Below are 114,967 nucleotides of genomic sequence, written 5' to 3'. Positions count from 1 at the left end.
AGGCGATGTGTTCATTGATTGCCTTCGCGATCCGGCATTGCGCGAGGTGTTCGAACCTCTCGAGTACTCGGCAGCCTATTGGCGCATCAAGGCACAGGCACAGAGTGCGCCGCAGCTGTCGGATGTGGGCCTGCTCATGGCCGAGGCCGCCAGGCTGGTGCTGGAGCACATCGTGCAACGTTATGGCGTAGAGGTCTGGTCCGGCACGCGCCTGGATGAGGTGATTTGCGAGGGCGACGAGTTCTGTCTGCACGTTGACAGCGTGTACGGCAAAAGACGCGTGCGCTGCCAGACGCTGGTACTCAATCTGGGCGGGCGCCAGGATCCACAACACCTGATCGATGATCTTGCCCGACAAGGCCTGGCGCTGCCGGATAACTGCACTGTCCAGAGCGCTGACCGCTTGTTGCGCATGAACGCGGTGCAGTTACGCGAAGTGTTTGCCCCGGCGCTGGCCGATAACGGGCGCATCACCATCGTCGGGGGATCTCACAGCGCTTTCTCGACGCTGGAGAATCTGGCGGATGCACTGGAGTTTGCCGGCTTGCAGGAGCTGTCACTCGTTCATCGAAGCAGCATCAGGCTGTTTTACGAAAGTGCTGAACTGGCGCACGCAGCCGGCTACGCATTCGACGCGCAGCTTGATGTCTGTCCGGTTTCAGGTCGGATCAACCGTTCCGGAGGTTTGCGTTACCGTGCGCTGGAGATCGGGCGCCAAGCGCTGCAAAGCGGACGCGTAGGCAAAACCGGCGTGCGCGTGCAGATGCTGCAGACACTGGGCGGACGCCCCGATGAACACGAGCAGGCCCGACTCGTTCTGGCCGACTCGGCTGTGATCGTACAGTGTTCTGGCTATCAGCCCGTGTTGCCCAGACTGAGTGATGCCGATGGCAACCTCGTCAGTTTGCGCGAGGCCAAGGGGGGGCTCGATTCGGACGCTGGCGGCTGCCCGTTCGACCAGCACGGTCGTCGAATCAAGGGCCTGCATCTTTTCGGTCTGGGCGCCGGACTGGGCGTCGATCCGCAATTGGGCAGCGAACCCGCCTTCGACGGCCGGATATACGGTGTCTGGCAGTTTCATCATGATGCCAGCCGAGTGGTGCTGGAGGCGGTCACGCGCAGACTCGCTCATCAGCCTGTAGCTACCGAGACGTTCATTTCGGAGGGGTTCATGCAGGCGGCTTTAGGCCTTCAGGCCGGTTAGGCCGGTGCAGCAGAGAAGCGCAGAATGGCGGCCATAAAAAACGGCGTCCCAGGGACGCCGTACGGCCGGTCTGCCAATAAACGGCAGGTCAGCATTGAATAAGGGGGTAGTGCGGGAATTATTGTGGGTCCTGGTTGGGAGCCAGTTCTGCCTGGATACGTTTGTAGATTTCTTCACGATGCACTGAAACATTTTTGGGTGCATTGATGCCCAGGCGGACTTGAAGCCCTTGAACGCCAAGAATCGTGACGGTGATCTCGTCACCGATGTTTATGCTTTCGCCTACTTTGCGAGTGAGTATCAACATAATCTTTTCCTTGATGGCCTCTTGAAAACGCCTCTCTCAAGAGGCTGGCGTTTGCCTTTGCGTGGTGATTGTTGCCGAGTGCATCCAAATGCATCCGTCTTATGACGTCGCACAGGTGAATTAAATTCCCTCGGTTCATTTTCTTGTCATCGAGATTTGCATCCCGGATACGACGAGTGCGCCAATTCTGCCCGTTTCGACGTGAAAATGCCCGTATTTACTGGCGTCATATAAAAAGTAACGTCAACCGCTGCACCGTTCCGGGTCATCATCGTCTCAGCCGACGGTACCGCTCAAGCCATTTCGATATGACTATAAGCGTAGGCACGACTGCACCAGATTGCCCGGGCTTTCTGAAAATTCAAATGAAAGTGGTGAACGATTGTGTAGGAAGGGGCTGCGGATCACCGTAGTGTCCACGCTGATGCGGTGTATTGCGGGGGGCTGGGAAGGGTGATGCACAGGCGTGAGGCGGGACCAGGCCTTCGCGGGCTTCAGCTCCCGCGAAGGCTCGTCCGGGGGTTACACAGCCATTGATAACAGCATGATGAAAATCAGGCCGACGACCGAGAGGATGGTTTCCATCACCGTCCAGGTCTTGAAGGTCTCGGCAACGGTCATGTTGAAGTACTGCTTCACCAGCCAGAACCCGGCGTCATTGACGTGCGAGAGGATCAACGAACCGGCGCCGGTTGCCAGCACCAGCAGCTCGCGATTGACCCCTGGAATCAGGCCGACCACCGGCGCTACGATGCCGGCACCGGTAATGGTTGCCACCGTCGCCGAACCGGTTGCGACGCGGATCACCGCCGCAACCAGCCAGGCCAGCATGATCGGGTTGATCTGCGCCTGCACGGCCATGTGCCCGATCACGTCACCGACGCCACTGGCGACCAGCATCTGCTTGAAGCCACCGCCTGCGCCCACAATCAGCACGATTGCCGCCACCGGAGCCAGACTCTGGTCCAGCAGCTTCATGATCTTGCTGCGATCAAAACCACGTGCGGCACCAAAGGTGTAGAACGCCAGCAACAGCGCGGCAAGCAGGGCGGTGATCGGGTGACCGATCAGGTCCATCCAGATGCGGAACATGTTGTTTTCCGGCAACACTACATCGGCAAGGGTCTTGAGCAGCATCAGGAAGACTGGCAGCAGGATGGTCACCAGCGTGATGCCGAAGCCTGGCAGGTTTTCAGTGCTCGACTCCTTGGCGATCTGATCCATCAGTTCCTTGGACGGCGTACCGGGGATGCTCTTGGAAATCCAGTTACCGAAGATCGGGCCAGCGATGATTGCAGTTGGCAGCGCTACGATCAGTCCGTAGAAAATGGTCTTGCCGATATCGGCGCCGAAGATACCGATGGCCAGCAGCGGGCCCGGATGCGGCGGAACCAGACCGTGGACGGCCGACAGGCCTGCCAGCAGCGGAATGCCGATCTTGACGATAGGCACGCCGGTGCGCCGCGCAACAATGAACACCAGCGGGATCAGCAGGACAAAACCGATCTCGAAGAACAGCGGGATGCCCACCAGGAAGGCAGAGAACATCATTGCCCAGTGCACTTTCTGTTTGCCGAAGGTGCGTATCAGCGTTTGCGCAATCTGGTCCGCGCCGCCCGAGTCAGCCATCAGCTTGCCGAGCATGGTGCCCAGGCCGAGGATGATGCCGACGAAGCCCAGCACGCCGCCGAAGCCGTCCTGGAAGGATTTCATGACTTTTTCGACCGGCATTCCCGAGGTCAGGCCAAGAAAGCCTGCCGCCAGGGTCAACGCGACGAAAGGGTGCACCTTGAAGGTGGTGATCAGCAGCACCAGGCCGACGATGGTCACCAACGCATCGACGAGCAGGAACGTCTCATGGGTCATACCGAACATGGGTGTCTCTCCGGTTTATTGTTTTAAGGAACTGTTAGACAGCGCCGACTTCAATCGTGTGTGCGCAAGACAGCGCTGTCTTTTGCACTCACGCCTTTATCAGGCGTGAGAGCCTTTCCACCATGCTGCGGCTTGTTTGCCGATGACATCGATAGGCTGGGACGCGTCCACGATCAATGTCAGCGGTTCGCCATAGGGCGGCTCGAGCGTCGCGAACTGGCTGTCCACCAGGCTGGCGGGCATGAAGTGCCCAGGCCGATGCGAGCAGCGTTCGCTGGCGAGTTCCTTGCTGAGTTCCAGAAAAACGAAACCCAGGCCAGGCACCGCATCACGCAGGCGCTGGCGATAGATGAGCTTGAGCGACGAGCAGGTCAGGACCGGGTGTTCACCCTTGGCGAGGGCGGCAGCCATCTCTTCGCCCAGGCGGGTCAGCCAGCCGGCACGGTCTTCATCGTTGAGGGGGGTTCCGGCGCTCATCTTTTCGATGTTGGCCGGTGGATGGAACGCGTCGCCTTCGATCAGGCGGCCGCCGCTGTTCAGGGCAATCTCGGCACCCACGGCGCTTTTGCCGCAGCCAGACACACCCATCACCACAAGGGCGGAAATAGCAGTATTCGCAGTTGTCACAGTAGGCACCTCATCTGGAGACAGCGCTGTCTTCTTTCGGCTGGACATGAGTCCCAGCCCGGGCTGTTCCAGTTATTTGTCGTTGTTTTGGGCTCATCAATAAGCATGGGAGGCTGTTCTCCGCGGGACCCGAACCGGGCAACCCCTGTGAAACCAGCGATAAAGCATTGTCACATTCCATGAGACAGCGCTACCTTATGGCGCATTCGACACATTTGGCAACCCTTATGTTAGTTGGCAACGCATGATACGCATTGGTTCCCGCTCTACCGGTCGCCCCACGCTCAATGAAGTGGCGAAGCTGGCTGGCGTCTCTCCGATCACCGCCTCGCGAGCCTTGCGCGGTATCAGCACCGTGGCGCCTGAGCTGGTCGAAAAGGTCCGTGCTGCGGCGCAGAGTCTGGGTTATGTAGCCAATCCGGCAGCCAGGGCGCTGGCCTCTTCCTGCAGTCAGACCGTTGTGGTGCTGGTGCCGTCGCTTTCCAACCAGTTATTCATCGAGACGCTGGAAGCCATTCAGGACGTATTGCGCGTGCGTGGCCTGGACGTGGTCATCGGCAACTACCATTACTCGCCTGAAGAGGAAGAGAAGCTGCTGCGCAACCATCTGGTCAATCGCCCGCGCGGTATTCTGCTGACCGGTTTCGACCACACGGCAGCGTCCCGCCAGATGCTTGAAACCAGTGGCATACCCTGTGTGCACATGATGGAGCTCGACACCCGCCTGGGCGCCTATTGCGTCGGGTTCTCGCAACAACAGGCCGGTGCCGAAGCCGCGCGTCACCTGATCGGGCGTGGCCGCCGTCGGCTGGCGTACATGGCCGCCCAACTCGACCCCCGTGTACTGCAACGTGGCGCCGGGTTCCGTCGGGTGCTGGAAGACGCCGGGCTGTTCGACCCCGCGCTGCAGGTCTCGACACGCCAGGCCTCGTCGATCGGCCTGGGCGGGGAGTTGTTTGCGCGCCTGCTTGACCAGCACCCGGATGTCGACGGGGTGTTCTTCTGTAATGACGACCTGGCGCAGGGCGCTGCGCTGGAGGCCTTGCGCCTGGGTGTCGCGATCCCCGAACGGGTCTCGCTGGTGGGCTTCAACGACCTGCCTGGGTCCGCGCACATGGTGCCGCGCCTGACCTCGATTCGCACGCCCAGAGAAGCAGTCGGGCAGCGTGCTGCTCAGGTATTGCTGGGCCTGCTGGACGGGGTCGCCCAGCACCCGCAGGTCGATCTCGGGTTTGAACTGGTGGTGCGGGAAAGCTCTTGAGTCTTTTCCCCAAGCCGACACCGACGAGCCTTCCCCGGAGCATCGCGCTGACCAATGGTAGGGGCGCTCTGCGGGCTTGATGCCTCCGGGCTGGAGTGCCCGACCGTGCTGTCCTGCACTGCCGTCGATACCCTCATTCGAACGGTTCCGGCCCATTTCGACTGTTATTTCTGACAGTACCCATCCCCCCGTGTTGAGTATTCAATGACCCTACGTTTTTGGCTCGGAGCGGCATAAGTGTCTTGGCCGCATCGTTGGATGACGGGGATATATCTTCTTATCTATTCCCCGTTCTGGCGGTCTTACAAGACCTATTGAAGGTGAGAGAAATGCAAAAAAAAGCATCTCAGAACGTTAGAGCCCTGACGCATATCGTCGACCCCGTCGGTTCAGGTGTCCCCCTGGATATCGCGTGGCTGACCGGCATTATCCCGCTGGGCTTTGTACCTGCAGAGATCGCTATCAGCCCTGATGAAACCACGTTGTATGTCGCCCATGAAAGCGGTCGCGAAGTCAGTGTGGTCGACATCGCCAGTGCCAGCGTAACGGGTGCCATCAAGCGGGCAGGGGCGGGCGCGATTACCCTGAGCCCTGATGGCAAAAGGCTTTACACCATTGGCCAGAAAAGGTGCTACGTGGTCGATACGCGCATGCGCGAAGTGATCAGGATACTGCCGGCAGCCAACGTCAACAGGATCCTGTGCAGTGCCGATGGCCGTTTTATCTGTCTTTCCTTTCAGAACGCGCTCGGCGGGTTGATTCGCCTGATCGAGACCGATAATTACACGGTCGAGAACGAGTTCGATCTGGGCGCCCTGACCAACGCATCGCTGGCCCTCGGGATCAGCCCGTTGAACGACAGGTTTTACGCGACCATGCTGGTTGACCGGACCGCGCCTACCGATGTTCTTGCGATCAGCAAGGTCGATTACCTGCAACACGACATTCCCGGATTTTCCGACCCGCGCTCGATGGTCTTCAGTTCCGATGGCGCCTGGCTGTATGTCGGTGGCATCGACGAGGTCTACATCATCGATGCCGCGACCAACAAAACCTTCTACAGGGAAAGGATCGGCACGCAGGGCTACCCGGTGAAAGTCATTGGAGTGACACCGGATGACCGCTATGTCTACGCGATCTATACCTGTAATTACGACGTTTACCGGATCGATACGGTAAAGGGCATCGCCACCTGCATTGCCTACTTTCCGTCGGTAGGCGGCGCGGTACTCAACAAGACCGGCACGTATATCTATTCCAGCCATCCGGACATGAGCTGGATTTCGATCTACCGGCTATGAAGACTCCTGCGGTGGCCTGGCTTTCGCGTTACCGGCCGGGTCGACCGTCAGTCGGCGTCAAGCGCTGCGACACCGGCCCTGGCGACTTGAGCATCCTGTTCGGCCTTCACGCCTGAAACCCCCAGCGCACCGATTACCTGGCCGTCGACGATGACCGGCACACCGCCTTCCAGGGAAGTCAGCAGCGGAGCACTCAGGAATGCAGTGCGCCCGCCATTGACCATCTCTTCGTAACCCTTGGACTCACGTTTGCCGAGTGCCGAGGTGCGGGCTTTTTCGATCGCGATGTAGCTGCTGATCGGTGCGGCGTCGTCCAGTCTTTCGAATGCCAGCAAATGGCCGCCGTCATCAACGACGGCGATGGAAACGGCCCAGCCATTGGCCTGCGCCTCTTCGCGTGCGACACCGAGCATCAGGCTGACTTCGGTCTGGGTCAGGACGGCTTTGATCTTCATGGGGTTCTCCGGAGCAGTGATTATTGAATAGGGTTCAGTGTGATTCAGGCGTGCCAAGCACTGCGTCGATCAGTTCGATCCAGTGCCGCACTGGCGTTCGCCCGGCACTGGCCAGATGGGTCTGACAGCCGATATTGGCGGTGGCAATCACCTGCGGTTTGCCGCTCTCCAGCGCGTTCATGCGGTTGTCGCGCAGCTGCCGGGCGATGGCTGGCTGGGTGATGGAGTAGGTGCCTGCAGAGCCGCAGCATAGATGACCGTCCGGCACTGTGGTCAGATTGAAGCCTAGACGAGTCAGGACGCGCTCCACTTCGCCGCCGAGTTTTTGCGCGTGTTGCAGCGTACACGGGCAGTGAAACGCCAGGCGCTGATCGGTCTTGATTCCGAGGGTTTCCAGCGGTTCGTCGCGCAGCAGTTCGACCAGATCCTTGGTTCGCGCGCTGATCTGCCCGGCCTTGTCGGCATAGGCTGGATCATGGCGCAGCAGGTGGCCGTAGTCCTTGACGAAGGCTCCGCAACCACTGGCCGTCTGGATCAGGCTTTCAGCACCGCCCTGCAGCGCAGGCCACCATGCATCGATGTTGCGCCGCGCCCGGTCCAGCCCGGTCTCCTGTGCATTGAGGTGGTAATCCACGGCGCCGCAGCAGCCCGCCTGGCTGACTGGAGTGATGCCGATGCCCAGACGATCCAGCACCCGCGCCGTGGCGCTATTGGTGTTGGGCGACAGGCCCGGCTGAACGCAACCTTCCAGCAGCAGCACCTGGCGCGCATGACCGGCGTGCGGGCGAAGCCCGGCAGGATGGATCGCCGCAGGCAGCTTGGTGGCCAGGGCCTGTGGCAGCAACGGCCTGAACTTCAGGCCCATGCCGGTCAGGGATTTGAACAGTCCGGGGTGGGGGATGACCCGACGCAAGCCTTCACGCAGCATGCGTTCCGCGAGTGGCCGTGGCACCAGCGCCTCAACCGCCGCGCGGCCGATGTCCAGCAGGTTGTGGTAATCCACGCCGGACGGGCAAGTGGTCTCGCAATTGCGACAGCTCAGGCAGCGGTCCAGATGCAGACGGGTTTTCTCGGTGACCGGCTGACCTTCGAGGACCTGCTTGATCAGGTAGATCCTGCCACGTGGCCCGTCCAGCTCATCACCCAGCAATTGATAGGTCGGACACGTGGCGTTACAGAAACCGCAATGCACACAACTGCGCAGGATACGTTCGGCTTCTTCGGCGCGCGGCAGGGTTCTGGCGTGTTCACTCAACGTGGTCTGCATATGTCAAAGCTCCGCGTACAGTCGACCGGGGTTGAAAATCCCCTGCGGGTCGAGTCGGGTCTTGAGTGCCTGATGGTAGCGCAGCACAGGTGCGGCCAACGGTTCAAACGGGCTGTCGACGACGCCTTGGCTGTAGCAGGTCGCATGGCCGCCAACCGCCATGGTGATGGCTCGAATGGTCTGTCCGTCAGCGTCCGACTTGAGCCAGCGTTGCGCGCCACCCCAGTCGATCAACTGCTCGCCCGGCAGATCCGGCAGGTGGCTGTCGGCAGGTACACAGAGCCGCCACAGGGGCCGCGGGTCATCGAAGAAGGGCAGGCGGTGCGCATTCAACTGTTGCCAGTACGCGGCATCAAGCAGCTCGCCGCCAAGCCGGTCCCTGGCCGCTGCCACAGAACCTTCACCGCCCTCCAGGCGCAGGCGCAATACGTGGCCATCATGGCTGGCCGCGCTGATCGGTATCGGTTGCTGACCCCACTCGGCGAGGCGCGCCAAGGCCAGCGCGCTGTCCATTTCCAGCGCGATACTGCTGCACAGACGTGGTTTGGGCAGCACCTTGAGCGACACCTCGGTCAGCAGCCCCAGGCAGCCGAAACTGCCTGCCATCAGGCGCGAGACGTCATAGCCTGCAACGTTCTTCATGACTTCCCCGCCGAAACGCAGGTGCTTGCCAAGACCGGTGATGACCCGCGTACCCAGCACGAAATCACGCACCGATCCGCTCCACGGGCGGCGCGGTCCCGAGAGCCCCGCAGCGACCATGCCGCCGAGCGTTGCCGCGCCGAAGTCGGGCGGTTCGCAAGGCAGCATCTGGCCTGCGGCGTCCAGCGTCTGCATCAGCTCGCTCAATGGCGTGCCGGCGCGTGCGGTGATCACCAGTTCTGTCGGGTCATAACTGACGATGCCACGGTGCTCGCGGGTATCGAGCAGTTCGCCAGCGGTTTCACGACCGAGAGAAGCCTTGCTGTTGCCGCCCTGAATGCGTAACGGCGTGTTGTCGCGCAGCGCCTGATTGACCCGCTCGAGCAGTGCCTGGCTGACGTCGTTGTCCATCGTGCTCATCAGAAGCGCTCCAGGTCGGGGAACGGCAACTGCCCGGCGTGGATGTGCATGGCGCCAAATTCCGCGCAACGATGCAGGGTCGGGATGTTCTTGCCGGGGTTGAGCAGGCCACTGGCGTCGAATGCCGCCTTGATGGCATGGAAGAAGGTCAGCTCGTCGCTATTGAACTGGGCGCACATCTGATTGATCTTCTCGCGACCGACACCGTGCTCGCCGGTGATACTGCCGCCGACCTTGACGCATAGCTCGAGGATTTTGCCGCCCAGTGCCTCGGCGCGCTCCAGCTCACCCGGTTGATTGGCATCGAACAGGATCAGCGGATGCATGTTGCCATCGCCCGCATGAAACACGTTGGCGACGCGCAAGCCGTATTGCTCAGATAGCTCCCTGATGCTGCGCAAGACGCCCGGCAACTCACGGCGCGGGATGGTCCCGTCCATGCAGTAGTAATCCGGCGACAGGCGACCCACGGCCGGGAAAGCGTTCTTGCGCCCGGCCCAGAAGCGGACCCGTTCGGCCTCGTCTTTGGCCTGGCGCACTTCGGTCGCGCCTGCCAGTGTCAACACCTCGCTGACCCGTTCGCAGTCGGCATGTACATCGGCTTCGACGCCGTCCAGTTCGCAGAGCAGGATGGCTTCGGCATCGACCGGGTAGCCTGCGTGAATGAAATCCTCGGCGGCACGAATCGCCAGATTGTCCATCATCTCCAGCCCGCCGGGGATGATGCCCGCGGCGATGATATCGGCAACCGCGCGTCCGGCCTTTTCCACGGAATCGAACGCCGCCAGCAGCACCTTGGCCACCTGCGGTCTGGGCAACAGCTTGACCGTGACTTCGGTAATGACGCCGAGCATGCCTTCGGAGCCGGTGAACAGTGCCAGCAGGTCGAAGCCCGGTGAATCAAGCGTGTTGCTGCCCAGTGTCATCGGCTCGCCTTCCACCGTCAGGATCTTGACCTTGAGCAGGTTGTGCACGGTCAGCCCGTATTTGAGGCAATGCACGCCGCCGGCATTTTCCGCCACATTGCCGCCGATGGAGCAGGCGATTTGCGAGGACGGGTCGGGCGCGTAATACAGGCCGTGGGGCGCTGCCGCCTGGGAAATGGCCAGGTTGCGCACGCCGGGCTGAACCCGCGCAAGGCGCGCGGAAGGGTCGATATCGAGGATCTGGTTGAAACGCGCCATGACCAGCAGCACGCCTTTTTCCAGTGGCAACGCGCCCCCCGACAGCCCGGTGCCGGCCCCGCGAGCGACCACCGGTACGCGACGTGCGTGGCACAGCCTGAGCAGCGTCTGTACTTCTTCCACATGTCGCGGCAGTGCCACCAGCATCGGTGTGGTGCGATAGGCCGACAACCCGTCGCACTCGTAAGGCCGCAGCTCTTCGGGGCGATGCAGGATGTCCAGGTCGGGCAACTGCTGTTGCAGCGCCTGCAACAGCTGCTGCTTGTCGACGGCGGGCAGCACGCCGTCGATGCGTTCGTCGTACAGAATGTTCATCAAGCCACCCTGGGTTGTTTTTGTCGGGTTAATGCATCCTAGCTCATTCGCTGCGAGGCTTGAGTTGACAGCGTAGTGCGGATCACGCAATTTACGCATTACGTAATAGGTTTACGAAAATAAAAAACACCGCATCCATGCGAATATTTACCTGCTATCCCGGTTGTACGCAGCGCATCGTTACCACGTCGACCTGACTGCGTGTGCGCGTATCAGCGGGTCGAGCACCTGGCCCTGCAGCCCCCGGCCTTTTACCAGGCACACCCTGATGCACAATCGGACAAGCCGGAGTAGGCTGCCCTCATGAAGATTCTTGGTCTGCAACTGATATTCGGTGATTTTCTCGCACGCAGCGTGCGAGGGATTCCGTGTGCGCCGCCCGCAGGACAGTGATTGCCAGGGTACCCACTCTCACTTTCCTGCAAGGAGCCAGTCATGGCTGATCTTTACGAAAATCCAATGGGCCTGATGGGCTTTGAATTCATCGAGTTCGCCTCACCGACGCCCAACAGCCTTGAGCCTGTGTTTCAGATGATGGGCTTCACCAAAGTCGCAACGCACCGCTCCAAGGACGTGTCCCTGTTTCGTCAGGGCGCGATCAACCTGATCCTCAACAACGAGCCGCACAGCCTGGCATCGTACTTTGCCGCCGAGCATGGTCCTTCGGTATGCGGTATGGCGTTCCGCGTGAAGGATGCGCAGAAGGCCTATAACCGGGCACTGGAACTGGGTGCACAACCGCTGGAAATCGCGACAGGACCCATGGAGTTGCGCCTGCCCGCGATCAAGGGCATCGGTGGCGCGCCGTTGTACCTGATCGATCGCTTCGGCGAGGGCACGTCGATCTACGACATCGATTTCAACTTCATCGAAGGCGTTGACCGCCATCCGGTCGGTGCCGGTCTGAAATTCATCGATCACCTGACCCACAACGTGTACCGCGGACGCATGGCGTATTGGGCCGGTTTCTATGAAAAGCTGTTCAATTTCCGCGAGCTGCGTTACTTCGACATCAAGGGCGAATACACCGGCCTGACCTCCAAAGCCATGACCGCCCCGGACGGCATGATCCGCATTCCGCTGAACGAAGAGTCGTCCAAGGGCGCGGGGCAGATTGAAGAGTTCCTGATGCAGTTCAATGGCGAAGGCATTCAGCACGTGGCGTTCTTTACCGATGACCTGATCAAGACCTGGGACGCGCTGAAAGCAACCGGCATGCGCTTCATGACCGCGCCGCCGGATACCTACTACGAGATGCTGCAAGGCCGCCTGCCTGATCACGGTGAGCCGGAAGCCGAGCTCAAGTCACGCGGTATTCTGCTCGATGGTTCTTCCGAAGGCGGCGAGCGTCGTTTGCTGTTGCAGATATTCTCCGCAACGCTGATGGGCCCGGTGTTTTTCGAATTCATTCAGCGCAAGGGCGATGACGGGTTTGGCGAAGGCAACTTCAAGGCGTTGTTCGAATCCATCGAACGCGACCAGATCCAGCGCGGTGTACTGACGCCGGACTGAGCGATCACCAGAAGCATCCGCCTTGCGCGATCAGACGAGCCTGCCCAGGCTCGTTCTGAGTCATTTGTGCTTGAGCACTTCAGCTTGCCGGTTGTAACGCGAGATATAGCGCTCGGTGAATTCATGCGCCGGCATGGGGCGACCGTACAGATAGCCTTGGCCTTCGTCGCACACATAATGGCGCATCAGACTTTCCTGCTCACGGGTTTCTATGCCTTCTGCCGTGACTTGAAGATTGAAGCCGTTCGCCAGCCTGATAACGGCCTCGATGATGACTTCGTCTTTTTTGCTGCGATCCACGCCACTCACGAATGAGCGGTCAATCTTCAGCCGTGTCACCGGATAGTCTTTCAGCAGGCTCAGAGACGCATAGCCGGTACCGAAATCATCGAATGCAATGCCCACTCCCAATGAGCGAAGGTGGCGCAGCGGTTCCATAATGCGCTGTTCGTTTCGCAGGATGATGTTTTCCGTGATCTCCAGTTCGAGCGAGTGTGCCGGCAAAGAAAAGTCTTCAAGCGCACTTTCAACCATTTCGGCAAAGTCACGCATGCGAAACTGCGCGGCGAACAGGTTGACGCCGATGCGGAATTCTTCACAGCCGGTATTTCGCCATTGCGCTGCCTGCTCACAGGCTGAACGCAGGATCCATTCGCCCACCGGCACCGCAAGCAGACCCGCTTCCAGTGCAGGTAGAAAAACCGCCGGGGACACCACACCCAGTGTCGGATGGTTCCAGCGTATAAGGGCCTCGGCTCCGGTGATACGACCATCCGCAAGTCGTACCTGGGGTTGGTAATAAAGCTCAAACTCTTTGTTGGCCCATGCCTGACGCATCGATGAGCTGAGCGCGCCTCGTCGTGAAGCGGTCTGTCGATGCTCGGAGGTGAAGGTGCGAACAAGGGAGCGTCCGTCAGACTTGGCCTGGTAGAGCGCCAGGTCCGCATTACCGAGCATTTGCTCCTCGTCGTAGTCGGAGCCACACCTTACGGAGACGCCAATGCTGGCGCCGATGTAGACCGAATTGTCTTCAAACTCTATCGGTTCCTCGATGACCGCGATAAGCGCCAGGCCCAGCTTGATCGCCTTGTCAGGGTCTGCCGTGTCGGACAGGAACACGACAAACTCATCGCCGCCCAGACGCGAGACCATATGGCAGGCCGGTACGTGTTCGCGAAGACGGTGAGAGGTCACCTTGAGCACAAAATCACCTGCAGCGTGGCCCAACGTGTCATTGACGTCCTTGAAGCCGTCCAGATCGATCAACAGGATGGCTGCTGACAGCTGCGCATCGCACGCCTCCTTGATCCGCCTCTTGAGTGTCGATCGATTGGCAAGCCCGGTCAGGTGATCGTATTCGGCCGCATGCTTGAGTAATTTGTCCGCCTCGACACGCTGGGTGATGTCCCGAATGATCGCTCCGAATTGTGGCTCGCCGGCATATGTCCATTGTGAGAGCGAGAGCTCTATGGGGAGGGTATGACCGTCGCGATGGATGGCCGTCAGGTTGATGGATTTTCCGATAATGGAGGCCGGGCCGCCTGCAGCCACCCTCGATAAACCTGCATGATGCCTGGAGCGCATTTCGGGCGGAATAATGATGTCGAGAGGCTTTCCCATGGCGTCCTCGGATCGATGCCCGAAAATGAGTTCGGCCGAGTTGTTCCATGAGATGATCCGGTTTTTGCTGTCCGAGCAGATGATCGCGTCGGGTGAAGTCGAGGTGATATTCATGAAGCGGGCGTGGCTGTCTTCATTCTCGAGCTCGAGTCGACGCAACTCCATTCTCTCGATGACCATGACCGCCAGGTCCTGAAGAACCCGCTGATCTCGCTCCGAGAAGGTTTCTCGAGGTTTATTGTCGATCAGGCACAGGCTGCCCAGCACATGACCGCTGGCGGTTATCAGCGGCGCCCCGGCATAAAAGCGAATATAGGGAGCGCCAATCACCAGCGCGTTTGAGCTGAACCTCTCATCCTGCAATGCATCAGGCACCAGAAAAACGTTACGGCCCATGAGCGCAAAATTGCAGAATGAGACGTCGCGGCCCGTTTCGCAGACATCGAGGCCAACACGCGCCTTGAAGAATTGCCGGTCGCGATGAACCAGAGAAATCAAAACAATGGGCACGTCGAAAATCCGCGATGCCATTTGCACGATCTGATCGTATTCGTGCTCAGATGGGGTATCCATCAACGAAAAGGCATTCAGGATTCGAATACGTTCTTCGTCATCATCGCCGACTGGGTAACTATTCATTTGAGGCCATCGCTATAAGCTGATCGCACCTGAAACACGAAGCGATCGATAAGCAACGCCGCTATGTCGGCACCGGTGAAGGCACTCTGACAGCATGCGCTTGCGCCACGCCGGAAAAGCAACGTTCGATACATTGGCATTGGAGCACCTCTCACAGTAGCGTATCGGCAGCTGTTTTCGGACAGCTCAGAAGCTGTATCGTCAAAAAACCGGATACCTGTAACAACTTCTTGAGCAACTAGCGTGGCGGGCATCGATACAACTAAGGCCAGTATTACCCTGGCGCAACAAGATGCTCAGGTTCAGTGTCGCAAAGGTACGAAAACTGCATAGAGGGTTTCACTGCCAATTTGATGACAATCCTATGAAGCCGCTTTCCTTTATTCCGACGAGGCTTACCCCCTCGGCGCTCAGCAAAGCTTTGATCGGCTTCATTGCCCTGGTTTGTCTATCGTTGATCCTGGCCACCGCCTGGCAGATGAACCAATCCAAGCTCGAGCGCGTCGCCACGGCGAGGATTGCGGTGTCCAATATCGTGCTTGCTGCCGAACAGCAGGCTCAGGACACCCTGCAGCAGGCTGACAATACGCTGCGTGACCTTGCCGAGCGTGTTGAGCAGGATGGCGCCGCAGGCGAGCAGCAAAGCCGCTTGACCAGACTGATGGCTCAAGACCTGGTGAACGTCAAAGGGCTACAAGGGCTGTTCATCTACGATGCTCAAGGCAACTGGGTCGCCAATTCCTTTGCCAAGGGCGTGCAGACCCGCAACAACGAAGACCGTGCTTACTTCATCTACCACCGCGACAACCCTGACCCGTCCATTCATGTAGGGTCCATTGTAGAGAGCCGCAATACGGGGGACATGGTCATCCCGGTCAGTCGACGTATCAATGCGGCGGATGGCAGTTTTGCAGGCGTTGCCCTGGCCACCGTGCCGGTGGCTTATTTCCAGGCGTTTTTCCAGCGTATGGATGTAGACGACAAGGGCGTGATCTTTCTCGCTCTGAACAATGGCGACCTGCTCGCACGGCGGCCCACCTTAACCGCACTGATGACCACCAATGTGGCCAAGGGCGATATCTTCACTCGCTATCTGCCGTACAGCGACAGCGGCACCGCGGTGATCAACTCCGTGGTGGATGGGGTGGAAAGGATCTACGCCTATCGGCGCGTGTCCGGGTTGCCCATCGTCGCCGCTGCCGGCATCTCCTGCCAGCATGTGCTCGCGCCCTGGTGGGCCTATGCACAGCGGTCCATGACCATCACCGGCATCATTATCCTGGCGCTGGTTTTTCTGGGCGTCCTGCTGTACCGGCAAATCCAGCAGTTGATCACGGCGGAGGGTGAACTGAACATCGCCAGGAACGACCTGGAGATCATCGCTCACACGGACAGCCTGACGCACCTGGCCAATCGACGCTGCTTCGATGCGGCCTTGCAGCAGGAGTGGGGGCGGGCAAGCCGGAGTCATGCAACCATCGCGATCATTTTGCTGGATATCGACTGGTTCAAACAATACAACGACACCTACGGTCATCTGCAGGGTGACGACTGCCTGAGGCAAGTGGCGGGGCTGATTGGCGACAGTCTTGACCGGTCCGGGGATATGGCAGCACGTTATGGCGGTGAAGAGTTTGTCATTTTGTTGCCTGAAACCGACCTGGCAGGCGCGCTGAGGCTCGCGGAAAAAATCAGATCATCCATTGAAGCCAGTTGTATAGAGCACTCGTCCAGCCCGCTGGGCAGGCTGAGCATCAGCTCGGGCGTGGTGGCGGTCAACGCGGCAGAGAAGAATCGGCATACCGCTGCGCTGGAGGAAGCGGATCGACTCCTTTACCTGGCCAAGACCAAAGGGCGTGACCGCGTCGAAGGTCGCTTGATTCAAGGGTGGCAAGCAGACAGCCATTTTGCCAGGGTATCCACCGCTTCCACTCGATAGTCGAGCGTCATGGATAGGTAACTGCGCAGGGTTGCTGTCAACATGTTCGGCATACCAACGTACGTCGCGGCGGGCGCAACGTCAGTCTGACGGACGGCTACCGCCCATGCGCTCGCTGATGGCCTGCGCCGTTTGCAAAAGCCGTCTGGCCGCCAGACTCTGGGTCTCGTCGTTCAACACCGATCCCGGCCCGACCACGGTGATCACGCCCACCAGCTTGTCACCCATGGCGAACAGCGGTGACGAGGCGGCGTTGATACCCGGCATCAGCAAGCCCTGAATCTGGTGCACGCCGGTGGTACGAATCTGCTCGACATGCTGCTCGGCCTCACGCAGCTGGATGGCGCTCAGCAACGGCACTTCCTGCTCGCGAAGCGCAGCGGTTTCGCGCCCGTTCAGAAAGCTGTCGAACACCAAACCGGTGGACGAGCCAAGCAGCGGCAGCACCGAGCCGATCTGCGTGACCAGCGTCACCGCACCCATCGAGGGCTCGACGTACACCACGGTCGGCCCCTTGTTGCCCCATACCGCCAGAAAGCAGGTCTGATTCAACTCGTCGCGCAAGCTGGCCAGCCAGGGTGCCGAGACCTTGAGGACATCCAGCTTGCCGAGCGAGGCCAGCCCGACCTGCAACGCCTCGCGCCCCAGCCCGTAGTGATTGTTGACGGCATCCTGTTCGGCAAAGCCACTGGCAATCAGCGCCTGCAGATAACGATGGACCTTGCTGGCGGGCATGCCCAGGTGTTCGGCCAGTCTCGACAGGGACGTGGCAGGGGAGAGTTCAGCGAGCGCCTTGAGCACGCCCAGCCCGACTTCGGCGGCCTGGACCTTCTGCTGGCGTCCGCCTGCGGGGCTTTCGGTTTGCTGGGTCATGGGGTGCTGTGCGCCGATCGGGAAAGGCAGCTTTATAGCTTGACCGGCTGGCAAACTCAAATTACGTTATGCGTAATCGCTTTACGTAGAATAATGTTTCGTCCTGTCTCTGCCCGACCCTATGACAACAAGAGGTCCAGATGGCTATCCACTCCAGTTCCGACGCATCGGTTTATCAGTCGGGCTTTGGCAACCAGTTCAGCAGCGAGGCGCTGCCCGGCGCGCTGCCCGTTGGCCAGAATTCGCCGCAGAAGCATCCACTGCGTCTGTATGCCGAGCAGTTCTCGGGCACCGCTTTTACGGTCGCGCGCAGCGAAGCCCGACGTACCTGGCTGTATCGGATCAAGCCATCGGCAGCCCATCCGCGTTATCAGCGCATGGATCGGCAGATCGCCGGTCAGGAGCAGGGGCCGATCAACCCCAATCGGTTGCGTTGGAATGCCTTCGACATCCCGGCGGCACCGACCGATTTCATCGACGGTCTCATCCCCCTCGCCAGCACCTCGGCGGCGGAGCAGGGCGAGGGTGTCAGCGTTTACCTGTACACCGCCAACACCTCTATGCAGCGAGCGTTCTTTAGTGCGGATGGCGAATGGCTGGTGGTGCCCCAGCAGGGCCGACTCAGAATCGTCACCGAACTGGGCCTGCTGGATATCGAACCTCTGGAAATCGCTGTCTTGCCGCGAGGTTTGAAGTTCAGCGTGCACCTGCTCGACAGCAGCGCCCGCGGTTATCTCTGCGAGAATCACGGTTGCGCCTTGCGCCTCCCGGAACTGGGCCCGATCGGCAGCAACGGGCTGGCCAACTCACGTGATTTTCTGACCCCGGTCGCCTGCTTTGAAGACAGTAGCCAGCCGATGCAACTGGTGCAGAAGTTCCTCGGTGAACTGTGGTCGACGCAACTGGAGCACTCACCCTTTGACGTGGTGGGCTGGCACGGCAACAACGTTCCGTACAAGTACGACCTGCGGCGTTTCAACACCCTCGGTACGGTCAGCTACGATCACCCGGACCCGTCGATTTTCACCGTGCTGACCTCTCCGGGGGCTATTCACGGCCAAGCCAACATCGATTTCGTGATCTTTCCGCCGCGCTGGATGGTGGCTGAAAACACCTTCCGCCCGCCGTGGTTCCACCGCAACCTGATGAACGAATTCATGGGCCTGATCGACGGCGCGTACGATGCCAAGGCCGAAGGCTTCATGCCCGGAGGCGCTTCGCTGCACAACTGCATGAGTGCGCACGGCCCTGATAATGTCACCGCCGAAAAGGCCATTGTCGCCGAACTGAAACCGCACAGGATCGACAACACCATGGCCTTCATGTTCGAGACCGGCAAGGTCTTGCGCCCCAGTCGTCATGCGCTCGACTGCCCGCAACTGCAAGCCGATTACGATGCCTGCTGGAAGGACATGGCCAGAACGTTCACCAGGGAGCCACGCTGATGAATACCGCGCTCAATCGTCGCAGCTGGGTCGAATCTGCCAACGGGCATGCCGATTTCCCCCTGCAGAACCTGCCGTTGGGCGTGTTCAGCCATGGCCAGGCCGCTCCGCGTGGTGGGGTGGCCATCGGCGACAGGATTTTCGATCTGCGCGTGGCAACAGAGTCCGGGGTGTTTCAGGGGCAGGCCGCCGACGTGGCCGAGGTTGCCAGCCGCGACCAGCTCAATGATTTCCTTGCGCTGGGTGCCGCTGCCCGACGGGTGTTGCGCGCCGCCTTGTTGCAGTTGCTCGATGAAGACAGTCCACAGCGCGACAGGCTGCAGGGCATTGCCGGTTTGTTGCTGCCGATGAGTGAGTGCACGTTGCACATGCCGGCTCGGGTGGGTGATTACTCGGACTTTTACGTCGGTATTCATCATGCACTGAATGTCGGCAAGCTGTTCCGCCCGGACAACCCGCTGCTGCCCAACTACAAATACGTGCCGATCGGCTATCACGGCAGAGCGTCGACCTTGTGCCCCTCCGGTACGACGGTGCGCCGGCCCAGCGGGCAAACCCTGGTGCCAGGCCAGGAGGTTCCCGCTTTCGGTCCCTGCCAGCGCCTCGATTACGAACTGGAACTGGGGGTCTGGATCGGGCCGGGGAATGCCCAGGGCGAGGCCATCGGGATCGATCGGGCCGCCGAGCACATCGCCGGGTTATGCCTGCTCAACGACTGGTCGGCGCGTGACATACAGGCGTGGGAATACCAGCCGTTAGGGCCGTTTCTGTCCAAGAGCTTTGCCACGACGATCTCGCCCTGGGTGGTAACCGCCGAAGCCCTTGAGCCGTTTCGTCGTGCCCAACCGCCGCGTCCGGAAGGCGATCCGCAACCGTTGGCGTATCTGCTGGATGACCACGATCAGCAGGGCGGGGCGCTGGATATCGAGCTGGAAGTGTTGCTGCTGACGGCACAGATGAAAGCCGACGGGCTGGCGCCTCACCGACTGGGTCTGAGCAACTCGCTGAACATGTACTGGACAGTGGCGCAGATGGTTGCGCATCACAGCGTCAACGGCTGCAAGTTGCAGCCGGGCGACCTGCTTGGCACCGGTACGTTGTCCGGCCCCGAGGAAGGTCAGTACGGCAGCCTGCTGGAGATGACCGCAGGCGGCAAACAATCGGTGAGCTTGCCCAATGGTGAAGAGCGAATGTTCCTGCAGCGGGGCGACGAGGTGATTCTGCGTGCCCGCTGTCATCGCCAAGGGCACGTCTCGATTGGCTTTGGCGAATGCCGGGGCGTTGTGCTCGACTGAAAATACCGTGGCCGATTGCTTAAGCGTCAGCGGGTTATTTCGTACCAGCCGAGAAACATGTCCAGCGTCGACTCGACCACCGTGTGCTGCTCCTCGGGGGTAAGCAATGCCGCACTGAACGTTACCTGCGGCCAGAACGCGAACGACTTGAGCAGCGCATGCATTTGCGTCGCGGCAAAGGCCGGGTCGACCGGTTTCAGACGGCCGTCCTTCTGCGCGGCGCGAATCCAGGCGCTGAAGGTTTCTTCTCGTTCATTGATCCGCGCCATCCACACCTGCGCCCGCTCGGGCGAGTGAATGGTCGCGCCAACCACCACGCGGGCCAGGTCGAGGAAGTGGCTGTTGGTCAGGTTGCGCATCTTGCCCCACAGCAATTCCCGCAACTGCTCGCGCAAGCCGATCTGCGGATGAAAAACTACTTCGGCCTGCGGCGGCGCGCAGCTCCAGAGGCGCTGCAGCATCTCGGCGAACAGTTCTTCCTTGCTGGGGAAGTGGTTATAGACCGTACGTTTGGAAACCTCGGCCCGCGCGGCGATCCGGTCCATGCTGGTGATCTCGAAGCCACGATCGCCGAATTCGGCAATAGCCGCCTGGACGATGGATTCGCGTTTCTGATCGGTGAGGCGCATGGGTTCGGTCATAGGTTCGCTTCAAACGTGCGTTTAGAGAAAATTACACTCAGCAGTTTACTTGTCGCCAAGGATCATGCAAGCTTAAAACTACACCGTGTAGTGTAAAACACTGTTACATATTTTCCCTCGGACATCCTGCGACAGGATCACGTACGAAGTATGCACGGCTGGAGCCTCAACCTGCCCCCAGGAGTCAGCGAACCATGGCCTCGACGCATCAGAAAAAGGACTCTTCTTCACTGCCTGTCTTGTCCCGTCACGAAGGGCGATACCGCAATCACGCCACCATGAAGCCATCGAGCCTGCTGCGCACGCTCGGTATTTTCTGGGATCAGGTGTTCAACAAGCCCAAGGACACACGCCCGGCAGGCGACATCCCTGTGCAGCCGCTGTCGCGTCAGCAATTGCTGGCTGCACCGAACAACACGGTGTACCGCCTGGGGCATTCGACCGTTCTGCTCAAACTGCGCGACCAGTTCTGGCTGACCGACCCCGTGTTTGCCGAGCGTGCCTCACCCGTGCAGTGGGCGGGCCCGCAGCGCTTTCATCAGCCGCCAATCAGCCTCGAAGAGTTGCCGCCGATCAAGGCGGTGATCCTTTCGCACAACCATTACGACCACCTCGATCGCATGGCCATCAAGGCGCTGACCGAAAAGACCGAGCACTTTCTGGCGCCGCTTGGCGTGGGCGATACGTTGATCGAGTGGGGCGTGCCTGCGCACAAGGTGCGTCAGCTGGACTGGTGGCAGTCCACCGAAGTGGCGGGCATCGAGTTCGTCGCCACACCTTCACAGCATTTCTCCGGGCGTACGCTGCTCGACAGCAACCGCACCTTGTGGGCGTCCTGGGTGATGATCGATGGCGATCAGCGGATCTTCTTCAGTGGCGACAGCGGTTACTTCGATGGCTTCAAAACCATCGGCGAGCAATACGGACCCTTTGACCTGACCTTGATGGAAACCGGCGCCTACAACGTCGAGTGGCCCGATGTGCACATGCAGCCCGAGCAGACGCTGCAGGCGCACCTGGACTTGCGCGGTCGCTGGTTGCTGCCGATCCACAACGGCACCTTCGACCTGTCGATGCATGCCTGGCACGAGCCGTTCGATCGCATTCTGGCCCTGGCGTGGGAGCAGAATGTCTCGATCACTACGCCGATGATGGGCCAGCCGTTCTATGTGCAATACCCGTGTCGCGGTCTGACCTGGTGGTTGGGCGTGGATGAGGTGGTCGAGTCCGAAACCGAACAGGCAGACGGCGCAGAATCCCACAGCTGCCGTCGGCAGAATGCCTGATGATTGCCTGAGCGTGGAAGGCAGACACTCCGCTAGCTGCAGACGATCTCCAGAACGCCCTCAAGGGTAGTCAGACCAGACAAGCGGCATGATGGATGGCAACTGTATTCTCTCCGATGCAGGCATGATGGTAGCGAGCGGAGGGGCGTAGTGATTGCATTTTGATGCTATCTTGTGCGCGTTGACCTGACCGCCCGGTCACAGCGCCAGCGAGATACCTTGATGCTTAACAGTAATGCCCTGAGAAAGCTGGACATGCAGGACCTGATGGTCTTTGTCTCGGTGTATGAGCAGCGCAACCTGACCCTGGTCGCAGAAGCGTTGCATGTCAGCCAGTCGACGGTCAGTTACTGCCTGAAAAAGCTGCGTGCGAACTTTGAGGACGATCTGTTCATCTGCACCCGCAACGGTATGCGTCCGACCCGCAAGGCGTTGGCCATGCACGATCATGTGCAGCAGATTCTTCGCTCGGTCAATCTGTGTCATGACGGTCTCGATCTGTTCGACCCGACTCGCACACAAACGACCTTCACGGTCTGCGCGCCGGAGTATTTCGAGCTGCTGGTATTGCCGCATTTGATGCGTGACTTCGCTGCCGCCGGTTTCTCGGTGACGGTCAATGTGCAAAAACTTGAGCAGCAGTTGCCTGCGGAGCAATTGAACGATGGCCTGTTTGACCTCGCCCTTTGCTTCGGGCCTGGCTTTCACCGAGTCCCGCACAGTCTGATTTCGCAGGTGCTGATGGAGGATGATCTGGTTTGCGTCATGGACTCCAGGTTCGCGCCGCTCAGCGCCCTGATCGACCTGCAAACTTTTATCCAGCACCGTCATGTCTACCCGACGCCGTGGACGTCCGACACCAACATGGTGGATGGCTGGCTGCAGCGCCAGGGGCTGGAGCGCAACATCGTCGCGCGGGCCAACAGCTACCGGGCGGCCTTGCAATTGCTGGAAGGCACCGATTTCATGCTGGTGCTGCCACGCCGTATTCAGACGCTGCTGGGTAATGAAGTGTGGATTTCCGTACTCGAATTGCCGCCTGACCTGCCTGGCTTCAGCCTGGACATGCTGTGGAGTGCCCAGGCGGATCGGGACGAAGCCAGTGGCTGGCTGCGTGAACAAGTCGTTAAGGTGTGTGCCGAACGCGGCTTGCTCTGACGCAGTGTCAGTTGCCTGACTTGTCTTTCTGCGGGTCGGGGGAGGTGGCAGGTCGGGCCTGTTCACCCTGCTGATTGAGCTGTTTGTTCTTCTCGCCCACTTTGCCTGCGTTTTCCGGCTTGTGATCGAGGTCTTCGCGTTTGGATTCATCAGCCATGACCGTATTCCTTATTGTCGGGGGTGTGGTTATTGGTCAATGTGGCGGGTGCAAGATTCGATTTAAATGACGCGCGGTCCGTTGCCCGATACTGACAGCGTCGGACGCCGAACCGCGCAGATCGATCAGCTCAGCAGAGTGATCAGGTCTTTGGCTGCCTGCGCAGAGCTGGCCGGGTTCTGGCCAGTCACCAGCTTGCCGTCGGTCAGCACGTACACGCCCCAGTCCTCGCCCTTGGAATAGTCGCCGCCCAGTTGCTTGAGCGTCTCTTCGACCAGAAAAGGTACGACCTTGGTCAGGCCGACCGCTTCTTCTTCACTGTTGGTGAAGCCTGTGACGCGACGACCTTTGACCAGTGGCTGGCCGTCCGGCGCTTTTACGTCACGCAATACGCCAGGTGCGTGGCAGACCATCCCGTGTGGCTTGTCTGCCTTGGCAAAGGCCTCGATCAGCGCGATGGAGTCCTTGTCTTCAGCCAGGTCCCACAGCGGGCCGTGACCGCCCGGGTAGAACACGGCGTCGAAATCGGCAGCATTGACGTCAGCCAGGCGGCCTGTGCTGGCGAGCGCTTTCTGCGCATCAGCATCGTTGGAGAAGCGCTTGGTGTCTTCGGTCTGAGCGTCTGGCTCATCGCTTTTCGGATCCAGCGGTGGTTGACCGCCTTTCGGAGAAACCAGGGTAACGTCGGCACCGGCCTCTTTGAACGCGTAATACGGCGCGACGAACTCTTCGAGCCAGAAACCGGTTTTCTTGCCGGTGTCGCCCAGTTGGTCATGGGATGTCAAAACCATCAGGATTTTCATGTGCGTGCTCGTCTTCGAGGGGTTGAGAGGGTGTAGACAGGCGAAAACCTCAAGTGTTGTGAGAATTTTTTACCTCCGGAACGAGCAGGGCCGGATGTCGACACAATAGCTTGCGTCGACATCCGGCCCTGTTTCACCGCTGCGTTGGAGAAACGTCAGATGAGGATCATTGCTCTTTGGTCAGATCCACCAGCGGCTCTTTGCGCACTTCGGTCTCGCGACCGTCCTGAATGTGCTTGACCTGCCCAAGGGCTTTGTCGACCGCGCCTTTGTCAGCCAGCAGGCTGTAGCTGATCTGGAACTGACGTTGCTCTTTCGGGGCAATGGTTGGCACCAGATTCAGCGGGCGCTGGAAGCGGCGGTTGTAGGAGAAGCTGGTCCCCGGTTCCAGTCCGGTGACGTAGCCCTGGCCTTTGGTGTCGGTGTTTTTCCACAGCGAGAACACCGGCAACTGCTTGGTATTGAAACCGACCGACACGCCCAGGCTGCCAGCCTTGTTGTGCAGCACGGTCAGCGTGTCACCCTTGGCATCGCCGTAAGGCACGATGTTGTAGACCGTCTCGTCGTAATCCGGCGTCGGCGCGCGGTAGGTCTGCCAGTCGCCGAGATCACCCTTGGCTTTGTCGTTGAACGGCGAGACCTGCTTGACCGGCGCTTCGAAACGCGCCCCTTGCTCAAGGAACGGCGTGCTGAAGTTGCTGTGGTACAGCGCCTGGTATTCTTTCGGGTAGTCGCCATTGTTGGTCAGCGTATCGTTGAGCGAAAAGCTCGTGCTGCCTGGCTCGGTGACCAGTTCGGTCTGCACCGAGAAGTCGACCTTCTTGAATGCCTGCTCCTTCAATTCGCCCTTGAGGCGGATCGCGTACGGCGGTTTTTCGTCGATCTGCAGTGTCACCTTGCTCGCCGGAATGTTGGCGGCACGGCCGTGCAGGGTCAGCAGCTCGCCGTTGTCCATCCCCGGATGGCCGACCCACTCATAGCCGCAGCGAGCTACCAACTCGTTGAAACCTTCCAGCCAGCCCAGACCGCCGCGGCCATTGAGCTCGATGAAGGCCGGATTGACCACGTCCTTGACCGGCGAATCCCAGCCCATGCGCACATCGCCGACTGACGCTTGCAGCACATTCATGCCACGGGTCGGGACGACTGACAGCTTCATCGTGCCATTGTCGATATCGATGATGCTCACGCCCTCCTGACGACCGCCATGCAGGGTACGCATCGTGACAGTGAACGGCTTGTCGGTCTTGACGCCCAGTTGCTGACTGGTGATCTGCTGATTCTGCGCAGCCTTGTCGGTGTCGAGCAGCACGTAATCCCAGGCAAACACACTGGAAGCGGCTGTAAGAGCGCCGAGGCCTACGAGCAGAGGAAGGGATTTCATGATGGTGGTCCTTCTGTAATTATTGGAATTATGGTGTTGCCTATCGTCTGAGTAGCCATTTAACGCCGAGTTAAACGATTCAGCAATGGGCTGAGTCCAGGCAGGGCGCTTTTCAGTCTCAATGGCACTGACTATGCGGAGTGCGACATTACTTTGGCCCCATCAAAGTGCCTCGCCGAGGGGCGAAAAGGTGACTTGAGTCGAACGCCAATCCACCTGATGTCGCAGAACCGCTGTGTGACGCGGAGCGTCACGAACTGCATTCCCAAGCGGAGCGCTCAGCGTTATACACAAGTTCTAGAATGCCCGGAATAAAGGACTTACAGGCTTCTGCCCGAAGGGCGTGGAAGTGAGCCGGGTGACGCTTCGCTTGTTCGCGAAGACGGTGTTTCAGTCGATGTATTCTCGGCGATTATGCAGCTCCCTTCGCGAACAAGTTCGCTCCCACGGCCTTCGGCCAGAATCAAAAGCAGACTTGTGTATAACGATGAGTACGGACGATGAGGAACGAGAGGTGCCTCGGTCAAACATAACCAGGCAGTTAAAGCACCGCTCATTGAGAGTCAGGTGACTGCCCCCGAACCTGATCGAGCCCAGGCCGCTCGGCTGCCGCCTCACCCAGCAACCGCTCGATCTGCGCATGCTCCCAGCCACTGAGCAAACTCACCGGATCAGTGCGCAGCCAGCTTTCGAACGAGCCTTCCCGACCCAGCGGACAGCGACATGCCCGACAGCGAGTCGGGCTGCCCTCAGTGACTTCCAGCGTCAGCAGCCAGCCGTCAATCTCGACCTGCTGCAGCCCGGAACCGGAGGGTGTGCCAAGAAGCATCAGCGACCGTGTACCCATCGCAGCATCCCGCAGTTGCTGATAAACCTCACGAGTCGTCAAAGCTTTCACAGGCATCACCCAATTCCATTTTGCTGAGTAAAGCACGATTCCGAATCGTGCCGGTTAAAGCAGACATGCGGAGCAGATACATCAAAAAGTCGACGGCGCACCAAACAGGCTTTCGATCTCGGGCCGGGTCTGGTTGATCGCGCCCAACTGCCGGATCAGCTCGGCCTGCCTGCTGCCGCGTACGCCAGCAGTGGTCATCAGCGCATCGCGCACATAGGTGTAGACACCGCTGACACCGAACGGGGTGATGTAACGAACATGCTCGCTGATGCCTTGGGTGATCGTCTTGAACTGCTCGCTGGCGTAATAGGTCCGGCGCGTCCAGGCCGATTCGAACACCAACTCCATCATGACGATATTCAGGCGCGACGCTTCGACCTCATGATTAACATCCGGCGCAGGCGGTGCAGGCTTGGCGTTGTCGTAAGGTTGTGCGAGGTGCAGGCGCAGTTTCAGCACAGCATCGGAACCCGCCATGTCGCGAGCGAGCTGCTCAATGGCTTTTCGGGCTGCAGGCAGGTCAGCGCTGGCGAGATGAAAGTGCAGATGCATCTTGTCCAGTGTGGCGGTTTCGTTGGGGATCGGGTCAGGCAGGCGATCCACCAGCGTGCTGGAGCCATCCGGTACGTCGTAGGCGATGGTTTCCTCGAACATGTTCTGCTCGTCTGAGAACAGCAGGGCGCTGGCATCCTTGAATTGTTTCTGCGCTTCGGCGGACAGAAAGCCGATCTCTACGCCACCATCCAGCAAGTAGCCCGGCAAGGCCTTAACGCCTTCGATGACCGGCCACAGGTGGCCGTCCTTTTCCCGAGTCAGGTGATGCTGGACATACCAGCCCAGGCCTTCAAGCCTGGCGCACAGCGGGCCATGAACGTCGCGCCAGTAGGTCGCGAACAGCTCATGGGGAACGCCCGTCTTGCGCAGCACGGTGGTGTAGGAGTTGATGACGATGTTTTCATCGCGAGCGGCATGGTTGCCCGAAAAGTGGCTGGCGGAAAATGCTGAGTTGGGCATGGAGGCTCTCTGTCATGAAGATATTCCTCTCAGGCGCCTCGCCGCCGAGGTAAGTTCAAGGAAACTTACCGGCGGACACCTCCTTGTGCTGCGATGCAGGGCGAGACGAACAGGTAACCCCGGTAGGCGCCGGCCAGAGTCCGTACCGACACGACCGACCACATCAGCGCCAGCAGCGCAACGAGCCACGTGCCAAAGACATCGAAGAAGCCCAGATGCAGGGTAGCGCCGAGTTTGAGCGTCGCCACTGCATACACGCCGAGTGGAAAGGTGAACGCCCACCAGCCCAGGTTGAAGCCGATGCCCTGTTTCATGTAGCGCGCCGTAATCAGCACGGCCAGCGCCATCCACCACAGACCCAGCCCCCAGAACAGCATACCGACCACCACACCGATGCCTGCTGCCACTGTGCCGATGGATGCGAGGCCGTGGGCGGCGAAGATGGCCGGGGCGTCGCTGCCCATCACCAGCATGCCCAGGGCGCCCGTACCGATGGGGCCGAGTGCCAGCCAGCTGGACGCGGCCATGCTTTCGTGGGGCAGTTTGTGCAACGCCAGGCGCAACAGCAGAATCACCAGAATGCTCAACGCCACGGGCACCGAGTAGGCCCAGAGTACGTAGCTGGTGATCAGCACGGTGAACTGCGAGTCAGCGGCCGCAAGATGCGTCGTCAGCGATCCCCCGCAGGCCGCTGCAACTTCGGCCGCCACCACCGGTAACAGCCAGACAGCGGTCATCTTCTCGATGCTGTGCTCCTGACGGGTGAACATCATGAAAGGGATCAGCACCCCACACGCCAGGGCCATCGCCACGTCCAGCCACCACAAGGCTTCGGCAACCGGGACAATGGCACTGCCCCAGCGCGCCGGCCCGAACACCAGCAGGCCGTTGATGAGGGTGGCCAGGCCCATGGGAATGGTGCCGAAGAACATCGACACGGTGGAGTGCCCGAAGACCTGACGCGCCTCATCGAAAAACAGCAACCAGCGGCTGGCGTACATCACGCTGAACAGTGTGAACAGGACGATGTTCAGGAACCACAACGCTTCGCCCAGCGCGCGCAGCGGGGCAGGGCTACCCGGCAGTTGAGCCAGCGCCAGCGACAGAATGCCGGTGCCCATGGTCACGGCGAACCAGTTGGGGGTGAATTGACGGATCGCCTCCAGTGGGCTGGTCAGCGCTGCGAAGGGGGCGTTGCCCTTGATGAGGATTGCGAGCCTGCTCATGACAGTCTCCTGCGGGTGATTTCGGGACGTGCCATCAGTCTACGGATCGACAGTCAATCTTCTAAACGGGTAATCTCTCTCATCGTTACCTGTTTTTCAGGTAGGTGCCCGGCGAGAGAACACGGCCTTGAGAATCAACCTGCGGCAATTACAGATTTTTTGCGCGATCACCCGCTGTGGCAGCACCACCAGCGCAGGCAGCGCTCTGGCGCTGTCCCAGTCAGCCACCAGCGCGGCATTGAACGAGCTGGAAAGCGCGTTGGGTACGCGTTTGTTCGACCGGGTGGGCAAGCGTCTGCTGCTCAATGACAGCGGGCAGGCACTACTGCCGCGTGCCATGAAAATGCTGGAAAATGCCCAGCAGATCGAGGACAGCTTTCTGTTGCCCGACGCGGCGTTGAATGCTCGCCTGCGCATCGGCAGTAGCAGCACCATCGGCAATTACGTTGTGCCACAGATCGTCGGGGCATTGCGCGGCTCGACGCCTCAGCTGCGAATCGATGTGGACATCGGCAACAGTGCACTGATCGCGCGCAAGGTCGCGCAGTTTGAAATCGACATGGGTCTGATCGAGGCACCCTGTCATCTGCCTGAGCTGATCGCCGAGCCATGGCTGGTCGATGAAATGCTCATCGTCGCCGGCAGCGCTCATCCGCTGGCCGGGCAGGAACACGTGTCGCTGGGCGAACTGCAGAGCGCCGAGTGGCTGCTGCGTGAGCAGGGTTCGGGGACGCGCGAAGAGGTCGAACACTTGCTGCTCAGGCATTTGCATGACCTGCAGGACATGCGTCAGGTAGGCAGCTCGGAAGCGATCATGCGCACCCTCGCGCAAGGCATTGGCATCAGCTGCCTGTCCCGTCGTGTGGTCGCCGACCTGCTGGCCAGCGGGCAGTTGCGCACGCTCGCCAGCCCGCTGCCGCCGCTCAATCGCCGGTTCTTCATGATCAGGCACCGCGACAAGTTCATCTCGCCGAGCCTGGAGCGCTTCAGGGAAGCCTGCCGTCAGGCCGCCGATCAGGCTGACACGTTGCGCCACGGCTTGAGCCACAGCGCCAGCCCGACCAGCAGTAGCGCGCCATAAACACAGCTCAGGCCCAGTTGCAGCCAGGTGTCGTGCAGCGGATGCAGCAACAGGGCGGCGATAGCCATCAGCAGGCTGGCCAGCAACCAGTGGCTGCGCCACGGCAAGACATGCAGCAAAGACTGGCGGCGCATCAGCAGCACGCCGGTGACCAGCGCGCCGCCCAGCGCGGCAAGGGCAATGCCTGTCAAGCCGAAGGCGAAGGGCAGTGCGCCGAGCAGCAGCGCATTGCACAGACTGCCGACTAGCTCGCAATTAAGTGGCAGGCGCGTGTCGCCGGCCGCGTAGGCATAGCGCGCCAGCAAGGCATTCCAGGCGCCGAAAATCAGCGGCACGGCAAACCAGGCCAGCAGTTCCGGCAGCGGCCCGCCCTGGGTCTGATTGGGCAGCAACAGTGTTACCAGCGCCCCGGCCGCGCCGATCAGCCCGGCCACCGCCGGCAGGGTCAGCAAGGTCGCGCTGCCCAGCCCGCGCTTGAGCAGCGACAGGCGCTGATCGCCGGCACTGCCGCTCATCAGGCCGAGCAGTACCTGATTCAGGCTCATCAAGGCAATCAGCGGCAGGTTGATCAGTTTGCGCGCCAGGTTGACCCAGGTCACCGCGCCTTCGCCGAGCAGCGAAGCCACCATACGCTCCAGCAGGGCAAGCCCCTGGCTGGCCAGGTTGCTGCTCAGCAGCGGGCCGATACGCTGCAACAGCTCGCGCATTGCGCCAGCTTCCGATTGCCACTGCCAGGGCCGCCAGCCCGAGCGATACAGGGCTGGCAACAACACACCCGGCATCAGCACGCTACCCAGCACGCACGCGCTGGCCAGCCCGGTCGACGTCGAGGCATGGCTGAACGTGGCGAGGTAGATGACTGGCGGCAGGTTGAACAGCAGCGAGCCGAGCCCGGCCAGCACGAAGCGCGAGCGAGCCTGTAGCGGTACGCAAAACAGCGCATGCAGCATGAACCCCGGCGCGCACCAGGCCAGCCAGCGCAGGCCGCTGGCAGCCTGCGCGTAGCCGTCGGCGTCCAGCCCCGGGCCGATCAAGCGCACCAGCCCCCCGGCGCTCAACAGCAGAATGACACTCACGGCCAGCCCGGTCAGCAACAGACGCGGTGCCATGCCTCCCAGCCAGCGCTGTTGCCGTTCAGCGGTACGCTGCTGATAAAGGGGCAGGGCAGCAGCGCTGAGCAAGCCCGCGGCCAGTGACATGCGCAGCGCCTCGGGGAGGAACATCGAAACCAGAAACGCATCGCTCTGGCTTCCGGCACCCCAGGCCGCCACCAATAGCCATTCGCGGGCAAATCCGGCAGCCAGACCGGTGAGGGTGGCCAGTGTCAGCCAAAGTGTCGATCCCAGCATCGCTTGCGCTTCTGATCAGTGAAACAAGGTGAACAGGCCTTTGCCGCCCACCTTGTACTTGAGGCCGCGAGCGCGCTCGCCCTTGATCTCCGCGTTCGGGCCACTGACGATGGCGTAGGGCGGAACCGGTTTGGAGACCACGCTGTTACCGCCCACCACGGCACCTTCGCCGATGTCGGCGCCGAACGAGAGCAGCGCGCGGCTGCAGATCCAGGCGTAATCGCCGATGAACACCGGCCCGCCTACCGCCCAGAATTCAGGCTCGTTGAGATCGTGTCCGCCGGCGATGATCAGCACATGTGAAGCGATGGTGACGTGATCGCCGATCACCAGGCCGCCGCGTGCGTCCAGCTGGCAGTGCCAGCCCACCGTACTGTCATCGCCGATGCGCAGGCTGTCGACGCCGAGCACTTCGGTATTGCGCCAGACCGTCGAGCCCTTGCCGATCTTCGCGCCGCCGATGCGCAACCACAGCAGGCGCAGGGTGTGGCTGGGGATCTTGCAGATGAGGATGTTGTAGGCCTGCTCCCAGGTCCGCAACATGCGGTCGCGCAGGGTCGGCCAGTTGATCCCGTACAGCGGAATAAGTGCGCCCTTGGTTTCGCTGGCCAGCAGCTTGTAGAAGCGTCGCGCCAGCGGGTGTTCGATTCTTGGCTCGATATTCAGGTAGCAGATGAACGACAGGGTGCGTTCCTTGATCCGCGTTTCAAAGCACACTTCGTTGTCCAGCATCCACTGGTAGGCGGCTTCCAGCTCGTCGAGCGGCACCGCCATCTTGCGCGCGTAATCGGGCAGCGCCTCTCTGAGATTATGAGAATGCAGCATGCGGTGTTTCATGAGGAGGCTCCCGGCTCGGGTGAGGCGTCAAGGTGTCTGGATGTGGTGTCGGGCATGGCGCGCAGGCGGCGGGTTTCGTGCAGGCTGATGCCGAGCAAGAGCCAGAACACTGCAACCAGCACACTGGTGAAGCTGAAGTAATGGTCGAACAGACCGCTGAACAACGCAGCCAGCACACCGGTGGTGCAGCCCAGCGCAATGCCGTTGTCGCGAGTCAGCACGACTCGGCCGCTTCCGGGGCGCACTTCCTTCCACCAACTGAGGGTGATGGCGATGAACAGCAGCATGCCGGGTATGCCGATCTTGTAGATGAAGTTCAGCCACAGGTTGGAAATGCCGAACTCTGTGTAGCCCAAGACCGGCGGGTCGGTCTTGAAACCGATGCCGAACGGGAAGGTGGCCACTGCGTCGGGGAAATGGCTGTATTCCAGAAAGCGAATCGCGGTACTGGCATCGTCGTCGCTGAACAGCCCCATCAGTCGGTCTTGCAGAGGCGGGTAGAACATCAGCAGAAGAATGCCGGCCACCATGCCACCCATCAGCAGCCGTCCCAAGTGCGGAATGCGTCGCCGGGCCATCAGCAGCATTACTGCGATCAGGCTCAACAGCGCGCCGCGTGAGCCGGTCAGCAACAGGCCGACCGTACCCAGTGCCGCCACCGCCAGGCCCAGCTTGCGGGCCGTGCCGCTGCGCGTCATGCCGAAGCAGAAGGCCAGCGGCAGTAGCATCGCCAGCGCACCCCCGGCCACGTTGGGGTGCATCCACGGCGAACCCATGCGGCTGGCGAACGAAAGCAGGCTCTCGCTCAACACGTCGGCACCGCTGTAGCCCAGGCTGCCGAGAATCGGAATGATTGCAGTGGCCGAGCCTTTGGTGACGTAGACCCCGATCGACAGCACCAGCAATAACAGCGTCCCGCCGAGCAGCGCGATGACTGCATTTTCCAACGTCTTGAGGTCGGTCAGCAGGCGTGGCACCAGAAACAGGATCGACAGGTTGAATAACCAGCGGACCCAGTTGATCGGGCCGTTACCCTCGGCGACGACGGTCAACTGGCCGACCAGAAACGGAAACGCACTGAACAGCATCAACGCCACCAGTAACCGTTCGGGGCGCAGCATGTGGGGCACACGGTGACGCTCCTGAAAGACTGCATGCAGCAGATAGCTGGCCCAGGTCAGCATGATCAGCGCTTCGGACACCGTGGTGCGAATGCCGATCTGAACCGTCGAGTAGGGCAGGAAGGTTCCGATCAGGCAGAACAGCAGCAGCCCGCGTACCGGCCGGCGGATGATCGTGGCAACCGCCACGATACCGATCGCTGCCGCCACCACGAAGGGCGCCGGCAGCATCCAGATCATCACGCCGAACAGCAGGCTGAACAGCAGCCCCAGGGGCAAGGCCAGTGGCATCAGCGCAATTCCTCCAGCGCCGCGTGCACGCGTTCGCAAAAGGCTTTCAACTGGTAGCGCTGCGTCCATTCTGTGGCAATCGCCGGATCCTCTTCGGCGGCCTGCGACAGGGTGCCCATCAACCTGATCAGATTACCGCTGTCGACCGGCGAAAAGCGCGGGCTGTGGGGCGGGGCGACTTCGTCCAGCGAGGAGCCCGAGGCCACTGCAACCGGTGTGCCGCTGTTCAGTGCTTCAATCACCGGCAGCCCGAAACCTTCACTTTTGGAGGGTTGCCAGAGCCGCTCGGCATGTTTGTAGACGGCGTGCAGTTCGGCGTCGCTCAGGCCGCTGAGCACATGCAGACCCGGTAACTGGCGCTGGGCCTCGGTCAGCGGATCATCGCCACCGACCAGTACCAGCTCCGGGGTATCGACGAATTGCATGCGCGCGGTCTGCCAGGCGTCCACAAACCATTTGATGTTCTTGCGCGGTTCGCGCGTGCCCACGCACAGCCAGTAACGCAGCGGCAGGCGCAGTTGCGCGATGTCGGCCGGCTCACCCTTGAAGGCTTCCACCAGCAACGGTATGACGCGCAGCTTGGCCTTGATCCTGGGGAACAGGCGCGCCGCTTCGTTTGCAGTGAATTGCGAAGGCACCCAGATCTGGTCGGCAACCTTCAGCGACCAGGCAATCGACAGGTAGTCGGTCATCCGGTAGAGCCTGGCTTTCAGTTGCGAACCGTGACTGTTGTGCTGCGTGAGCTGAAACAGATCGTGCAGTTGCAGTACGTAGCGCATACCGGCCGGTTTGCGCCCCAGCGGCAGGCCCATGTTGATATTGGCCACGTAGATCTGAATGCCGGCATCGCGCAGGGCTGCAGGCAGATACTGGCCTTCGAAGCGCAGGCGATCCGGCAGCCGATGCACTGAATTCAATGGGGCGGCCCAGCGCGGGGTATGCATCAGGCGGCGTACCGGATGATCGTAGGGGGCCACGCCGAACAGCTGCAATTGCACGTCCGGGTGTTCACGAAACGCCTGTTCCAGTGCCAGGTTCTGGCGTCCGATGCCGCTGGTGGGGTAACCGGCTGCGGCGCGGTAATCGAGTCCTATACGCATGAGCGCAATCCTTGCTTGGAGAACGAAAAGCGGGTGTAAATCACTTCCAGCTGAGCGGCGGAAACGGACCAGTCATGCCGGGCGCGAACATAGACGCGGCCGGCTTCGCCAATCTGCTCGAGCTGCAGTGGTTGGTCGGTGTATTCAGCGATCAGTGTCGCCAGCCCGGAGGTATCCTCGCTGCCCAGGTAATGTTCGCCATTGCGCACCGCCAGCCCGGAAACGCCCTGTGCGGTGGTCACCACCGGCAGGCCGGCGGCCATGGCTTCCAGGGTCTTGAGCTTGGAGCCGCCACCCTGGCGCAGGGGCGCGAAGAACATCGAGGCAGTGGTCTGCAAGGCACGCAGGTCAGGCACAAAACCCAGCCATTCAATGCGCGGGTCAGGCCAACGCTCGCGCCAGGCCGAAGGCATACCGAAGCCACCGATGGCAAAACGCACATGCGGTGCCAGGGCCCAGACCTTTGGCATGATCTCGTCCAGCGCCCATTCGATGGCGTCGACATTGGGGCCGTATTCATAGTTGCCGATGAACAGCAGGCGATGGCTGTGACGGTCCGCATGGACGCTGGCGTAATAATCGCAGTCGACACTGTTGACCACATAGGACGTAGCCCTGCCGCTCAGGCGCGAAAGTGCCTTGGCATCGTCTTCGGTGACCGCGATCAGCTCGCCGGTCTGGCGAAACACGCGGGTTTCCCAGCGCCGGTAGCGCCAGCGGTCATAGACCGCAAAGGCATTGGCCCAGCGTGGCAGACGGTCGTAGCTGGCGGCACCCAGGTCCGATTCGACATTGTGCTCGGTCAGCACAAAGGGTTTGCCGGAGCGCTTGAGCGCACGTTCGAAGGGCTGAAAGGCATAAGTGTGCTGCAACTGAATAATGTCCCAGTCCTCCTCCAGCAACTGTTCGAAGGCCTTTTCCAGTTGCGGCGCGTAGCCGTTCACGCTGGCCAGCATCGGTGGCGGTGCAAAAGCCACGGCCAGCACGGTACGCAGGCTGAGCAGCGGGCGGCGATCGATCACGATCAGGCGTTCCAGCCACGGCTCCAGTGCTGCGCGCGCGTCGTCGTCCAGCGGGTTCTTGGACTGCACCAGCAGCGTGATGCGATGACCGCGCGCTGCCAGGTTGCGCAGCAAATGGTATTCCCGGGTCTTGCCGCCACTGGTGGTGGGCCAGGGCAGGTAGGGGAGCGTCCACAGGATTCGCATGGCTCAGGGCTTCCATTCCAGAATTTGCAGAGTCGGCTTCAGCAGCAGGGTGACGCCCTGGCTGCCGGACAGCGGGGTGCGGCTACCGGTCAATGGGTCGTGAACCACCGCATCGGTGATAGCCGGAAAAGTCAGCGACGTGCCCGCCGCACTCCAGAACATAAGCAGATGCGTGCCATCTGCACGCGTCCACGGAACGGCATACAGGTCGTCCGGTACGCTGCTCACGGCTGGCGGCTCGGCGGGTAGCAGGCGCGGGCCGGTGATTTTCAAGAAGTTCTGCAGCGCGGTGTAGGCCGGTTTGGGACTGGCTTGCAGGTCAAGCAGCCCGTAACCCTGATCGCGGGCCGAGGCGCGCTCGTCCAGATCGCTGAGGTTGAACAGGAAGATGCGCTGGAAATCCATGGCGCTCATCAGCGCCAGACGTCGCAGCGTGTAGTCAGCCTGGCCGGAGGTGCCAATCAGGTGCTGCATTTCCACCGGGCCTGCATAGCTCGACCAGCCCCATTCTGTGGCCCACACCTGCTTGACGCCATTGCTGTGCAACAACTGGTTCATGGCATTGGCGCGCACCAGAAAATCGCGATCCGGTGTGGAATCGCCTTCCGGGTACTCGGAGTAGGGGTGATAAGCCGCGACGATATTCTGCTGGCCCAGGCCGTTATCGAGCAGGGTCTGCAGCATGTAGCCTGAGGTGCTGTGCATCTGGCTGTAGTAAGCCATGCCCGCAGTGACGATCGTCTTGTCCGGCAGGGCGGCGCGTATTGCGTTGGCAGTGGTGGTCAGCAAACGGCCATAGCCAGCCGGATCTTCTTTGGGCAGCCAGACGATGTTCGGCTCGTTCCAGACCTGCCAGTTATTGACCTGCGGATAGCGCTGGGCCAGGGCGGTCATGCGTGCGGCGAACACGTTGAAATCCGTCGGGGGATATTGATCGCGGCTCTTTGCATCGGCCGGCGCGCTGCTGGCGAAAGGCGCTGACCCGACCAGGTACGCCAGGGTGTTGTAATTATGCGCCTTGATCGCGGCCATGGCGGCGTCCAGCTCGGTCAGGGCGTAACGATCCTTTTGCGGCTCGATCACTGGCCAGTGAATGGTCAGTCGCACCCAGTTCAGGCCCAGTTCGTCCAGACGGCTCATCTGCTGTTGATAGATGTCCGGGGCAAAATACTGAAACTGTACGTTGACGCCCAGAAAGTCCGCCCAGACCACTTCGCGGGGAGCCTTGAGGATCGTTGACGCCTGCGCGGCACAGCTCAGCGCTGCGCCGAGCAGTACGCCGGTGACAAGTTGCCCGAATCTGGGTGGACGCTGCATGTCACTTCTCCTGGCAAGCCTGACGAAATACATCGTGAAAATGTTCTGCGGTATGGCTCCAGACCCGGGCCTTGCCCATCTGCGCAGCGTTATCGGCCCATTGCCTGACCAGTTCCGGTGTTGCGCAGGCGCGGGCCAGTGCTTGCGCCAGCCCGTCGACGTCGCCTTGCGGGTAGATCATGCCGTTGCCGTGCGAGACTTCTTCAGCAAACGAGCGTGCATCCGAGGTGATCACGCCTCGGCCACAGGCCACCGCCCACGACAGCGCGCCGCTGGTGCCGCGCAGCTTGCCGAGAATCTTCAGTTTGCTCGATTCGCGATAGGGCAGAACCATGACGTGGTGGGCCTGGATAACCTGCGAAATCTGTTCGGCAGGCAGGTCCAGCTGCCAGTCGATCAGGTCGACAAGGCCCAGTTGGCGGATGCGCAGCCGCAGTTGTTCCAGATAACTGCCGGACGGGCCAAAGGCCATTTCCGGCTCGCTGCCACCGGCCAGGGTCAGGCGCACGGTCGAGCGCAGCGCAGGCTGGGCAGTGAATACGCTGGACAGCGCATCGAGCAGGTCCTCGATACCCTTGCCGCGATAAATGAAACCGAAATACAGCAGGCGCAGCGGATTCAATGGCGGCAACGGCGCGGGGGCGATGTCGAGGTTGCCGTGATTGATGACCGCCATCTGCGCGGCTGTCAGACCCATGCGCTGGCGCAGGCTCTGACTGCCCGCCTGGGTCAGGGTCACCAGGCGGGTCATGTGTCGCGCCAGTTGCCGTTCTTCGCGCAGGCACAGCGGATCGGCCAGTACCGTGGCGATTTCCGGCAGCGGCGAGCGCATGCCGCTGACCATCGACAACGGCCAGGGCAGTTTTTCGCGCCGCCAGACCAGCCGCTCGGGATCGTGCACGGTCGCGGTCAACGGCAGCGTGGGGAAACGCCGACGCAGTGCGCGCAGGGCTTGAAACTCCGCCAGTCGCCCGCCGCCCAGTTCGGCGTGGACCAGATCAATGCCGCTCCAGTCGGTTTCGGCCACTCGCTGCTCTGCAGCTCGCGGATCGTTGCCGACGCTCTGCAGCGGTGTACTGACCTGCAGACCCAGGCCTTCAAGCGCATGCCGCAGATGTCCTGCGTAATCGGCGATGCCGTTCTGCTCGGGTGGCAGCGGCGCAAGCAGAGCTATCCGCATCAGCCTCGGCTCCCGATCCGCTTGAGGAAATTCAGGACCTTTTCAGGCACTTCGAAACGCCGACGATTGATGATGATGCCGTCGACTTTCTTGAACGCGGTGTTGAGGTTGTTCAGCGTGTCTTCCAGCATCGGCACGGTGGTGTCCTGGGCGCGAACCACCAGTACGATCAGGTCAGCCTTGCGCAGCAGCACGAAGGCGTCCTGATTCGCTGAAAGCGCCGAGGCATTGATCAGCACAATTTCGCCCGGAATCGCCGGACCGCGGCCCTCGGTGCGTACCCGATGGCCCTGTTCGGCCAGCAATGCGCTCAGCCGCGCGATCACGAACGACACGCCGGCGCCGTATTTGACCGAGGTGAAACCGATGGTCAAGCCGCGCTCGTCTACCTGGTCCAGCGGCAGAATGCCGTAGACCCGATGCAGATTGGAGGTGAAGGCCGCACTGCGTTCCTGAGCACGTTCCAGATCGGGGAGACTGGTCCAGACCGGAACACCAAAACTGCTCTCGATCTTGTCGCCGTCATGAATGCGCTGGTCCAGCAGGTAGAAGAAGTACAGCGCCACGGCACCGACCACAATACTCAGCGGGAATGCCAGAAACAGCATCAGCAGGCTTTTCGGGAATACCCGGCTGGGGTTGAAGGTCGCGTCCTCGACGGTCGCGATATTGCTGATCTGGCTGTTGTCGAGCTCACGGTCGATACGCGATTTTTCCAGGCTGTCCTTGTACAGCGCGTAGCTTTTCTCTGCCGCATCGAGCTCGTTTTGCAGGCGCGACAGTTCCGGTTCCAGATTCAATGCCTGTTGGCGGTCGCTTTCCAGCTGCGCGATCTGCGCGTTCTGCTGAAGAAGCTGGGTTTGCAGGCGTGCGTAGCTGGTCTGCTGATCGGCGTAGACGTTCTGCATGCGGTTGTAGATAGGGTTGGGCGTGATGCTTTCGGAACGCTGTACGGTGGCGTCCTGTTCCTTGAGCAGCTTTTTGAGGTTATTGATTTCTTCGTTGATGGCCCGAATCGGCGGCGCCTCTTCCTTGAACGAGCGAAGCATTTCCTGGCGTTCCACTTCCTTGCCGTTGATGCGGTTCTGCAAGTCCTGGCGATTGGGGTTGAGGGCCAGTTCGCGGCCTGCCGAGACGGTTTTGGGCTGCGCTGCCAGTTGTTTTTTCAGCAGGTCCAGACCTGCCTTGGTCGAGGCAATCGAGCGGGTGGTGTTGTTGCGCTCGGTGCGCAGATCGTTTAGCCCCTGCGAGGTGTCGGCCAGACGCTGGGAAATACTGACCGCGCTCAACTGGTTCAGGTAGTTCTGGATCTGCTTCTTGTACTCGATGATGTTCGCGCCAGTGGCCTTCACTTCCCCTTCGTAGAACGCATACAAGCTGACCCGGCCCAGCGTTTTGGTGCGCTGCGTCTGATACTCGGTGATCCAGGTCTTGAGCACGGTCTGCGCGATTTCCGGGTCGTTCCAGGTAAACCTCAGTTCCATCACCGACGAGCCGGGCTCATGGCTGACCTTGAAGTTTTTCTCCAGATCCTCGGCCAGACGTTCGGCCTGGGAGCGATGTTCTACCAGCCCGATGAATTGCAGAACGCTGCGCACGCCGTTGACCAGCGCTCCGACGACAGTCTTGATGCCGTTCTTCACCGAGGCCAGAACGCCGGTTTCAGGCGGCACCATGGACAACTCGGCGAGGTATTTCTCGGACACAGCACGCATGATCGGCCGCCCACTCAGCATGCGCTCCTCGTCAAGCAGCGGATCGCGCAGGCCGCTCGGTATCACGATGGCCTGACGATCCGACAACTCGATCGGCACCGTGCTGCTGTCGCGCCCCGGCTTGACCAGCAGCAGGGCGGTGGACTCATAGCGGTTGGGGAGCAGAAACGCGCCCAGAAGAATGATGACGAACGTCGCCAGCACGGTAATCCTGACTTCGCGCTGGAAGATGAACAGCAGGCGCAGCAAGTCGCGGAATGAGCGGATGTTGATCATGTCTGTTTCCCTGACAATTAATTGTTGTTGCGCAGCTCGTAATTCATGCCCAGGCCGATCGACTTCGCGAAGGGGATCAACTGGTTGAAATACAGGGACACGCCGTCAACCTTGTTGCCGACCGATGATTTGGGAACGAACACGATATCGCCGCGTTTCAACAGGACCGGTGCGCTAGGGCCACCGGCGCCGCCGGCCCAGAGAAACTTGCTGTAATCGAAGAAGTAAGTCTTGTAGAGGCCGTTTTCTTCCTGACGCAGCAGCGCGACCTGACCGGCATCGGCGTCGAGCGCCACGCCGCCCGCGCCGACAATCGCCTGTTCAAGGTTGGTGGCGACGTTGACCGGCAAAGTGACCGAGTTGCGCACCGCGCCGCCGACAAACACCGTGTTGCCCGGCGACTGGGAAATGTTGATCGTCAGCGCGGTCTCGCGGTAGACGTTCTGCAGCTTGCTTTCCAGCAGGTCGTTCAGTTGCTGGAGGGTCAGGCCCGCGGCCTTGACGGTGCCGATATAAGGATAGGAAAAGGTGCCGTCGTTGAGCACCTGAAACAGGGTCAGTTCATAGATGGAGTTGGCGGTAAACGCCGAAATCGACGGCGCCTCTCCGCTGTTGCGCACGATGCGCAGCGTATCGCCTGGGCGGATTCGCTCCGGCGGCAGTGGCTTGCCTGCCAGCGCGCGGCCCGCAGCCTGGCCGGCCTCTATTTGCGCACGGTCATCGGGCAGGCCCACCCTGGAAGGGGTATTGCACGCACTCAACAGCAATAAGCTGGCAATCAGCATCATGCTTTTCATTGGTCCTGAACTCCTGTCATGCACAAATACGGCTCCCTTGCGGGTAATAAATTCATGTTGGCGGGTCATGCCTGTTCCGGGTGCTGTCAATTGCGTGCCGTGTGGATCAAGCGGCGCGTGTTGCTGCGCCGATCAGCTCTTCACGGCCTTGTCGGGTACACGTCCATAAATGTCGGTAAAACGCACAATGTCGTCTTCGCCCAGGTACTCGCCGCTCTGCACTTCGATCATCACCAGATCGATGACGCCAGGGTTGACCAGACGATGCGTGTGGCCCGGCTTGATGAAGGTCGACTCGTTGGTATCGAGCATGAACTCACGCTCGCCGTTGGTGACACGGGCCATGCCGCTGACCACGATCCAGTGTTCGCTGCGGTGATGGTGCATCTGCAGCGACAGGGACGCCTGCGGACGAACCACGATGCGCTTGATCTTGAAACGCTTGCCCTCTTCGAGAACGGTGTAGGTGCCCCATGGGCGTGTGACTGTGCGATGCAGGCGGTAGGCATCATGGCCCTGGCGCTTGAGCTCCTGAGCGATGATCTTGACGTCCTGACTGCGGCGACCGTCAGCGATCAGCAAGGCGTCGGGGGTGTCGATGATGATCAGATTGTCCAGGCCGATAGCGCCCACCAGACGTTTGGGAGAGTCGATGTAGCAGTTGCTAACGTCGTGCAGCACGGTTTCGCCATTGCAGTAGTTGCCTTGAGCATCGCCGGGAGACAATTCACGCACCGCCTGCCACGAGCCGATATCACTCCAGCCAAGCTGGCAGGGCACGACGGCGACTTTTTCGGAGCGTTCCATCAGCGCATAGTCGATGGAAATGTCCGGTGTCAGGGCAAACGACTCACTGTCCAGCTCGACTTGCAGCTCACGGTTGCCTTCCTTGCGCGGGCTCGATTCCAGGCAGGCGCTGACCGCGCTCAGGACGTCCGGCGCATGCGTGCGCAGCTCGCGCAGCACGGCATCGGCGCGCATGCAGAACATGCCGGCATTCCAGAAATGCTCACCGCTGTCCAGATAGCCCTGTGCAGTGATCGCGTCGGGTTTTTCGACAAAACGGGCGACCTGACAGGCGTCGGCATTGAGTGCCGGGCCTTTCTCGATGTAGCCGAAACCGGTTTCCGGTGCGGTCGGCAGAATGCCGAACGTCACCAGCCAGCCCTCTGCAGCCAGCTTCTGTGCGGCGCTTACCGCTCTGGAGAATTCCGCCACGTCGGTGATCAGGTGATCGGCAGGCAACACCAGCAGTTGCGCCTCGTCGCCATACAGCTGGCTGACATGCAGGGCTGCAGCGGCGACGGCAGCTGCTGTATTGCGGCCGAAGGGTTCGAGGATGAAATCCAGGCGTGCATTGCCTTTGTTCAACTGGCGGTAGTCGTCCACTGTGCGGAAGTAAACTTCCCGGTTGGTCACCGTCAGCAGACGCTCGACGCCGGGCAGACCGACCGCACGCAGAAAGGTCTTCTGCAGCAGGCTCTGGCCATCGGGCAGGCGCATGAACGGCTTGGGCATGGCTTCACGCGAAACCGGCCACAGGCGAGTGCCGGAGCCGCCGGCAATAATGCAGGGAATGAGAGTGCTCATCAGTAAGCCTCACGGGTGAATAGCACTGCAGGCACAGTGCGCATAAGGATGTAGAGGTCGAACCAGACGGACCAGTTTTCTATGTACTCAAGGTCGAACTCGACGCGTTTTTCGATTTTTTCAACAGTGTCGGTTTCGCCCCGATAGCCGTTGATCTGCGCCAGTCCGGTAATGCCTGGTTTGACGCGATGCCGCGAGGTGTATTCCTTCACCGCCTGCTCGAACAGAATCCCGGCAGCCTTGGTCGCCGTGGCATGCGGGCGCGGCCCGACCATCGACATGCTGCCCGCCACCACGTTGAACAGCTGGGGCAGTTCATCCAGGCTGGTCTTGCGAATGAAGCGTCCGACCCGGGTGATTCTGGCGTCGCCGCGGGTGGTTTGCCGCTCGGCGGTTGCATCGGCCTGGTGCTGATGCATGGAGCGGAACTTGAACACTTCGATCAGGCGATTGTTGTAGCCGTAACGCTTCTGACGGAAAAACACCGGGCCTGGGGAGTCGAGCTTGATCGCCAGCGCGACCAGCAGCATCAAGGGTGACAGCGCCAGCAGTGCCAGCGATGACAGCACGATGTCTTCAGCACGTTTGATGAACGGCGACCAGCCACTGAGCGGCAGGTCAGAGGCATTGAACATCGGCAGTCGGGCGACTTCGGTGATGCGGTTGTGGGTGTGCCGGAAGGCAATCATGTCCGGCACCAGCAGCACGTTGACCGGTAGCCTGCGCAGTTCGCGGATGATGTAGTCCATGCGGTTTTCTGCCGTCCACGGCAGGGCGACCAGCACTTGAGTGACTTTCTCTTCGCGGATCAGTCGCTCCAGATCGTTGGTGTTGCCCAGCAGCGGCAGGTTGGCTACGGTCTTGGGCATGCGGCCGATACGGTCGTCGATAAAACCGGTCACGCCCGAACGAATGTCCTGATGTTCAAGCAGGTATTCGGCCAGGCGCTGGCCATTCTCCGTCGCGCCCAGAATCACCGCGTGCTGCAGGAAGACACCCTTGCGCATCTGATGCTTGAACAGCGTCAGCAGCAGCAGGCGAATGATGCCGAACAGCGCAAGGCTGGTCAGGTACCAGATCAGCAGTTCTTCGGGTGGCAGGTAGCCGAACAGGCCCATTGCCTGCTGCATGAACAGCAGCAGTCCGAACGCGGCGGTCCAGGCCAGCGCCATCGCGCCCATGCGCAGATCGTTGCTGAACAGCGCTTCGGAATAGACGCCCATGGCCTGAAATACCAGCACCCCGACAAAACCGAAAAACAGCAGCATGGTCAGGTAACTCTGCTGTGTTTCCGCGCCGCCATCCTTGATCAACAGCATGATCACCAGGCCCGGCAGTATGCAGGCGATGCCGTGAGCCAGGCGGATGCCGAAAAGAAAATATTCGACCAGGCTGGTGCGGGTCAGCGAAAGACTGTCGACGGGCTGCAACCTCATAGAAATCCCTTACTCCCTGTATGCGCCTGAATTCTGCTGATTCAGGACGTCTTTCTATTGTCTGCCTGCAACACCCGAAAGGTGTTTCTACGTGGACTGAGTCCAAGCGTAGCCAGTTACGCATCGTGCTGATGAGGAATCCAGATCGTCTTTTGTGAATAGCACTTTATGTATGTCGTCCCTGACCGGATTTTATTTAAGCCTTTTCAATCATTTGTGAAGGAAATTTCCCTCAGTTGAGGGTAATGCTGTCAGTAAAGCTCATGAAACGAATAGCGACAGTACAAAAGTGCTTCATTCATGACGCAGGCGTTGATCCGGACCGCCCGTTAAGTGGCTCTCGCCAGTGCCTGCGGGGCAAAACGAGCGGTTGCCAGGGTGAAAAAAATTTCCGCATCGGATGGGCTTTTTCCGACCGTCCGGGGTCACAGTCATGCGTCGTGCGAAATGTAAGCGGGCGCCGATAACAGAAAAGAGCGTCGCTCGCAGGTTTCAATTCGTAGGGTTCGGCAGAGGAGGTGTCATGACACAACGCAGGGCAATGCTCATTCTTCACGGTAAACAGGCGCTCAATGAAGACGTGCGTGACGCAGTGGCAGACAAGCGCAAGCAGGGCTGGGAACTGGACGTGCGACTCACCTGGGAGGCGGGCGATGCCCAGCGCCTGGTCAGCGAAGCCCTGGCGGCCGGGCATCGGCACATTGTCGCAGGTGGTGGCGACGGCACCTTGCGCGATATCGCCGAAGCCCTGGCATTGGCCGAAACCAAGGCCAGCCTGACTATTCTGCCGTTGGGGACTGCGAACGATTTTGCCCGTGCGGCCGGCGTGCCTCTGGAGGTCTCCAAAGCCCTGCAACTCATGGACGTGGCTCCGCGTGCGGTCGATCTGGGTGAGGTGGGCGGCAAGCTGTTCCTCAATATGGCGACCGGCGGGTTTGGCAGCCAGGTCACGGCCAACACGTCCGAGGACCTGAAGAAGGTACTTGGGGGCGCTGCCTATCTGTTTACCGGCCTGACCCGGTTCAGCGAGCTGCATGCGGCGCATGGTGAGCTCACCGGGCCGGATTTTCATTGGCGCGGTGACTTGCTTGCACTGGGTATCGGCAATGGTCGGCAGGCGGGCGGTGGACACGAGCTGTGCCCGACCGCGATGGCCGATGATGGTCTTCTCGACATCAGCATCCTGCCAGCGCCTCAGGAAGTGGTCGGCACGCTGAGGAGTCTTCTGGAAGGCGGGCTGGGTATCGACAATATGTTCATTCGCGCGCGTTTGCCGTGGGTAGAGCTCAAGTCCGCCCAAGGCCTGGATATCAATCTGGACGGTGAGCCGCTGTCGGGCGAGGACCTGCGTTTCGAGGCCCGGCCGGGCGCGCTTCAGGTGCACCTGCCAGCGGACTCGCCGTTACTGGGCGGTGCACCGAAGCTCAGTCGTCCAGACTGATAATCCGTTCGCGAACGCAAAACAGCACCAACCCGGCCACGTCGAATATCTGCAGGCGTTTCATGACCTGGGCGCGGTGAGTCTCGATGGTCTTGACACTCAGCCCCAGGCCATCGGCGATCTCGCGTGTGGACTTGCCGCGCACGATCAGGCGCAGGATTTCAAGTTGCCGAGCGGTCAGTCGAAAGCGCTCTTTCGCCGCCTGGGCCCGGTCCGAGGGTGTACCGCGCAGTGCGCACTCGATAACCATCTGAGCAATGGCCGGGCTCAGATAGCGCTCGTTGCCACGTAGCGCCTCCAATGCCTGTTCGAGTTCCGCAGCCGTCGTGTCCTTGAGCAGATAACCCTGCGCGCCGATGTCGAGCGCACGCATGATCATGTCCGGATCATTCTGCGCCGACAGGATCAACACCTTGCAGTGCGGTTGCACCTTCAGCAGGTGCTCAAGTGCAACCAGGCCGTCGATGCTTTTCATACAGATGTCGAGCAGGATGATGTCGGGCTTGAGGCGCTGCGCGAGACTCGCCAGTTGCGAGCCGTCAGCCGTTTCGCCCAGGATGGTGTATCCAGGCATGTCTGCAACCAGCGCTCGCACGCCGGCTCTGATAAGGGAGTGGTCGTCGACCAATAACAGATTGCAGGTCATTGTGATTTCTTGTGCAAATGAGACCGCTCAAACGTGTGTGCAGCCTCGGGTCATACTTGAATAGGATGTTAGCTGCAATAAAGACAATGAACGGAAAATGCTGACGTGACAACGCTGCCTCAATGACATCGCGATGTGACTCTCAACGGCCGGATGTGATCGAGTGTTATTGGCGGGTTGCATCTTTCGGCGAAGCCGATTGCGCGGAGACGCTGGCCAGTTTTTCCAGCAGTTCAAGCTGTTCGTGGTCGTCCATCGTCAGCTCGCCGGTATGCGGATCGAGAAGCTCGACTTGCCAGTACATCAGTGTCAGGCAGTTCTTGACGGCGAGCAGGGCTTCCTGAGAAAGCTCGTTGGCCTGGCCGCCGGTTTTCAACAGCTGGCACAGCTGACGGGAAAAATCGGCAATGCACGGCACTGGAACGGCTTCTGCCTCCTGCGCGAGCTTGCGCAGGGTGGTCAACAGGCAGCCGGTAGCGTCCTCATCGTTGGGGATCAGCTCCAGATGCGAAAGACATTCTTCCGACTTGTGCAGAAGTGCCTGAGACAGGCTCAGGAACTGGTCGTGCTTGTGCTGCCAATCGTTGTGGCTCAGCATCCTTTGTCTCCACTGATCATGGATAGCGAACTTCCGCCCGCGGCGAATGGCTGACAGTTAATGTCGATTTCAAACAAAAGTATGTAGGGCGTTTCTGAATGTTGCCAGCGCCACTCGATTGCAAGGATTGGGACGCGGACACAAATCAAACGCCATTCATGTAGTGAGAATGCCGTCACAATAGTGGCAATTAGATGTCGATCATATCAGGTTATCCCTGATTGACTTTTTGCGGATATTGGATCTGGTTTTGGTCGCAGAGAGGCACCGAGGCATTTTCGGTGCTGGTTTGGAGCTGCATTTGCGTGTCTTGAAAGCGACATCAGTAAAGCATGATGGTAAAATGACATCAATGCTTGAGAGTGGCCGTTCATCGCCATTAAGGTCCGGCTGATTTCAGCCGATACAGGCTCAACAGAATCAATGTGACCATCGCTTCAGGAGCTAATAATGGCAGGCATTCTCGACACAGTAGATCAGCGCACACAACTGGTGGGCGAGAATCGCCTGGAAATCCTCATGTTTCGCCTTGCCGGTCGGCAGTTGTTTGCGATCAACGTGTTCAAGGTCCAGGAAGTATTGCAGCTACCCAAGCTGACCCTCATGCCGCAACGCCACTCGTTTGTGTGCGGCGTGGTCAACCTGCGCGGCCAGACCCTTCCGGTGATCGACCTCTCCCAGGCCATCGGCATGCGTCCGCTGGTCCCGGGCCCAGGCAGCACGATCATCGTCACCGAATACAACCGATCGGTTCAGGCCTTTCTGGTTGGCGGTGTCGACCGCATCGTCAACATGAACTGGGACGCCATCATGCCGCCGCCCGTCAGCGCCGGTCGTCAGCATTACCTGACCGCGATCAGCAAGGTCGATGATCAGCTCGTAGAGATCATCGACGTTGAAAAAGTACTCGCCGAGATCGTGCCTTACAACGCCAAGGTGTCCCGCGAAAAGCTCGAAGACCCGGTGCTGGAAAACGCCCGTGGCCGCGAAGTGTTGCTGGTCGACGACTCCAAGGTTGCGCTGGCGCAGTTGCGCGACACGCTGTCTCAGTTGGGTCTCAAGCTGCACGTCGCCAGCGATGGTCTCAAGGCGCTGAACATGCTCAAGGCCTGGGCGGATGCAGGCGAGAACGTGCATGAGAAGCTGCTGATGGTGTTCACCGATGCGGAAATGCCGGAAATGGACGGCTACCGCCTGACCACCGAGATTCGTAACGATGCACGCCTGCGCGGTCTGTACATCGTCCTGCATACCTCGTTGTCCGGCAGCTTCAACGAATCGATGGTCAAGAAGGTCGGCTGTGACAACTTCCTTTCCAAGTTCCAGCCCGACAAGCTGGTCGAGGTCGTGCGCGAACGTCTTTTGATGATTGTCTGACGCCGCGCGCGATTCTTCATCGCGAGTGCCGCCGGCTCCGGTATCGGATAAGCTTTGCTGTCTGCAGCAAAGCTTATCCAGCCCTCAAAGGAATCGGCGCCCATGTTACGTCTCAGCTCGCTCTATCGTTTCCCGCTCAAATCCTGCAAGGCCGAGTCGATGCAGCGCGCATCGTTCGATGCGTTGGGGTTGGCGGGTGATCGACGCTGGATGCTGGTCGACGCCAGCAATGGCCGGTTCTTCACTCAGCGTGTGCTGCCGCACATGTCCCAACTGTCGGTATTGTGGAACGCCAGTGGCGGCGTGACGCTTTCGGCACCTGGCTTCGAACCCCTTGACGTAGCGGTTCCACTGAATATCGACCCGAATCTGCGTGGCGTCACCGTCTGGCGTGACTCGCTGCAGGTGCCGGATGCGGGCGATGAGGCGGCCGAATGGGTCAGCCGTTTTATCGGCAAGCCCACGCGTATGGTCTATCTGCCGGCGGAGCGTGCACGCTGGATCCCTGGCGGCTATCAGACGGTCAACGACCGGGTGAGCTTTGCCGATGGTTTTCCACTGTTGCTGATCGGTCAGGGATCGCTCGATGACCTGTCAGCGCGCATGGGCAGGCCGATGGAAATGCTGCGCTTCAGGCCCAATCTGGTGATCGAAGGGGCCGAGGCCTTTGCCGAGGATGGCTGGAAACGCATCCGCATCGGCGACATCGAGTTCCAGCTGCTCACGCCTTGCGCACGCTGCATCCTGACCACTGTCGACCCGGCAACCGGTGAGCGCAGTGCAGATCGGGAACCGTTCGCCACGCTCAAGACTTATCGGGAAGTGGAAGGCAACGTGCTGTTCGGTCAGAACGTGGCCAACGAGGGGGTGGGCGAGCTTGAAGTGGGCATGTCCGTCGAAGTGCTGGAGTAGGGGCGGGGACTGCCGTTGTCCGGCAGGAGTGCTGAGCGCAGCACTCCTGCCGACCGGTCACTGGTCGTCGAAGAACCGCTCGTGCCAGTCCACCAGAGGCTGGGGCGAGTTGAGCTTCTGGCCGTAGATCACCGAGTACGACAATACGTTTTGCACGTACTGACGGGTTTCATCGAACGGAATGCTCTCTACCCAGACATCGAAGGCCAGATGGTTGGCACCTTTAAGCCATTGGCGCACACGGCCCGGGCCGGCGTTGTAGGCCGCTGAGGCGAGCACCCGATTACCGTTGAACTGCGCATGCACCGAGCTCAGGTAGGCGGCGCCCAGCTGGATGTTGGTGTCCGGGTCCAGCACCTGCTGAGGCGAGGCCAGCGGGATGCTGTACTTGCGCGCGGTCTCCTTGGCAGTGGCAGGCATCAGTTGCATCAGCCCGCTGGCACCGACGCCCGAGCGAGCATCGTCCATGAAGGCGCTTTCCTGGCGCGTGATGGCGAACACCCAGCTCGAATGCAGGCCACGCACCTTGGCTTCGCGTACCAGCGTGTCGCGGTGTGCCATCGGGAAGCGAATATCCAGATCATCCCAGTATTGCGCCTGGCTGATGGTGCGGATTGCCGGGAAATACCATTGCATGTCGTAGGCCAGCTTGGCCTGGGCAACCATCTCGTCACGATTGAACAGGCGGCTCACGTGATACCACTCGCGCCGACCGTTGACGATCTCGCCGCGATCGTGAAACTCCAGCGCGCGACGCACGCCCGGCGTGTTGCGTACCTTGTTGATCAGCGCCTGGCTCAGCACCAGCGGCTTGTTGTTGAGCTGGTACGGGCTCTGGGTGCGGTCGGCAGCCAGAAAGCCGTAAAAGTCACGCTCTTTGGCGACATCCTTGTACAGCGCGGCAATCAGCGGGCTGTTGGGTTGTGCCAGTTCCAGAGAGCGGGCTTCCCAGTAACGCCAGCGATTGGTCGCTGCCAGATCCTTGGGCAGTCGGCGCGCGAGCTCATAGGCATCTTCCCAGCGACCCAGACGCAGCAGCAGGCGCAGGCGCCATTCGGTCACGGTGTCGTCACGCAATTCAGGGTCGTATTTGGTCATGACCTCCAGCGCGCGGTCGTCATAACGACGTGCCAGGGTCAGGCCGATTTCCTTGGCAATCTCGACCTGCTCTTCGCGGGAGAAATGCATGGTCGCGGCATAGCCATCGAGCATCGACAGGGCTTTCTGCGGGTCCTGCTTGGCGAGCCGGCGCAGGCCGAGACCGACCACGTCGGACATCGCTTCGTCTACCGGGGCAAATTGCGCCGGGTTGTTGACCATCTCGGGTTTCTGCGCGACAGCCAGCAGCAGGCGTCCTTGCGGTGCCAGCGAGTTGAGGCTGTCCACCAGCGTGCTGGCCAGACTGTAATTGCGCGTCTGCGCCGCCAGCTTGGCGCGCTGCCAGCGCTTCTGTTCGGTCAGCTGGCCGGCGGCCGCCCACTGGGCAAAGAAACCGTCACAGGCAGCGGGTAATGTCTTGCCGGTCATCCAGAGCTTTTCGGCACTGGCGAAACCTTCGGCGCGCTTGTTGCTGTTCAACTGGTACTGACCGTACAGGCAGTCCAGTTCGACGAACTTCATCTTCGGGTCGTAATACTTGACGAAGGTTTGCCAGTCGCCACGCTCGGCCAGCCAGCGCAACCAGCGCAGCTTCATCCAGTTGGCTTGCGGCAGGTCGCCGTGCTCGGCAAGAAACTTCTCGATTTCGGGATTGCTTGCCGTTTTCAGGCGCGCCGTCAGTTCGTCGTATTCGAGGTAAGGCTCCAGCGGATAGTCGGCCAGGGCCGTGGCGTACATCTGGTAGGGGCCGGAATCGCCCTTGGCCAGTGCGCGCTTGGCTTCGTCGTAATACTTGCGTTGTTGGTTGAGGTCTACCGCATGAGCAGTCTGGACGGCGGTGGCGGAGAGGAGCAGGCACGATAAAAAGCTGAACAAACGACTGCGCATGAGACTTCCGAGCAGATGAGTCGGTGAAAAGTATTGCTAGCTTAGCCTTTTGCCAGCTCTTGGTGAAAGCATTGCCGACGAGCTTGTCTCATATGGAAATAATTGGCGGTCATAAAGTCTTGTCGAGGCGCGCGGCGGTGCCATGAATGCCGACATCTGCCTGCTATCTCAGGTAGAATGCGCGCCCGGTTTTTGGAGAAGCTCATGACCCTGCTCAAATTCAGCGATGTGTCCCTTGCTTTCGGCGCCATGCCGTTATTGGACAAGGTGTCCTGGCAGATCGCCCGTGGCGAGCGGGTGTGCATCATCGGCCGTAACGGCACAGGCAAATCCAGCATGTTGAAGCTGGTAAAAGGCGTTCAGAAGCCTGATGACGGGGCTGTCTGGCGCGCGCCCGGCCTCAAGATCGGCGAATTGCCCCAGGAATTGCCGGTAGCCGACGGACGGACGGTGTTCGACGTGGTTGCCGAAGGTCTGGATGGCGTCGGTGCCTTGCTGGCCGAGTACCACCACCTGGCGCAGAATTGCGTCACCGAGGAAGACCTGAACAAGCTGATGCATGTTCAGCAGGACCTCGAAGCCCGTGATGGCTGGCGCTTGCAGCAGCTGGTCGACAGCACGCTCAGCCGCTTGCAGCTGCCTGCCGACAAGACCCTCGCCGAATTGTCCGGTGGCTGGCGTCGCCGTGTTCTGCTGGCCCAGGCGCTGGTGTCCGAGCCGGACCTGCTGTTGCTCGACGAGCCTACCAACCACCTGGATATCGGCGCCATCGCCTGGCTGGAAGAAGCCCTCAAGGATTTCCAGGGTGCAGTGCTGTTCATCACGCACGACCGGGCATTCCTGCAAAACCTTGCCACCCGCATCCTTGAACTGGACCGTGGCGGCCTGATCGACTGGGACGGCGACTACGCTAGCTTTCTGGTCCACAAGGAAGCCGCGCTGGCCGCCGAAGAGACCGCCAACGCACTGTTCGACAAGCGTCTGGCTCAGGAAGAAGTCTGGATACGCCAGGGCATCAAGGCGCGTCGTACCCGTAACGAAGGTCGCGTGCGTGCGCTCAAGGAGCTGCGTGTAGAGCGCAGCGAGCGCCGTGAGCGTACCGGCAAGGCCAACATTCAGCTCGACACTGCCGAGAAATCCGGCAAGCAGGTCATGGTGCTCGATAACGTCAGCTTCGCCCACCCGGGCGGGCCGACCCTGATCAAGGATTTCTCCATGGTCCTGCAGCGCGAGGACCGTATCGGTCTGCTCGGCGCCAACGGTACCGGCAAGACCACGCTGCTCAAGCTGATGCTCGACAACCTGCAGCCGACCGGCGGCAAGGTTGAAGTCGGCACGCGTCTGGATGTGGCCTATTTCGATCAGTTGCGTCACCAGCTCGATCTGGAAAAGACCGTAATCGACAACGTTGCCGAGGGACGTGATTTCATCGACATCGACGGCCAGAGCCGTCATGTGTTGAGCTATCTCGGCGACTTCCTGTTCAGCCCGCAGCGTGCCCGCACGCCGGTCAAGGCGCTGTCCGGTGGCGAGCGTGCCCGTCTGTTGCTGGCCAAGCTGTTCAGCAAGCCAGCCAACCTGCTGGTGCTCGACGAACCCACCAACGACCTGGACGTCGAAACTCTGGAGCTGCTCGAAGAGGTTCTGCTGACCTTCAAGGGCACCGTGCTGATGGTCAGTCACGACCGGGCATTCCTCGACAACGTCGTCACCAGCACCCTGGTGTTCGAAGGCGAGGGCAAGGTTCGCGAGTACGTGGGTGGTTATCAGGACTGGCTGCGTCAGGGCGGTTCGCCGCGTCTGCTGGGCGTCGCCGACACCAAGTCGGGCAAGGCCGAGCTGGCCAGCGCTGTGGTGCAGGCCGCACCGGTCGCCGCTCAGGACATGCCGGTGGCGAAGAAGAAGCTCAGCTATAAGCTTCAGCGCGAACTGGAGGCGTTGCCTGCGCAGATCGATGAAGTCGAAGGCAAGATGGCCGCGCTGAACGCGGAAATGGCCGAGCCGGGCTTCTACCAGCGCTCGGCGGAGCAGACTGCAGCCGTGCTGGCGCAGCTGGAAAACCTGCAGGCCGAGCTGGACAAGCTGCTGGAGCGTTGGGCCGAACTGGACGAGTGATCGTCCGGCGCGTTCCTGACATGCAGAAAAGCCCGGGTTGACCGGGCTTTTCGCTGTAGCAGGTCAGCTTACTCGGGTTTCTTGAGGCTCACCGCCAGCACATCGCACGGTGCGCCGTGCAGAACGTCGTTGGCTGTCGAGCCGAGCAGCAGGGCCAGGCCGTGACGGCCATGGCTGCCGACAACGATCAGATCGCACGCTTCGCTCTTGGCCAGCTTGTGGATTTCCTGGCGTGGCTGGCCGAACACCATGTGGCTTTTGCTGTTCTCCAGCTCCGTATGCTTGACCTCCAGCTTTGCAAGCTTCTCCCTGGCCTGGTCGATCTGTTGCTGTTGCAACTGTGAAAGGTCCATCGGCACGTCGCCGCCGAACGCCATGGCGATCGGTTCGACGATGTGCACGACCGACAGTTTTGCCCCGCTGGCCTTGGCCAGCCCGCTGGCGCGACGGATAACCGGGTCACACTCATCGGTGAGGTCGATGGCAACCAGAATGTGTTTGTATGGCATGAGGGTGTCCTCCGGGAGAATTGCAATGATGAGAGTATGGCTCTTTCGTTGGCATCTGGGCAGGCCCATGTGCAAGTCATTGTTTTCAAGAGTGTTGTAAAGAGCCTGAAATCGGCTGGGGGCAAGAAATATGACGGTCTGGATAGTCCTGTCAATCATTGGTGTGATGCTGAGCCCGCTGGTGTGGTTACGTCCCTCGCGCCAGCAGAGCGGCAGGATGGCGTTGCGCATGCAGGCACGACGTCTTGGCATGGGCATGCAATTGACCCCGCAGGAGTGGCCGCACTGGCTGAGCAAGGAGCCGCCCAGCCCTTGCGCGCAGTACCATCGTCCGCGTCTGGGCTCGCATGCAGATGCCTGGGTGTACTGGCAAAGCGAGCCGGGCGTGTGGTGCAACCGCTGGCGCGAGCCTTGCGAAGACGCGAAGCTGCTTCCTTACCTGCAAACATTGCCCGTGGATGCCTACAAGGTCGAGGCTGACGGGCAGCTGGTTGCGGTGTACTGGGCGGAGCGGGGCGAGGCAGAAGTGTTACAGCGTATTGATGCGCTGCTCAAGGCGCTGGCCTGACCCTGAATCGCAGGCATTAAAAAGCCCGATAACAACATCGGGCCGGGGTTGGCCAGGCAGGCCGATAATTCGTCGCGTGCCGACAGGCTTTCGCCGCCATGTCGGCTTTCGCTGTTGCGCACCCGCAAATCAGCTGCATTGCGAGCCTCTTGTGGCGCAGTGCTGCGACTCTAGACCTTTTGCTCCTTTTTGTCGCGATTCCTGCAAATATTTTTTGCGCGTGCCCTCGTGCGGTGCGTTCCTGGCTGATTGTTCGCGGCGCCTATCGAATGTCACGCGTCGCGGCTATCGTCATGCAGAAGCCCGCCAGGCCTTGCGTGGCGGCGTATTACGGCGTGCCCCATGCTGCAGCTGCAGGGTATTCGAATGGCCACTATCATTACTGCGAATGATGGAGGATCGCAGGTCTTCGTGGGCATTATGGGCCTTGCGCATGCTCCTGTTAAAACGTGGATTTTCAGGCGTTTTGTCGAATTGACAATCGTGTGGTTATGCCTGATGGTGTGCGTACCCAAATCAAACGGGCGTATGAAATGAGCGTTTGGTCGTCAGAGGGCTCTGACAGAATCCCGACTACCACGTCGCGGCGGTAAGCGTGTGATTTGGCGTGTTCATCGACGGCGACGTCGTAGCCCCGTCGGACATTGAGGTCCGGCGGGTATTGTTCAGCTTCCATATTGTGGAGATCAGTTGATGATTTACGAAGGTAAAGCCATCACGGTTAAGGCTCTTGAAAGTGGCATCGTCGAATTGAATTTCGACCTCAAGGGTGAGTCCGTCAACAAGTTCAACCGTCTCACCCTCAATGAGTTCCGCCAGGCAGTCGATGCGGTCAAGGCCGACGCATCGGTCAAGGGCGTGATTGTCACCAGTGGCAAAGATTCATTCATTGTCGGCGCCGATATCACCGAATTCGTCGACAACTTCAAGTTGCCGGAAGCTGAGCTGGTCGCCGGCAATCTGGAAGCGAACAGAATTTTCAGTGATTTCGAAGACCTGAACGTGCCGACTGTCGTGGCAATCAACGGTATCGCGTTGGGCGGCGGTCTGGAAATGTGCCTGGCCGCAGACTATCGAGTCATCGCCAGCAGCGCTCGCGTCGGTCTGCCCGAGGTCAAGCTGGGCCTGTACCCGGGTTTCGGCGGCACCGTGCGTCTGCCACGCATCATTGGTGCCGACAACGCGATCGAGTGGATTGCCTCGGGTAAGGAAAATGCTGCGGAAGACGCTCTCAAGGTCGGTGCCGTGGACGCAGTGGTAGCGCCCGACAAGCTGCAGGCCGCCGCCCTTGATTTGATCCAGCGCGCCATTTCCGGCGAGTTCGATTACAAGGCCAAGCGTCAGCCGAAGCTGGACAAGCTCAAGCTCAATGCCATCGAACAGATGATGGCATTCGAAACCGCCAAGGGCTTCGTCGCAGGTCAGGCCGGCCCGAACTATCCGGCCCCGGTCGAAGCCATCAAGACCATCCAGAAAGCCGCCAACTTCGGTCGTGACAAGGCGCTGGAGATCGAAGCCGCCGGTTTCGTGAAAATGGCCAAGACTGCTGCCGCGCAGAGTCTGATCGGCCTGTTCCTGAACGATCAGGAACTGAAAAAGAAAGCCAAGGGCTACGACAAGATTGCCAAGGACGTGAAGCAGGCGGCCGTGCTGGGCGCCGGGATAATGGGCGGCGGCATCGCCTATCAGTCGGCAGTCAAAGGCACGCCGATCCTGATGAAGGATATCCGCGAGGAAGCCATTCAACTGGGTCTGAACGAAGCGTCCAAACTGCTTGGCGGTCGCCTGGAGAAAGGTCGTCTGACCGCAGCGAAGATGGCCGAAGCGCTTAACGCCATTCGTCCTACGCTGTCCTACGGCGATTTCGGCAATGTCGATCTGGTCGTCGAAGCAGTCGTCGAGAACCCCAAGGTCAAGCAGGCGGTACTGGCCGAAGTCGAAGCCAACGTGGGTGAAAACACCATTCTGGCGTCCAACACCTCGACCATCTCGATCAGCCTGCTGGCCCAGGCCCTCAAGCGCCCGGAAAATTTCGTCGGCATGCACTTCTTCAACCCGGTGCACATGATGCCGCTGGTGGAAGTGATCCGTGGCGAGAAATCCAGTGAAGAAGCGGTCGCCACGACCGTTGCCTACGCCAAGAAAATGGGCAAAAACCCGATCGTGGTCAACGACTGCCCGGGCTTTCTGGTCAACCGTGTGCTGTTCCCGTATTTCGGTGGTTTCGCCAGACTGGTCAGTGCGGGCGTGGATTTTGTGCGCATCGACAAGGTCATGGAGAAATTCGGCTGGCCGATGGGCCCTGCCTACCTGATGGACGTGGTCGGTATCGACACCGGCCACCACGGTCGTGACGTCATGGCCGAAGGTTTCCCTGATCGTATGAAAGATGATCGTCGCTCTGCGATCGATGCTCTGTACGACGCCAAGCGCCTCGGGCAGAAGAACGGCAAGGGTTTCTACGCGTACGAGACCGACAAGAAGGGCAAGCCCAAGAAGGTCAATGACCCGGCAGTGCTGGACGTGCTCAAGCCGATTGTCTACGAGCAGCGCGAAGTCAGCGATGAAGACATCGTTAACTGGATGATGATCCCGCTGTGCCTGGAAACGGTCCGCTGCCTGGAAGACGGCATTGTCGAAACCGCTGCCGAGGCTGACATGGGCCTGATCTACGGTATCGGTTTCCCTCCGTTCCGTGGCGGCGCGCTGCGCTACATCGATTCCATCGGTGTTGCCGAATTCGTTGCCCTGGCTGACCAATACGCCGAGCTGGGTGCCCTGTATCAACCGACCGCGAAGCTGCGTGAAATGGCCGCCAATGGCCAGAGCTTCTTCGGTCAAGCGTCTTCCGAGGAATGAACCAATGAGCCTTAATCCAAGAGACGTCGTGATTGTCGACTTCGGTCGCACCCCGATGGGCCGCTCCAAGGGCGGCATGCACCGAAACACCCGCGCCGAAGATATGTCCGCGCACCTGATCAGCAAATTGCTCGAGCGCAACAACAAGGTCGACCCGGCTGAAGTCGAGGACGTGATCTGGGGCTGCGTCAACCAGACCCTGGAGCAGGGCTGGAACATCGCGCGCATGGCGTCATTGCTGACCCAGATCCCGCATACCTCGGCCGCCCAGACGGTAAGCCGTCTTTGTGGTTCGTCCATGAGCGCGCTGCACACGGCTGCTCAGGCAATCATGACCAACAACGGTGATGTGTTCGTCATCGGCGGTGTTGAGCACATGGGTCATGTCAGCATGATGCATGGCGTTGACCCCAACCCGCACATGTCCCTGCACGCTGCCAAGGCCTCCGGCATGATGGGCCTGACCGCCGAAATGCTCGGAAAAATGCACGGCATCACCCGCGAGCAGCAGGACGCGTTCGGTCTGCGTTCCCACCAGCTGGCGCACAAGGCGACGCTGGAAGGCAAGTTCAAGGACGAAATCATCCCGATGCAGGGCTATGACGAGAACGGTTTCCTCAAGGTCTTCGACTACGATGAAACCATCCGTCCGGACACCACCCTGGAAAGTCTTGCGGCACTCAAGCCTGCCTTCAATCCAAAAGGTGGCACCGTGACTGCCGGTACGTCCTCGCAGATCACTGACGGTGCGTCGTGCATGATCGTCATGTCGGCCCAGCGTGCCCAGGACCTCGGTATCCAGCCGCTGGCGGTGATCCGTTCGATGGCAGTGGCCGGTGTCGACCCCGCAATCATGGGCTATGGTCCGGTTCCGGCCACCCAGAAAGCGCTCAAGCGCGCCGGCCTGAGTATTGCCGATATCGACTTCTTCGAGCTCAACGAAGCCTTCGCTGCACAGGCCTTGCCGGTGTTGAAAGATTTGAAAGTGCTCGACAAGATGAACGAGAAGGTTAACCTGCACGGCGGCGCCATCGCTCTGGGGCATCCTTTCGGGTGTTCCGGTGCACGCATCTCCGGCACTTTGCTCAATGTCATGAAGCAAAATGGCGGCACCTTCGGTGTGTCGACCATGTGTATTGGTCTGGGTCAGGGCATCGCGACCGTTTTCGAACGCGTCTGATTCCCGAGTGTGATGCGAGCCGGGGCTTGGTGCCCCGGCTTTTGTTTTTTGAAAAAATGGTTTCAGGCAAATTTTTTGGACGTGTTACAAGGGGACCGCAACATGCAACTGCAACCAGGGCTCTATCGCCATTACAAGGGCCCGCACTACCGGGTTTTCAGCGTTGCAAAACATTCCGAAACCGAAGAGGAAGTCGTGTTTTATCAGGCTTTGTACGGCGATTTCGGCATGTGGGTACGTCCCTTGAGCATGTTTCTGGAGTCGGTCGAGGTTGACGGCGAGCACGTCCCGCGCTTTGCTCTGGTTGAGGCTGAACCCAGCCTGTTTTCCCGAACGTGAGAGGCGATTGCACAACAGGCTGTGCTTGACCTCACCTTGTAGCCACTATATATAGCGTGGCCTTTACAAGCTCCTCACTGTCTTTCATCTAGTATTCAGGAATTTTCTGATCCATGGGCAAATCGCTGGTCATCGTGGAATCCCCGGCTAAGGCCAAGACCATCAACAAGTATTTGGGCAACCAGTACGTGGTGAAGTCGAGTATCGGCCATATCCGAGACCTGCCCACCAGCGGTTCGGCGAGTGCCGCCAAAGATCCTGCCGCCAAGCGTGGCAAGGCCGCTGCGGGCGAAGGCCCGGTACTGACGCCGAAAGAAAAGGCGCAACGCCAGCTGGTCTCGCGCATGGGAGTCGACCCGGAACACGGCTGGAAAGCCAAGTACGAGATCCTCCCCGGCAAGGAAAAGGTCATTGAAGAGCTGCGCAAGCTCGCCAAGGATGCCGACATCATCTATCTCGCGACGGACTTGGACCGCGAAGGGGAAGCCATTGCCTGGCACCTGCGCGAAGCCATCGGTGGGGATGACAGCCGTTACAAGCGCGTGGTGTTCAACGAAATCACCAAGAAAGCCATTCAGGAAGCGTTTTCCAAGCCAGGCGAACTGGATATTGCCCGGGTCAACGCCCAGCAGGCGCGTCGCTTCCTCGACCGCGTCGTTGGCTACATGGTATCGCCACTGCTCTGGCAGAAGGTCGCCCGCGGCTTGTCCGCCGGACGTGTGCAGTCGGTCGCAGTAAAACTGGTGGTCGAACGCGAACGTGAAATCCGTGCGTTCAACCCTGAGGAATACTGGGAGATCCACGCCGATCTGGGCACCGCCAAGGGCGCCAATGTGCGTTTCGAAGTGGCGCGTGAAAACGGCGAAGCGTTCAAGCCGCTGAATGAAACCCAGGCCATGGCTGCCCTTGAAAAGCTCAAGGCGTCCAGCTACAGCATCGTCAAGCGTGAAGACAAGCCGACCAGCAGCAAGCCATCGGCGCCGTTCATCACCTCGACCCTGCAGCAGGCGGCGAGCAATCGTCTGGGCTTCGGCGTGAAGAAGACCATGATGATGGCTCAGCGCTTGTACGAAGCGGGCTACATCACTTACATGCGTACCGACTCGACCAACCTGTCGGCTGATGCCGTCAGCATGGCGCGTGACTACATCGAAACCGAATTCGGCAAGAAGTACCTGCCGGAGTCGCCTAACGTCTACAGCAGCAAGGAAGGCGCGCAAGAAGCGCACGAAGCGATTCGTCCTTCCGACGTCAACACTCACCCGAGCAAACTGACCGGGATGGAGCGTGACGCCGAGCGTCTTTACGAGTTGATCTGGCGTCAGTTCGTGGCCTGCCAGATGCTGCCTGCGCAATACCTGTCGACCACCGTCACGGTCGCCGCTAGCGATTTCGAGCTGCGTGCCAAGGGCCGCATCCTCAAGTTCGACGGTTATACCCGTGCGCTGCCGCAGATGGCCAAGCCTGGCGATGACGATGTTCTGCCGGACATGGCGCAGGGCGAGACCCTGAAACTGAACAAGATCGACCCGAGCCAGCACTTCACCAAGCCGCCTGCGCGTTACTCGGAAGCGAGTCTGGTGAAGGAGATGGAAAAACGTGGCATCGGCCGTCCGTCGACCTATGCAGCGATCATTTCGACCATCCAGGACCGTGGCTACGTGGCGTTGCATAACCGCCGCTTCTACTCGGAAAAGATGGGCGACATCGTCACCGGACGTCTGTCCGAAAGCTTTTCCAATCTGATGGACTATGGCTTTACTGCGGGGATGGAAGAGAACCTCGACGACGTGGCCCAGGGTGAGCGCGACTGGAAAAACGTGCTGGACGAGTTCTACGGCGATTTCCGCAAAAAGCTCGACGTGGCCGAGGCTGCCGATGGCGGCATGCGCGCCAACCAGCCGGTGATGACCGATATCCCGTGCAAGGTGTGCGGTCGTCCAATGCAGATCCGTACCGCCTCGACGGGCGTTTTCCTGGGTTGCTCCGGCTACAGCCTGCCACCCAAGGAACGCTGCAAGGCGACTGTCAATCTGACTCCTGGCGACGAAATTGCCGACGATGATGAGGGTGAGTCCGAGTCGCGGGTTCTGCGCGGCAAGCATCGTTGCCCGATCTGCAGCACGGCGATGGACGCCTACCTGCTGGACGAGAAGCACAAGCTGCATATCTGCGGCAACAACCCTGATTGCACAGGTTACGAGATCGAGGAAGGCACTTATCGCATCAAAGGCTATGAGGGTCCGAGCCTGGAATGTGACAAGTGTGGCAGCGAGATGCAGCTCAAGACCGGCCGTTTCGGCAAGTTCTTCGGCTGTACCAACCCGGATTGCAAGAACACCCGCAAACTGCTGAAAAGCGGTGACGCGGCGCCGCCGAAGATGGACCCGGTGAAAATGCCGGAGCTCAAGTGCGACAAGGTTGACGATACCTACATCCTGCGTGATGGTGCTTCGGGTCTGTTCCTGGCTGCCAGCCAGTTCCCGAAGAATCGCGAAACCCGCGCACCGCTGGTCATCGAAATCGCTCCGCACAAGGACGAAATCGATCCCAAGTATCACTTCCTTTGCGAAGCGCCGAAGAAGGATCCGGACGGTCGTCCAGCAGTGATCCGCTACAGCCGCAAGACCAAAGAGCAATACGTCCAGACCGAAGTAGAAGGCAAGCCTACCGGCTGGCGTGCGTTCTATGACGGCAGCGCCTGGAAGGTTGAAGACAAGCGTTGATCGCAAGCGCCCGGCTCAAGTGAGCCGGGCGCTGTTTTCGATAGGCATCCGCCTGTTTTGCCGGACGGCCCAAGTGCCGCAGGCTATGCTGTTCTCTATCCTATCGTTATGGAGAGTGTCGCCATGGCTCATGAGCTCTATACCCGTACCAACCAGAAAATCTATTTCGCAGGGCTCTCGCTCGAAGCGTTGGGGAGGGCGGAGAAGGGGCAGGCGGTGAACTCTCCTGCGTTGCTGCAGGCAGAACGCGAGTCCGCGCTGTTTCATCTGTATGGTGCGCTACTGGGCCTGTGTCATGAGATCGCAGGCTACTACCGTCTGCCGCAGGCCGGTGCGCGCCGTGCGGAAGAATTGTTGACGCAGGAAGTGCTGAACGCCATCGCCATTCCCGAAATGGCCGAGCTGGTAGAACTCGCCCAGAATCGCCAGACATGGCTTGCGCAATTGCTGGCGGCCTATAACGCCTTGTATGAACCACCGCGTGCGCCGAAAAAGCTCAAGGGTGATGTCACGCAGCCGATGATACAGGCAGTGAACCTGGACGCCGAGCCGGAGTCTGAACTCTCACGTGCAGAGCTTGAAAATTGGCGTCAACAACTCAAAGGGTTGGCCATCCGTTTTCGTGAAGGCCTGAGCGAGTGCTGAAAACCAATGAAGTAAGGGCTGGCAGGCTGTTACAATGCCGGCTTATCGCGGAGTAACTGTACCAATGCCTACCTCTTTCCTGGAAATTGTCGAACTACCTGACGGACGTATCGAGCTGCGTCGTGCCGATGACGAGGGCTCTCTGGTAACGCTTGATTTCTCTGCGGATGCCAAAGCGTTCATGCAAGGTCAGCATGTCGAAGTCGCCAAAGCCATGTTGAGTGTGGGTGTGCAGATGGCTGGCCGCCTGGCTGAAGGCGAAGTCGAAAAGGATGATGTGCCTCACGTTCTGCACTGATCGAGGGCTGGGTCTCATCCCAGCCGGATGTTCAGGCTTTGCGCTTCCCCGATTTTTGCTGCACTGATCAATTGCTGACGCGCTATGGCGCCCAGCGGGTTGATCCAGCTCACCACCGTATGGCTACGGCCCAGTCGAAGTGCTTCGCGAGTCAGCTCCAGTACGCTTTGCGTGCCGCGTGGCTGCAGAAGAAGAATCCGCTCCCTGTTCAGCCCGGCATCGCGCAGCCATGTCTGCGTCAGGCTGGATGGCGGTGCGATCAGTGTCAGCCAGCGCGCATCCAGTTCCTCGCTCAGTTCCCGAAGGATGGGCGCCAGAAGGTTGAGGCAGTTCCCGGCGGCACCGCGCAATGACAGTTCACTGAAGGGCTCTGGTTCACCGCCCCATGGCGTTTCGACTGCATCTGTGAGCAGCGGGGCGATGGGCTGAGCCAGAAACGCCTCGAACAGCGGCAATTGCGATTGCGGTGCTTGATGGAACTGCATAACGTCTCCTTAACGGCGAATGACGCCGACGCTCAAACCTTCGATCACCAGTTCCTGATCCTTGAGATCGACCTCGATGGGTGCGAAATCAGGGTTTTCCGCCAGCAGCCAGACCTTGCTGCCTTCACGCTTGAAACGCTTGACGGTCACTTCATCGCCTATCCGGGCAACCACGATCTGGCCGTTGCGGGCCTCGCGCGTGGTGTGCACGGCGAGCAGATCGCCATCCAGAATGCCGACGTCCTTCATACTCATGCCGTGAACGCGCAACAGGTAGTTGGCGCTCGGGTGGAAGAAGGAAGGATTGATGTTGCAGGACTCTTCAATGTGTTGCTGAGCCAGGATCGGTGCACCTGCTGCAACGCGGCCAATGACCGGCAGGCTGCTGTCATCCGGCCGCGCTTCGAAGCCGGGGATACGAATGCCGCGTGAAGCACCTGGAGTCATTTCGATGGCGCCTTTACGCGCCAGGGCTTTCAAGTGCTCTTCCGCCGCGTTGGGCGATTTGAAGCCCAGCTCCTGAGCGATTTCCGCACGTGTCGGCGGGAACCCGTTGTCTTCCAGGCAGCGTTTGATGAAACCCAGGATTTCAGCCTGGCGTGGCGTCAGTTTGATCATGAGGGGCGCTCTGGCTTTTTATACAGTGACTGGGATTATATACAGTGAAGGCGCGTTGGCAATCATCCATTTCATTTCCGCTGCCGAGCGGTGGCCAACCCACGCAGCACCTCCCGTCAAAAACCTCGGCAATACCTGAGGTTTGTCATTTAACATCCACTATCGTGACTGTTCGGCCACAAAATGAACGGGCCGACTTGACAACCGAGGCGTTTGATACGTATGTTTCAAACGTTCGTTTGTTAGGCAGAGAGCCATGGCCCAGTCGGAAACCGTTGAACGCATTCTTGATGCTGCAGAGCAATTATTTGCAGAGAAAGGCTTTGCCGAAACGTCCTTGCGTCTTATCACCAGCAAGGCGTCGGTCAATCTGGCTGCAGTGAATTATCACTTCGGCTCGAAGAAGGCGTTGATTCAGGCCGTGTTCTCGCGTTTTCTGGGACCGTTCTGCATCAGTCTCGATCGCGAGCTGGAACGTCGCCAGGCAAAACCCGAACACAAGCCAAGCCTTGAGGAACTGCTGGAGATTCTCGTCGAGCAGGCGCTTGTGGTGCAGCCGCGCAGCGGTAACGACCTGTCGATCTTCATGCGCCTGCTGGGGCTTGCCTTCAGTCAGAGCCAGGGCCACCTGCGCCGCTACCTCGAAGACATGTACGGCAAGGTGTTCCGTCGCTACATGACGCTGGTCAACGAAGCCGCGCCGCGCATTCCGCCCATCGAGCTGTTCTGGCGCGTGCACTTCATGCTCGGCGCTGCGGCGTTCAGCATGTCCGGCATCAAGGCGTTGCGCGCCATTGCCGAGACCGATTTCGGCGTCAATACTTCCATCGAGCAGGTCATGCGCCTGATGGTGCCGTTTCTGGCCGCCGGCATGCGCGCCGACACCGGGGTCAGCGACCCTGCGATGATCGCCGCCCAGCTCAGGCCGCGGACCAAGAGCAGCGTCAGCACACCTGCGGTCGCCAAGGCCTGAAGCCTCTGTATTGAGTCAGCCTCTGCCCTGAATCAAGCTGTACCGGCGTGTCGGATTGCGTCGGGCTTCAGGATCAAGCACCATGCCCGGATTGTGAACGAGCACTGGTGTGTAAGGGTTTTTCTATGAGTTCTGGCCTGCAAGGCTCCTTGATGGTCGATGTCGCCGGCACCTGGCTGACCAGCGAAGACCGTCAGTTTTTGCGTCAGCCCGAAGTGGGCGGTTTGATCATCTTTGCCCGAAACATCGAGCATCCCCGTCAGGTTCGTGAGTTGAGCGCCGCGATTCGTGCCGTGCGCCCGGACCTGCTGCTGGCCGTCGATCAGGAGGGCGGCAGGGTGCAGCGCCTGCGTGAGGGCTTCGTGCGCCTGCCGCCGATGCGCGCCATCGCTGACAAGCCTGACGCCGAGCATCTGGCTGAGCAGTGTGGCTGGCTGATGGCGACCGAAGTGCTGGCAGTCGGACTGGACCTGAGCTTCGCTCCGGTACTGGACCTCGACTATCAGCGCAGCGCTGTGGTCGGCACGCGTTCGTTCGAAGGCGATCCGCAGCGTGCGGCGTTGCTGGCGGGGGCGTTCATTCGTGGGATGAACGCTGCGGGCATGGCTGCCACCGGCAAGCATTTCCCCGGCCACGGCTGGGCTGAAGCCGATTCTCATGTGGCTATCCCGAATGACGAGCGTAGCCTGGAAGAGATTCGCGCCAGTGATCTGGTGCCGTTTGCTCGTCTGAGTCAGCAGCTGGCTGCAGTGATGCCGGCGCATGTCATCTACCCGAAGGTCGATTCGCAGCCTGCCGGTTTTTCAAAGCGCTGGTTGCAGGACATTCTGCGCGACGAACTGCAATTTGACGGTGTTATTTTCAGCGACGACCTGTCGATGGCCGGCGCTCATGTCGTCGGTGATGCGGCCAGCCGTATCGAGGCAGCGCTGACAGCCGGATGCGACATGGGCCTGGTGTGTAACGACCGCGCGGCCGCAGAGCTTGCGCTGGGCGCTGCGCAGCGTCTGAAGGTCAAGCCTTCGCCACGTATCGCGCGTATGCGCGGTCAGGCGTCGGCCAGCACCGACTACCGGCAACACCCACGCTGGCAGGCCGCGCTCCAGGCTTTGCGCGCTGCTCAACTGATCGATTAAGGATTTGCGATGACTGTTTACGCGATTATTGGCGGTACTGGCCTGACCCAGCTCGAGGGCCTGAACATTCGGCAATCCCTGCCAATGAACACCCCTTATGGTGCACCGTCCGGCGAAATCCAGATCGGCGACTATGCCGGTCGCGAAGTGATGTTTCTGGCGCGCCATGGCCACCCGCACCGCTTGCCGCCGCATCAGGTCAACTACCGGGCCAATATCTGGGCGCTCAAGCAGGCGGGTGCCGAAGCGATTCTTGCGGTCAACGCAGTCGGTGGCATTCATCCGGCCATGGGCACCGGGCATTTCTGTGTGCCGCATGATCTGGTCGACTACACCAGCGGTCGCCAGCACACGTTTTTTGCCGATGACCTGGAAGAGGTCACCCACATCGACTTCAGCTATCCGTACAGCGAAGCGCTGCGTGCCCGGCTGATTGCGGCGTTGGCGGCCGAGGGATGCGCGTTCTCCGACCGGGGCGTCTATGCCTGCACCCAGGGACCGCGTCTGGAGACTGTTGCCGAAATCATTCGCCTGGAACGTGATGGTTGCGACATCGTCGGCATGACCGGCATGCCCGAAGCCGCGCTGGCGCGTGAACTGGAGCTTGAATACGCCTGCCTTGCGCTGGTGGTCAATCCGGCAGCGGGCAAATCGACGACCGTCATTACCATGGCGGAAATCGAACAGGCCCTGCGCGACGGGATGGGCAAGGTGAAAGCCACGCTTGCCCGGGTCCTGTCGGCGTCCTGAGTTACAGCATGCGCTTGAGGGTATTGTCCTTGCGCACCAAGTGATGCCAGAGCGCAGCGATCACATGCAGACCGATGACATAGTAGAAGATCGAGCCCAGCAACTTGTGCACGTCTTCGAACGTTTCGGCCAGGTGGTCCGAGGTAGCCAGCGGCCAGGGAATCTGCAGGTCGGTGAGGGGGATGGGCAGTGCGCCTTTTTCCACCATCACCGTCAGCAGGCCCAGTAACGGCTGGGCAAACAGGAATGCATACAGCGCGTAATGGGTCAGGGTTGCGACGATGCGCAACGCCCCTTCAAGCGGCGGTGTAATGCCGGGCGGACGATGACGTCGACGCTCGGCGGCACGGAAAAACGCCATGATCAGAATCACAATGCCGACCCAGTAGTGGCTCTGCACGACCAGCAAGCGGTATTCCGAGCCCTTGCTGAACTGAGTGCGGCTCAGAATCAGGGTATAGGCCAGCACGATCAGAATGGCCATGACCCAGTGCAGCCATCTGGCCCGGGCGGTGTAGCGTTGAGAAGTCGATGCATCCACGGTTGGATTCCTTGTCTCTTTTTTTGCAGGGCTGGTAGACAGCTTAGGCTGTCGATCGGGCGCCTGCGTTTCATGTCGGCCTGATTTTTTTCACGTGCCTCTCCGGCCACTAAATATGGCAAATACACAGCACGTGAAATACGCGACGGAACCTGTGCCCACGGGTGGCTTCATATGCCGTGAATATTCACCCGGGAGCAAGTCTTGACCAGTGCCAATCCGCCTGTCGGCCCAGCGACACCAGTGTCCGCCAGTGTTTCATTGAATGTACTGACCATGAACATGCACATGGGCTTTGGCATTTTCAATCGCCGCTTCATTCTGCCGGAGTTGCGTGAAGCTGTGCGCACGGTATCGGCTGATATCGTGTTTCTTCAGGAAGTGCACGGCGAACACCAGAGCCACGCGCGCAGGGTCAAGGACTGGCCGACGATTTCGCAGTACGAGTTTCTGGCCGACAGCATGTGGAGTGATTTTGCCTACGGCCGCAACGCGGTGTACCCGGATGGCGATCATGGCAACGCGTTGCTGTCCAAATACCCGATCATCCAGCATGAAAACCTCGATATTTCCATTCATGGCACCGAGCAGCGCGGCTTGTTGCACTGCATCCTCGAGGTGCCACACGCGGGCCGGGTGCATGCGGTCTGTGTGCATCTGGGGCTGCGTGAAAGCCATCGGCGTCAGCAGCTCAAACTGCTTAACGAGCTGATGGCACGTATCCCCGAGGGCGAGCCGGTGATCGTTGCCGGTGACTTCAATGACTGGCGCCAGCGCGCCGATGCATCGCTGCAGGGCAGTGGGCTGCACGAGGTTTTTGTCGAGCGCTTCGGCGCACCGGCCAAAAGCTTTCCGGCCCGTTGGCCCTTGCTCTGCCTGGACCGGATCTATGTCCGCAATGCAACGTCGCACCGGCCGAAAGTGCTGTCCAGCCGACCGTGGTCCCACCTTTCCGATCATGCACCGCTCGCGGTGGAGTTGACCTTATGAGCAATACGACAGGGCAGTGGCGCGACGGCAACTCGGTAGAGTTGCTGATCAATGGCGAGGATTTCTACGCCCGGGTATTCGAGTGCATACGTGCTGCGCGCAAAGAAGTGCTGATCGAAACCTTCATCATTTTTGAAGACCGGATCGGCGAGAGTCTGCAACAGGCGTTGCTCGAAGCCGCCGCGAACGGCGCGAAGGTGGTCGTCACGGTGGATGACTATGGCACTTCGGACCTGAGTTCGACGTTTGTCAAAACCATGATCGACGCCGGTATCCAGATCCAGTTGTTCGATCCGCGCCCGCGGTTCATGGGCATGCGCACCAACCTGTTTCGCCGCCTGCACCGCAAGGTGGTGGTGATCGACGGCAAACTGGGTTTCATCGGCGGCATCAACTACAGCGTCGATCATATGACCGACACCGGGGTGACGGCCAAGCAGGACTATGCCGTTCTGGTGCGCGGACCGATTGTTGGCGATATTCACCACAGCGCGTTGAATATGCTCAGCAAGGTCGTTCGTGACAAGTTGCCGCCCGTTGCACTCAAGCTGGACCGCGCCGGTGATGCCAGCATGCTGCTCGCCGAGCGTGACAATGACGAGCACAGCACCGATATCGAAGAGCAGTACCTGGAGGCGATTCGTGCTGCGAAGCAACGCATCACTCTGGCCAATGCGTATTTTTACCCCAGCTACCGCTTTCTGCGTGAACTGCGCAATGCCTCACGGCGGGGCGTCAAGGTCACCCTGATTCTGCAAGGTCAGCCTGACATGCCGTTCGTGCGGGTCTGCTCGCGACTGACCTACACCTACCTGCTGCGCGATGGCGTGGCGATTCACGAATACAAGCAACGTGCATTGCACGGCAAGGTCGCGCTGATCGACCAGGACTGGTCCACCGTGGGCTCCAGCAATCTCGACCCGCTGAGCCTCGCGCTGAACCTGGAAGCCAACCTGTTCATTCGTGATCGCGCGCTCAATGAGCATCTGCAGAACCATCTGATGGAGCTTGCCGCTGCGCACAGCAAGCAGATGAGCCTCAAGGGGGCGGCGCGTGGCCAGTGGTGGCGTGCGCCGATGATTGTATTGAGTTTCTTTTTCCTGCGCCGTTTCCCGGCCATTGCCGGTTTGTTCCCGGTTCACGGAGTGCGCCTCAAGCCCCTGCGTGCGGGTGATGTAGTGCCCGAAGCGAAAGTGATCGAACAGCAGCAGAACAACCATCCGATGGACCAGGAGAAAACCCTATGACCCAAGCCACGCAGGCAGCGCCGCACAGTGCGCAGGGAACCAAGTGGAAGTGGGCAAAGCGGGCGTTCAATCTGTTTTTCTTCATCGCCGTCCCGGTTCTGCTGTTTATGCTGGTCAAGAAGCTTGACTGGCAAGAGGTGAAACAGGCGTTGGCGTCCTACAAGGCCAGCACCTTGGCCATCGCGGCGGCGGTGGCTTTTGCCAGCTACGCGACCTACTGTGGCTTTGACGTGTTGGCGCGTTATTACACCCGGCACACGTTGTCGATCAAGCAGATCGTGCCGGTGACGTTTGTCTGCTATGCGTTCAACCTCAACCTCAGTTCCTGGGTCGGCGGCATCGCCTTGCGTTACCGCCTGTATTCGCGACTCGGGCTGGACGTTTCGACCATCACGCGGATTCTCAGCCTGAGCCTGATTACCAACTGGCTGGGCTACATGCTGCTGGCCGGTTTTGTATTTTCGATGCGTTTTCTGGAGTTGCCCAAAGAGTGGTCGATTGGCACCACAACCCTGCAACTGATCGGCTTCGGACTGTTGGCGGTCTGTTTCGCCTATCTGTTGGCCTGCCGGTTTTCGAAGAAACGCTCATGGACCATCCGTGATCAGGAATTCAATCTGCCGTCGATGAAGCAGGCCTTGATGCAGGCCAGTCTGGGCGCACTGAACTGGTCGTTGATGGCCGCGGTGATTTACACCCTGCTGCCGGACAAGGCGTTTTATCCGGCGATTCTCGGTGTGTTGCTGATCAGCAGCATCGCCGGGGTGATCACTCACATTCCAGCAGGCCTCGGCGTGCTCGAGACCGTGTTCATCACCTTGCTGGCGCACCAGTTTTCCAAGGGCAGCCTGCTCGCAGCGTTGATCGGTTACCGCGCGATCTACTTCCTGCTGCCGCTGCTGCTGGCACTGGTGGTGTATCTGGTGCTGGAAAAACGCGCGAAGAAAATGGGCGAGAAGAACCAGCAGCGCATGGGCGAGGAAGCCAAATCCTGAGGGCTCAGCCCTCAGTCATCAAAGCCGACCTGCTCGTGTATTTCATCGACTTTGAGTTCCAGGCGATAGGCCACGGCAATGAACAGCGCCTGGCACAGGCATAGCGTGGCGCTCAGCGAGCGGAAGGCGAACGAGCTACCCTCGTTGACCAGCAACACAGAGTTGGCGCGCTTGGCCAGCGGCGACAGGTTGCTGTCGGTGATGATCAGCGTCTTGGCCTGATGGTGCTGGGCGATGCGCAGGCAGTGCTGGGTCTCCTTGCCATAGGGCGTGAAGCTGATGGCAATCACCAGGTCATTGGCGCGCACACTGCGCATTTGCTCGCGATAGCTGCCGCCCAGGCCGGAGATCAGGTGAATGCGCTTGTTGGTGTGTTGCAGGTTGTAGACCAGATAATCAGCCACCGCGAACGAGCGGCGCACGCCCACCACATAGATATTGTCGGCGTTGACCACCAGGTCCACGGCTTTTTCGAATTCATCGTCATCCAGCTCGACACTCAGGCGTTCCAGGCCGGAGAGGGTGGCGCTGACGCATTCTCGTGCCAGATCGCCTGCATTGGCCTTCTGTGACTTGTTGGCGATCAGGCTGCGGATACGCTGCTGGTAATTCTGCACCGGCGTGGTCTTGTGCGTATAAGCCTCGCGAAACAACGCCTGCATCTCGCTGAAACCGCTGAAGCCGAAGCGCTGGGAAAATCGCACGATGGCCGAAGGGTGGACTTCGCACTCGCGGGCGATGTCACTGATCCGGTCAACCATGATCCGGTCGCTCTGCTGGCTCATATAGCTGGCAATCCGTTTGAGCTGGCGCGGCAGTCCCTCGTATTCATCAGTGATCAGCCGCAACAAGCCTTCGGCACTGTTCGGCGGCATGTCGACGCTCGTCCCGGGCAGAGTGGGCTGATCGGCGCTGGTCATATTCAAATCCTTTCTGCTTGTTCTTTTTCAGGGCAACGGCGTGCACAGCACGATCGTTGTGGGCCTGACGGTGGAGGCTGCCTTGGGGCAGGAACGACGACTATATCCTACCCGCCTGCGCAGTGTGCCAGCACTTGAGTGGTGGTATGGAAAAAATATTCCACTAAAAATAATTATAGAAAAAATATTGATTGATGTGTCTTGACGTTTTACGCTGCATTCACAAAGCAGCGTGTACACATGATGCAAGCGCTGCAGGCTGATAAAAATAACAGGAGCCACCATGGGCCAGACACGCTTTGCCACTGGGCGTCAGTTGGATCTGATTTGCCTCGGACGCCTGGGCGTCGACCTTTATGCGCAACAAGTGGGGGCGCGACTCGAAGACGTTTCCAGTTTCGCCAAGTACCTGGGCGGCTCGTCGGCCAATATCGCCTTCGGCACGGCCAGGCTCGGGCTCAGGTCAGCCATGCTCAGCAGGGTCGGCGATGATCACATGGGTCGCTTTCTGGTCGAGTCCCTGGCCCGCGAAGGCTGTGATGTCAGTGCGATCAAGCGCGACCCCGAGCGCCTGACGGCGATGGTGCTGCTGGGGCTGAAGGATCGTGAAACCTTTCCTCTGGTGTTCTACCGTGAAAACTGCGCTGACATGGCGCTGCGTGCCGAGGACATCGACGAGCAGCAGATTGCCTCGAGCAAGGCGCTGCTGATCACCGGCACGCATTTCTCTACTGATCAAGTGTTCAAGGCCAGCAGCCAGGCGCTCGACTATGCCGAGAAGCATGACGTCAAACGCGTGCTGGATATCGACTACCGTCCGGTGCTCTGGGGGCTGGCAGGCAAGGCCGATGGCGAGACCCGGTTCGTTGCCGATCAGAAGGTCAGCCAGCATGTGCAGCGCATCCTGCCGCGTTTCGACCTGATCGTCGGCACTGAAGAAGAATTTCAGATTGCCGGCGGTTCGACCGATTTGCTCGCTGCCCTGCGCAAGGTGCGTGAACTGACGGCCGCAACGCTGGTGGTCAAGCTCGGCCCGCAAGGCTGCACGGTGATTCACGGGGCCATTCCTGCGCGGCTGGAAGAGGGCGCCATCTACCCCGGCGTGCAGGTCGAAGTGCTCAACGTGCTCGGTGCGGGCGATGCGTTCATGTCCGGTTTTCTCAGCGGCTGGCTCAAGGAGGCCAGCGACGAACGCTGTTGCCAGCTGGCCAATGCCTGTGGCGGGCTGGTGGTGTCGCGGCACGCCTGTGCGCCCGCCATGCCGACCCCGGCCGAACTCGATTACCTGTTCAACAGCCCTGAACCCATTACTCGCCCTGATCAGGATGTCGCCCTGCAACGGCTGCATCAGGTCAGCGTGCCGCGCAAGCAGTGGCGGCAGTTGTTCATCTTTGCCTTCGATCATCGCGGCCAGTTGGTCGAACTGGCGCAACAGGCCGGGCGTGATCTTCGCAGCATCAGCCAGCTCAAGCAGCTGTTCGTGCAGGCGGTCGAGCGGGTCGAAGCCGACCTGCGCAAGCGCGGCATCGAAGCCGATGTCGGTCTGCTTGCCGACCAGCGCTTCGGTCAGGATTCACTCAACGCGGCGACCGGTCGCGGCTGGTGGGTAGCGCGTCCGGTGGAAGTGCAGGGCTCAAGGCCGCTGGCCTTCGAGCACGGTCGCTCCATCGGCAGCAATCTGCTCGCCTGGCCGCAAGAGCAGATCATCAAGTGCCTGGTGCAATATCACCCCGATGACGAGCCGATGTTGCGCCTGGAGCAGGAAGCGCAGATCAAGGCGCTCTACGACGCTTCGAAAGTCAGCGGCCATGAGTTGCTGCTGGAAATCATTCCGCCCAAGGATCATCCGTCGCCTTATCCTGACGTGATGCTTCGCTCGCTGAAGCGCTTGTACAACCTGGGCATCTACCCGGCGTGGTGGAAGATCGAGGCCCAGAGCGCGCAGGTCTGGCAGCAACTGGATGAACTGATCCAGCAACGCGATCCGTATTGCCGCGGCGTGGTGCTGCTCGGGCTCAATGCGCCGGTCGAGGACCTCGCCGCCGGCTTTGCCGAAGCACGCCACAGTCGGGTCTGCCAGGGCTTTGCCGTCGGCCGGACAATATTCCGTGAGCCAAGCCGGGCATGGATGGCCGGCGAAATAGACGATGCGACACTGATCAGTCGGGTGCAGAGCACCTTCAACTGGTTGATCGAGTCCTGGCGTGAAAGCCGCGCCTGATCGGTTTCGGGTTTCGACGTCACGACAACAACGTCGCGATAACAACAAAAAAGGTGCAGCCATGCCCGTTTCGACTTCCACACCCAGGATCCGCATCGGCATCAATCCGATCTCCTGGAGCAACGATGATTTGCCGGCCCTCGGCGGAGAAACCTCGCTGAGCACGGCGCTGAGCGAAGGCAAAGCCATTGGCTATGAAGGCTTCGAGCTCAACGGCAAGTTTCCGAAAGATGCCAAGGGCGTCGGTGATGTGTTGCGGCCCCATGATCTGGCGCTGGTGTCCGGCTGGTACTCCAGCCGCCTGTCGCGGCGTTCGGTGGCCGAGGAGATCGAAGCCATCACTGGTCATGTGCAACTGCTCGCCGAAAATGGCGCTTCGGTGCTGGTGTATGGCGAAGTGGCCGACTCGATTCAGGGGCAGCGTATCCCGCTGGTCGAACGACCGCGTTTTCACACCGATGCCGCCTGGCATGAATACGCCGAAAAATTGACCGAGCTGGCGCGTTTTACCCTGTCTCGAGGCGTGCGCCTGGCGTATCACCACCACATGGGCGCCTACGTCGAGTCGCCGCAGGATATCGACCGGCTGATGGCGCTGACCGGCGAGGAAGTCGGACTGCTGTTCGATTCCGGGCATTGCTACATGGGCGGTGGCGAACCTCTTCAGGTGTTGAGCAAGCACATCCAGCGTATCTGTCATGTGCATTTCAAGGACGTGCGCAAACCGGTGGTGCAACTGGCACGCAACAATCTGTGGAGCTTTCCGGACTGCATCATCAACGGCACTTTCACGGTGCCGGGCGACGGCGACATCGACTTCTCGGCGCTGCTCAAGGTCTTGTTGCAGGCCGATTACAGCGGCTGGCTGGTGGTCGAGGCCGAACAGGACCCCGCCGTAGCGCCGAGCTATGTGTACGCCAAAAAGGGCTATGACATGTTGCGCCAGCTGCTGGCCGATGCACGATAAGGAGGAATGAATCATGAACCTGCTGACCAAGAGCAAATCCACTGGCCGCGACGTCGTAGCGCTGGCACCCGGTTCACTGGAATACGTGAACTTCGCCGCCTACCGCCTGGAGTCCGGAGAAACCCTGCCACTGAGCGCAGGAGAAAACGAGCTGTGCGTGGTCCTGCTGACCGGGCACGCCAGCGTCAGTGGCGAAGCGCCGGGGCAGGGCGCTTTCAACTGGGAAAACATCGGCGACCGGCAATCGGTGTTCGAAGAGAAATCGCCATTCGCGGTCTACCTGCCGCCGCATAGCCAGGCACAGTTTGTCGCGCGCGGCGCGGTGCAGCTTGCCGTATGCACGGCGCCGGGCGATGCCGGCAAACATTTTCCGGCACGCCTGATCATGCCGGGCAGCATGAAGCGCAGCGTACGCGGCAAGGGCGCCAATACCCGCTATGTGTGCGACATATTGCCGGACAGTGAAGCGGCGCATTCGCTGCTGGTGGTCGAGGTGCGTACACCTTCCGGGCATTCCTCCAGTTACCCGCCGCACAAGCATGACCGGGACAACCTGCCGCACGAGAGCTTCCTCGAAGAAACCTACTACCACCAGGTCAACCCGCCGCAGGGCTTCGTTTTTCAGCGGGTCTACACCGACGACCGCAGCATCGATCAGGCCATGGCCGTGGAAAACAACGATCTGGTGACCGTGCCCAAGGGCTACCACCCGGTCTCCGTCCCTTATGGCTATGAATCCTGGTACCTGAACGTAATGGCCGGTCCGACGCGCGCCTGGCAGTTCCACAACGATCCGCAGCACAGCTGGCTGCTGGATCTCTGATTTCCCATTTTTGTTCTGGAGGCATGAGATGAACGAGTCACCGGTGATCGGCCACTACATCAACGGACACCTGAGCAATGGCGAAGGTGAGCGTTACAGCGAGGTCTTCAACCCGGCAATCGGCACGGTTCAGGCGCGTGTTGCGCTGGCCAGCGTCAAGACCGTGGATGAAGCGGTTGCGGCGGCCAAAGCTGCGTTTCCGGCCTGGGCCGAGCAGTCCTCGTTGCGCCGGGCGCGGGTGATGTTCAAGTTCAAGGAGCTGCTGGACCAGCACCACGATGAACTGGCGCAGATCATTTGCCGCGAGCACGGCAAGGTGTTGTCCGACGCACGCGGCGAGGTGGTGCGCGGTATCGAGATCGTCGAATTTGCCTGCGGTGCGCCCAGCCTGTTGAAGAGCGATTTCAGCGACAACATCGGCGGCGGTATCGATAACTGGAACCTGCGTCAGCCACTGGGCGTCTGCGCCGGGGTCACGCCCTTCAACTTTCCGGTCATGGTGCCCTTGTGGATGATTCCCATGGCGCTGGTGACGGGCAACTGCTTCATCCTCAAACCTTCCGAACGCGATCCGTCGGCCAGCCTGCTGATGGCGCGCCTGCTCAAGGAAGCCGGTCTGCCCGATGGCGTCTTCAATGTGGTGCAGGGTGACAAGGTAGCGGTCGATGCGTTGCTGCAGCACCCTGACATCGAGGCTATTTCCTTCGTCGGCTCGACCCCGATCGCTGAATACATCCATCAGCAAGGCACTGCCCACGGCAAGCGCGTGCAGGCGCTGGGCGGGGCCAAGAACCATATGATCGTGATGCCCGACGCTGATCTGGATCAGGCCGCCGACGCCTTGATCGGGGCGGCTTATGGCTCGGCAGGGGAGCGCTGCATGGCGATCTCGATTGCCGTGGTGGTTGGCGATGTCGGCCAGCGCCTCATCGACAAGCTGCTGCCGCGCATCGACCAGCTCAAGGTCGGCAACGGCATGCAGGCCGATTCGGACATGGGGCCGCTGGTCACCGCTGTGCACAAGGCCAAGGTCGAGGGCTTCATCGATCAGGGCGTCAAAGAGGGCGCGAGGCTGCTCGTCGATGGGCGCAACTTCAAGGTGCCGGGTGCCGAGCAGGGCTTTTTCGTCGGCGCGACGCTGTTCGACCACGTCACGCCGCAGATGCAGATCTACAAGGAAGAAATCTTCGGCCCGGTGCTGGGCATCGTCCACGTCACGGATTTTGCCAGTGCCGTGGCGCTGATCAATGCCCACGAGTTCGGCAATGGCGTGTCGTGCTTCACCAGCGATGGCGGCGTGGCGCGTGCATTCGCTCGCAACATCAAGGTCGGCATGGTCGGCATCAACGTGCCGATCCCGGTGCCCATGGCCTGGCATTCGTTTGGTGGCTGGAAGCGTTCGCTGTTTGGCGATCACCATGCCTATGGCGAAGAAGGCCTGCGTTTTTACAGCCGCTACAAAAGCGTCATGCAGCGCTGGCCGGACAGCATCGCCAAAGGCCCCGAGTTCAGTATGCCGACTGCCAAATAATTCGCGGCAACGCATCGCAACGCTTTCCACCTCAAACAACAACAAGGTGTGAACATGAGTACAACCCGACTGACCATGGCCCAGGCCCTGGTGAAGTTTCTCGATAACCAGTACGTCGAAGTCGACGGCGTACAAAGCAAATTCGTCGCGGGTGTCTTCACCATTTTCGGGCATGGCAACGTATTGGGCCTTGGTCAGGCGCTGGAGCAGGACAGCGGCGACCTGGTGGTCCATCAGGGCCGCAACGAGCAGGGCATGTGCCACGCCGCCATCGGTTTTGCCAAGCAGCACCTGCGGCGCAAAATCTACGCGTGCAGTTCATCGGTCGGCCCTGGCGCGGCGAACATGGTCACCGCTGCCGCAACGGCCACGGCCAACCGCATCCCGCTGCTGTTGTTGCCGGGTGATGTCTACGCCAGCCGCCAGCCCGATCCGGTGCTGCAGCAGATCGAGCAGTTCCACGACCTGAGCATCAGCACCAACGATGCGTTCAAGGCGGTGAGCAAATACTGGGACCGCATCAACCGGCCCGAGCAGTTGATGAGCGCAGCGCTCAATGCCATGCGCGTATTGACCGATCCGGCCGATACGGGCGCCGTCACCCTGGCGCTGCCTCAGGATGTGCAGGCCGAAGCCTACGACTACCCGGACAGCTTCCTGCAAAAGCGCGTGCACCGCATCGACCGTCGCCCGCCGAGCCAGGCCATGCTCGACGACGCGTTGCAGCTGCTGGCCGGCAAGCGCAAGCCGCTACTGATCTGTGGCGGCGGGGTGCGTTACTCAGGTGCAGCCGATGCCTTGCAAGCCTTTGCCGAGCGCTTCGATATCCCGTTCGCCGAAACCCAGGCCGGCAAGAGCGCCATCGTTTCGGCGCACCCGTTGAACATGGGCGGCATTGGCGAAACCGGCACGCTGGCGGCCAATCGGCTGGCAAAAGAAGCGGACCTGATCATCGGCGTAGGCACCCGCTACAGCGATTTCACCACTGCGTCGAAATGGTTGTTCCAGAACCCGGATGTGCAGTTTCTCAACCTCAATGTCGGCGCTTTCGATGTGCAGAAGCTGGACGGCGTGCAGTTGCTGGCCGATGCACAGGTAGCATTGCAGGCATTGAGCGAAAGCCTGCAAGCCAGCGGCTATCGTGCGGCCTGGGGCGATGCGCCAAAGACCGCGCGTGCCGAGCTGGAGGCCGAGGTCGATCGCCTGTATGCGGTCGAGTACCAAGGCGAGGATTTTGCTCCGGAAATCAACGATCACCTGGACCCGGCCGTATTGCGCGAGTTCATCGAGCTGACCGGTTCGTGCCTGACCCAGAGCGGCGTGCTGGGCATCCTCAATCAGAGCGTGCCTGAAGACGCGGTGATCGTCGCGGCGGCAGGCAGCCTGCCGGGTGACCTGCAGCGCGCCTGGCGCAGCACCGGGGTCGACACCTATCACGTCGAATACGGCTATTCATGCATGGGCTATGAGGTCAACGCCGCACTGGGCGTGAAACTCGCAGCGCCGCACCGCGAAGTCTTTGCGCTGGTCGGCGATGGCTCTTACATGATGCTCCATTCGGAGCTGGCCACCTCGATCCAGGAACGGCGCAAGATCAACGTGGTGTTGCTCGACAACATGACCTTTGGCTGCATCAACAACCTGCAAATGGGCAACGGCATGAACAGCTTCGGTACCGAGTTCCGTTTCCGTAACCCGCAAACCGGCAAGCTCGATGGCGACTTTGTGCCGGTGGATTTCGCCATGAGCGCTGCCGCCTACGGCTGCAAGACCTACAAGGTCAGCACCGCCGAGCAGTTGCGCGACGCACTGGCCGATGCGCAGCAGCAGACAGTCTCGACCCTGATCGACATCAAGGTCCTGCCCAAGACCATGATCCACAACTACCTGTCCTGGTGGCGTGTCGGGGTTGCCGAAGTGTCGACCACCGGCACCACGGCGCAGGTGTACGACAGGCTCAGTCGCGAGCTGACCAAGGCGCGTCAGTACTGATCGTTTTCTCGTTCGGACTCCATGACTCCCTTCCCGGGAATACCTAATAAAAAAAGGAACATGAACATGGCATTGAAACTCGGCGTGATCGGCACAGGCGCAATCGGTCAGGATCATATCCGGCGGTGCAGCAAGACGCTGGTTGGCAGTCAGGTGGTGGCTGTCACCGACATCAATCTCGAACAAGCAGCGAAGGTCGTGCGCGAGCTGGACATCAGCGCCGAAGTGTATGCCGACGGGCACGCACTGATCGCCGCGCCGGACGTCGAGGCGGTTCTGGTCTGTTCCTGGGGGCCCAGTCACGAAGAGTACGTGCTGGCGGCCATCGCTGCGGGCAAGCCGGTGTTCTGCGAGAAGCCGCTGGCAGTGACTGCCGAAGGCTGCCGGCACATTGTCGAAGCCGAGATTGCCAGTGGCAGGCGTCTGGTGCAGGTGGGGTTCATGCGCCCTTATGATCAAGGCTATCGCGCGCTCAAGGCAGTGATCGACAGCGGCCGGATAGGTGAGCCGCTGATGCTGCATTGCGCGCACCGCAACCCGCGTGTGGGCGAGAACTACAAGACCGACATGGCCATCACCGACACGCTGATTCACGAACTCAATGTGCTGCGCTGGTTGCTCAACGACGACTACGTGTCGGTGCAGGTAGTCTTCCCGCGCAAGACCAGCAAGGCCCTGGCACACATGAAAGACCCGCAGATCGTGATGCTGGAAACGGCGCGCGGTACACGCATCGACGTTGAGGTCTTCGTCAACTGTCAGTACGGTTACGACATCCAGTGTGAAGTGGTGGGCGAGAGCGGCATCGCCAGATTACCCGAGCCGTCACAGGTACAGCTGCGCAGCGAAGCCAAGCTGTCGAACGAAATCCTGATGGACTGGAAGGACCGTTTCATCGCCGCCTATGACGTTGAACTGCAGGATTTCATCGACGGAGTGAAGGCCGGGACGATCTTCGGGCCTTCCGCGTGGGATGGCTATGCCGCCGCCGTGGCCGCCGATGCCTGTATTCTGGCGCAGAACAGCGGGGCAATCGTCCCTGTCACACTGGCGATGCGTCCGGCTTTCTACGGCTGACGCCTGACACATAAAGGAGGGATGCATGCGAGCAGGATTGGTAGGCTACGGAAAGGGCGGGCGTTACTTTCATGCGACGCTGATTTCAAGTTTGCCGGGTGCCACGTTTGTGGGGGTGGTGACCCGTTCACCCGAGCGCAAGCAGGAAGTGGCCATAGACCATCCCGGTGTGGCGACCTTCGACACACTGGCCGAGCTGGTCGCTGCCGGGGTTGATGTGGTGGTGATTTCCACGCCGCTGGCCTCGCGCCGAGCGTTGATCCTCGAAGCGATAGAACTGGGTGTCGGGGTGGTCAGCGACAAGCCTTTCGCCAGTGATGCCGCGCAGGCGCGCGAGCTGGTGGACGCGGCCGAGCGCCGTGGCGTACTGCTCAGCGTTTATCAGAACCGCCGCTGGGATTCGGACTTCCTCACCGTACGCAAATTGCTCGACAGTGAGGCGCTGGGCGCGGTCAGCCGGTTCGAGTCCAGCATCGAGCGTTATTCGCCACGGTCTGTCGGCAAGGCCAGCGGCGGAGGTGTGCTGCGTGACCTGGGCAGTCATCTGGTGGATCAGGCGCTGGTGCTGTTCGGCCCGGTCGAACGGGTGTATGCGGAACTGCAATTCGCTGCGCCGCACGACGAACTGGATCACACGTTCTTCGTTTCCCTGCGCCATGCCTGCGGCGTGACTTCACACTTGTCCGGCAGCTGCCTGCAAAACAGTGCCAAGCCGCGTTTCAGGGTCAGTGGGGCGAAGGGTTGTTACAGCGTCGACGGGCTGGACGGCCAGGAAGAGGCCGCCTTTGCCGGGCTCACGCCAAAGTCCGAGGGCGAGCGCTGGGGTGTCGAGGAGCATCGGCGCTGGGGCTGGTTCGAGCAGGGCGAGCATCGTGAGCGCGTGCCGTCGGAGCGCGGTTGCTGGCTGGAGTTCTACCGCCAGCTGCAAAGCGCCGTCGACGAGCAGGGCAGTAATCCGGTCAATCCACACGATGCGATAGCCTCTGCGCAGGTCATGGATGCCGCGCGCCTGAGCGCTAGAGAAGGGCGCGTTTTGGTGCTGTAGCCATTGCGCGCTGCAGCGCATCCAGCCGCCCGTTATCGAAGAGAGCCTGACGCTTGCCATGCGTCGGGCTTTGTCGTCTCTGTAAGCGAATAAAATGAAATGGAATAAAATTCTAAAATCAGTTGAATTGGAAAATATTTTCCAATAGAGTCGTTTTCAGGTTACCGACTATCGAATCACTCGCGTTTTGAAGGTTTTTCAGATCACGAGAAGCAAGCCCTACAAAAACAAAACAAAAGATAGGTACTGTCGATGAAAACCCCTACCTCTGGCCTCACCGCCAAGCGTTCTGCCACCTCGTCATTCTGGATCCGGACCCTGGAGCGATTTCTCACCGTCGTCGCCCAAGGCCTGCGCGTGCGCCACAAGGATGCGCAATTGTTCTGCATTCCCGGTGCTACCGGGATCCGCCTGTCACGCTGATTCGCTGCATCCACACAACAACAAGAATTTGGAGACAGATCCTCATGAAGACCAAGATTGCTTTGACCTCGTTGGCGATGGCGCTGATGTTGGGCAGCGGTGCAGCTTTGGCCGATATCAAGATCGGTGTGGCCATGTCGCAGTTCGATGACACCTGGCTGACCTACCTGCGTGACGACATGAATGCCAAGGCCAAAATCATGTCCACGAGCGAGAAAGTGGACCTGCAATTCGTCGATGCCCGCGCGGACGTCAACAAGCAGCTTGATCAGGTCAAGGACCTGATCAACAAGAAAGTCGACGCGCTGATCGTCAATCCGGTCGACACCGCTGCTACCGCGCGTATCACCAAGGAAGCGGTCGCCGCAGGTATCCCGCTGGTCTACGTCAACCGCCGTCCGGACGATCCGAAGCTGCCAGCAGGCGTCGCCACCGTGACGTCGGATGACATGGAGGCCGGTCGACTTCAGGCGCAATACATCGCCGACAAAATGAAAGACAAGGGCAATGTCATGATTCTCCTGGGTGACCTGGCCAACAACTCCACGCTAAACCGCACCAAGGGCATCAAGGAAGTCTTGGCCAAGTACCCGGACATCAAGATAGAAGAGGAACAGACCGGTACCTGGCTGCGCCAGAAGGGCATGGACCTGACCAACGACTGGCTCACGCAAGGGCGCAAATTCAACGCGGTGCTGGCCAACAACGATGAAATGGCCATTGGTGCAGCGATGGCGCTGAAGCAGGCAGGCGTCGGCAAGGGCAGCGTTTTCGTCGCCGGTGTCGACGGTACGCCGGACGGGCTCAACGCCGTGACCAAGGGCGATCTGGCCGTATCGGTCTATCAGGACGCGAAAGGGCAGGCCGACGGGGCGATCGATGCCGCGGTGAAACTGGCCAGGAAGGAAAAGGTCGAGCCCCAGGCGATCATCATTCCTTATCGCCTGATCACCCCTGAAAACGTCGCCACCTTCAAATAACAACGATCGCCAGGCCCGGGAGGGCCCGCAAATGCTCTCCCGCAGCCTGCCGCTTGAGGAGTTGTGATCATGTTCGGTTCTGCTACTGCCAATCCGCCCGCGCAACGCGATCTGCCGTCCGGCGACGGGGGTGGTGAGGCGCCTGATGTCCAGGCCCCGTATCTGCTGGAAATCAGCCATGTCAGCAAGGGCTTCCCTGGCGTCATTGCGCTCAACGATGTGCAGCTGCGCGTTCGCCCTGGCAGCGTGCTGGCGCTGATGGGCGAGAACGGAGCCGGAAAATCGACCCTGATGAAAATCATTGCGGGCATCTATCAGCCGGATTTGGGCGAAATCCGCCTGCGTGGCAAGCCGGTCCGCTTCGATACGCCTCTTTCAGCGTTGCAGGCGGGTATCGCCATGATCCATCAGGAACTGAACCTGATGCCGTTCATGAGCATTGCCGAGAACATCTGGATCGGTCGCGAGCAGCTCAACGGCCTGCACATGGTCGATCACCGCGAGATGCACCGCTGCACTGCCGAGCTGCTGGAGCGCCTGCGCATCAAGCTCGACCCCGAGGAACTGGTCGGCACGCTGAGCATTGCCGAGCGGCAGATGGTGGAAATCGCCAAGGCCGTGTCATACGACTCGGACGTGCTGATCATGGACGAACCGACCTCGGCGATCACCGAAACCGAAGTCGCTCACCTGTTCTCGATCATCAGCGACCTGCGTGCCCAGGGCAAAGGCATCATTTACATCACCCACAAGATGAACGAAGTCTTCGAAATCGCCGACGAAGTGGCGGTGTTTCGCGACGGCGCCTACATCGGCCTGCAGCGCGCCGACAGCATGGACGGCGACAGCCTGATCACCATGATGGTGGGCCGTGAACTGACCCAACTGTTCCCCGAGCGGGAGAAACCGGCAGGCGACGTGCTGCTGTCCGTCAACCGGCTGAGCCTGAACGGCATTTTCAAGGATGTGAGCTTCGACCTGCGTGCCGGGGAGGTGCTTGGCATTGCCGGGCTGATGGGTTCCGGGCGCACCAATGTGGCCGAGACCCTGTTCGGCATAACCCCCAGCGACAGCGGCGAGGTGCGCTTCGATGGCAAGACGGTGCACATCGGCGATCCACATCAGGCCATCGAACTGGGTTTTGCGCTGCTTACGGAGGACCGCAAATTGACCGGCCTGTTTCCATGCCTGTCGGTGATGGAAAACATGGAGATGGCCGTGCTGGCCAACTATGCCGGTAGCGGTTTCGTGCAACAGAAGGCCTTGCGCGCATTGTGCGAAGACATGTGTAAAAAGCTTCGGGTCAAGACGCCGTCGCTGGAACAGTGCATCGACACATTATCCGGCGGTAACCAGCAGAAGGCACTGCTCGCGCGCTGGCTGATGACCAACCCCAGGGTGCTGATTCTGGATGAACCCACACGCGGTATCGACGTGGGGGCCAAGGTGGAAATCTACCGCCTGATCTCCCTGCTGGCCAGTGAAGGCATGGCGGTCATCATGATTTCCTCGGAGCTGCCGGAAGTGCTTGGCATGAGTGACCGGGTCATGGTCATGCACGAAGGCGAAATGATGGGCATCCTCGATCGTGGCGAAGCGACCCAGGAAAAAGTCATGCATCTGGCCTCCGGCCACAAGGTTCATTGAGTTCGCACTACAGGGCTCGGTAGAAGAAGAACAAGAGGAAAACGAACATGAGCGACGCGATTCTGCAAAATAAACCGGCCATGACGCCGACCAGAAGCAAACGGCGGCTGCCCACCGAACTGAGCATCTTTCTGGTGCTGATCGGCATCGGCCTGATCTTTGAACTGTTCGGCTGGATCGTCCGTGATCAGAGCTTCCTGCTCAATTCCCAGCGTCTGGTATTGATGATCCTGCAAGTGTCGATCATCGGCTTGCTGGCCATCGGCGTGACTCAGGTGATCATTACTACAGGCATCGATCTCTCGTCCGGCTCGGTACTTGCGCTTTCAGCGATGATTGCCGCGAGCCTGGCACAGACCTCCGACTTCTCCCGGGCGGTGTTCCCGTCGCTGACCGACCTGCCGGTGTGGATTCCGGTCGTCGTCGGGCTCGGGGTCGGGCTGCTGGCAGGCGCCATTAACGGCAGCATCATTGCCATAACCGGCATTCCACCGTTCATTGCCACGCTGGGCATGATGGTCTCTGCGCGCGGTCTGGCACGCTTCTATACCGAAGGTCAGCCGGTGAGCATGCTCTCCGACTCGTACACGGCCATCGGCCAGGGCGCGATGCCGGTGATCATCTTTCTGGTGGTGGCGGTCATCTTTCACATAGCCCTGCGTTACACCAAGTACGGTAAATACACCTACGCCATTGGCGGCAACATGCAGGCGGCACGTACTTCAGGCATCAACGTCAAGCGTCATCTGGTGATTGTCTACAGCATCGCAGGGCTGCTGGCCGGGCTGGCAGGGGTGGTTGCCTCGGCGCGCGCGGCAACCGGGCAGGCCGGGATGGGCATGTCCTACGAGCTGGACGCCATCGCCGCTGCGGTCATCGGTGGCACCAGCCTTTCCGGAGGGGTTGGGCGGATCACCGGGACGGTGATCGGTGCGCTGATCCTCGGCGTGATGGCCAGCGGCTTCACCTTTGTCGGGGTGGACGCCTATGTTCAGGACATTATCAAAGGCTTGATCATTGTCGTGGCCGTGGTAATCGATCAATATCGCAACAAGCGCAAGACCAAGCGCTGATTCAATCACCTGCAGCAAAGGGCCTTTCAAGGCCCTTTTGTGCGTTGGAGTTTGCAGGAACCGATTGGTTGTCAGTGGGTCAGAGCCTCATCAAGCAACCTGCTGGCCAGGTCTTTCGCCCGCATTTCAAGGGTTTTACGGTAATTGCTGTACAAAAATCCTTCAATTGTGTTGCCGAGCCCGCTAGCCGGCCTTAGACTGCCGCCCCTCGTAAATTGAGTGCCAGGTGGCGCTTGGAGATTATTGGTTTGAACGGCAACGTCAGGCCGCTCCTCAATGCACGTTTTTTTATAGAGAAATAAATGACAAAGGAAAAGTTGCTGGCCATGCCGGCCGATGACTACATGAACGCCGAGCAGCACGCTTTCTTCGTCGAGCTGTTGCAGGGCATGAAGGTCGAGATCCATGAGCGTATCGAGCAGAGCCGCATTGCGATCGAGAGCCTGGACACGCCTGCCGACCCGGCTGACGCCGCTTCGGTCGAAGAAGAGCGTCACTGGCTGGTCAACGTGATCGATCGCGACCAGCGCATGCTGCCACAGTTGGAAATGGCCCTTTCGCGTATTGCCGACGACACCTTCGGCTGGTGCGACGACAGCGGCGAGCCAATCGGCCTCAAGCGCTTGCTGATCAGCCCGACCACCAAGTATTGCATCGAAGCGCAAGAGCGCCACGAGCAGATCGACAAGCACCAGCGCCAGGCCTGATACGCAGGTAACCGCGACTGAGTGACCAGACCGGGAGGCAAGCAATTGCCTCCCGGTTTTGTTGTGCCCGGAATTTGTCGAAAACGCGTTGATCGCCATCGCTCGGGCGCTACGACCAACAGCGCATGGCACAAGGCCGTTATCTGGCGTTTAATAGCGCCATAACGACAATGACAGACGGGGTGACGCAACATGGCCGAGAACCTATCCATGGCAGCCGGATTAACGCTGGCCGATACGCCCGACGCTGCATCGAGGTGGTGGGTGCCGGCGGTGCAAAGCGTTGGTCTGTGCTTGCTGTTCGCCGCCATGAGTGTTGCGGGCCTGTCGCTATATGTCGTCATTCCTCTGGCGTTGCTGGTGGTCTGGTTGCCGCGCCTGGTGCGCAGCAGGCAAGCGCTGCCAGGCGGCGCGGTGGGCGACAGCGATATCGCCTTGCTGACTCGCGACCTGTCGCGCACCACCAGTCATAACGCGCTGTCCGCGGCCCAGGTGGCCTTTTCCGTTGGTCAACTGGCTGGCAAGGTGCAGTCGCAACTGGGGGCTGCCGAACAGATCGTCAGCAGTGCCGAGCAGATGATCGCCACCGAGCAACAGACGGCCCAGTTGAGCCAGCAGGCATTGGTTGCTGCCAGCGAGGCGCGGCAGCGCAGCGAATCGGGCAGTGGCGTGCTGAATGAGTCCATCGAACGCATGCACCGCCTGAGCAAGCGTGCCGTCGGCAGCCGTGAGCTGATCGAGGCACTCAGCCAGCGCAGCGAAGAGATCCAGCGTGTGACGCTGGTCATTCAGTCGATTGCCAGCCAGACCAACCTGTTGGCGCTCAACGCCGCCATCGAAGCGGCGCGGGCTGGCGAGCACGGACGCGGTTTTGCGGTGGTTGCCGACGAAGTCCGTGGTCTCGCCGGCCGCACTGCCAGTGCCACGGGCGAGGTCGGGCAGATGGTGGCGGATATCCAGCAGCGCACCGCTCAGGTCGTGGAGCAGATTCGCGAGCTGTCGTCCGATCTGGATGTGGGGGTCGAGCAGGTCGAGCTGACCGGCGAGCACTTGGGCAATATCGCCCGGCTTGCGGTTGAGCTGGAAAGCCAGGTCGGCGAAATCGCGCAGGGCGCGAGGAGCAATCAGGATCAGTTGGCAAGCCTGTTCGACGCTGTCGAGCACATGCGCAGTGATCTTGCCGTCAGCGATGAGCAGACCCGGCAACTGGCCAAGTCCGCAGTGCAGATGGAGGGGCAGGCCGAGACTATCAGCCAGCGCCTGGCGCAGGTCGGTCTGGATGAATACCACCAGCGCATTTACGACCTGGCTCGTGAAGGCGCGCGAATGATCAGCGAAAAGTTCGAGGCCGATATCGAACAGGGCCGGGTCAGCCTTGATGACCTGTTCGACCGCAATTACAAATCCGTCGCCAATACGTCGCCCACCCGCTTTACGACGCGTTTCGACCGTTACACCGATCAGGTACTGCCAGCACTGCAGGAACCGCTGCTGTCGCGTCATGAAGGTCTGGTATTTGCCATCGCCTGTACGCAACAGGGCTATGTGCCGACGCACAACAATGCCTTCAGCCAGCCCTTGACCGGCGATGCCACGCTGGATAACGCGCGCAATCGAAGCAAGCGCAAGTTCGATGACCGTACCGGCATTCGCTGTGGCAGCCACCAACAGCCGGTCCTGCTGCAAACCTACACGCGAGACACCGGCGAACTGATGCACGACCTGTCCGTGCCGATCATGATCAACGGCCGACACTGGGGTGGTCTGCGCCTGGGGTACAGGCCGCAAGGCCGTTGATACGGGTAAACGCTCATTCAGGTCGGCAAGAGGGCTGGCCTGTTAGTTGGTTTTTCAATGAAAGAGTGCATCAGAAAAGTTATCGGTGCGTGTGTGTAGGGTTTTATTTATAAGTAATAAAGTCATGACTATAGAAGTCGTAGGAACGGTCTGAAAAGGCGCAACATGGCTTGACTGCTCACTGTCTTTAAGCAAGCTGTTTAAATCAACGTTATTTACGTTTTGATTTAAGTGCGGCCTTTTCTTGGCTTGCCTCTAGGGACGGAAAAGTTATGAGCGATAAATGGAGTTTCCAACAGTCAGCAGTCCTTTCAGATGTGGTGACCCGCCGCGTCACGGCGCGGGTAGGCATTTTCTTCGATGGGACGGGAAATAACCGCGTCAACAGTCAGATCGGTGCCGACTGCCAGGCATTGATCGATATCAATGCGGGGCAGCACATTAAAGCGTGTGCGGGTCGTCATGTTCAGCCTGGCAGTAGTTACAGTAATGATCCGAGCAATATAGCCAGACTGGTCGATATCTACCGCCTGCAACCTGTTGCCGAAAATGACGGTGAAGGCCTGAAGGTGTATTACCCGATCTATGTAAGCGGTGCCGGCACTACTTCCGGTGGCCGTGATTCGGTATGGCCGGGGCAGAGTTTTGGCCGCGGGGCCACCGGCGTGATATCCAAGGTGGAAAACGCATTCAAAAAGCTGAAGTCGGTATTGAAGGCGTTCCCCCGCGACAACCCCGATTGTGTGCTGGATGCGCTGGAACTGGACGTGTTCGGCTTCAGCCGAGGTGCAGCGTCGGCCAGGCATCTGGTCAATGAAATCCTAAAGCAGCGTTCGGGCATGCTCGAGCCGATACTCGAAAGCCGCAAGGTCAGGTTGAGCGACAGTTTCAGCTGGAGCAACGGCAGCGTACGGCTCAAGGTTATCGGTCTGTTCGACACCGTGGCGGCCATAGGCAGCTTCAAGGACATGGGCAATACCCGCGATGCGAGCAACAGGAGGGTCAATCTGTACCTGCCTCCGGGGTGCGCGCAGCAGGTGCTGCATCTGGTGGCTCGCGATGAATCACGGCGCAACTTTGCGTTGAATAGCGTCCTGCCCGTGTGGCCCAGGGAAATCGTTCTGCCTGGTGCCCATTCCGATATCGGCGGGGGATATCCTCCGCAAATGGAAGAAAGCGTACTGCTCACGCGCCCCCGCGGCAGTGTGGTCAGCCGTGGCAGCCCGTACGAGGCGGCATCGAGCTGGAAGGAGGCACAGGCTGAGTTAAACCGGATGAACCGCGATTACTGGATCGACCCGCTCGATAGCCAGGCCTGGCTTCGGGTTCAGGCATGCGAGAGCAAATGTTATCGGTGCAGGAAAAGCTTGAATGGCATGAGTACGGTCGTTGCCGCGGTGGGCATGAGCCGCCAGGTATTTGGCCACTTGTCGAGGGTATCGTTGCTGGTCATGCACACACTGGCGTGTGATGAGGGCGTGCCTTTCAATCCGGTGCCACTGACACCTGAATTCCAGCTGCCTCCCGAACTCGAGAATATCTCTACCCGGTTGATCGACTATGCGCGAGGCGGGCCTTACCTGCTTGACAGTCATGAAGAGGCCTTACTGCGCTGGCGCTACATTCATCAGTCCGCGCACTGGAATGCAGTGGTCGGCAGAGTAGGTACATTAGGCGACGCTGTTTTCGTCCACGCACCCCAGCCAGGCGGCCGGATATTGCATCCCAATATCGGCCAGCCCGGTTATCCGCAATAGGCCTCAACGCCCGAGTGGCTCACTCGGGCTTTTTGTGAAGACGCACGTTCAGTTCGTCGACCACCATCGCCCATTCGGCATCACCGCGCAGCTGTTCCTTGAGAAAGTCAGACTGACGCGGCGTCCAGAACTCTGCGTCGATCAGTTTGACGTCGTCGGGCAGAGGATGGCTGGCGATAAACTTTTCGATGCTCTCATCATCGGAGTCCAGCCCCAATTGATCGAACAAGTCTCCAATGGCGTATGTAGTCTGTTCCATGTCATCTCCTCGCCGGGGGTTATCCCCGTATTCATCAGTTCTTATGGGAGTGGTGGGCACAGGCAAGAGTTCGATGCATTTGGCTGTGCAGGAAAAGATGGCTTTTTCTACAGCGGCTATAAATGATATGTTTCTGCTATCGCAGGATGCACACCATGCAGGCTGGAACCCGTCCAGCCTTTGCGCCGTGCCTGGGGCTGACCGCTATTTTCGGGGCGCCAGCGCTTGCGCGACACTGCTGTGTACAAAAGGTATATATCCCGTAGCGGCCATGAGCCGGTAGAATCCGCCACCCGCCTGCACAAGGTTTGCGGCGGCGCTGTCTGCGCTTCTGCGTGCAGCATGCCGGACAATCTCCGGCCACATGAAGCGGTCTATGGATGAATCACTTTCTCGACTGCCCTGACATCAGGCAGCCTCATTTCATGTTTGAGGGTTTGTACTTTGGCTGTAAGTAATCTGGATACCCATGCCTTGTTCGTGCTCGGCGATCTCCGCGCACAATTGGTCAAGCAGTTCCAATCCCGTTTTGTCTACATCACCGAGCAATCAGCCGAAGGCATTTATATCGCCGAAATCGACACCGAAAGCGCATTGGTCGTCGACGACAAACCTCGCCTTGAACTCAAGGTGGGCGATCATTTCCGTGCTTCTGTTCTGCCCAGTCGCGAGGGCGGCAAGCTCGAATTGAAATTCCGCGAAATCAAGACCACCGTGTACGGGCTGGGCGAATATGCCTTCGTCCACGTCCCCGAAGGTAACGGTATCGTGTTCAAGGAAGGTCAGACCGTGTTCATGGTTTTCGCTGCGAAAGAGCAATTGCAGATCGGCATGAGCAAGCTTCTCAAAGGCGCCGTCGGCAAGGCTGCCAAATGGCGCAAGGGCGAGTTGACGTTCAAGGCCAGCGAGTAACACTGGCCAGACGTTGATTCAGCCGCCTGCCGATTCTCCGTTGCCGGTACCGCTGCTGACCTCCGCGGGCACGTCGTCACCGGCCATGCGCTTGCGGAACAGCGCCGTTCGCGCCAGCAACAGCGTAGTCACCGGAACCGTGATCGCCAGCAATACCGGGATCAGCCAGGCGTGAATCACCGGCTCCGCCTTCAGCGCCGAAAAGTAGATGATCGACGCCAGCGCAACGCACCAGGCGCCCAGCGTCGACGCGAGGGCGGGCGGGTGCATGCGCTGGAAAAAGTCCTTGAGGCGCAGCAGCCCCAGAGCGCCGGTCAAGGCGAACAGGCTGCTGGCGATCAGCAGCCCGGCGGTCAGTATTTCTACCCAGAAAGGCACTGTATTCGGCAGTCCGCTCATTCGATCACTTCTCCGCGCAGCAGGAACTTGGCCAGAGCGAACGAGCCGACGAAGCCGAACAGGGCAATCAGCATGGCCGCTTCGAAATACGTGTCACTGGCGTAGCGAATGCCAAGCACCAGCATCATCAGCATGGCAATGATGTACAGATAATCCAGCGCCAGTACCCGGTCCTGGGCCGAAGGCCCCTTGAGCAGGCGCAGCAGGGTGATCACCATCGCCAGGGCGAAGATCAGCAGGCTGATCAGGATGGCGTTGTCGAGCAGTGCACTCATTGAAAGATCTCCATCAACGGTCGCTCATAGGTGGTTTTGAAGTGCTCGATGAATTGCGCTTCGTCCTCCAGATCGAAGACATGCATCAGCAGCACGCTGCGATCCAGTGCCAGCTCCGACCACACCGTTCCGGGCACTACTGTGGTGACCATCGCCAGCGCGGCGAGGCCGTGGGCGTTGTGCAGGTCCAGTGGAATGCGCACGAAGGCCGAGCGTGGCGGACGGCTTTCGAGCCGCCAGACGCTCAGGCCGACCTGCACGTTGGAGACCACCACGTCGCGTCCCACCTGCCATAGGAACTTCAGGATCGTGCCGGGTTTGCGAATACGTACCGGCAGCGGGCGCAACGGAGCCATCAACACGGGTGCGAGAAAACCCAGCACCGCGCCCAGCAGCAGGTGACCGGGGCTGATCGACAGGTTCAATACCAGCCACAGCAGCCAGAGTGCCAACGAGAGAAGAGGGGCGGGAAACAGGCGTTTCATGGCTGTCCCTCCGCATCGACTTCCCGACTGGTGGGGCCCGGTATCGGGCGTGTGGCGAGCACTGACTGCACATACTGTTTGGGCTCATGCAGCGCTGCAGCGGTGTCCTGGGTGTAGCGCAACAAGGGTTCGGCCTTGAAGGTCAGCGCGATACACAGACTCAGAAGAATGATGATCGGCAGGCATTCGTTGCGGCGCAGCATCGGCGAAGGACGCTCGTGTGGCGTCCAGAAACGTTGCGTGCCGAGCCTTGAAAAAGCGATCAGCGACGCCAGCCCGGAAAAGATCAGCAGGCCGATCAGCATCCACGCCTGAGTGGAAAGCGCCTCATCCTTCGCGACGTCCAGGCCCAGCGGGTTCATCAAGGCACTGATCAAGGTGAGCTTGCCGATGAACCCCGAGAGCGGCGGCATGCCGATGATCAGCAAGGCGCAGGCAATGAAACTCAGACCCAGAAAAGCCATGGTTATGGGAATGACCTGACCCACCACGACCTTCTGTTCGTCGTCCAGGTTGGCACCGGGCGGCGGATGCAGAGATTCCAGGGTACGAGGCAATTGATCCACGTCGTATTCCAGAGGGATCTCGTTGGCCGAGCGGGAGCGTTCGATCAGTTCGCCCAGCAGGAACATGGCGCTCAATGCCAGCGTCGAGCTGACCATATAGAACAGCGCGCCCGAGGTCAGGCTCGGCTGGGCGAAGCCAACGGCGGACAGCAGAATGCCCGCTGACACCAATATGCTAAGGCTGGCGAGGCGTTCCAGGCGCTGGGCGGCGATGATGGCGATGGCCGCGGTGAAAATCGTCGCCATGCCGCCGTAGATCAGCCAGTCGCCGCCGAAGAAGGCCGAGGCACCGGCCTGGCCGGAAAACAGCAGGGTCCACAGGCGCAGCAGGGTGTAGACCCCCACTTTGGTCATGATCGCAAACATCGCCGCCACCGGCGCGCTGGCTGCCGAGTAGGCGGGGACCAGCCAGAAGTTCAGCGGCCACATGCCAGCCTTGGCCAGGAACGCCGTGGCCAGAATTGCAGCCCCCGCATGCAGCAGGCCCAGATCGGACTCCGCCACTTGCGGGATCTTGATGGCCAGGTCGGCGAAGTTCAGCGTGCCGGTCACCCCGTAAATCAACGCAGCGCCGATCAGAAACAGCGACGACGCCAGCAGGTTGATCGAGATGTAATGCAGGCCCGTCGACACCCGTGCCCGGCCAGAGCCGTGCAACATCAAGCCGTAGGACGCTGCGAGCAGTACTTCGAAGAACACGAACAGGTTGAACAGATCCGCAGTCAGGAACGCGCCGTACAGCCCCATGAGCTGGATCTGGAACAGCGCGTGGAAGCTGGCACCGGCCCTGTCCCAGCGAGCCAGCGCGAACAGCAGAGCGCAGACCCCGACAATCCCGGTCAGCACCAGCATCATCGCTGACAGGTGATCCACCACCAGCACGATGCCGAACGGCACACCCCAGTTGCCCGGCAGATAGACACCGATCGAGCCGCTGCTGCCACTGTGCTGCACCCAGAGAAACAGCACCACGGAAATGCCCAGCCCGAGGATGCTGGAAAACAGATTGATACGGCCCTTGAGCGGCCGGTGCTTTTCGCCCAGCCAGAGCATCAGCCCGGCGGTCAGCAGCGGCAGCAGGATGGGCGCGATGATCAGTTGGTTCATCCAGCTCATGCCTTGGGCTCCCGGCCATCTACGTGGTCGGTACCGGTCAGGCCTCTGGAGGCGAGCAAGACCACCAGAAACAGCGCGGTCATGGCGAAGCTGATGACAATCGCGGTCAGCACCAGCGCCTGTGGCAACGGGTCAGTGTAATTGAGCAGGTCCTGAGGAATGCCGTCCTTGATGATCGGTTCTCTGCCGATGAACAGGCTGCCCATGCTGAAAATGAACAGGTTGACCCCGTACGACAACAGGCACAGCCCCATCACTACCTGGAAGGTACGTGGCCGCAGGATCAGCCAGACGCCCGAGGCGGCCAGTACACCGATGGCGATTGCAATGACTTCTTCCATCAGAGGATTCCTTGCGGGTTGGCGACAGGCTTGGGCAACTGCGTCGGCCGATGACTGCGCACCGATTGGTGAGCCAGTGCGGTGAGAATCAACAGCGTCGAGCCGACCACCACGGCGTACACGCCGACATCGAAGAACAGCGCGCTGGCAATGTGAATATCACCCAGGATCGGCAAATCGACATGGGCGGTGTGGGTGGTCATGAACGGATAACCCAGCGCCATCGAGCCCGCGCCGGTCAGCACTGCGCATAGCAGGCCTGTGCCCATCCAGCGTAGCGGGCGCAGGCTCATTTGCGCCTCGACCCATTGGGTGCCCGCCACCATGTATTGCAGGATGAACGCCACCGACATCACCAGCCCGGCAACAAACCCGCCGCCAGGCTGGTTGTGGCCGCGAACGAACAGGTACATCGAGATGATGAAGGCAATCGGCAGCAGCAATCGAACCAGCGCTGCCGGCACCATCATGAAGCCGAGCGCGGTATCGCTGGCGCTGCGCGGGTTGACCAAGTCCGTTACCACGTCACGCGCCAGCAGGCGCTGCTGGGCGGGCAGCAGAATGCTTTCCTTCGGTGGGCGGAAGCGTCGCAACAGGGCGAACACTGTCATGGCGACGGCCGCCAGCACAGTGATCTCGCCAAACGTATCGAAGCCGCGGAAATCCACCAGCATCACGTTGACCACGTTGGTGCCGCCGCCCTGGGGCAGCGCGCGACTCAGGTAGAAGGACGAGATGGCGTTGGGCGTCTGGCGGGTCAGCATGGCGTAGGAGAGTATCGCCATGCCCAGCCCTACGAGCACCGCCAGGCCGAAGTCGCGTATGCGTCGGGTGCGGGCACGCAGGCGTGCGCTGAGCGGGGCGACGTCTTCATTGCGTCGCGGCAGCCAGCGCAAACCGAGCAGGATCAGCACGGTGGTCACCACCTCCACGACCAGTTGCGTCAGTGCCAGATCAGGGGCCGAGAACCAGACGAAGGTAATGCAGGTCATCAGCCCGCAGACGCTGACCATGACCAGTGCCGCCAGCCGGTGATATTTACCCTGCCAGGCCGCGCCTATGGCGCAGGCAATCGCGATGAGCCACAGCGTGACAAACACCCCGGAACCCGGAATCTTCGGTCTGTCGCCCCAGGTCAGGCCGCTGAAATACATCGGAATGAAACCGCCCAGTACCGCCGCGAGCACCAGCAGAAACAGTTGTGGCTGCAGGCGGCGAGTGCTGACCTTGCGTTCGAAACGACGCGCCCAGTGCATCATCACCACCTGACTGCGCTCGAAAAAGCGCTTGCCATTGAGGCGTCCCACCAGTGGCGGGGCGGTGATGCGCTCGTGCTTGAGCGGCTTGCGCAGCAACAGATACAGAATGATACCGCCGGCCATTGCCACCAGACTCATGACCATTGGCAGGTTCCAGCCGTGCCAGATCGCCAGGCTGTATTCGGGCAGTGTTCCGCCGACCACCGGACGCGCAGCGGCGGCGAGCAGGGGCGCGACCGATTGCGCCGGGAAAATCCCCACCACCAGACACGTCAGCACCAGCAGTTCGACCGGTGCACGCATCCAGCGTGGTGGCTCATGGGGCAAGTGCGGCAGGTCCTTGGCCGCCGGACCGAAAAACACATCGACGGTGAAGCGCAGCGAATAGGCAACGCTGAAGATCCCGGCGATGGTCGCGATCACCGGTAAGGCAATCTCGACCCAGGCAGTGGCGGAAATAAACACGGTTTCGGCAAAGAACATTTCCTTGGACAGAAAACCGTTGAGCAGCGGCACGCCGGCCATCGACGCGCTGGCGACCATCGCCAGTGTCGCGGTGTAGGGCAGCAGCCTTACCAGACCACTGAGACGCCGGATATCGCGGGTTCCGCTCTCGTGGTCGATGATACCGGCGGCCATGAACAGCGACGCCTTGAAGGTCGCGTGGTTGAGAATATGGAACACCGCAGCCACCGCAGCCAGCGGGCTGTTGAGGCCGAGCAGCAGGGTGATCAGGCCCAGATGGCTGATGGTCGAATAGGCCAGCAGGCCCTTGAGATCATTCTGGAAGATGGCGGCGTAGGCGCCGAGAATCAGTGTGCAAGCCCCCGCGCCACTGACGATCCAGAACCATTGCTCGGTGCCGGACAGCGCCGGCCACATGCGCGCCATGAGAAACACCCCGGCCTTGACCATGGTCGCCGAGTGCAGATACGCCGACACCGGCGTGGGCGCGGCCATCGCGTGCGGCAGCCAGAAATGGAACGGGAACTGGGCGCTTTTGGTCAGTGCGCCGATCAGAATCAGGGTCAGTAACACCGGGTACAGGGCGTGCGCACGAATCGCGTCACCGGCGGCCAGAACACGGTCCAGGTCGTAACTGCCGGCCACATGGCCGAGGATCATCATGCCGGCCAGCAGCGCCAGACCGCCCGCACCGGTGACCATCAGCGCCATGTAAGCGCCGCGTCGGGCATCGGCCCGATGGTGCCAGTAGCCGATCAGCAGGAACGAGAACAGGCTGGTCAGCTCCCAGAAAAACACGATCTGAATCAGATTGCCTGACATCACCAGTCCGAGCATGGCGCCCATGAAGGCCAGGAAAAACGCAAAGAAGCGCGGCACCGGATCGTCCGGCGACATGTAATAACGCGCGTACAGCGAGACCAGCGCACCGATGCCCAGCACCAGCATCGAGAACAGCCAGGCGAAGCCGTCGATGCGCAGAACGAAGTTCATGCCCAGGCTTGGCAGCCAGAAATACTCTTCACGAATCACGCCGCCGTCGGCGATCTGCGGGAACCACAAGGCCATCTGCACTGCGCCGATGAGGGCGATCAGACCGGCCAGAAACGATTCCGCGTTACGCGCGTTGTGCGGCAAAAAGGCCGCCAGACAGCTGCCGATGAAAGGCAGAAGCAGTAGAACTATCAGGGACATAGGCTTCTAATCTGCAGGGGAATGTCAAGCATCATACGTGCCAGACACTCCGATATCAAAGGGACGGTTTCCGAAATTTCCTACAAAAAGTGTCTGCTTTTTTAATTCGGTAAATAATTGCTTCTGATGCAGCGATATGTATTTGAAATAGCTTTGAAGAAGCAAGGTGTTTCATGGCCGGCAACGCCCGCTGTTCACTCAGCTTTGCGCACGCCCTGTTCATTTTCCTCTTCGTCTACAATGGTCTGCTCATCAGGCGCAGAACGCCGCTTCATTTCGCTGACGATCACCCCGGCCACAATCAGTGCCGCGCCCAGCAGGGCGATGCCCGGCAAACGCTCGCCGGCGAGTCTTCCGACAATGCCGGCCCAGACCGGTTCACCGGCATAAATCACCGTGGCGCGGGTCGGCGAAACACTTTTCTGTGCCCAGTTCATGGCAATCTGGATCGCCGCACTCATGGTCCCAAGGCCCACAGCACTGAACACCAGCAACCAGGAAAAATCCGGCAGGTGTTCCTGGGTCGGGACGATCATCAGAAATGCCAGCGCCGATGCGGTCGCCAGTTGCACCACGGTGACTCGACGCACATCGACCTCACCGGCATAGGCACTGATCATGATGATCTCGGCGGCAATGGCCACTGTGCTGATCAGCGTCACGATCTCGCCGGAACTGAGTTGCAGGGAAGCGCCCTGCGGACCGGCTACCAGCATCAGCCCGGTGAAGGCGAGGATGATGCCCAGTGTCGGCATCAACCCTGGTCGCCGGCCCAGTACCAGCCATTGCAACAAAGGTACGCAGGGTACGTAGAGCGCCGTGATGAACGCGGACTGACTGCTGGGGATGGTCTGCAGTCCGATCGTCTGCAGGCCGTAGCCGAGCATGATCGCGATGCCGATGAAGACGCCGGCCTTGAGTTCAAGAAAGGTAAGACCGCGCAGCACCTTCATTGAAAACAGCGCTACGATAAGCGCTGCGGCGGCAAAGCGCAGGCCGACGAAGAACATCGGCCCGCTGACGGTCATCGCATGCTGGACCAGCAGAAAGGTGCCTCCCCAGAGCATGGTGATCAGAATCAGTACGGCTTCTGCCTTGTTGATGCGGGGTATGCGGCTGATAGACTTCATGTCAGCTCCGGAATCCTGTTAATTGCCATGCGCGTTGTGTGAGGCTGAACACCCTGACAGTGTCCTTGGGCTGGGCAGTATAATGCGCAACGGTTTGATGTGAGCACCTGCATGCACAAAGAAAATTCCCAGCGCCCTCCGGTGCTGCAGCACGTCAGCCAGAACGTACGGCGTCTGCGCAACAGTGCGGACCTCAGCCAGACGGCGCTGGCGGAAAAGTCCGGGGTCAGCCGACGCATGCTGGTCGCTATCGAGGCCGGCGAGAAAAACGTCAGCCTTGCGACTCTGGACCGCGTGGCCGAAGCCCTGGAAGTGGCGTTCAGCGATCTGATCCAGGCACCCGAAAATCGCGATTACAGCCGCATCAACGAGCTGGCTTGGGCCGGTACGATCGCGGGCAGCAAGGCGGTGCTGCTGGCCAGGGCCGTTGCCCGGCGCGAGGTGGAATTGTGGGAGTTCTGTCTGCAACCCGGGGACGCCTATGTCTCGGAGGCCGATCCTGATGGCTGGAGTGAACAGGTCTACGTCGTCGAAGGGCATCTGACGCTGCGCTTTGCCGACCCTGCGGCCATCCAGCAGATAGGGGCGGGCGAGTTCTTCATGTTCCCCAGCAATCAGCCGCACCGCTATTGCAACGATGCCGATGTGCCCCTGCGCTTCGTGCGTAACGTTGTGCTCTGACCTTCCGATTCTTTATCGCAACCCGACCGAGGCACTGTTCGATGACCGAAGATTCCCACCAGACGGCTGACATTCTGATCATCGGCGGCGGTCTGAGCGGGACCATGCTGGCGGCGCAACTGCTGAGCAGACCAGGCCGGCGCCGAATCCTGATCATCGAAACCCGCAGCGAACTCGGCAGGGGCGAGGCCTACAGTGCGACGGAGCCGGGCCATACGCTCAATGGCAACGCTGCGCGGATGAGCGTCGATCCGGATAACCCGGATGACCTTACCCAATGGCTGACTGATTATCTGGCCGCTGGTGGCTGGCCTGAAGCCGCTGAGCAGAGGGTCCCGGTCGCCGAACTGTTTCCGCCGCGCGGGGTGTTCGGGCTTTACGTCCAGCAGCGGCTGCGTGAAGCCCGAAGCGCTGGCGAAGCCTTTGGCTCGACCGCCGTGCATGTGCCCGGCGAGGCAGTGGACCTGCAGGTCCATGACGGTGGCGTCAGTGTCTCGCTGGCTGACGGTCGTATGCTGCGCGGCAGCCGCGCCGTGCTGGCGACCGGTATGTACGCGGCGTCACGCACCCCGCGACGTGATTCGAACGAGCTGAACACGGCAGCCCTGGACCCGTGGGATGTGGCGGTGATGAGAAAGCTCGATCCGCAGTCGAGGGTGCTGATCATCGGCTCGGGGCTGACCATGGTCGATGCGCTGGTCTCGCTGGAAACGGCCGGGCATCGTGGGCCCATCCAGATCTTTTCCCGGCACGGTCTGCTGCCGCATGTTCGGCGTCAGCCGCCGGAATGGTCTGATTTTCTCGCTCAGGACCCGAGTATCCGCAGCACTCGGCAACTGCTGCGCAAAGTACGTGAACAGTGCGAGCTGGCCATCGAGAGCGGTATTGACTGGCAGGCACCGCTGGACACCGTGCGCGCCAATGTGGGCAGGCTGTGGAATCAGGCCAGCGATCAGCAGCGCCGCCAGTTCGTCCGTCATGTACGGCCTTGGTGGGAAAGTCACCACCATCGCTCCCCGCCACCGAGCGCTGCGCTGCTGGCGCGGCTGATCAGGCAAGGGCGGTTGAGTATTGACGCGGCCTCGTTGCAGGGCGTGGCCAGTCTGCCGTCAGGTCAGGTACAGATCAGTGTGCGCCGGCGCGGCGAGAGTCAGCCGACGCAGATCACGGGTGATGCGTTGATCAACTCCACCGGCATTGAATACGACTGGCGACGCGTGGATCGCCCGTTGCCCCGGCAGTTGCTGGCTCGCGGTCTGATACAGCCCGGCCCGCTGGCACTCGGCATCGCCGCCGACGCCGCTGGCGCAGTGCTCGACGCAAACGGTCAATGCTCGGCACGCCTGTTCGCCATGGGCCCGCCACTGCGCGGCATGTGGTGGGAAAGCACTGCAGTGACCGACGTGGCGATCCAGGCCAAGGCGTTGGCGATGCGTTTGTCGTAAAGCGCCGCGTGCTCAGAAGAGGACGCAGAGCGTCCGGAAACGCATACCCACGCGGAGCATGGGCACGATAGTGTTCTTCCGGACAGCGATCGTTCCTCACGCTCCAGCGTGGGAATGCCGTTCGTGACGCTCTGCGTCAGCTCTTGGCGCAGCGCAGCGCCGCGGAGCATGGGCACTATGGTGTTCTTCCGGACAGCGATCGTTCCTCACGCTCCAGCGTGGGAATGCCGTTCATGACGCTCTGCGTCATCGGTCTTGACCTTCACACCGACAGATGCAGCATGCGGTCGCCCTGGACGTTTTCACCCGGTCTGCGCTTGTTGACCGCCAGTTCGCCAATCTTGATCAGGCGTGTGCGCGTGACGTTGCGGGTCAGGCCCAGCAGGCTGGCTGTGTGCACCTGGTTGTGGTGGCAGAAGCGATAGGCGGTTCTGAGCAAAGTATCCTCGACCTTCTCGTGCAAGGCACCGGCCTGTTCTTCAAAGAGCTTTTGAAACGCCCGGTTGAGCAGTTGCTCGGCTGATTCGTCAGGCGGGTTCTGTTCATCCTGGCGCTCGATTCTAAGGTTCGACATGCGCAGGTCATCACGCTGAATGACGCCTTCACGGCACACCAGCAGGGTGTGATGGATGACGTTTTCCAGCTCGCGAATATTCCCCGGCCAGCTGTAGGTCTTGAGCTTGTGCTCGGCTTCTGGGCTGATCCGTACCGGACCATGCCGCAGCCGCTGGCTGTAGACCTCTATGAAATGCCGGGCCAGGGGCAGGATGTCGCCCGGCCGGTCGCGCAGCGGGCTCAATTCCAGATTGACCACGTCGAGCCGGTAGTAAAGGTCCTCGCGGAAATGCCCGGCGTTGATGGCCTTTTCCAGCTGCACGTTGGTGGCTGCGAGGACCCTCACATCAATGGGCACGCTCTTGCGCGAGCCCAGACGCACCACTTCACGCTCCTGAAGCACGCGCAGCAATTTGACCTGCAGCGACATGGGCAGGTCGCCGATCTCATCGAGAAACAGCGTGCCGCCGTTGGCCTCTTCGAACCAGCCCGCCTTGGCGCTGATCGCTCCGGTAAACGCGCCTTTTTCGTGGCCGAACAATTCAGCCTCGATCAGGTTCTCGGAGAACGCGCCGCAGTTGACCGCCACGAACGGTTTGTCGCGGCGGGCGCTCAGTTCGTGGACGTGGCGAGCAACCAGTTCCTTGCCGGTGCCGGTCTCGCCAATAATCAGCACGCTGGCATCGCTGGGCGCAACCTGGCGCACGTGAGCGAGCAGGGCTCGGGACTTGGGGTCTTCGAACACCTGCGCAGTGGCCCTGATCGAGGTGGCCAGCGCAGGCGAGTGCGGTAAGGTCAGCAGTTGTCCGGACATCACTTGGCCTGCGGGGGCAGATCGTTGGCGATCATTTCGCCGAACGGGCCCGTCAGGTTGGTGATGCCGCGCCCGGCGAGGCTGGCGTAAGGCTCAGGCAGCAGCGGGAAGACCAGTTCGGCAAAGCGGTAAGCTTCTTCAAGATGCGGGTAACCCGAGAAAATGAAGCTCTCGATGCCCAGGTCAGCGTATTCCTTGATGCGTGCTGCGACTTCTTCGGGATTGCCGACCAGCGCCGTGCCTGCACCGCCGCGTACCAGGCCGACACCGGCCCACAGGTTGGGCGCGATCTCCAGGTTGTCGCGGCGCCCGTCATGCAGTGCCGCCATGCGCCGCTGGCCTTCGGAATCAAAGCGCGAAAAAGACTTCTGTGCCGCAGCAATGGTGTCATCACTGATGTGTTCGATCAGCGTGCTGGCGGCTTTCCAGGCTTCTTCGCTGGTTTCGCGCACGATCACGTGCAGGCGAATGCCGAACTTCACGGTACGTCCCTTGCGCGCGGCGCGTTCACGCACATCGGCGAGCTTTTGCGCCACGGCTGCCGGAGGCTCGCCCCAGGTCAGGTACACGTCCACCTGATCGGCCGCAAGGTCATGCGCCGCGTCGGAGGAACCACCGAAATACAGCGGCGGGTAGGGTTTTTGAATCGGCGGGTAAAGCGCTTTGGCATTCTGCACGCGCAAGTGCTTGCCTTCGAAGTCGACCGCTTCGCCCTGCAGGACGCGACGCCAGATTTTCAGAAATTCGTCGGTGACTTCATAACGCTCGCTGTGGTCGAGAAAGCTGCCATCGCCACGGTTTTCGTCCGGGTCGCCACCGGTCACCACGTTGATCAGCAGCCGGCCGCCGGACAGGCGATCCAGCGTGGCTGCCATGCGTGCCGAGACGGTCGGCGAGATAATCCCCGGACGGATCGCCACCAGATACCTCAGGCGCTCGGTCAGCGGCACCAGCGCCGAGGCGATGACCCATGAGTCTTCGCAGGAGCGACCGGTAGGGATCAATACGCCGTAATAACCCAGGTCATCGGCGGCCTGCGCCACCTGTTTCAAATAATTGAGGGTGACGGGACGTGCGCCCTTTGTCGTGCCCAGATAATGGCCGTCGCCGTGAGTCGGAAGAAACCAGAAAACGTTCATGACAAATCCTTGGAAGTAATCAGCCAGATGGAAGCTGACGGGACCCGCTGTCGGTTGGCAGACACCTCACCAACAGCGTTCGGGGTGGGGCCATTTATAGAACGTCTTTTTTATTCCGCAAAAGAACGTTAAACCATATTTTTAGATCCTAAATGCATATGTCCTCCGCGACCCCGCTGACATCTCTGCGCCAGCCCTTTGAACACAAGGCTTTTGACGGTGGCAGAGCCCCGTCAATAAGGCGCCTGCCGAGCGCCGACGCGGTGAAAGTCTGGCATTCAGGGTAAAAAACGTTTCCGGTTGGGCAGGTTTCCCGGCGCTCGTCAGGCTGCCGAAACTTTTCTCCGACCGGTCCGGTCACCTTTCCAGGACCAACAGGAGTCAGACCATGGCAAGGGCAATCTGGAAGGGCGCAATCAGCTTCGGGCTGGTGCATATACCGGTCGCGCTGGTTTCGGCGACAACGTCGACCAGTGTCGACTTCGACTGGCTCGACAAACGCAGCATGGACCCGGTCGGCTACAAGCGAATCAACAAGGTCACCGGCAAGGAAGTCACCAGCGAAAACATCGTCAAGGGCGTGGCGTACGAGAAGGATCGCTACGTGGTGCTCAGCGAGGAGGAAATTCGTTCTGCGCACCCCAAATCGACGCAGACCATCGACATATTCGCCTTCGTCGACAGCCAGCAGATCCCCTTGCAGAACATCGACACGCCTTATTTCCTGACCCCCGACAAGCGCGGCGAGAAAGTCTATGCGTTGTTGCGCGAAACCCTGGTCGACACTAAAAAAGTCGCGCTGGCCAATGTCGTGCTGCATACCCGCGAGCACCTCGCAGCGGTCATGCCACTGGAATCGGCGCTGGTGATGGTGATCCTGCGCTGGCCTGCCGACGTGCGTGAGCTGGATGCACTGGAACTGAGCGATGCGGTGACCGACGCCAAGTTGAACAAGAGCGAACGTGATATGGCCAAGCGTCTGGTCAAGGACATGAGCGCTGACTGGCAGCCTGAACTGTATCGCGACACCTTTCAGGACAAGATCATGCACCTGGTCAAGACCAAGGCAGACGAAGGCGAAATCGAGGATGTCGAGACCGATCCGGCCGAGGAAGAACGCAAGAGTGCCGATGTCATCGACCTCACCGACCTGCTGCGGCGCAGTCTGGCGGGCAAGGGCGGGGCCAGTAAAGGCAAGGCGAGCAAGCCTGCGGCGAAGGAAAAACCGGCCGACAAGGACAGCCCCAGGCCCAAGCGGCCCGCCGCGCGCAAGAAAACCAGCAAAGCCTCTTGAGCCCTACGGAGTGACCGGTGATGGCCAAGCCCGCCAGTGAATACACCCGCAAGCGCAATTTCGCCATCACCTCCGAGCCTGCGGAAAGCAAACGCAAGGGCAAAGGCAAATCGCAACCCGGTGCGCTCGGTTTCGTGATCCAGAAGCATGACGCTCGTAACCTGCACTACGACTTTCGACTGGAGCTGGATGGCACGCTCAAGAGCTGGGCCGTGCCCAAAGGCCCGAGCCTGGACCCTACGCAAAAGCGTCTGGCAGTGCATGTCGAAGACCATCCGCTGGACTACGCCGGCTTCGAGGGCAGTATCCCGCAGGGTCAGTACGGTGGCGGTGATGTGATCGTCTGGGACCGCGGTGTCTGGCAGCCGCACGGCGATCCGCAAAAGACCTACGCGGAGGGCAAACTCAAGTTCACCCTGGTCGGCGAGAAACTCAGCGGTGACTGGGCACTGGTGCGTACCCGCCTCAAGGGCAGCGGCAGCAAGGAACAGTGGCTGCTGATCAAGGAAAAGGATGACATCGCGCGACCTGCTGCCGAATACGACATCACCCAAGAGCAGCCGCAAAGCGTGATCAGTGGTGCTCATGTGGGCGAAGAGCGCAGTACTCCGAAAAAGTCCACGGGCAGTGCTGCAAACGGAAAAGCCAAGGCCGCCACATCAAAATCAAAAGCGCCGACGCCCGCTGCAAAGCCGACCCGCAGGAAAGCGAAAGCGGCTTTCCCGGACACGCTTTCGCCGCAACTGGCAACGCTGGTGGAAGCGCCGCCGTCCGGTGACTGGCTGTACGAAATCAAATTCGATGGCTACCGCATGCTGACCCGCATTCAGGGCGACGACGTGCGGCTGTTCACCCGCAACGGGCATGACTGGACCGAGCGACTGCCGGAGCTGGTCAAGGCGCTCAAGGGCATGAAGCTGCGTGACAGCTGGTTCGACGGCGAAGTGGTGGTTCTCGATGAGCAGGGGCTGCCCGACTTCCAGGGCTTGCAGAATGCCTTCGACGCGGGGAACAGCAAGGACATTCTGTATTACCTGTTCGACATGCCGTTTCTGAGCGCGGAGGACCTGCGTGAAGTGCCGCTTGAGCAGCGTCGTGATGCCTTGAAACAAGTCCTCGACGCACAGAAAAGTCGCCTGTTGCGTTATTCGGATGCCTTTCAGGCGGGCCACCAGGATATTGTCGCGAGTGCTGCGGCAATGGGCCTGGAAGGGGTGATCGGCAAGCGTGCCGGCAGTGCGTACGTCAGCAAGCGTAATGCCGACTGGATCAAGCTCAAATGCCGCTTGCGGCAGGAATTCGTGGTCGTCGGCTACACGGCGCCGCAGGGCAGCCGATCGGCGTTCGGTGCCCTGTTGCTTGCGGTCAATGCCGGTGAGGACGGGCTGGTCTACGCCGGGCGGGTCGGCACCGGGTTCACTGAAGTGACCCTTGAGCAACTGTATAAACAGCTGAAGAAGTTGCAGCGCAAGGATTCACCGCTGGCCAAAAAGCTCTCCGCGTCCCAGGCCCGTGGCGTGCAGTGGGTGGCGCCGCAACTGGTCTGCGAAGCTGAGTTCGCCCAGTGGACCCGCGAAGGCATCGTGCGCCAGGCCGCCTTTGTCGGACTGCGCAGCGACAAGCCCGCCAAGGACGTGGTGCGTGAAGACGCACAGCCTGCCAACGTGGCCAGCGACACCCCAACCACAACGGCAGTACCCAAGGCGCGCAAAAAGGCCGCGCAGGGGAAAGTTGATGTGGCGGGCACCGGCATCAGTCATCCGGACCGCGTCATCGACAGCAAGACGGGCACCAGCAAGATCGAACTTGCACAGTTTTACCAATCCATCGCCGACTGGATTCTGCCCTACCTGAACAAGCGTCCCGTGGCCCTGCTGCGCTGTCCGGAGGGCATCGACGGTGAGCAGTTTTTCCAGAAGCATGCCGAGCATCTGGCGATCCCGCACATCAGGCAACTGGACCGTGCCCTGGACCCGGGGCATGCCGCGCTGATGGAAATAGATTCGATGCAGGCGCTGGTCGGTGCTGCGCAAATGGGCGCCATCGAGCTGCATACCTGGGGCGCGACGCGTGACAGGATCGAAACGCCGGACCATTTCGTGCTGGACCTTGATCCCGATCCGGCACTGCCCTGGCGGAGCATGATCGAGGCCACGCAAATGGTGCTCGCCGTGCTGGAAGAGCTGGGTCTGGAGGCTTTCCTCAAGACCAGCGGTGGCAAGGGCATGCACATCATCGTGCCGCTGGCGCGGCAGGCAGACTGGGACACCGTGAAGGCGTTCGCCAAGGCCATCGCCGAGTTTGCCAGCCGTCAGTTGCCGGAACGCTTCACCGCCACCATGGGACCGAAAAACCGCGTCGGAAAAATCTTCATCGATTACCTGCGCAACAGCCGCGGCGGCAGCACGGTGACCGCCTATTCGGTACGCGCCCGGCCCGGGTTGCCGGTCTCGGTGCCGATTGCGCTGGATGAGCTGGCGGGGCTGAAGTCGTCGGCACAGTGGGACATCACCAACCTTGAGCAGCGCTTGAAGCGGCTCAAGGACGACCCGTGGGCCGGTTACAGCAACCGGCGCAAGATCACGCAGAAGATGTGGAAACAACTGGGTGCGAAACGGCCTTGAGGCTAGGTCGCTGTCCGGGTTTTGCAAGGGGATACGTGGCCGGCACGCCAAGCAATAGCTGACATGCCGGCCGCACACTGGGGCTTAGAGAATCCGGTACAGCAGTCGCTCGACCCGCACGCGGCTGACACGCTTGAGAAACTTGCGCACGCCTTCGGGGTAGTTGGCGAGGGTGTCGAGTTCGTCATACTGGTTGACGCGCTGCGTGTTGCGCATCAAATGCGCGATTTCCGCTTCCCGTGGCGCGCTCCACTGACCCTTCGGATCGTCGATCAGCAAGGCGTTTTCCAGGTCCAGGTTGAAGGCACGAGGGTTCAGGTTGTTGCCGGTCAGCAGGGTATAGCGCTGGTCGACCCAGATGCCCTTGAGGTGGAAGGTGTTATCGCCGTGTTTCCACAGGTGCACATTGAGGCGGTGCTGGGCAATTGCCTTCTGATGCTTGTGGGCAAAGCGGCGCAGGCTGATTTCATAGAGATAGGGCAGGGCCGAGATCACCTTGAACGGCTCATCCGGATCGATGAAGAAGTCGTTGGCGGTCTTGTCGCCAATGATGATGTCGACCTGCACGCCGCGCTTGAGGGCCCGATTGATCTCGCGAGTGACCGCCACCGGCAGGTTGAAATACGGCGTGCAGATGGTCAGCTGGATCTTGCTCGACGCGATCAGATCGCAGATGGCGCGGTTGAGATTGTTGCGCGGGCCGACGCCGAGCAGCGGAATCACGCGCATCTCGCCGTTTTCCTTTTCGCCCGCCGAGGTGTCGTAAGCAGCGCGTTTCAGGTCGCCACGAAACGCGCGGATCTCGCTGCGTAAACTGCGCGAGCTGGGCGGCGATTGCAGATCGAGGCGGTGCACGGCCGGCGAGGAGAGTATTTCCCGCTGCACCAGATTCTGGAAGGCATCGGCCAGTGCCGCGTTTTCGATCAGGTGATAACGGTCCAGACGGTATTTGTCGAGCTTGTGCAGGTAGACGTTGTTGATGCTCGCGCCGCTGTAGATCACGCAGTCGTCGATCACACTGCCCTTGAGGTGCAGCACGCCGAACAGTTCGCGGGTCTGCACCGGCACGCCGTAGATTGGCACTTCTTCATCGTATTCGAGGTTCTGCGCCTGATACCAGGTCGAGTTGCCGGGCTGGCGTCCGGCACCGATCAGGCCGCGTTGCGCTCGGAACCAGTCGACCAGCACCACCACATCCAGCTCCGGCCTCGCGGATTTGGCGGCGTACAGCGCGTCGAGAATCTCCTGGCCGGCTTCATCCTGTTGCAGGTACAGCGCGATGATATAGATGCGCCGGGTGGCCGAAGCGATCCTTTCCAGCAGGCAGCGTCGATAGTCGGCGGCAGAAGGAACAATGGAGATTGCATCGCTCTGCAAGGCAAAACCACGAAGTGCTGCCAGGGTCGAGCGTCGGAAAGTGGACGGCATAGGCCTCTCGATGGGAAAACCAATAGCCTGTGAGCTTACACGACAGTGGCCCTCCTGTGGCTGTCGCCAACCTGTTTCAAAGCATTGCGGAACGCCACGGGCCGCCATGCGCGCTGATTTTCACGCCGGGCACGGAAACGAACCGCGTGGAGTTACGCGATTGTCATTTTTCCTACGTAAACAAATGATAAGCATTACCAGTAACATCTGATATCCTTTCGCATCCACCCGATCGGTGATGTCCAGGACGGTTGCTTCCGATCTCGTTCAACTTGTCTTCAGGACCTATTGATGAACTCCCCATCGTTCCCGATGCGCCTTACGTTGCTCGCGTTGTGCTGTTCCATTGGATCTCCGGCCTGGGCCGCTGCAGAGGCTGCCGCCCGGCAGGACGGCCCTGTGGTGCTGGGCGAGACCGACATCAGTGCCGACAAGGCCGATCCTCACGCGCTGCCGCCGGTTTATGCCGGTGGGCAGGTGGCGCGCGGCGGGCAACTGGGGGTTCTGGGTAATGCCGACATCATGGACGTGCCGTTCACCATGAGCAGTTACACCGAACAGTTGATCGAGGACCAGCAGGCCGAAACCGTCGGCGACGTATTGCTCAATGATGCATCAGTGCGTCAGTCGAGTGGTTATGCCAACGCTTCTAGTATCTTCGTCATTCGCGGCCTCAAGCTGACCACCGATGATATTTCCTACAACGGCCTTTACGGCGTACTGCCACGCCAGATCATATCGACCGATGCGCTGGAGCGCGTTGAGGTGTTCAAGGGCCCCAACGCCTTCATCAACGGCGTGACCCCAACCGGTTCCGGGATTGGCGGCGGCGTGAACCTGCAGCCCAAGCGCGCGCAGGATACGCCGACGCGTCGTTTCACCACCGACATCAGCAGCGACGGCCGGGTCGGCGAGCATCTCGACCTGGGGCAGCGCTTTGGCGAGAGCAATCGCTTCGGCGCGCGTCTCAACCTGTCGCAGCGCGAAGGCGAGACCGGTGTCGAGGACGAAGAGCATCGCAGCAAGCTGTTCGCGCTGGGGCTTGATTACCGAGGTGACAACTTCCGTCTTTCCGGTGATTTTGCCTACCAGAAGCAGCGTATCAACCAGAGCCGCAACACGGTGTTTGTCGACAGCGCCCTGACCAGCGTGCCGCACGCCCCGGACTCGGATACCAATTACGCGCCGAACTGGACCTGGACCGAGACGGAAGACACTTTCGGCATGAGCCGTGCCGAGTACGACCTCAACGAAGACTGGACGCTGTACGCCGCAGTGGGCGCCAAGCACACCCGAGAGGTCGGCGTATATGGCTCGCCAACCGTCCACGACGCCGCAGGCAACACCACGGCCGCACCGTCTTTCATCCCGCATGACGAGGACAACAAGACGGCCATGGCCGGCCTCAATGGCAAGCTGCAGACCGGCGCGGTCAGTCACAAGGTCAACTTCGGGCTGTCCGGTATCTGGACCGAACAGCGCAGTGCGTATCTGTTCGGCGGCACCTCCAGCAACAACCTTTACGACCCTGTCTCCCAAGAGCGCCCGGCACTCGACAGTTTCACCGCAGGCGATCTGAATGATCCCGGCATTGTCGGCAAGAGCCGCATGCGCAGCGTCGCGCTCTCCGACACGCTGGGCTTTTTCGATGATCGACTGCTGCTGACCGCAGGCCTGCGCCGCCAGCAACTGCGTGTTCAGGGGTATGAATACGGCAGCGGCCCGCGCAATGCGCTGTACGACGAAGCGATCACCACGCCGGTCTACGGGGTGGTATTCAAGCCCTGGCAATATGTGTCGTTCTACGCCAACCGCATCGAAGGTCTCGCGCAAGGTCCAACGGCTCCAAATACAGTCACCATCAACCCTGGCGAAGTTTTTGCGCCGTCGCGTTCGAAACAGGTGGAAGCGGGCGTCAAGCTGGACATGGGCACGTTCGGCGCGAGCCTGGGCGTGTATCGCATCGAGCAACCGGCTGACGGTTACCAGGTTCTGGAAGGCACCGGGTCGCGTTATGTCCGTGACGGTCAGCAGCGTAACCGCGGCGTGGAGATGAACGTCTTTGGCCAGCCTGTCAGCGGCTTGCGTCTGCTGGCCGGTCTGACCCTGATGGACACCGAGGTGAGCGGCACGTCCGGCGGCAGCAACGACGGCAATCGGGCCGTGGGTGTGCCGACCTTTCAGTTCAACGCGGGTGCCGATTGGGATATTCCGGGGATCGAAGGCGCGGCCATCAATGCGCGCATGCTGCGCACCGGCGGGCAATATGTCGATGCTGCCAACAACCTGAGCATCCCGACCTGGAACCGCTTCGACCTGGGCGCACGCTACACCTTCAACGTTGCGCAGAAGGACGTGACCCTGCGTGCCAACGTCGAGAACCTGATGAACAAGGATTATTGGGCATCAGCCAATGGCGGTTACCTGACTCAGGGCGAGCCACGTACCCTCAAGCTGTCGGGCACTATCGACTTCTGATTGACTGGCCGCATCGCAGGATGCGGCCAGCCGCTGGATCAGTAGCCGTTACGCTTCAGAATCGTTTCGATGCTTTCTTTCGCTGGCCGCTCGTAGAACTTCAACAGTTCGGCGGTGCGGTTGGTGAAGAAGCCGTCCGCGCCATCATGGCTGATCCGCTTGAAGTCCTCTGCGTCGTCTACCGTGTAAGGGTGGATCACCATACCTTTTTCGTGGGTCAGGTTGTTCATCCAGGGTTTGACCAGGTCCATGTAGCTCTGGTCGCCGCCCTTGGCCAGTTGCGACGAAGGGCCGGTGCCGATGGCACCGTGGTCCTTGGCCCAGTTAATCCACTGCTGGAACTCTTGCGCTGATTTGACTTCCTGGGTCGCGTAATAGCTGGCCTTGTCCTTGGCCCCGGAGTCCTTGAACGCGACGCTGGATTTGGGCTCTATCGAGCCTTCGCCAATCCACAGCAGCATGACCTTGGGCACTTTCGGCATTTCTTTCTGCAACAGTTCCAGGCTTTGCTTCTCGAACGTCTGCAGGACCACGCGTCCTGGCATGTGCGCGACGTTGACATGGCCGGGCGCTGCCGCAGGGCGCTGTTCGAGCCAGCCGCGTTTGGCCAGCAGTTTTTTCAGGTCGGCTTCGACGCCGGGAAACTTGTTCGGCACCTTGGTCTCGATGTACAGCCCCGGCTTGTTGGCGCCGCCCTCGGCGATGTCGATGACCTCATCCAGCGTCAGGATCTGCAGCCCGTTGTAACTGTCGCGGGCCCTGTCCGGGTAAGCCTTGTTGAACCACGAACCGGCGTCCAGTTGCTTGAGCTCCGCCAGAGTGAAGGTGCTGACCGGGTCTTTCACCCGTGTCGGGAACACTTGAGCAATGTTGGTAGTGCGTTCCAGCACGTCATCGTGCAGCGCTATCAGCACGTTGTCCTTGGTTCGCTGGATGTCCATTTCCAGGTAGTCCGCGCCCAAGTCCCGCGCCAGGGTGTAGGCCGGGATGGTTTCTTCCGGCGCATCGAACGAAGCACCGCGATGGGCGATCACGGCCGGCCAGGGCAGGCCGTATTTCTCGCTCAGCACCTTGCCTGGGGCGTCCGCCGCCGCTGCCATGCCTGACGACAGCATCAGGCCCGACATGACAGCCGCAGCCAATAGGGTCTTTTTCAACAGGGTGGTGGGAAGTCCTTGCATGGGCGGGTGTTTCCTTGTTTTTTGAGAAAGCCTGTTTTTATGAGCGGCCTGCGCGCCAGATCATAGCGGCGCTGGGCGCGTCACTGCACGCAACGATAGCGCACCAGGGTGATTGCCGGGTCAGCCTGCGCATTAGTCTGTCCGGCAAATGCGTCCACTTTATGAACGCCCGGCGTATTCGGGAAGGCTTTTTTCAGTTCCGGCGTCAGCGACGCTGCACAAGCGCGTCGAGTCGCGTTAAGGTCAGCGTTTTGCTGATCGAACGGGAGCGCGCATGACAACGGTATTGGTGCTGGTGGAAAACCTGGACACGTATTTGCCGATTCTTGAAAGCAGCGGTTATCAGTTGATTCGCGCCCCGACGGCCGAACTGCGCGCCGAGGCGATTGCCACGCACGGGCCGAGCATCAGCGCAGTGGTGACACGCGGGCCGCTGGGATTTTTCGCCGAGGAAATGGATGCACTGCCGCAGCTGCGCATCATTTGCGTAAGCGGCGCCGGGTACGAGAAGGTCGATCTGCCTGCCGCGCAGGCACGGGGCATCGTCGTGACCAATGGTGCAGGCGTCAACGCCGCCACGGTGGCCGATCATACGCTGGCGTTGCTGCTGTCTTTGGTACGCGACATTCCACAGGCCGATGCCTCGGTGCGACGCAGCGAATGGCGCAAGGTGGTGCGCCCGTCGCTGGCAGGCAAGCGTCTGGGGATCGTCGGGCTGGGTGCGGTAGGGCTGGCGATTGCCAAGCGTGCTGCCGCCTTCGATATCGCCATCGGTTACCACAACCGCAAGCCACGCAGCGACTGCGATTACACCTGGCATGCGACAGCACAGGCGCTGGCGGCCGCATCGGATTTTCTGGTCATCGCCACGCCCGGTGGCAGCGGCACGCAGCATCTGATCGACGCTCGGGTGCTTGAAGCGCTGGGCCCTGACGGGTTTCTGGTCAACATTGCCCGCGCCAGCGTGGTGGATACCCAGGCGTTGGTCAGTGCACTGCAGCATGAGCAGATTGCCGGGGCCGCGCTGGACGTGTTCGACGATGAACCGACTGTGCCGGATGTGCTCAAGACGCTGGACAATGTGGTGCTGACACCGCACGTGGCAGGCCTGTCCCCCGAGGCGTCCAGAGACAGCGTGCAGAGGGTCAACGATAACCTGCTGGCGTTTTTTGCCGGGCAACCGGTGCTGACGCCTGTGACTGAATGAGCAACCGTGCACGCTTGCACGCGAGGCATTGCTGTAACGCCCATTCTGCTGGTTTTGCTGCCTGTTTATAGTCCGCCCGGGCTGTACGACATCAAACAGGGAGCAGGGCATGGGCAAAGCAGATAACACGCGCAACGGGATACGGATCGGTCTGGTAGGGGACTTCAGTGCGGATGTCCCTGCGCATCTGGCCATTCCATTGGCCTTGCAGAGAGCCGCGGAGGTCGCGCAGGTGCCGGTCGGTTTCGAATGGTTGCCGACGCCGCGGATCGGCAGCGGCGCGCAACTCTCTGAATTCGACGGCCTGTGGTGCGTTCCGGCCAGCCCGTATCGGGACATGCTGGGCGCATTGACGGCCATTCGTTTCGCTCGCGAGCATCGGGTGCCGTTTCTGGGGACGTGCGGTGGCTTTCAGCACGCGTTGGTCGAGTACGCCCGCAACCAGCTGGGCTGGGCAGACGCCGAGCATGGCGAAACGGCGCCGGACGCGGCAAACGTGATTATCGAGCCACTCAGTTGCTCGCTGGTTGAATCGGTGGCAGCGATCCAGTTGCAACCCGACACGCTGATTGCCCACGCCTATGGCCGGCTCGACATCGACGAGCGCTATCACTGTCGCTACGGTCTGCGCCGCGAGCTGGAGTCGGCGCTGTTCGGCGAGCACCTGAAAGTCAGCGGGCGGGGTCCCGAGGGCGAAGTGCGCAGTATGGAATTGCAGGGGCACCCGTTCTACGTCGCCACACTGTTCCAGCCCGAGCGCGCTGCGTTGCAGGGCCAGACGCCACCTGTGGTGGCCGCGTTTGTCCGCGCCTGCCTGAGCAACCCGGCATGATGGCCGCGCGGTTTGCCAAGCCTTACTTCGCTGTGGTGTTCACCTCGCTGCGTACGCCTGACGATGATCAGGCGTACGCCGAGGCGGCGCAGCGCATGGTGAGTCTGGCCCGACAACAGCCCGGCTTTCTGGGCGTTGAGTCGGCGCGCGGTGAGGACGGCCTGGGCATCACCGTGTCCTACTGGAGCGATGAAGCCGCGATTCTGGCCTGGAAACAGCAGGCCGATCATGCCCAGGTCCGCGAGCAGGGACGTGCGCACTGGTATCAGGCGTTTACCACGCGAATCTGCCGGGTCGAGCGTGACTACGCGTTCGACGCGTAAGCATTCAGGGCATTACCGGCGGCACATAGGCCAGCGTGGTGCCCAGTGCCCAGAGCAGAAACAGCACCAGCGGCGTGTGCACCAGCAGTTGCACGAACGAGAAGCCGATCAGGTCACGCGCCTTCAGGCCCAGTACACCCAGCAGCGGCAGCATGTAGAACGGGTTTATCAGGTTGGGCAGGGCTTCGGCTGCGTTGTAGATCTGTACTGCCCAGCCGAGGTGATACTGCAGATCGTTGGCAACTTGCATCACGTAGGGTGCTTCGATGATCCACTTGCCGCCGCCTGACGGAATGAAAAAGCCCAATATGGCCGAATAGACCCCCATCAGAATCGCGTAAGTGTCGTGGGAGGCAATGCTGGTGAAGAACGTCGAGATGTAATGCGCCAGAGTTTGCGCATCGCCGCCCTTGACCGTGGTCAGTAGCGCGGCGATCGAACCGTACAGAGGGAATTGAATCAGCACGCCGGTGGTGGTGGGCACAGCCCGCGCGACGGCGTCGAGAAAACTGCGCGGTCGCCAGTGCAGCAGGGCACCGAGCATGATGAACAGGAAGTTGTAGGTGTTGAGCCCGGAAATCGCCGTGATCGCCGGTTTGCTCGAAAACTCGTTGAACAGCCAGCCAACCCCCAGCAGCACCATGAGGATGATCAGCAGCGGGCTGTATTCCAGCCATTCCCCGGGCCGTGTGCGGGGCGGCAGTGGCGGCAGGTTGAAGGCCGGGTCGACACCGCAGGCCTTGGCGTCGCGGGCGCTGTTTGGGCCGGGCGCGGTGGCATAGGCAACGATCAATGATATGACTACCAGCGCGACGAGCATGACCCCGGATTGCCAGAGAAAGATGGTTTCGGTGAACGGGATCACTCCTGTGATCGCCAGGATCGACGGCGGCAGACTGGCCGGGTTGGCCTGCAATTGCGCGGCCGAAGACGACAGCCCCAGCGCCCAGACTGCACCCAGGCCCAGATAGGCGGCGGCGCCGGCTGCGCGGTAATCCATGCGCAGGTCAGTGCGGCGGGCGAGGGCACGCACCAACAGGCCGCCGAACACCAGCGACAGGCCCCAGTTGAGCAGCGAGGCGAGCATGGAAATCAGCGCCACCCAGGCCACCGCCGAACGGCCGTTGCGCGGCACCCTTGCCAGGCGGTCGATCAGGCGCACCGCAGGCGGTGAACTGGCGACCACGTAACCGCCGATGACCACGAAGGCCATCTGCATGGTGAACGGAATCAGGCTCCAGAACCCGTCACCGAACGCCTTGGCAGCCTCGGCCGGGCGCGCGCCGATCGCCAGTGTCGCCAGCGTGACGATGACCACTGCCAGTGCGGCAAATACCCATGAATCGGGAAACCAGCGTTCAGCCCACGCGGCGCAGCGCAAGGCAAATCGGGCGGAGCGGCTTTCTTCTATGTTGGCGGCCATCTGGGGCACCTCTTTTTGTAATTATTATCGGGGAGTTACTTGAACAGCCGACTATTGCGGACGCAGAGCGTCACACGGCGGTTTTTCTTTTTCAGGTGGATTAGGGTTCGACTCAGGTCACCTTTTCGCCCCTCGGCGACCTACTTTGATGGGGCCAAAGTAGGCAAACCCCCAAGCTCCGTTTCCGGCCCGACTTCGTCGG

Annotated in this window: 99 protein-coding genes and 1 pseudogene (1 of these 100 cut by a window edge); 52 read left to right on the top strand and 48 right to left on the bottom strand. The window is 60.4% G+C overall.

Translation table 11 applies throughout. From position 1 onward, the window contains the following. Positions 1 to 1,204, top strand: partial view of a pyridine nucleotide-disulfide oxidoreductase gene (locus tag GE543_RS18385; RefSeq protein WP_153222076.1) — the 3' portion only. 197 nt of this gene lie to the left of the window's left edge; 1,204 of the gene's 1,401 nt are visible here — the last part of the coding sequence; its start codon lies off the left edge, out of view; the stop codon is at positions 1,202 to 1,204. 118 nt (positions 1,205 to 1,322) lie between these two features. Here GE543_RS18385 and csrA read toward each other — a convergent pair whose 3' ends face one another. The 3 genes from csrA to GE543_RS18370 form a co-directional block, all read right to left on the bottom strand. Beyond that, positions 1,323 to 1,511 (bottom strand): carbon storage regulator CsrA, encoded by a 189-nt coding sequence (gene csrA / locus GE543_RS18380; protein ID WP_002554157.1) that lies wholly within the window; start codon positions 1,509 to 1,511, stop codon positions 1,323 to 1,325. 522 nt (positions 1,512 to 2,033) lie between these two features. Continuing rightward, positions 2,034 to 3,386 carry a GntP family permease gene (locus GE543_RS18375; protein ID WP_003412234.1) on the bottom strand — a complete coding sequence of 451 codons (1,353 nt, stop codon included), beginning with the start codon at positions 3,384 to 3,386 and terminating at the stop codon, positions 2,034 to 2,036. A gap of 99 nt (positions 3,387 to 3,485) precedes the next feature. Continuing rightward, positions 3,486 to 3,974 (bottom strand): gluconokinase, encoded by a 489-nt coding sequence (locus GE543_RS18370; protein ID WP_003412230.1) that lies wholly within the window; start codon positions 3,972 to 3,974, stop codon positions 3,486 to 3,488. A 283-nt stretch (positions 3,975 to 4,257) separates the two neighbouring features. Here GE543_RS18370 and GE543_RS18365 point away from each other — a divergent pair, with 283 nt between their 5' ends. Together GE543_RS18365 and GE543_RS18360 are read left to right on the top strand one after the other, a co-directional pair. After that, positions 4,258 to 5,274, top strand: coding sequence for a LacI family DNA-binding transcriptional regulator (locus GE543_RS18365; RefSeq protein WP_153222075.1), 1,017 nt, complete (start codon positions 4,258 to 4,260; stop codon positions 5,272 to 5,274). 329 nt (positions 5,275 to 5,603) lie between these two features. Beyond that, positions 5,604 to 6,575 (top strand): YncE family protein, encoded by a 972-nt coding sequence (locus tag GE543_RS18360; protein ID WP_003417710.1) that lies wholly within the window; start codon positions 5,604 to 5,606, stop codon positions 6,573 to 6,575. Between the two features lie 47 nt (positions 6,576 to 6,622). On the opposite strand, the gene GE543_RS18355 is transcribed toward GE543_RS18360, so the two are convergent. The 4 genes from GE543_RS18355 to glcD are packed head-to-tail and all read right to left on the bottom strand — an operon-like array spanning position 6,623 to position 10,858. Further along, positions 6,623 to 7,030, bottom strand: coding sequence for a heme-binding protein (locus GE543_RS18355; protein ID WP_153222074.1), 408 nt, complete (start codon positions 7,028 to 7,030; stop codon positions 6,623 to 6,625). A 34-nt stretch (positions 7,031 to 7,064) separates the two neighbouring features. Continuing rightward, positions 7,065 to 8,297, bottom strand: a complete 1,233-nt coding sequence (glcF, locus tag GE543_RS18350; protein WP_153222073.1) for a glycolate oxidase subunit GlcF — start codon at positions 8,295 to 8,297, stop codon at positions 7,065 to 7,067. Between the two features lie 3 nt (positions 8,298 to 8,300). Then, entirely contained in the window at positions 8,301 to 9,359 is a 1,059-nt protein-coding gene (glcE, locus tag GE543_RS18345; RefSeq protein ID WP_153222072.1) for a glycolate oxidase subunit GlcE, read from the bottom strand. After that, positions 9,359 to 10,858, bottom strand: coding sequence for a glycolate oxidase subunit GlcD (gene glcD, locus GE543_RS18340; protein WP_153222071.1), 1,500 nt, complete (start codon positions 10,856 to 10,858; stop codon positions 9,359 to 9,361). The genes glcE and glcD overlap by 1 nt, the downstream gene beginning before the upstream one ends. Positions 10,859 to 10,997: 139 nt before the next feature. Here glcD and GE543_RS27485 point away from each other — a divergent pair. Continuing rightward, positions 10,998 to 11,152 (top strand): annotated as a pseudogene (locus GE543_RS27485) (maleylacetoacetate isomerase); the annotation flags it as partial. 141 nt (positions 11,153 to 11,293) lie between these two features. Beyond that, complete coding sequence (gene hppD, locus GE543_RS18335) at positions 11,294 to 12,370, top strand: 4-hydroxyphenylpyruvate dioxygenase (RefSeq protein WP_003370421.1); 1,077 nt, start codon at positions 11,294 to 11,296, stop codon at positions 12,368 to 12,370. 60 nt (positions 12,371 to 12,430) lie between these two features. Here hppD and GE543_RS18330 read toward each other — a convergent pair whose 3' ends face one another. Next, positions 12,431 to 14,629, bottom strand: coding sequence for a bifunctional diguanylate cyclase/phosphodiesterase (locus tag GE543_RS18330; RefSeq protein WP_153222070.1), 2,199 nt, complete (start codon positions 14,627 to 14,629; stop codon positions 12,431 to 12,433). Positions 14,630 to 14,993: 364 nt separating this feature from the next. On the opposite strand from GE543_RS18330, the gene GE543_RS18325 reads away from it, so the two are divergent. Continuing rightward, on the top strand, positions 14,994 to 16,568 hold the full coding sequence (locus GE543_RS18325) for a diguanylate cyclase (protein WP_178118634.1): 1,575 nt from the start codon (positions 14,994 to 14,996) through the stop codon (positions 16,566 to 16,568). 81 nt (positions 16,569 to 16,649) lie between these two features. Here GE543_RS18325 and GE543_RS18320 read toward each other — a convergent pair whose 3' ends face one another. Beyond that, positions 16,650 to 17,441, bottom strand: coding sequence for an IclR family transcriptional regulator (locus GE543_RS18320; protein ID WP_153222068.1), 792 nt, complete (start codon positions 17,439 to 17,441; stop codon positions 16,650 to 16,652). Between the two features lie 140 nt (positions 17,442 to 17,581). Here GE543_RS18320 and hmgA point away from each other — a divergent pair, with 140 nt between their 5' ends. Together hmgA and fahA are read left to right on the top strand one after the other, a co-directional pair. Continuing rightward, positions 17,582 to 18,886 (top strand): homogentisate 1,2-dioxygenase, encoded by a 1,305-nt coding sequence (hmgA, locus tag GE543_RS18315; RefSeq protein WP_153222067.1) that lies wholly within the window; start codon positions 17,582 to 17,584, stop codon positions 18,884 to 18,886. Continuing rightward, positions 18,886 to 20,181 (top strand): fumarylacetoacetase, encoded by a 1,296-nt coding sequence (gene fahA, locus GE543_RS18310; protein WP_153222066.1) that lies wholly within the window; start codon positions 18,886 to 18,888, stop codon positions 20,179 to 20,181. Before hmgA ends, fahA begins: the two co-directional genes overlap by 1 nt. A 26-nt stretch (positions 20,182 to 20,207) precedes the next feature. On the opposite strand, the gene GE543_RS18305 is transcribed toward fahA, so the two are convergent. Next, positions 20,208 to 20,822 (bottom strand): TetR/AcrR family transcriptional regulator, encoded by a 615-nt coding sequence (locus GE543_RS18305; RefSeq protein WP_003370440.1) that lies wholly within the window; start codon positions 20,820 to 20,822, stop codon positions 20,208 to 20,210. 194 nt (positions 20,823 to 21,016) lie between these two features. On the opposite strand from GE543_RS18305, the gene GE543_RS18300 reads away from it, so the two are divergent. Further along, the gene (locus GE543_RS18300) at positions 21,017 to 22,108 is read left to right on the top strand and encodes an MBL fold metallo-hydrolase (RefSeq protein ID WP_153222065.1); all 1,092 of its coding nucleotides are present in this window, start codon (positions 21,017 to 21,019) and stop codon (positions 22,106 to 22,108) included. A gap of 222 nt (positions 22,109 to 22,330) precedes the next feature. After that, positions 22,331 to 23,266 carry a LysR family transcriptional regulator gene (locus tag GE543_RS18295; protein ID WP_003412210.1) on the top strand — a complete coding sequence of 312 codons (936 nt, stop codon included), beginning with the start codon at positions 22,331 to 22,333 and terminating at the stop codon, positions 23,264 to 23,266. A gap of 7 nt (positions 23,267 to 23,273) precedes the next feature. Here GE543_RS18295 and GE543_RS18290 read toward each other — a convergent pair whose 3' ends face one another. The 6 genes from GE543_RS18290 to GE543_RS18260 form a co-directional block, all read right to left on the bottom strand. Beyond that, positions 23,274 to 23,423 carry a hypothetical protein gene (locus tag GE543_RS18290; RefSeq protein ID WP_002554136.1) on the bottom strand — a complete coding sequence of 50 codons (150 nt, stop codon included), beginning with the start codon at positions 23,421 to 23,423 and terminating at the stop codon, positions 23,274 to 23,276. Positions 23,424 to 23,548: 125 nt separating this feature from the next. Beyond that, positions 23,549 to 24,226, bottom strand: a complete 678-nt coding sequence (locus tag GE543_RS18285; protein WP_153222064.1) for a type 1 glutamine amidotransferase domain-containing protein — start codon at positions 24,224 to 24,226, stop codon at positions 23,549 to 23,551. 166 nt (positions 24,227 to 24,392) lie between these two features. Then, on the bottom strand, positions 24,393 to 25,610 hold the full coding sequence (locus GE543_RS18280; RefSeq protein WP_003412206.1) for an aldose 1-epimerase family protein: 1,218 nt from the start codon (positions 25,608 to 25,610) through the stop codon (positions 24,393 to 24,395). A gap of 553 nt (positions 25,611 to 26,163) precedes the next feature. Further along, a complete protein-coding gene (locus GE543_RS18270) occupies positions 26,164 to 26,514 on the bottom strand; it encodes a hypothetical protein (protein WP_003412204.1) in 351 nt (116 codons plus the stop codon). Between the two features lie 75 nt (positions 26,515 to 26,589). Further along, positions 26,590 to 27,522 (bottom strand): hypothetical protein, encoded by a 933-nt coding sequence (locus tag GE543_RS18265; protein ID WP_153222062.1) that lies wholly within the window; start codon positions 27,520 to 27,522, stop codon positions 26,590 to 26,592. A 65-nt stretch (positions 27,523 to 27,587) separates the two neighbouring features. Continuing rightward, positions 27,588 to 28,748 (bottom strand): TDT family transporter, encoded by a 1,161-nt coding sequence (locus GE543_RS18260; RefSeq protein ID WP_153222061.1) that lies wholly within the window; start codon positions 28,746 to 28,748, stop codon positions 27,588 to 27,590. A 127-nt stretch (positions 28,749 to 28,875) separates the two neighbouring features. Here GE543_RS18260 and GE543_RS18255 point away from each other — a divergent pair, with 127 nt between their 5' ends. After that, positions 28,876 to 29,829: a LysR family transcriptional regulator gene (locus GE543_RS18255; RefSeq protein WP_153222060.1), complete on the top strand. Its 954-nt coding sequence runs from the start codon at positions 28,876 to 28,878 to the stop codon at positions 29,827 to 29,829. On the opposite strand, the gene GE543_RS18250 is transcribed toward GE543_RS18255, so the two are convergent. The 11 genes from GE543_RS18250 to GE543_RS18200 all read right to left on the bottom strand — a co-directional run bounded on the left by GE543_RS18250 (position 29,763) and on the right by GE543_RS18200 (position 44,046). Beyond that, on the bottom strand, positions 29,763 to 31,178 hold the full coding sequence (locus tag GE543_RS18250; RefSeq protein WP_153222059.1) for a lipid II flippase MurJ: 1,416 nt from the start codon (positions 31,176 to 31,178) through the stop codon (positions 29,763 to 29,765). The genes GE543_RS18255 and GE543_RS18250 overlap by 67 nt on opposite strands. 15 nt (positions 31,179 to 31,193) lie before the next feature. After that, complete coding sequence (locus GE543_RS18245; RefSeq protein WP_003417689.1) at positions 31,194 to 32,015, bottom strand: acyltransferase; 822 nt, start codon at positions 32,013 to 32,015, stop codon at positions 31,194 to 31,196. Continuing rightward, positions 32,012 to 33,427: an O-antigen ligase gene (locus GE543_RS18240; protein ID WP_046237200.1), complete on the bottom strand. Its 1,416-nt coding sequence runs from the start codon at positions 33,425 to 33,427 to the stop codon at positions 32,012 to 32,014. The genes GE543_RS18245 and GE543_RS18240 overlap by 4 nt, the downstream gene beginning before the upstream one ends. Further along, positions 33,427 to 34,527, bottom strand: a complete 1,101-nt coding sequence (locus tag GE543_RS18235) for a glycosyltransferase family 1 protein (RefSeq protein WP_153222058.1) — start codon at positions 34,525 to 34,527, stop codon at positions 33,427 to 33,429. The genes GE543_RS18240 and GE543_RS18235 overlap by 1 nt, the downstream gene beginning before the upstream one ends. Beyond that, positions 34,518 to 35,735, bottom strand: coding sequence for a glycosyltransferase family 4 protein (locus GE543_RS18230; RefSeq protein WP_153222057.1), 1,218 nt, complete (start codon positions 35,733 to 35,735; stop codon positions 34,518 to 34,520). The genes GE543_RS18235 and GE543_RS18230 overlap by 10 nt, the downstream gene beginning before the upstream one ends. A gap of 3 nt (positions 35,736 to 35,738) precedes the next feature. Then, positions 35,739 to 37,052, bottom strand: coding sequence for a cellulase family glycosylhydrolase (locus GE543_RS18225; RefSeq protein WP_003417685.1), 1,314 nt, complete (start codon positions 37,050 to 37,052; stop codon positions 35,739 to 35,741). A gap of 1 nt (position 37,053) precedes the next feature. Continuing rightward, positions 37,054 to 38,232 (bottom strand): glycosyltransferase, encoded by a 1,179-nt coding sequence (locus tag GE543_RS18220; RefSeq protein WP_153222056.1) that lies wholly within the window; start codon positions 38,230 to 38,232, stop codon positions 37,054 to 37,056. Next, positions 38,232 to 40,223: an exopolysaccharide transport family protein gene (locus GE543_RS18215; RefSeq protein ID WP_003417683.1), complete on the bottom strand. Its 1,992-nt coding sequence runs from the start codon at positions 40,221 to 40,223 to the stop codon at positions 38,232 to 38,234. Before GE543_RS18215 ends, GE543_RS18220 begins: the two co-directional genes overlap by 1 nt. A 17-nt stretch (positions 40,224 to 40,240) precedes the next feature. Further along, positions 40,241 to 41,020: a polysaccharide biosynthesis/export family protein gene (locus GE543_RS18210; RefSeq protein WP_153222055.1), complete on the bottom strand. Its 780-nt coding sequence runs from the start codon at positions 41,018 to 41,020 to the stop codon at positions 40,241 to 40,243. Positions 41,021 to 41,152: 132 nt separating this feature from the next. Then, on the bottom strand, positions 41,153 to 42,610 hold the full coding sequence (locus GE543_RS18205; RefSeq protein ID WP_003412181.1) for a mannose-1-phosphate guanylyltransferase/mannose-6-phosphate isomerase: 1,458 nt from the start codon (positions 42,608 to 42,610) through the stop codon (positions 41,153 to 41,155). Further along, positions 42,610 to 44,046, bottom strand: coding sequence for an undecaprenyl-phosphate glucose phosphotransferase (locus GE543_RS18200; RefSeq protein WP_003417681.1), 1,437 nt, complete (start codon positions 44,044 to 44,046; stop codon positions 42,610 to 42,612). The genes GE543_RS18205 and GE543_RS18200 overlap by 1 nt, the downstream gene beginning before the upstream one ends. A 523-nt stretch (positions 44,047 to 44,569) precedes the next feature. Here GE543_RS18200 and yegS point away from each other — a divergent pair. Beyond that, on the top strand, positions 44,570 to 45,487 hold the full coding sequence (yegS, locus tag GE543_RS18195) for a lipid kinase YegS (protein WP_046269254.1): 918 nt from the start codon (positions 44,570 to 44,572) through the stop codon (positions 45,485 to 45,487). On the opposite strand, the gene GE543_RS18190 is transcribed toward yegS, so the two are convergent. Both GE543_RS18190 and GE543_RS18185 read right to left on the bottom strand, forming a co-directional pair. Further along, positions 45,471 to 46,133, bottom strand: coding sequence for a response regulator transcription factor (locus tag GE543_RS18190; RefSeq protein WP_046269255.1), 663 nt, complete (start codon positions 46,131 to 46,133; stop codon positions 45,471 to 45,473). The two genes, yegS and GE543_RS18190, sit on opposite strands and share 17 nt — an antisense overlap. 166 nt (positions 46,134 to 46,299) lie before the next feature. Further along, positions 46,300 to 46,731 carry a hypothetical protein gene (locus GE543_RS18185; RefSeq protein ID WP_003412175.1) on the bottom strand — a complete coding sequence of 144 codons (432 nt, stop codon included), beginning with the start codon at positions 46,729 to 46,731 and terminating at the stop codon, positions 46,300 to 46,302. Positions 46,732 to 47,181: 450 nt separating this feature from the next. Here GE543_RS18185 and GE543_RS18180 point away from each other — a divergent pair, with 450 nt between their 5' ends. Next, positions 47,182 to 48,108, top strand: a complete 927-nt coding sequence (locus GE543_RS18180) for a chemotaxis protein CheV (RefSeq protein ID WP_003315817.1) — start codon at positions 47,182 to 47,184, stop codon at positions 48,106 to 48,108. A 102-nt stretch (positions 48,109 to 48,210) separates the two neighbouring features. Beyond that, a complete protein-coding gene (locus GE543_RS18175) occupies positions 48,211 to 49,020 on the top strand; it encodes an MOSC domain-containing protein (protein WP_153222054.1) in 810 nt (269 codons plus the stop codon). A 57-nt stretch (positions 49,021 to 49,077) separates the two neighbouring features. Here the strand turns inward: GE543_RS18175 and GE543_RS18170 are convergent, their stop codons facing one another. Further along, the gene (locus tag GE543_RS18170; protein ID WP_003417678.1) at positions 49,078 to 51,006 is read right to left on the bottom strand and encodes a transglycosylase SLT domain-containing protein; all 1,929 of its coding nucleotides are present in this window, start codon (positions 51,004 to 51,006) and stop codon (positions 49,078 to 49,080) included. Positions 51,007 to 51,210: 204 nt separating this feature from the next. On the opposite strand from GE543_RS18170, the gene GE543_RS18165 reads away from it, so the two are divergent. Then, a complete protein-coding gene (locus GE543_RS18165; RefSeq protein ID WP_003412170.1) occupies positions 51,211 to 53,121 on the top strand; it encodes an ATP-binding cassette domain-containing protein in 1,911 nt (636 codons plus the stop codon). A gap of 68 nt (positions 53,122 to 53,189) precedes the next feature. Here the strand turns inward: GE543_RS18165 and GE543_RS18160 are convergent, their stop codons facing one another. Further along, positions 53,190 to 53,630, bottom strand: a complete 441-nt coding sequence (locus tag GE543_RS18160) for a universal stress protein (protein WP_003412168.1) — start codon at positions 53,628 to 53,630, stop codon at positions 53,190 to 53,192. 130 nt (positions 53,631 to 53,760) lie between these two features. Between GE543_RS18160 and GE543_RS18155 the strand changes: the two genes are divergently transcribed. The 7 genes from GE543_RS18155 to GE543_RS18115 all read left to right on the top strand — a co-directional run bounded on the left by GE543_RS18155 (position 53,761) and on the right by GE543_RS18115 (position 62,245). Further along, positions 53,761 to 54,198, top strand: a complete 438-nt coding sequence (locus GE543_RS18155) for a hypothetical protein (protein WP_003412166.1) — start codon at positions 53,761 to 53,763, stop codon at positions 54,196 to 54,198. A gap of 693 nt (positions 54,199 to 54,891) precedes the next feature. After that, the gene (fadB, locus tag GE543_RS18140) at positions 54,892 to 57,057 is read left to right on the top strand and encodes a fatty acid oxidation complex subunit alpha FadB (protein ID WP_100073208.1); all 2,166 of its coding nucleotides are present in this window, start codon (positions 54,892 to 54,894) and stop codon (positions 57,055 to 57,057) included. 4 nt (positions 57,058 to 57,061) lie between these two features. Continuing rightward, a complete protein-coding gene (fadA, locus tag GE543_RS18135) occupies positions 57,062 to 58,237 on the top strand; it encodes an acetyl-CoA C-acyltransferase FadA (protein ID WP_003417674.1) in 1,176 nt (391 codons plus the stop codon). 102 nt (positions 58,238 to 58,339) lie between these two features. Then, a complete protein-coding gene (locus tag GE543_RS18130) occupies positions 58,340 to 58,576 on the top strand; it encodes a DUF1653 domain-containing protein (protein ID WP_003315802.1) in 237 nt (78 codons plus the stop codon). Between the two features lie 113 nt (positions 58,577 to 58,689). Further along, positions 58,690 to 61,302 (top strand): type I DNA topoisomerase, encoded by a 2,613-nt coding sequence (gene topA / locus GE543_RS18125; protein WP_003417673.1) that lies wholly within the window; start codon positions 58,690 to 58,692, stop codon positions 61,300 to 61,302. Positions 61,303 to 61,425: 123 nt separating this feature from the next. Beyond that, the gene (locus GE543_RS18120) at positions 61,426 to 61,947 is read left to right on the top strand and encodes a DUF6586 family protein (protein WP_046237190.1); all 522 of its coding nucleotides are present in this window, start codon (positions 61,426 to 61,428) and stop codon (positions 61,945 to 61,947) included. Positions 61,948 to 62,011: 64 nt separating this feature from the next. Further along, entirely contained in the window at positions 62,012 to 62,245 is a 234-nt protein-coding gene (locus tag GE543_RS18115) for a hypothetical protein (RefSeq protein ID WP_002554102.1), read from the top strand. A gap of 14 nt (positions 62,246 to 62,259) precedes the next feature. Here GE543_RS18115 and sulA read toward each other — a convergent pair whose 3' ends face one another. Next, a complete protein-coding gene (sulA, locus tag GE543_RS18110) occupies positions 62,260 to 62,730 on the bottom strand; it encodes an SOS-induced cell division inhibitor SulA (RefSeq protein ID WP_153222053.1) in 471 nt (156 codons plus the stop codon). A gap of 9 nt (positions 62,731 to 62,739) precedes the next feature. Further along, positions 62,740 to 63,348 (bottom strand): transcriptional repressor LexA, encoded by a 609-nt coding sequence (gene lexA / locus GE543_RS18105; protein WP_003315796.1) that lies wholly within the window; start codon positions 63,346 to 63,348, stop codon positions 62,740 to 62,742. Between the two features lie 256 nt (positions 63,349 to 63,604). On the opposite strand from lexA, the gene psrA reads away from it, so the two are divergent. The 3 genes from psrA (at position 63,605) to GE543_RS18090 (ending at position 66,207) form a co-directional block, all read left to right on the top strand. Next, a complete protein-coding gene (gene psrA, locus GE543_RS18100; protein ID WP_153222052.1) occupies positions 63,605 to 64,321 on the top strand; it encodes a transcriptional regulator PsrA in 717 nt (238 codons plus the stop codon). A 125-nt stretch (positions 64,322 to 64,446) separates the two neighbouring features. Next, complete coding sequence (nagZ, locus tag GE543_RS18095) at positions 64,447 to 65,457, top strand: beta-N-acetylhexosaminidase (protein WP_003315794.1); 1,011 nt, start codon at positions 64,447 to 64,449, stop codon at positions 65,455 to 65,457. 9 nt (positions 65,458 to 65,466) lie between these two features. Next, positions 65,467 to 66,207 carry an S-methyl-5'-thioinosine phosphorylase gene (locus GE543_RS18090; RefSeq protein ID WP_153222051.1) on the top strand — a complete coding sequence of 247 codons (741 nt, stop codon included), beginning with the start codon at positions 65,467 to 65,469 and terminating at the stop codon, positions 66,205 to 66,207. A gap of 1 nt (position 66,208) precedes the next feature. Here GE543_RS18090 and GE543_RS18085 read toward each other — a convergent pair whose 3' ends face one another. Beyond that, positions 66,209 to 66,748, bottom strand: a complete 540-nt coding sequence (locus GE543_RS18085; protein WP_003412145.1) for a cytochrome b — start codon at positions 66,746 to 66,748, stop codon at positions 66,209 to 66,211. A 204-nt stretch (positions 66,749 to 66,952) separates the two neighbouring features. Here GE543_RS18085 and GE543_RS18080 point away from each other — a divergent pair, with 204 nt between their 5' ends. From GE543_RS18080 to GE543_RS18070, 3 genes are read left to right on the top strand one after another with little or no spacing between them, the layout of a single operon-like run. After that, positions 66,953 to 67,738: an endonuclease/exonuclease/phosphatase family protein gene (locus GE543_RS18080; protein WP_003412144.1), complete on the top strand. Its 786-nt coding sequence runs from the start codon at positions 66,953 to 66,955 to the stop codon at positions 67,736 to 67,738. Further along, positions 67,735 to 68,985 (top strand): cardiolipin synthase ClsB, encoded by a 1,251-nt coding sequence (gene clsB, locus GE543_RS18075; RefSeq protein ID WP_153222050.1) that lies wholly within the window; start codon positions 67,735 to 67,737, stop codon positions 68,983 to 68,985. Before GE543_RS18080 ends, clsB begins: the two co-directional genes overlap by 4 nt. Next, entirely contained in the window at positions 68,982 to 69,980 is a 999-nt protein-coding gene (locus GE543_RS18070) for a lysylphosphatidylglycerol synthase domain-containing protein (protein WP_046237184.1), read from the top strand. The genes clsB and GE543_RS18070 overlap by 4 nt, the downstream gene beginning before the upstream one ends. Before the next feature lie 11 nt (positions 69,981 to 69,991). On the opposite strand, the gene GE543_RS18065 is transcribed toward GE543_RS18070, so the two are convergent. Continuing rightward, entirely contained in the window at positions 69,992 to 70,900 is a 909-nt protein-coding gene (locus GE543_RS18065) for a MurR/RpiR family transcriptional regulator (RefSeq protein WP_003315787.1), read from the bottom strand. Between the two features lie 40 nt (positions 70,901 to 70,940). Here GE543_RS18065 and GE543_RS18060 point away from each other — a divergent pair, with 40 nt between their 5' ends. From GE543_RS18060 to GE543_RS17990, 15 genes are all read left to right on the top strand, one after another. Then, positions 70,941 to 71,105 carry a hypothetical protein gene (locus GE543_RS18060; protein ID WP_153222049.1) on the top strand — a complete coding sequence of 55 codons (165 nt, stop codon included), beginning with the start codon at positions 70,941 to 70,943 and terminating at the stop codon, positions 71,103 to 71,105. A 78-nt stretch (positions 71,106 to 71,183) separates the two neighbouring features. After that, positions 71,184 to 73,121: a 5-dehydro-2-deoxygluconokinase gene (iolC, locus tag GE543_RS18055; protein WP_153222048.1), complete on the top strand. Its 1,938-nt coding sequence runs from the start codon at positions 71,184 to 71,186 to the stop codon at positions 73,119 to 73,121. Positions 73,122 to 73,182: 61 nt separating this feature from the next. Continuing rightward, positions 73,183 to 74,088 carry a myo-inosose-2 dehydratase gene (iolE, locus tag GE543_RS18050; RefSeq protein WP_153222047.1) on the top strand — a complete coding sequence of 302 codons (906 nt, stop codon included), beginning with the start codon at positions 73,183 to 73,185 and terminating at the stop codon, positions 74,086 to 74,088. A 13-nt stretch (positions 74,089 to 74,101) separates the two neighbouring features. After that, on the top strand, positions 74,102 to 74,911 hold the full coding sequence (iolB, locus tag GE543_RS18045; protein ID WP_003348011.1) for a 5-deoxy-glucuronate isomerase: 810 nt from the start codon (positions 74,102 to 74,104) through the stop codon (positions 74,909 to 74,911). Between the two features lie 28 nt (positions 74,912 to 74,939). After that, on the top strand, positions 74,940 to 76,442 hold the full coding sequence (locus tag GE543_RS18040) for a CoA-acylating methylmalonate-semialdehyde dehydrogenase (protein WP_153222046.1): 1,503 nt from the start codon (positions 74,940 to 74,942) through the stop codon (positions 76,440 to 76,442). 54 nt (positions 76,443 to 76,496) lie between these two features. Then, positions 76,497 to 78,434, top strand: a complete 1,938-nt coding sequence (gene iolD / locus GE543_RS18035; RefSeq protein WP_003417662.1) for a 3D-(3,5/4)-trihydroxycyclohexane-1,2-dione acylhydrolase (decyclizing) — start codon at positions 76,497 to 76,499, stop codon at positions 78,432 to 78,434. Positions 78,435 to 78,500: 66 nt separating this feature from the next. Further along, complete coding sequence (locus GE543_RS18030) at positions 78,501 to 79,511, top strand: Gfo/Idh/MocA family protein (protein ID WP_003417661.1); 1,011 nt, start codon at positions 78,501 to 78,503, stop codon at positions 79,509 to 79,511. 25 nt (positions 79,512 to 79,536) lie between these two features. Next, on the top strand, positions 79,537 to 80,556 hold the full coding sequence (locus tag GE543_RS18025) for a Gfo/Idh/MocA family protein (protein ID WP_153222045.1): 1,020 nt from the start codon (positions 79,537 to 79,539) through the stop codon (positions 80,554 to 80,556). 252 nt (positions 80,557 to 80,808) lie between these two features. Further along, the gene (locus GE543_RS18020; RefSeq protein WP_153222044.1) at positions 80,809 to 80,979 is read left to right on the top strand and encodes a hypothetical protein; all 171 of its coding nucleotides are present in this window, start codon (positions 80,809 to 80,811) and stop codon (positions 80,977 to 80,979) included. Positions 80,980 to 81,023: 44 nt separating this feature from the next. Next, positions 81,024 to 81,959 (top strand): sugar ABC transporter substrate-binding protein, encoded by a 936-nt coding sequence (locus GE543_RS18015; protein ID WP_153222043.1) that lies wholly within the window; start codon positions 81,024 to 81,026, stop codon positions 81,957 to 81,959. A gap of 69 nt (positions 81,960 to 82,028) precedes the next feature. Next, positions 82,029 to 83,606 carry a sugar ABC transporter ATP-binding protein gene (locus tag GE543_RS18010; RefSeq protein WP_153222042.1) on the top strand — a complete coding sequence of 526 codons (1,578 nt, stop codon included), beginning with the start codon at positions 82,029 to 82,031 and terminating at the stop codon, positions 83,604 to 83,606. Between the two features lie 47 nt (positions 83,607 to 83,653). Beyond that, positions 83,654 to 84,679, top strand: coding sequence for an ABC transporter permease (locus tag GE543_RS18005; RefSeq protein WP_003370536.1), 1,026 nt, complete (start codon positions 83,654 to 83,656; stop codon positions 84,677 to 84,679). Positions 84,680 to 84,981: 302 nt separating this feature from the next. After that, the gene (locus GE543_RS18000; protein WP_002554078.1) at positions 84,982 to 85,386 is read left to right on the top strand and encodes a TraR/DksA C4-type zinc finger protein; all 405 of its coding nucleotides are present in this window, start codon (positions 84,982 to 84,984) and stop codon (positions 85,384 to 85,386) included. 192 nt (positions 85,387 to 85,578) lie between these two features. Beyond that, positions 85,579 to 87,183 (top strand): methyl-accepting chemotaxis protein, encoded by a 1,605-nt coding sequence (locus tag GE543_RS17995; RefSeq protein ID WP_153222041.1) that lies wholly within the window; start codon positions 85,579 to 85,581, stop codon positions 87,181 to 87,183. A 272-nt stretch (positions 87,184 to 87,455) separates the two neighbouring features. Continuing rightward, entirely contained in the window at positions 87,456 to 88,940 is a 1,485-nt protein-coding gene (locus GE543_RS17990) for a DUF2235 domain-containing protein (RefSeq protein WP_046270631.1), read from the top strand. 19 nt (positions 88,941 to 88,959) lie between these two features. Here GE543_RS17990 and GE543_RS17985 read toward each other — a convergent pair whose 3' ends face one another. Next, entirely contained in the window at positions 88,960 to 89,199 is a 240-nt protein-coding gene (locus tag GE543_RS17985; protein WP_032703026.1) for a DUF2789 domain-containing protein, read from the bottom strand. 444 nt (positions 89,200 to 89,643) lie between these two features. Between GE543_RS17985 and GE543_RS17980 the strand changes: the two genes are divergently transcribed. Beyond that, positions 89,644 to 90,111 (top strand): hypothetical protein, encoded by a 468-nt coding sequence (locus tag GE543_RS17980; protein ID WP_153222040.1) that lies wholly within the window; start codon positions 89,644 to 89,646, stop codon positions 90,109 to 90,111. Between the two features lie 18 nt (positions 90,112 to 90,129). Here GE543_RS17980 and GE543_RS17975 read toward each other — a convergent pair whose 3' ends face one another. The 7 genes from GE543_RS17975 to GE543_RS17945 all read right to left on the bottom strand — a co-directional run bounded on the left by GE543_RS17975 (position 90,130) and on the right by GE543_RS17945 (position 97,341). Further along, entirely contained in the window at positions 90,130 to 90,510 is a 381-nt protein-coding gene (locus tag GE543_RS17975) for a Na+/H+ antiporter subunit G (RefSeq protein ID WP_046237171.1), read from the bottom strand. Continuing rightward, on the bottom strand, positions 90,507 to 90,785 hold the full coding sequence (locus tag GE543_RS17970; protein ID WP_002554071.1) for a K+/H+ antiporter subunit F: 279 nt from the start codon (positions 90,783 to 90,785) through the stop codon (positions 90,507 to 90,509). Before GE543_RS17970 ends, GE543_RS17975 begins: the two co-directional genes overlap by 4 nt. Beyond that, a complete protein-coding gene (locus tag GE543_RS17965) occupies positions 90,782 to 91,270 on the bottom strand; it encodes a Na+/H+ antiporter subunit E (protein ID WP_003412110.1) in 489 nt (162 codons plus the stop codon). Before GE543_RS17965 ends, GE543_RS17970 begins: the two co-directional genes overlap by 4 nt. Further along, positions 91,267 to 92,952, bottom strand: a complete 1,686-nt coding sequence (locus GE543_RS17960) for a monovalent cation/H+ antiporter subunit D (RefSeq protein ID WP_153222039.1) — start codon at positions 92,950 to 92,952, stop codon at positions 91,267 to 91,269. The genes GE543_RS17965 and GE543_RS17960 overlap by 4 nt, the downstream gene beginning before the upstream one ends. Next, the gene (locus tag GE543_RS17955) at positions 92,949 to 93,293 is read right to left on the bottom strand and encodes a Na+/H+ antiporter subunit C (RefSeq protein WP_002554068.1); all 345 of its coding nucleotides are present in this window, start codon (positions 93,291 to 93,293) and stop codon (positions 92,949 to 92,951) included. Before GE543_RS17955 ends, GE543_RS17960 begins: the two co-directional genes overlap by 4 nt. Further along, positions 93,293 to 96,211, bottom strand: a complete 2,919-nt coding sequence (locus GE543_RS17950; protein ID WP_003427084.1) for a monovalent cation/H+ antiporter subunit A — start codon at positions 96,209 to 96,211, stop codon at positions 93,293 to 93,295. The genes GE543_RS17955 and GE543_RS17950 overlap by 1 nt, the downstream gene beginning before the upstream one ends. A 194-nt stretch (positions 96,212 to 96,405) precedes the next feature. Beyond that, on the bottom strand, positions 96,406 to 97,341 hold the full coding sequence (locus tag GE543_RS17945; RefSeq protein ID WP_153222038.1) for a DMT family transporter: 936 nt from the start codon (positions 97,339 to 97,341) through the stop codon (positions 96,406 to 96,408). Between the two features lie 111 nt (positions 97,342 to 97,452). On the opposite strand from GE543_RS17945, the gene GE543_RS17940 reads away from it, so the two are divergent. Beyond that, positions 97,453 to 98,022, top strand: coding sequence for a helix-turn-helix domain-containing protein (locus GE543_RS17940; RefSeq protein WP_003412105.1), 570 nt, complete (start codon positions 97,453 to 97,455; stop codon positions 98,020 to 98,022). 41 nt (positions 98,023 to 98,063) lie between these two features. Next, positions 98,064 to 99,467 carry an FAD/NAD(P)-binding protein gene (locus GE543_RS17935; RefSeq protein WP_153222037.1) on the top strand — a complete coding sequence of 468 codons (1,404 nt, stop codon included), beginning with the start codon at positions 98,064 to 98,066 and terminating at the stop codon, positions 99,465 to 99,467. A gap of 262 nt (positions 99,468 to 99,729) precedes the next feature. On the opposite strand, the gene GE543_RS17925 is transcribed toward GE543_RS17935, so the two are convergent. Together GE543_RS17925 and ssuD are read right to left on the bottom strand one after the other, a co-directional pair. Beyond that, positions 99,730 to 100,836, bottom strand: a complete 1,107-nt coding sequence (locus GE543_RS17925; RefSeq protein ID WP_003391680.1) for a sigma-54-dependent Fis family transcriptional regulator — start codon at positions 100,834 to 100,836, stop codon at positions 99,730 to 99,732. Continuing rightward, positions 100,836 to 101,975, bottom strand: a complete 1,140-nt coding sequence (gene ssuD / locus GE543_RS17920) for an FMNH2-dependent alkanesulfonate monooxygenase (RefSeq protein WP_003407645.1) — start codon at positions 101,973 to 101,975, stop codon at positions 100,836 to 100,838. Before ssuD ends, GE543_RS17925 begins: the two co-directional genes overlap by 1 nt. A gap of 388 nt (positions 101,976 to 102,363) precedes the next feature. On the opposite strand from ssuD, the gene GE543_RS17915 reads away from it, so the two are divergent. Both GE543_RS17915 and ligD read left to right on the top strand, forming a co-directional pair. Beyond that, positions 102,364 to 103,269 (top strand): Ku protein, encoded by a 906-nt coding sequence (locus tag GE543_RS17915; RefSeq protein ID WP_003420484.1) that lies wholly within the window; start codon positions 102,364 to 102,366, stop codon positions 103,267 to 103,269. 20 nt (positions 103,270 to 103,289) lie between these two features. Beyond that, positions 103,290 to 105,893 carry a DNA ligase D gene (gene ligD, locus GE543_RS17910; protein WP_153222036.1) on the top strand — a complete coding sequence of 868 codons (2,604 nt, stop codon included), beginning with the start codon at positions 103,290 to 103,292 and terminating at the stop codon, positions 105,891 to 105,893. 84 nt (positions 105,894 to 105,977) lie between these two features. Here the strand turns inward: ligD and pssA are convergent, their stop codons facing one another. Next, positions 105,978 to 107,321 (bottom strand): CDP-diacylglycerol--serine O-phosphatidyltransferase, encoded by a 1,344-nt coding sequence (gene pssA, locus GE543_RS17905; RefSeq protein WP_153222035.1) that lies wholly within the window; start codon positions 107,319 to 107,321, stop codon positions 105,978 to 105,980. 291 nt (positions 107,322 to 107,612) lie between these two features. On the opposite strand from pssA, the gene GE543_RS17900 reads away from it, so the two are divergent. Beyond that, positions 107,613 to 109,799 (top strand): TonB-dependent siderophore receptor, encoded by a 2,187-nt coding sequence (locus GE543_RS17900; RefSeq protein WP_153222034.1) that lies wholly within the window; start codon positions 107,613 to 107,615, stop codon positions 109,797 to 109,799. 38 nt (positions 109,800 to 109,837) lie between these two features. Here GE543_RS17900 and GE543_RS17895 read toward each other — a convergent pair whose 3' ends face one another. Continuing rightward, a complete protein-coding gene (locus GE543_RS17895; RefSeq protein ID WP_153222033.1) occupies positions 109,838 to 110,980 on the bottom strand; it encodes a glycerophosphodiester phosphodiesterase in 1,143 nt (380 codons plus the stop codon). A gap of 274 nt (positions 110,981 to 111,254) precedes the next feature. Here GE543_RS17895 and GE543_RS17890 point away from each other — a divergent pair, with 274 nt between their 5' ends. The 3 genes from GE543_RS17890 (at position 111,255) to GE543_RS17880 (ending at position 113,342) form a co-directional block, all read left to right on the top strand. Then, positions 111,255 to 112,187, top strand: coding sequence for a 2-hydroxyacid dehydrogenase (locus GE543_RS17890; protein WP_046270639.1), 933 nt, complete (start codon positions 111,255 to 111,257; stop codon positions 112,185 to 112,187). A gap of 109 nt (positions 112,188 to 112,296) precedes the next feature. Next, positions 112,297 to 113,019, top strand: coding sequence for a CTP synthase (locus tag GE543_RS17885; protein WP_153222032.1), 723 nt, complete (start codon positions 112,297 to 112,299; stop codon positions 113,017 to 113,019). Beyond that, the gene (locus GE543_RS17880; protein ID WP_153222031.1) at positions 113,016 to 113,342 is read left to right on the top strand and encodes an antibiotic biosynthesis monooxygenase; all 327 of its coding nucleotides are present in this window, start codon (positions 113,016 to 113,018) and stop codon (positions 113,340 to 113,342) included. Before GE543_RS17885 ends, GE543_RS17880 begins: the two co-directional genes overlap by 4 nt. A 4-nt stretch (positions 113,343 to 113,346) precedes the next feature. Here GE543_RS17880 and GE543_RS17875 read toward each other — a convergent pair whose 3' ends face one another. Then, the gene (locus tag GE543_RS17875; protein WP_153222030.1) at positions 113,347 to 114,765 is read right to left on the bottom strand and encodes a short-chain fatty acid transporter; all 1,419 of its coding nucleotides are present in this window, start codon (positions 114,763 to 114,765) and stop codon (positions 113,347 to 113,349) included. Positions 114,766 to 114,967: the final 202 nt, after the last annotated feature.

This window comes from Pseudomonas sp. SZ57 (assembly GCF_009495975.1).
In the GTDB taxonomy this organism is placed as follows: Bacteria; Pseudomonadota; Gammaproteobacteria; order Pseudomonadales; family Pseudomonadaceae; genus Aquipseudomonas; species Aquipseudomonas syringae.
This window is presented reverse-complemented; position numbering and strand designations above follow the sequence as displayed.

Bases quoted from the DNA above. Each gene is read 5' to 3' on its own strand.
- GE543_RS17970 (WP_002554071.1), bottom strand. From the start codon at position 90,785: ATGAGTGCACTGCTCGACAACGCCATCCTGATCAGCCTGCTGATCTTC.
- glcE (WP_153222072.1), bottom strand. From the start codon at position 9,359: ATGAGCACGATGGACAACGACGTCAGCCAGGCACTGCTCGAGCGGGTC.
- GE543_RS17875 (WP_153222030.1), bottom strand. From the start codon at position 114,765: ATGGCCGCCAACATAGAAGAAAGCCGCTCCGCCCGATTTGCCTTGCGC.
- topA (WP_003417673.1), top strand. From the start codon at position 58,690: ATGGGCAAATCGCTGGTCATCGTGGAATCCCCGGCTAAGGCCAAGACC.
- GE543_RS18295 (WP_003412210.1), top strand. From the start codon at position 22,331: ATGCTTAACAGTAATGCCCTGAGAAAGCTGGACATGCAGGACCTGATG.
- GE543_RS18215 (WP_003417683.1), bottom strand. From the start codon at position 40,223: ATGATCAACATCCGCTCATTCCGCGACTTGCTGCGCCTGCTGTTCATC.
- GE543_RS18370 (WP_003412230.1), bottom strand. From the start codon at position 3,974: ATGGGTGTGTCTGGCTGCGGCAAAAGCGCCGTGGGTGCCGAGATTGCC.
- GE543_RS18375 (WP_003412234.1), bottom strand. From the start codon at position 3,386: ATGTTCGGTATGACCCATGAGACGTTCCTGCTCGTCGATGCGTTGGTG.
- GE543_RS18025 (WP_153222045.1), top strand. From the start codon at position 79,537: ATGCGAGCAGGATTGGTAGGCTACGGAAAGGGCGGGCGTTACTTTCAT.
- GE543_RS17995 (WP_153222041.1), top strand. From the start codon at position 85,579: ATGGCCGAGAACCTATCCATGGCAGCCGGATTAACGCTGGCCGATACG.
- GE543_RS18230 (WP_153222057.1), bottom strand. From the start codon at position 35,735: ATGCGAATCCTGTGGACGCTCCCCTACCTGCCCTGGCCCACCACCAGT.
- GE543_RS17990 (WP_046270631.1), top strand. From the start codon at position 87,456: ATGAGCGATAAATGGAGTTTCCAACAGTCAGCAGTCCTTTCAGATGTG.
- GE543_RS18130 (WP_003315802.1), top strand. From the start codon at position 58,340: ATGCAACTGCAACCAGGGCTCTATCGCCATTACAAGGGCCCGCACTAC.
- GE543_RS17885 (WP_153222032.1), top strand. From the start codon at position 112,297: ATGGGCAAAGCAGATAACACGCGCAACGGGATACGGATCGGTCTGGTA.
- GE543_RS18285 (WP_153222064.1), bottom strand. From the start codon at position 24,226: ATGAAAATCCTGATGGTTTTGACATCCCATGACCAACTGGGCGACACC.
- GE543_RS18020 (WP_153222044.1), top strand. From the start codon at position 80,809: ATGAAAACCCCTACCTCTGGCCTCACCGCCAAGCGTTCTGCCACCTCG.
- GE543_RS18265 (WP_153222062.1), bottom strand. From the start codon at position 27,522: ATGCCCAACTCAGCATTTTCCGCCAGCCACTTTTCGGGCAACCATGCC.
- fadB (WP_100073208.1), top strand. From the start codon at position 54,892: ATGATTTACGAAGGTAAAGCCATCACGGTTAAGGCTCTTGAAAGTGGC.
- fahA (WP_153222066.1), top strand. From the start codon at position 18,886: ATGAATACCGCGCTCAATCGTCGCAGCTGGGTCGAATCTGCCAACGGG.
- GE543_RS17955 (WP_002554068.1), bottom strand. From the start codon at position 93,293: ATGGAAGAAGTCATTGCAATCGCCATCGGTGTACTGGCCGCCTCGGGC.
- GE543_RS18205 (WP_003412181.1), bottom strand. From the start codon at position 42,610: ATGAGCACTCTCATTCCCTGCATTATTGCCGGCGGCTCCGGCACTCGC.
- GE543_RS18175 (WP_153222054.1), top strand. From the start codon at position 48,211: ATGTTACGTCTCAGCTCGCTCTATCGTTTCCCGCTCAAATCCTGCAAG.
- pssA (WP_153222035.1), bottom strand. From the start codon at position 107,321: ATGCCGTCCACTTTCCGACGCTCGACCCTGGCAGCACTTCGTGGTTTT.
- hppD (WP_003370421.1), top strand. From the start codon at position 11,294: ATGGCTGATCTTTACGAAAATCCAATGGGCCTGATGGGCTTTGAATTC.
- GE543_RS18090 (WP_153222051.1), top strand. From the start codon at position 65,467: ATGACTGTTTACGCGATTATTGGCGGTACTGGCCTGACCCAGCTCGAG.
- hmgA (WP_153222067.1), top strand. From the start codon at position 17,582: ATGGCTATCCACTCCAGTTCCGACGCATCGGTTTATCAGTCGGGCTTT.
- GE543_RS17985 (WP_032703026.1), bottom strand. From the start codon at position 89,199: ATGGAACAGACTACATACGCCATTGGAGACTTGTTCGATCAATTGGGG.
- GE543_RS17945 (WP_153222038.1), bottom strand. From the start codon at position 97,341: ATGAAGTCTATCAGCCGCATACCCCGCATCAACAAGGCAGAAGCCGTA.
- GE543_RS17965 (WP_003412110.1), bottom strand. From the start codon at position 91,270: ATGAAACGCCTGTTTCCCGCCCCTCTTCTCTCGTTGGCACTCTGGCTG.
- GE543_RS17940 (WP_003412105.1), top strand. From the start codon at position 97,453: ATGCACAAAGAAAATTCCCAGCGCCCTCCGGTGCTGCAGCACGTCAGC.
- iolD (WP_003417662.1), top strand. From the start codon at position 76,497: ATGAGTACAACCCGACTGACCATGGCCCAGGCCCTGGTGAAGTTTCTC.
- GE543_RS17900 (WP_153222034.1), top strand. From the start codon at position 107,613: ATGAACTCCCCATCGTTCCCGATGCGCCTTACGTTGCTCGCGTTGTGC.
- GE543_RS18010 (WP_153222042.1), top strand. From the start codon at position 82,029: ATGTTCGGTTCTGCTACTGCCAATCCGCCCGCGCAACGCGATCTGCCG.
- GE543_RS17895 (WP_153222033.1), bottom strand. From the start codon at position 110,980: ATGCAAGGACTTCCCACCACCCTGTTGAAAAAGACCCTATTGGCTGCG.
- nagZ (WP_003315794.1), top strand. From the start codon at position 64,447: ATGAGTTCTGGCCTGCAAGGCTCCTTGATGGTCGATGTCGCCGGCACC.
- iolB (WP_003348011.1), top strand. From the start codon at position 74,102: ATGAACCTGCTGACCAAGAGCAAATCCACTGGCCGCGACGTCGTAGCG.
- yegS (WP_046269254.1), top strand. From the start codon at position 44,570: ATGACACAACGCAGGGCAATGCTCATTCTTCACGGTAAACAGGCGCTC.
- GE543_RS18260 (WP_153222061.1), bottom strand. From the start codon at position 28,748: ATGAGCAGGCTCGCAATCCTCATCAAGGGCAACGCCCCCTTCGCAGCG.
- GE543_RS18115 (WP_002554102.1), top strand. From the start codon at position 62,012: ATGCCTACCTCTTTCCTGGAAATTGTCGAACTACCTGACGGACGTATC.
- GE543_RS18155 (WP_003412166.1), top strand. From the start codon at position 53,761: ATGACGGTCTGGATAGTCCTGTCAATCATTGGTGTGATGCTGAGCCCG.
- lexA (WP_003315796.1), bottom strand. From the start codon at position 63,348: ATGATCAAACTGACGCCACGCCAGGCTGAAATCCTGGGTTTCATCAAA.
- GE543_RS17880 (WP_153222031.1), top strand. From the start codon at position 113,016: ATGATGGCCGCGCGGTTTGCCAAGCCTTACTTCGCTGTGGTGTTCACC.
- GE543_RS18070 (WP_046237184.1), top strand. From the start codon at position 68,982: ATGACCCAAGCCACGCAGGCAGCGCCGCACAGTGCGCAGGGAACCAAG.
- csrA (WP_002554157.1), bottom strand. From the start codon at position 1,511: ATGTTGATACTCACTCGCAAAGTAGGCGAAAGCATAAACATCGGTGAC.
- GE543_RS18185 (WP_003412175.1), bottom strand. From the start codon at position 46,731: ATGCTGAGCCACAACGATTGGCAGCACAAGCACGACCAGTTCCTGAGC.
- GE543_RS18305 (WP_003370440.1), bottom strand. From the start codon at position 20,822: ATGACCGAACCCATGCGCCTCACCGATCAGAAACGCGAATCCATCGTC.
- clsB (WP_153222050.1), top strand. From the start codon at position 67,735: ATGAGCAATACGACAGGGCAGTGGCGCGACGGCAACTCGGTAGAGTTG.
- iolC (WP_153222048.1), top strand. From the start codon at position 71,184: ATGGGCCAGACACGCTTTGCCACTGGGCGTCAGTTGGATCTGATTTGC.
- glcF (WP_153222073.1), bottom strand. From the start codon at position 8,297: ATGCAGACCACGTTGAGTGAACACGCCAGAACCCTGCCGCGCGCCGAA.
- fadA (WP_003417674.1), top strand. From the start codon at position 57,062: ATGAGCCTTAATCCAAGAGACGTCGTGATTGTCGACTTCGGTCGCACC.
- GE543_RS18180 (WP_003315817.1), top strand. From the start codon at position 47,182: ATGGCAGGCATTCTCGACACAGTAGATCAGCGCACACAACTGGTGGGC.
- GE543_RS18270 (WP_003412204.1), bottom strand. From the start codon at position 26,514: ATGCCTGTGAAAGCTTTGACGACTCGTGAGGTTTATCAGCAACTGCGG.
- GE543_RS18320 (WP_153222068.1), bottom strand. From the start codon at position 17,441: ATGACCCAGCAAACCGAAAGCCCCGCAGGCGGACGCCAGCAGAAGGTC.
- GE543_RS18355 (WP_153222074.1), bottom strand. From the start codon at position 7,030: ATGAAGATCAAAGCCGTCCTGACCCAGACCGAAGTCAGCCTGATGCTC.
- ligD (WP_153222036.1), top strand. From the start codon at position 103,290: ATGGCCAAGCCCGCCAGTGAATACACCCGCAAGCGCAATTTCGCCATC.
- GE543_RS18225 (WP_003417685.1), bottom strand. From the start codon at position 37,052: ATGCAGCGTCCACCCAGATTCGGGCAACTTGTCACCGGCGTACTGCTC.
- ssuD (WP_003407645.1), bottom strand. From the start codon at position 101,975: ATGAACGTTTTCTGGTTTCTTCCGACTCACGGCGACGGCCATTATCTG.
- GE543_RS17890 (WP_046270639.1), top strand. From the start codon at position 111,255: ATGACAACGGTATTGGTGCTGGTGGAAAACCTGGACACGTATTTGCCG.
- GE543_RS18245 (WP_003417689.1), bottom strand. From the start codon at position 32,015: ATGAAACACCGCATGCTGCATTCTCATAATCTCAGAGAGGCGCTGCCC.
- GE543_RS18120 (WP_046237190.1), top strand. From the start codon at position 61,426: ATGGCTCATGAGCTCTATACCCGTACCAACCAGAAAATCTATTTCGCA.
- glcD (WP_153222071.1), bottom strand. From the start codon at position 10,858: ATGAACATTCTGTACGACGAACGCATCGACGGCGTGCTGCCCGCCGTC.
- GE543_RS18030 (WP_003417661.1), top strand. From the start codon at position 78,501: ATGGCATTGAAACTCGGCGTGATCGGCACAGGCGCAATCGGTCAGGAT.
- GE543_RS18210 (WP_153222055.1), bottom strand. From the start codon at position 41,020: ATGAAAAGCATGATGCTGATTGCCAGCTTATTGCTGTTGAGTGCGTGC.
- sulA (WP_153222053.1), bottom strand. From the start codon at position 62,730: ATGCAGTTCCATCAAGCACCGCAATCGCAATTGCCGCTGTTCGAGGCG.
- GE543_RS18040 (WP_153222046.1), top strand. From the start codon at position 74,940: ATGAACGAGTCACCGGTGATCGGCCACTACATCAACGGACACCTGAGC.
- GE543_RS18065 (WP_003315787.1), bottom strand. From the start codon at position 70,900: ATGACCAGCGCCGATCAGCCCACTCTGCCCGGGACGAGCGTCGACATG.
- GE543_RS17915 (WP_003420484.1), top strand. From the start codon at position 102,364: ATGGCAAGGGCAATCTGGAAGGGCGCAATCAGCTTCGGGCTGGTGCAT.
- GE543_RS18280 (WP_003412206.1), bottom strand. From the start codon at position 25,610: ATGAAATCCCTTCCTCTGCTCGTAGGCCTCGGCGCTCTTACAGCCGCT.
- GE543_RS17975 (WP_046237171.1), bottom strand. From the start codon at position 90,510: ATGAGCGGACTGCCGAATACAGTGCCTTTCTGGGTAGAAATACTGACC.
- GE543_RS18200 (WP_003417681.1), bottom strand. From the start codon at position 44,046: ATGAGGTTGCAGCCCGTCGACAGTCTTTCGCTGACCCGCACCAGCCTG.
- GE543_RS18220 (WP_153222056.1), bottom strand. From the start codon at position 38,232: ATGCGGATAGCTCTGCTTGCGCCGCTGCCACCCGAGCAGAACGGCATC.
- GE543_RS18235 (WP_153222058.1), bottom strand. From the start codon at position 34,527: ATGCGTATAGGACTCGATTACCGCGCCGCAGCCGGTTACCCCACCAGC.
- GE543_RS18300 (WP_153222065.1), top strand. From the start codon at position 21,017: ATGGCCTCGACGCATCAGAAAAAGGACTCTTCTTCACTGCCTGTCTTG.
- GE543_RS17950 (WP_003427084.1), bottom strand. From the start codon at position 96,211: ATGTCCCTGATAGTTCTACTGCTTCTGCCTTTCATCGGCAGCTGTCTG.
- GE543_RS18330 (WP_153222070.1), bottom strand. From the start codon at position 14,629: ATGAATAGTTACCCAGTCGGCGATGATGACGAAGAACGTATTCGAATC.
- GE543_RS17925 (WP_003391680.1), bottom strand. From the start codon at position 100,836: ATGTCCGGACAACTGCTGACCTTACCGCACTCGCCTGCGCTGGCCACC.
- GE543_RS18190 (WP_046269255.1), bottom strand. From the start codon at position 46,133: ATGACCTGCAATCTGTTATTGGTCGACGACCACTCCCTTATCAGAGCC.
- GE543_RS18015 (WP_153222043.1), top strand. From the start codon at position 81,024: ATGAAGACCAAGATTGCTTTGACCTCGTTGGCGATGGCGCTGATGTTG.
- GE543_RS18360 (WP_003417710.1), top strand. From the start codon at position 5,604: ATGCAAAAAAAAGCATCTCAGAACGTTAGAGCCCTGACGCATATCGTC.
- psrA (WP_153222052.1), top strand. From the start codon at position 63,605: ATGGCCCAGTCGGAAACCGTTGAACGCATTCTTGATGCTGCAGAGCAA.
- GE543_RS18165 (WP_003412170.1), top strand. From the start codon at position 51,211: ATGACCCTGCTCAAATTCAGCGATGTGTCCCTTGCTTTCGGCGCCATG.
- GE543_RS17935 (WP_153222037.1), top strand. From the start codon at position 98,064: ATGACCGAAGATTCCCACCAGACGGCTGACATTCTGATCATCGGCGGC.
- GE543_RS18005 (WP_003370536.1), top strand. From the start codon at position 83,654: ATGAGCGACGCGATTCTGCAAAATAAACCGGCCATGACGCCGACCAGA.
- GE543_RS18240 (WP_046237200.1), bottom strand. From the start codon at position 33,427: ATGCCACTGGCCTTGCCCCTGGGGCTGCTGTTCAGCCTGCTGTTCGGC.
- GE543_RS18290 (WP_002554136.1), bottom strand. From the start codon at position 23,423: ATGGCTGATGAATCCAAACGCGAAGACCTCGATCACAAGCCGGAAAAC.
- iolE (WP_153222047.1), top strand. From the start codon at position 73,183: ATGCCCGTTTCGACTTCCACACCCAGGATCCGCATCGGCATCAATCCG.
- GE543_RS18170 (WP_003417678.1), bottom strand. From the start codon at position 51,006: ATGCGCAGTCGTTTGTTCAGCTTTTTATCGTGCCTGCTCCTCTCCGCC.
- GE543_RS18365 (WP_153222075.1), top strand. From the start codon at position 4,258: ATGATACGCATTGGTTCCCGCTCTACCGGTCGCCCCACGCTCAATGAA.
- GE543_RS18160 (WP_003412168.1), bottom strand. From the start codon at position 53,630: ATGCCATACAAACACATTCTGGTTGCCATCGACCTCACCGATGAGTGT.
- GE543_RS18250 (WP_153222059.1), bottom strand. From the start codon at position 31,178: ATGCTGGGATCGACACTTTGGCTGACACTGGCCACCCTCACCGGTCTG.
- GE543_RS18325 (WP_178118634.1), top strand. From the start codon at position 14,994: ATGAAGCCGCTTTCCTTTATTCCGACGAGGCTTACCCCCTCGGCGCTC.
- GE543_RS18000 (WP_002554078.1), top strand. From the start codon at position 84,982: ATGACAAAGGAAAAGTTGCTGGCCATGCCGGCCGATGACTACATGAAC.
- GE543_RS17960 (WP_153222039.1), bottom strand. From the start codon at position 92,952: ATGAGCTGGATGAACCAACTGATCATCGCGCCCATCCTGCTGCCGCTG.